General features: G+C 46.0%; 108 protein-coding genes, 1 tRNA gene and 1 pseudogene (2 of these 110 running past the window's edge). 81 read left to right on the top strand and 29 right to left on the bottom strand.

Annotated features, from left to right (window positions below):
- The 11 genes and pseudogenes from ICN22_RS07705 to rlmD form a co-directional block, all read left to right on the top strand.
- A protein-coding gene (locus tag ICN22_RS07705) for a YbaB/EbfC family nucleoid-associated protein (RefSeq protein ID WP_216169782.1) crosses the window boundary here: on the top strand, nucleotides 1-310 show its 3' portion. 14 nt of this gene lie to the left of the window's left edge; only the last 310 of its 324 coding nucleotides appear in the window; its start codon lies beyond the left edge, outside the window; it ends in the stop codon at nucleotides 308-310.
- A gap of 25 nt (nucleotides 311-335) precedes the next feature.
- A complete protein-coding gene (gene recR / locus ICN22_RS07700) occupies nucleotides 336-950 on the top strand; it encodes a recombination mediator RecR (RefSeq protein WP_216169780.1) in 615 nt (204 codons plus the stop codon).
- 83 nt (nucleotides 951-1,033) lie between these two features.
- Nucleotides 1,034-2,452: a carbohydrate porin gene (locus tag ICN22_RS07695; RefSeq protein ID WP_216169764.1), complete on the top strand. Its 1,419-nt coding sequence runs from the start codon at nucleotides 1,034-1,036 to the stop codon at nucleotides 2,450-2,452.
- A gap of 229 nt (nucleotides 2,453-2,681) precedes the next feature.
- Complete coding sequence (locus tag ICN22_RS07690; protein ID WP_216169762.1) at nucleotides 2,682-4,154, top strand: TolC family protein; 1,473 nt, start codon at nucleotides 2,682-2,684, stop codon at nucleotides 4,152-4,154.
- 6 nt (nucleotides 4,155-4,160) lie between these two features.
- Nucleotides 4,161-5,456 (top strand): efflux RND transporter periplasmic adaptor subunit, encoded by a 1,296-nt coding sequence (locus ICN22_RS07685; RefSeq protein ID WP_369411579.1) that lies wholly within the window; start codon nucleotides 4,161-4,163, stop codon nucleotides 5,454-5,456.
- Nucleotides 5,457-8,534, top strand: coding sequence for an efflux RND transporter permease subunit (locus ICN22_RS07680; RefSeq protein ID WP_216169760.1), 3,078 nt, complete (start codon nucleotides 5,457-5,459; stop codon nucleotides 8,532-8,534).
- Between the two features lie 25 nt (nucleotides 8,535-8,559).
- Nucleotides 8,560-9,354: a 5'/3'-nucleotidase SurE gene (surE, locus tag ICN22_RS07675; protein WP_216169758.1), complete on the top strand. Its 795-nt coding sequence runs from the start codon at nucleotides 8,560-8,562 to the stop codon at nucleotides 9,352-9,354.
- A gap of 29 nt (nucleotides 9,355-9,383) precedes the next feature.
- A pseudogene (locus tag ICN22_RS07670) lies at nucleotides 9,384-10,007 on the top strand (protein-L-isoaspartate(D-aspartate) O-methyltransferase); the annotation flags it as partial.
- An 8-nt stretch (nucleotides 10,008-10,015) separates the two neighbouring features.
- Nucleotides 10,016-10,777 (top strand): peptidoglycan DD-metalloendopeptidase family protein, encoded by a 762-nt coding sequence (locus ICN22_RS07665; protein WP_255533898.1) that lies wholly within the window; start codon nucleotides 10,016-10,018, stop codon nucleotides 10,775-10,777.
- Nucleotides 10,778-10,808: 31 nt separating this feature from the next.
- On the top strand, nucleotides 10,809-11,630 hold the full coding sequence (locus tag ICN22_RS07660; protein ID WP_216169752.1) for a 3'-5' exonuclease: 822 nt from the start codon (nucleotides 10,809-10,811) through the stop codon (nucleotides 11,628-11,630).
- A complete protein-coding gene (rlmD, locus tag ICN22_RS07655) occupies nucleotides 11,623-13,050 on the top strand; it encodes a 23S rRNA (uracil(1939)-C(5))-methyltransferase RlmD (RefSeq protein ID WP_216169869.1) in 1,428 nt (475 codons plus the stop codon). Before ICN22_RS07660 ends, rlmD begins: the two co-directional genes overlap by 8 nt.
- A gap of 73 nt (nucleotides 13,051-13,123) precedes the next feature.
- On the opposite strand, the gene ICN22_RS07650 is transcribed toward rlmD, so the two are convergent.
- On the bottom strand, nucleotides 13,124-13,825 hold the full coding sequence (locus ICN22_RS07650; protein WP_216169750.1) for a Bax inhibitor-1 family protein: 702 nt from the start codon (nucleotides 13,823-13,825) through the stop codon (nucleotides 13,124-13,126).
- Between the two features lie 294 nt (nucleotides 13,826-14,119).
- On the opposite strand from ICN22_RS07650, the gene ndk reads away from it, so the two are divergent.
- From ndk to ICN22_RS07575, 15 genes are all read left to right on the top strand, one after another.
- A complete protein-coding gene (ndk, locus tag ICN22_RS07645) occupies nucleotides 14,120-14,545 on the top strand; it encodes a nucleoside-diphosphate kinase (RefSeq protein ID WP_216169748.1) in 426 nt (141 codons plus the stop codon).
- A gap of 91 nt (nucleotides 14,546-14,636) precedes the next feature.
- Nucleotides 14,637-15,836 carry a dual-specificity RNA methyltransferase RlmN gene (gene rlmN, locus ICN22_RS07640; RefSeq protein ID WP_216169867.1) on the top strand — a complete coding sequence of 400 codons (1,200 nt, stop codon included), beginning with the start codon at nucleotides 14,637-14,639 and terminating at the stop codon, nucleotides 15,834-15,836.
- A gap of 17 nt (nucleotides 15,837-15,853) precedes the next feature.
- A complete protein-coding gene (ispG, locus tag ICN22_RS07635; RefSeq protein ID WP_216169746.1) occupies nucleotides 15,854-17,122 on the top strand; it encodes a flavodoxin-dependent (E)-4-hydroxy-3-methylbut-2-enyl-diphosphate synthase in 1,269 nt (422 codons plus the stop codon).
- A 73-nt stretch (nucleotides 17,123-17,195) separates the two neighbouring features.
- A complete protein-coding gene (gene hisS / locus ICN22_RS07630; RefSeq protein WP_216169744.1) occupies nucleotides 17,196-18,524 on the top strand; it encodes a histidine--tRNA ligase in 1,329 nt (442 codons plus the stop codon).
- Nucleotides 18,525-18,571: 47 nt separating this feature from the next.
- Nucleotides 18,572-19,231: a YfgM family protein gene (locus ICN22_RS07625; RefSeq protein WP_216169742.1), complete on the top strand. Its 660-nt coding sequence runs from the start codon at nucleotides 18,572-18,574 to the stop codon at nucleotides 19,229-19,231.
- Entirely contained in the window at nucleotides 19,231-20,385 is a 1,155-nt protein-coding gene (gene bamB / locus ICN22_RS07620; protein ID WP_216169740.1) for an outer membrane protein assembly factor BamB, read from the top strand. Before ICN22_RS07625 ends, bamB begins: the two co-directional genes overlap by 1 nt.
- Nucleotides 20,382-21,746: a ribosome biogenesis GTPase Der gene (der, locus tag ICN22_RS07615; RefSeq protein ID WP_216169738.1), complete on the top strand. Its 1,365-nt coding sequence runs from the start codon at nucleotides 20,382-20,384 to the stop codon at nucleotides 21,744-21,746. Before bamB ends, der begins: the two co-directional genes overlap by 4 nt.
- Nucleotides 21,747-21,957: 211 nt before the next feature.
- Nucleotides 21,958-22,200 (top strand): RNA chaperone Hfq, encoded by a 243-nt coding sequence (gene hfq / locus ICN22_RS07610; protein ID WP_216169736.1) that lies wholly within the window; start codon nucleotides 21,958-21,960, stop codon nucleotides 22,198-22,200.
- Nucleotides 22,160-23,434, top strand: coding sequence for a GTPase HflX (hflX, locus tag ICN22_RS07605; protein WP_369411578.1), 1,275 nt, complete (start codon nucleotides 22,160-22,162; stop codon nucleotides 23,432-23,434). The genes hfq and hflX overlap by 41 nt, the downstream gene beginning before the upstream one ends.
- Nucleotides 23,427-24,929, top strand: coding sequence for an FtsH protease activity modulator HflK (gene hflK, locus ICN22_RS07600; protein ID WP_216169734.1), 1,503 nt, complete (start codon nucleotides 23,427-23,429; stop codon nucleotides 24,927-24,929). Before hflX ends, hflK begins: the two co-directional genes overlap by 8 nt.
- The gene (hflC, locus tag ICN22_RS07595; protein WP_216169732.1) at nucleotides 24,929-25,801 is read left to right on the top strand and encodes a protease modulator HflC; all 873 of its coding nucleotides are present in this window, start codon (nucleotides 24,929-24,931) and stop codon (nucleotides 25,799-25,801) included. The genes hflK and hflC overlap by 1 nt, the downstream gene beginning before the upstream one ends.
- An 18-nt stretch (nucleotides 25,802-25,819) precedes the next feature.
- Nucleotides 25,820-26,983 (top strand): ATP phosphoribosyltransferase regulatory subunit, encoded by a 1,164-nt coding sequence (locus ICN22_RS07590; RefSeq protein ID WP_216169730.1) that lies wholly within the window; start codon nucleotides 25,820-25,822, stop codon nucleotides 26,981-26,983.
- 50 nt (nucleotides 26,984-27,033) lie between these two features.
- Nucleotides 27,034-28,374, top strand: a complete 1,341-nt coding sequence (locus tag ICN22_RS07585) for an adenylosuccinate synthase (RefSeq protein ID WP_216169728.1) — start codon at nucleotides 27,034-27,036, stop codon at nucleotides 28,372-28,374.
- 59 nt (nucleotides 28,375-28,433) lie between these two features.
- A complete protein-coding gene (locus tag ICN22_RS07580; RefSeq protein ID WP_216169726.1) occupies nucleotides 28,434-30,650 on the top strand; it encodes a malate synthase G in 2,217 nt (738 codons plus the stop codon).
- Between the two features lie 100 nt (nucleotides 30,651-30,750).
- Nucleotides 30,751-31,254: a hypothetical protein gene (locus tag ICN22_RS07575; protein WP_216169724.1), complete on the top strand. Its 504-nt coding sequence runs from the start codon at nucleotides 30,751-30,753 to the stop codon at nucleotides 31,252-31,254.
- A 96-nt stretch (nucleotides 31,255-31,350) separates the two neighbouring features.
- Here the strand turns inward: ICN22_RS07575 and ICN22_RS07570 are convergent, their stop codons facing one another.
- A complete protein-coding gene (locus tag ICN22_RS07570) occupies nucleotides 31,351-31,506 on the bottom strand; it encodes a hypothetical protein (RefSeq protein WP_216169722.1) in 156 nt (51 codons plus the stop codon).
- Nucleotides 31,507-31,679: 173 nt separating this feature from the next.
- Between ICN22_RS07570 and ICN22_RS07565 the strand changes: the two genes are divergently transcribed.
- The 4 genes from ICN22_RS07565 to ICN22_RS07550 are packed head-to-tail and all read left to right on the top strand — an operon-like array spanning nucleotide 31,680 to nucleotide 33,801.
- The gene (locus tag ICN22_RS07565; protein ID WP_216169720.1) at nucleotides 31,680-32,366 is read left to right on the top strand and encodes a dienelactone hydrolase family protein; all 687 of its coding nucleotides are present in this window, start codon (nucleotides 31,680-31,682) and stop codon (nucleotides 32,364-32,366) included.
- Nucleotides 32,367-32,390: 24 nt separating this feature from the next.
- Complete coding sequence (locus tag ICN22_RS07560; protein WP_216169718.1) at nucleotides 32,391-32,888, top strand: hypothetical protein; 498 nt, start codon at nucleotides 32,391-32,393, stop codon at nucleotides 32,886-32,888.
- 9 nt (nucleotides 32,889-32,897) lie between these two features.
- Nucleotides 32,898-33,602 carry a class II aldolase/adducin family protein gene (locus ICN22_RS07555; RefSeq protein WP_216169716.1) on the top strand — a complete coding sequence of 235 codons (705 nt, stop codon included), beginning with the start codon at nucleotides 32,898-32,900 and terminating at the stop codon, nucleotides 33,600-33,602.
- Between the two features lie 16 nt (nucleotides 33,603-33,618).
- Complete coding sequence (locus ICN22_RS07550; RefSeq protein ID WP_216169714.1) at nucleotides 33,619-33,801, top strand: 4-oxalocrotonate tautomerase; 183 nt, start codon at nucleotides 33,619-33,621, stop codon at nucleotides 33,799-33,801.
- Nucleotides 33,802-33,959: 158 nt separating this feature from the next.
- On the opposite strand, the gene ICN22_RS07545 is transcribed toward ICN22_RS07550, so the two are convergent.
- Nucleotides 33,960-34,046 (bottom strand) — tRNA-Leu (locus ICN22_RS07545).
- A gap of 144 nt (nucleotides 34,047-34,190) precedes the next feature.
- On the opposite strand from ICN22_RS07545, the gene rnr reads away from it, so the two are divergent.
- Nucleotides 34,191-36,593, top strand: coding sequence for a ribonuclease R (gene rnr, locus ICN22_RS07540; RefSeq protein ID WP_216169712.1), 2,403 nt, complete (start codon nucleotides 34,191-34,193; stop codon nucleotides 36,591-36,593).
- 29 nt (nucleotides 36,594-36,622) lie between these two features.
- On the top strand, nucleotides 36,623-37,378 hold the full coding sequence (rlmB, locus tag ICN22_RS07535) for a 23S rRNA (guanosine(2251)-2'-O)-methyltransferase RlmB (RefSeq protein ID WP_215304220.1): 756 nt from the start codon (nucleotides 36,623-36,625) through the stop codon (nucleotides 37,376-37,378).
- A gap of 17 nt (nucleotides 37,379-37,395) precedes the next feature.
- On the opposite strand, the gene trxC is transcribed toward rlmB, so the two are convergent.
- Nucleotides 37,396-37,818 carry a thioredoxin TrxC gene (trxC, locus tag ICN22_RS07530; protein WP_216169710.1) on the bottom strand — a complete coding sequence of 141 codons (423 nt, stop codon included), beginning with the start codon at nucleotides 37,816-37,818 and terminating at the stop codon, nucleotides 37,396-37,398.
- A gap of 30 nt (nucleotides 37,819-37,848) precedes the next feature.
- Nucleotides 37,849-38,817: a transaldolase gene (gene tal / locus ICN22_RS07525; protein WP_216169863.1), complete on the bottom strand. Its 969-nt coding sequence runs from the start codon at nucleotides 38,815-38,817 to the stop codon at nucleotides 37,849-37,851.
- Between the two features lie 110 nt (nucleotides 38,818-38,927).
- On the opposite strand from tal, the gene rpiA reads away from it, so the two are divergent.
- On the top strand, nucleotides 38,928-39,638 hold the full coding sequence (rpiA, locus tag ICN22_RS07520) for a ribose-5-phosphate isomerase RpiA (protein ID WP_216169708.1): 711 nt from the start codon (nucleotides 38,928-38,930) through the stop codon (nucleotides 39,636-39,638).
- A gap of 221 nt (nucleotides 39,639-39,859) precedes the next feature.
- Here the strand turns inward: rpiA and ICN22_RS07515 are convergent, their stop codons facing one another.
- Together ICN22_RS07515 and argA are read right to left on the bottom strand one after the other, a co-directional pair.
- On the bottom strand, nucleotides 39,860-40,132 hold the full coding sequence (locus ICN22_RS07515; RefSeq protein ID WP_215304216.1) for an oxidative damage protection protein: 273 nt from the start codon (nucleotides 40,130-40,132) through the stop codon (nucleotides 39,860-39,862).
- A 56-nt stretch (nucleotides 40,133-40,188) separates the two neighbouring features.
- Entirely contained in the window at nucleotides 40,189-41,553 is a 1,365-nt protein-coding gene (gene argA / locus ICN22_RS07510) for an amino-acid N-acetyltransferase (protein WP_216169706.1), read from the bottom strand.
- 17 nt (nucleotides 41,554-41,570) lie between these two features.
- Here argA and hrpA point away from each other — a divergent pair, with 17 nt between their 5' ends.
- From hrpA to xth, 10 genes are all read left to right on the top strand, one after another.
- The gene (gene hrpA / locus ICN22_RS07505) at nucleotides 41,571-45,653 is read left to right on the top strand and encodes an ATP-dependent RNA helicase HrpA (RefSeq protein ID WP_439650985.1); all 4,083 of its coding nucleotides are present in this window, start codon (nucleotides 41,571-41,573) and stop codon (nucleotides 45,651-45,653) included.
- Nucleotides 45,654-45,712: 59 nt separating this feature from the next.
- On the top strand, nucleotides 45,713-46,741 hold the full coding sequence (locus tag ICN22_RS07500) for a YVTN family beta-propeller repeat protein (RefSeq protein ID WP_216169704.1): 1,029 nt from the start codon (nucleotides 45,713-45,715) through the stop codon (nucleotides 46,739-46,741).
- Nucleotides 46,742-46,750: 9 nt separating this feature from the next.
- Complete coding sequence (locus tag ICN22_RS07495; protein WP_216169702.1) at nucleotides 46,751-47,521, top strand: polysaccharide deacetylase family protein; 771 nt, start codon at nucleotides 46,751-46,753, stop codon at nucleotides 47,519-47,521.
- Between the two features lie 15 nt (nucleotides 47,522-47,536).
- Entirely contained in the window at nucleotides 47,537-48,514 is a 978-nt protein-coding gene (locus ICN22_RS07490; protein WP_216169700.1) for a sterol desaturase family protein, read from the top strand.
- A 43-nt stretch (nucleotides 48,515-48,557) separates the two neighbouring features.
- Nucleotides 48,558-49,418, top strand: a complete 861-nt coding sequence (locus ICN22_RS07485) for an EI24 domain-containing protein (protein ID WP_255533896.1) — start codon at nucleotides 48,558-48,560, stop codon at nucleotides 49,416-49,418.
- Entirely contained in the window at nucleotides 49,411-50,274 is an 864-nt protein-coding gene (locus ICN22_RS07480) for a competence/damage-inducible protein A (RefSeq protein ID WP_216169696.1), read from the top strand. Before ICN22_RS07485 ends, ICN22_RS07480 begins: the two co-directional genes overlap by 8 nt.
- 197 nt (nucleotides 50,275-50,471) lie before the next feature.
- Nucleotides 50,472-51,887, top strand: coding sequence for a type I glutamate--ammonia ligase (gene glnA / locus ICN22_RS07475; protein WP_216169694.1), 1,416 nt, complete (start codon nucleotides 50,472-50,474; stop codon nucleotides 51,885-51,887).
- Nucleotides 51,888-51,898: 11 nt separating this feature from the next.
- A complete protein-coding gene (gene glnL / locus ICN22_RS07470; protein WP_216169692.1) occupies nucleotides 51,899-53,035 on the top strand; it encodes a nitrogen regulation protein NR(II) in 1,137 nt (378 codons plus the stop codon).
- Entirely contained in the window at nucleotides 53,032-54,483 is a 1,452-nt protein-coding gene (gene ntrC, locus ICN22_RS07465; RefSeq protein ID WP_216169689.1) for a nitrogen regulation protein NR(I), read from the top strand. The genes glnL and ntrC overlap by 4 nt, the downstream gene beginning before the upstream one ends.
- Nucleotides 54,476-55,321, top strand: a complete 846-nt coding sequence (gene xth / locus ICN22_RS07460) for an exodeoxyribonuclease III (RefSeq protein WP_216169687.1) — start codon at nucleotides 54,476-54,478, stop codon at nucleotides 55,319-55,321. Before ntrC ends, xth begins: the two co-directional genes overlap by 8 nt.
- A gap of 9 nt (nucleotides 55,322-55,330) precedes the next feature.
- Here xth and ICN22_RS07455 read toward each other — a convergent pair whose 3' ends face one another.
- The 4 genes from ICN22_RS07455 to ICN22_RS07440 all read right to left on the bottom strand — a co-directional run bounded on the left by ICN22_RS07455 (nucleotide 55,331) and on the right by ICN22_RS07440 (nucleotide 61,586).
- The gene (locus ICN22_RS07455) at nucleotides 55,331-57,475 is read right to left on the bottom strand and encodes a M3 family metallopeptidase (RefSeq protein WP_216169685.1); all 2,145 of its coding nucleotides are present in this window, start codon (nucleotides 57,473-57,475) and stop codon (nucleotides 55,331-55,333) included.
- Between the two features lie 72 nt (nucleotides 57,476-57,547).
- Nucleotides 57,548-58,405 carry a bifunctional methylenetetrahydrofolate dehydrogenase/methenyltetrahydrofolate cyclohydrolase FolD gene (gene folD, locus ICN22_RS07450; protein WP_216169683.1) on the bottom strand — a complete coding sequence of 286 codons (858 nt, stop codon included), beginning with the start codon at nucleotides 58,403-58,405 and terminating at the stop codon, nucleotides 57,548-57,550.
- A gap of 6 nt (nucleotides 58,406-58,411) precedes the next feature.
- Nucleotides 58,412-59,059, bottom strand: a complete 648-nt coding sequence (locus ICN22_RS07445; protein WP_216169681.1) for a response regulator transcription factor — start codon at nucleotides 59,057-59,059, stop codon at nucleotides 58,412-58,414.
- A gap of 37 nt (nucleotides 59,060-59,096) precedes the next feature.
- Nucleotides 59,097-61,586: a PAS domain-containing sensor histidine kinase gene (locus ICN22_RS07440; RefSeq protein ID WP_216169679.1), complete on the bottom strand. Its 2,490-nt coding sequence runs from the start codon at nucleotides 61,584-61,586 to the stop codon at nucleotides 59,097-59,099.
- 202 nt (nucleotides 61,587-61,788) lie between these two features.
- Here ICN22_RS07440 and aceE point away from each other — a divergent pair, with 202 nt between their 5' ends.
- The 3 genes from aceE to lpdA are packed head-to-tail and all read left to right on the top strand — an operon-like array spanning nucleotide 61,789 to nucleotide 67,611.
- Nucleotides 61,789-64,485 (top strand): pyruvate dehydrogenase (acetyl-transferring), homodimeric type, encoded by a 2,697-nt coding sequence (aceE, locus tag ICN22_RS07435; protein WP_216169677.1) that lies wholly within the window; start codon nucleotides 61,789-61,791, stop codon nucleotides 64,483-64,485.
- Between the two features lie 15 nt (nucleotides 64,486-64,500).
- Nucleotides 64,501-65,814 (top strand): dihydrolipoyllysine-residue acetyltransferase, encoded by a 1,314-nt coding sequence (aceF, locus tag ICN22_RS07430; protein WP_216169675.1) that lies wholly within the window; start codon nucleotides 64,501-64,503, stop codon nucleotides 65,812-65,814.
- A gap of 9 nt (nucleotides 65,815-65,823) precedes the next feature.
- Nucleotides 65,824-67,611 carry a dihydrolipoyl dehydrogenase gene (gene lpdA / locus ICN22_RS07425; RefSeq protein WP_216169673.1) on the top strand — a complete coding sequence of 596 codons (1,788 nt, stop codon included), beginning with the start codon at nucleotides 65,824-65,826 and terminating at the stop codon, nucleotides 67,609-67,611.
- Nucleotides 67,612-67,700: 89 nt separating this feature from the next.
- Here the strand turns inward: lpdA and ICN22_RS07420 are convergent, their stop codons facing one another.
- Entirely contained in the window at nucleotides 67,701-68,222 is a 522-nt protein-coding gene (locus ICN22_RS07420) for a phasin family protein (RefSeq protein WP_216169671.1), read from the bottom strand.
- A 193-nt stretch (nucleotides 68,223-68,415) separates the two neighbouring features.
- Here ICN22_RS07420 and ICN22_RS07415 point away from each other — a divergent pair, with 193 nt between their 5' ends.
- Together ICN22_RS07415 and ICN22_RS07410 are read left to right on the top strand one after the other, a co-directional pair.
- Nucleotides 68,416-69,303 (top strand): DMT family transporter, encoded by an 888-nt coding sequence (locus ICN22_RS07415; protein ID WP_216169669.1) that lies wholly within the window; start codon nucleotides 68,416-68,418, stop codon nucleotides 69,301-69,303.
- Nucleotides 69,304-69,389: 86 nt separating this feature from the next.
- Entirely contained in the window at nucleotides 69,390-70,427 is a 1,038-nt protein-coding gene (locus ICN22_RS07410) for a serine hydrolase (RefSeq protein WP_216169661.1), read from the top strand.
- Between the two features lie 28 nt (nucleotides 70,428-70,455).
- On the opposite strand, the gene ICN22_RS07405 is transcribed toward ICN22_RS07410, so the two are convergent.
- The 12 genes from ICN22_RS07405 to ICN22_RS07350 form a co-directional block, all read right to left on the bottom strand.
- Nucleotides 70,456-71,274, bottom strand: a complete 819-nt coding sequence (locus ICN22_RS07405) for an IclR family transcriptional regulator (protein WP_216169659.1) — start codon at nucleotides 71,272-71,274, stop codon at nucleotides 70,456-70,458.
- A gap of 80 nt (nucleotides 71,275-71,354) precedes the next feature.
- Nucleotides 71,355-72,389 (bottom strand): quinone-dependent dihydroorotate dehydrogenase, encoded by a 1,035-nt coding sequence (locus ICN22_RS07400; RefSeq protein WP_216169657.1) that lies wholly within the window; start codon nucleotides 72,387-72,389, stop codon nucleotides 71,355-71,357.
- A 9-nt stretch (nucleotides 72,390-72,398) separates the two neighbouring features.
- Complete coding sequence (locus ICN22_RS07395; RefSeq protein WP_216169655.1) at nucleotides 72,399-73,145, bottom strand: arginyltransferase; 747 nt, start codon at nucleotides 73,143-73,145, stop codon at nucleotides 72,399-72,401.
- On the bottom strand, nucleotides 73,142-73,879 hold the full coding sequence (gene aat, locus ICN22_RS07390) for a leucyl/phenylalanyl-tRNA--protein transferase (RefSeq protein ID WP_216169653.1): 738 nt from the start codon (nucleotides 73,877-73,879) through the stop codon (nucleotides 73,142-73,144). The genes ICN22_RS07395 and aat overlap by 4 nt, the downstream gene beginning before the upstream one ends.
- Nucleotides 73,880-73,892: 13 nt before the next feature.
- The gene (locus tag ICN22_RS07385) at nucleotides 73,893-74,453 is read right to left on the bottom strand and encodes an NUDIX hydrolase (RefSeq protein ID WP_216169644.1); all 561 of its coding nucleotides are present in this window, start codon (nucleotides 74,451-74,453) and stop codon (nucleotides 73,893-73,895) included.
- A gap of 9 nt (nucleotides 74,454-74,462) precedes the next feature.
- Entirely contained in the window at nucleotides 74,463-76,289 is a 1,827-nt protein-coding gene (locus ICN22_RS07380; RefSeq protein ID WP_216169642.1) for a chorismate-binding protein, read from the bottom strand.
- Nucleotides 76,290-76,326: 37 nt separating this feature from the next.
- Nucleotides 76,327-76,902 carry a peptidylprolyl isomerase gene (locus tag ICN22_RS07375; protein ID WP_216169640.1) on the bottom strand — a complete coding sequence of 192 codons (576 nt, stop codon included), beginning with the start codon at nucleotides 76,900-76,902 and terminating at the stop codon, nucleotides 76,327-76,329.
- Between the two features lie 76 nt (nucleotides 76,903-76,978).
- Entirely contained in the window at nucleotides 76,979-78,292 is a 1,314-nt protein-coding gene (locus tag ICN22_RS07370; protein WP_216169638.1) for a replication-associated recombination protein A, read from the bottom strand.
- A gap of 10 nt (nucleotides 78,293-78,302) precedes the next feature.
- Nucleotides 78,303-78,782, bottom strand: coding sequence for a DUF3429 domain-containing protein (locus ICN22_RS07365; RefSeq protein ID WP_369411576.1), 480 nt, complete (start codon nucleotides 78,780-78,782; stop codon nucleotides 78,303-78,305).
- Nucleotides 78,783-78,838: 56 nt separating this feature from the next.
- Entirely contained in the window at nucleotides 78,839-79,693 is an 855-nt protein-coding gene (locus ICN22_RS07360; RefSeq protein WP_216169636.1) for a 3-hydroxybutyryl-CoA dehydrogenase, read from the bottom strand.
- A 1-nt stretch (nucleotide 79,694) separates the two neighbouring features.
- Nucleotides 79,695-80,402: a glutathione binding-like protein gene (locus tag ICN22_RS07355; RefSeq protein ID WP_216169857.1), complete on the bottom strand. Its 708-nt coding sequence runs from the start codon at nucleotides 80,400-80,402 to the stop codon at nucleotides 79,695-79,697.
- Nucleotides 80,403-80,443: 41 nt separating this feature from the next.
- Nucleotides 80,444-81,646: a methionine aminotransferase gene (locus ICN22_RS07350; RefSeq protein ID WP_216169634.1), complete on the bottom strand. Its 1,203-nt coding sequence runs from the start codon at nucleotides 81,644-81,646 to the stop codon at nucleotides 80,444-80,446.
- A gap of 68 nt (nucleotides 81,647-81,714) precedes the next feature.
- Between ICN22_RS07350 and yaaA the strand changes: the two genes are divergently transcribed.
- Together yaaA and ICN22_RS07340 are read left to right on the top strand one after the other, a co-directional pair.
- The gene (gene yaaA / locus ICN22_RS07345; protein WP_216169632.1) at nucleotides 81,715-82,491 is read left to right on the top strand and encodes a peroxide stress protein YaaA; all 777 of its coding nucleotides are present in this window, start codon (nucleotides 81,715-81,717) and stop codon (nucleotides 82,489-82,491) included.
- A gap of 11 nt (nucleotides 82,492-82,502) precedes the next feature.
- Complete coding sequence (locus ICN22_RS07340; protein ID WP_216169630.1) at nucleotides 82,503-83,714, top strand: DUF2863 family protein; 1,212 nt, start codon at nucleotides 82,503-82,505, stop codon at nucleotides 83,712-83,714.
- Between the two features lie 83 nt (nucleotides 83,715-83,797).
- On the opposite strand, the gene ICN22_RS07335 is transcribed toward ICN22_RS07340, so the two are convergent.
- Together ICN22_RS07335 and ICN22_RS07330 are read right to left on the bottom strand one after the other, a co-directional pair.
- Entirely contained in the window at nucleotides 83,798-84,172 is a 375-nt protein-coding gene (locus tag ICN22_RS07335; protein ID WP_216169629.1) for a hypothetical protein, read from the bottom strand.
- Between the two features lie 12 nt (nucleotides 84,173-84,184).
- A complete protein-coding gene (locus tag ICN22_RS07330; protein WP_216169627.1) occupies nucleotides 84,185-85,174 on the bottom strand; it encodes a malate dehydrogenase in 990 nt (329 codons plus the stop codon).
- Between the two features lie 148 nt (nucleotides 85,175-85,322).
- Here ICN22_RS07330 and ICN22_RS07325 point away from each other — a divergent pair, with 148 nt between their 5' ends.
- The 24 genes from ICN22_RS07325 (at nucleotide 85,323) to ICN22_RS07210 (ending at nucleotide 107,755) form a co-directional block, all read left to right on the top strand.
- A complete protein-coding gene (locus tag ICN22_RS07325; RefSeq protein ID WP_216169625.1) occupies nucleotides 85,323-86,060 on the top strand; it encodes a GntR family transcriptional regulator in 738 nt (245 codons plus the stop codon).
- A 142-nt stretch (nucleotides 86,061-86,202) separates the two neighbouring features.
- Nucleotides 86,203-86,622: a succinate dehydrogenase, cytochrome b556 subunit gene (gene sdhC, locus ICN22_RS07320; protein ID WP_216169624.1), complete on the top strand. Its 420-nt coding sequence runs from the start codon at nucleotides 86,203-86,205 to the stop codon at nucleotides 86,620-86,622.
- Nucleotides 86,623-86,647: 25 nt separating this feature from the next.
- Nucleotides 86,648-87,013, top strand: a complete 366-nt coding sequence (sdhD, locus tag ICN22_RS07315) for a succinate dehydrogenase, hydrophobic membrane anchor protein (RefSeq protein WP_216169622.1) — start codon at nucleotides 86,648-86,650, stop codon at nucleotides 87,011-87,013.
- A gap of 3 nt (nucleotides 87,014-87,016) precedes the next feature.
- Complete coding sequence (gene sdhA / locus ICN22_RS07310; RefSeq protein WP_216169621.1) at nucleotides 87,017-88,795, top strand: succinate dehydrogenase flavoprotein subunit; 1,779 nt, start codon at nucleotides 87,017-87,019, stop codon at nucleotides 88,793-88,795.
- 17 nt (nucleotides 88,796-88,812) lie between these two features.
- A complete protein-coding gene (locus ICN22_RS07305) occupies nucleotides 88,813-89,517 on the top strand; it encodes a succinate dehydrogenase iron-sulfur subunit (protein WP_216169619.1) in 705 nt (234 codons plus the stop codon).
- Nucleotides 89,514-89,783 (top strand): FAD assembly factor SdhE, encoded by a 270-nt coding sequence (locus tag ICN22_RS07300; protein WP_216169617.1) that lies wholly within the window; start codon nucleotides 89,514-89,516, stop codon nucleotides 89,781-89,783. Before ICN22_RS07305 ends, ICN22_RS07300 begins: the two co-directional genes overlap by 4 nt.
- Nucleotides 89,784-89,830: 47 nt before the next feature.
- The gene (gene gltA / locus ICN22_RS07295; protein WP_216169615.1) at nucleotides 89,831-91,144 is read left to right on the top strand and encodes a citrate synthase; all 1,314 of its coding nucleotides are present in this window, start codon (nucleotides 89,831-89,833) and stop codon (nucleotides 91,142-91,144) included.
- Between the two features lie 20 nt (nucleotides 91,145-91,164).
- Complete coding sequence (gene leuC / locus ICN22_RS07290; RefSeq protein WP_216169613.1) at nucleotides 91,165-92,574, top strand: 3-isopropylmalate dehydratase large subunit; 1,410 nt, start codon at nucleotides 91,165-91,167, stop codon at nucleotides 92,572-92,574.
- 33 nt (nucleotides 92,575-92,607) lie between these two features.
- A complete protein-coding gene (locus ICN22_RS07285) occupies nucleotides 92,608-92,793 on the top strand; it encodes a hypothetical protein (protein WP_216863505.1) in 186 nt (61 codons plus the stop codon).
- Between the two features lie 30 nt (nucleotides 92,794-92,823).
- Nucleotides 92,824-93,471, top strand: coding sequence for a 3-isopropylmalate dehydratase small subunit (leuD, locus tag ICN22_RS07280; protein ID WP_216169610.1), 648 nt, complete (start codon nucleotides 92,824-92,826; stop codon nucleotides 93,469-93,471).
- Between the two features lie 24 nt (nucleotides 93,472-93,495).
- Complete coding sequence (gene leuB, locus ICN22_RS07275; RefSeq protein ID WP_216169608.1) at nucleotides 93,496-94,569, top strand: 3-isopropylmalate dehydrogenase; 1,074 nt, start codon at nucleotides 93,496-93,498, stop codon at nucleotides 94,567-94,569.
- A 55-nt stretch (nucleotides 94,570-94,624) separates the two neighbouring features.
- Nucleotides 94,625-95,788 (top strand): aspartate-semialdehyde dehydrogenase, encoded by a 1,164-nt coding sequence (gene asd / locus ICN22_RS07270; RefSeq protein ID WP_216169606.1) that lies wholly within the window; start codon nucleotides 94,625-94,627, stop codon nucleotides 95,786-95,788.
- Complete coding sequence (locus ICN22_RS07265) at nucleotides 95,781-97,154, top strand: FimV/HubP family polar landmark protein (RefSeq protein ID WP_255533895.1); 1,374 nt, start codon at nucleotides 95,781-95,783, stop codon at nucleotides 97,152-97,154. Before asd ends, ICN22_RS07265 begins: the two co-directional genes overlap by 8 nt.
- 6 nt (nucleotides 97,155-97,160) lie before the next feature.
- Nucleotides 97,161-97,988: a tRNA pseudouridine(38-40) synthase TruA gene (gene truA / locus ICN22_RS07260; protein WP_216169853.1), complete on the top strand. Its 828-nt coding sequence runs from the start codon at nucleotides 97,161-97,163 to the stop codon at nucleotides 97,986-97,988.
- A 40-nt stretch (nucleotides 97,989-98,028) separates the two neighbouring features.
- Complete coding sequence (locus ICN22_RS07255) at nucleotides 98,029-98,703, top strand: phosphoribosylanthranilate isomerase (RefSeq protein ID WP_216169605.1); 675 nt, start codon at nucleotides 98,029-98,031, stop codon at nucleotides 98,701-98,703.
- Nucleotides 98,704-98,734: 31 nt separating this feature from the next.
- A complete protein-coding gene (trpB, locus tag ICN22_RS07250) occupies nucleotides 98,735-99,928 on the top strand; it encodes a tryptophan synthase subunit beta (RefSeq protein WP_216169603.1) in 1,194 nt (397 codons plus the stop codon).
- Nucleotides 99,929-99,931: 3 nt separating this feature from the next.
- Entirely contained in the window at nucleotides 99,932-100,729 is a 798-nt protein-coding gene (gene trpA / locus ICN22_RS07245) for a tryptophan synthase subunit alpha (protein ID WP_216169601.1), read from the top strand.
- A gap of 22 nt (nucleotides 100,730-100,751) precedes the next feature.
- The gene (gene accD / locus ICN22_RS07240; protein WP_216169599.1) at nucleotides 100,752-101,639 is read left to right on the top strand and encodes an acetyl-CoA carboxylase, carboxyltransferase subunit beta; all 888 of its coding nucleotides are present in this window, start codon (nucleotides 100,752-100,754) and stop codon (nucleotides 101,637-101,639) included.
- A 5-nt stretch (nucleotides 101,640-101,644) separates the two neighbouring features.
- Nucleotides 101,645-102,970: a bifunctional tetrahydrofolate synthase/dihydrofolate synthase gene (folC, locus tag ICN22_RS07235; protein WP_216169597.1), complete on the top strand. Its 1,326-nt coding sequence runs from the start codon at nucleotides 101,645-101,647 to the stop codon at nucleotides 102,968-102,970.
- Nucleotides 102,971-102,973: 3 nt separating this feature from the next.
- A complete protein-coding gene (locus ICN22_RS07230) occupies nucleotides 102,974-103,741 on the top strand; it encodes an SPOR domain-containing protein (RefSeq protein ID WP_216169595.1) in 768 nt (255 codons plus the stop codon).
- The gene (locus ICN22_RS07225; protein ID WP_216169593.1) at nucleotides 103,741-104,307 is read left to right on the top strand and encodes a CvpA family protein; all 567 of its coding nucleotides are present in this window, start codon (nucleotides 103,741-103,743) and stop codon (nucleotides 104,305-104,307) included. The genes ICN22_RS07230 and ICN22_RS07225 overlap by 1 nt, the downstream gene beginning before the upstream one ends.
- Before the next feature lie 4 nt (nucleotides 104,308-104,311).
- Nucleotides 104,312-105,850, top strand: coding sequence for an amidophosphoribosyltransferase (gene purF / locus ICN22_RS07220; protein ID WP_216169591.1), 1,539 nt, complete (start codon nucleotides 104,312-104,314; stop codon nucleotides 105,848-105,850).
- 69 nt (nucleotides 105,851-105,919) lie between these two features.
- A complete protein-coding gene (locus tag ICN22_RS07215) occupies nucleotides 105,920-107,128 on the top strand; it encodes an O-succinylhomoserine sulfhydrylase (RefSeq protein ID WP_216169589.1) in 1,209 nt (402 codons plus the stop codon).
- A 3-nt stretch (nucleotides 107,129-107,131) separates the two neighbouring features.
- On the top strand, nucleotides 107,132-107,755 hold the full coding sequence (locus tag ICN22_RS07210; RefSeq protein ID WP_216169587.1) for a class I SAM-dependent methyltransferase: 624 nt from the start codon (nucleotides 107,132-107,134) through the stop codon (nucleotides 107,753-107,755).
- A gap of 40 nt (nucleotides 107,756-107,795) precedes the next feature.
- Here the strand turns inward: ICN22_RS07210 and ICN22_RS07205 are convergent, their stop codons facing one another.
- From ICN22_RS07205 to modB, 3 genes are all read right to left on the bottom strand, one after another.
- Nucleotides 107,796-108,110, bottom strand: coding sequence for a high-potential iron-sulfur protein (locus ICN22_RS07205; protein ID WP_216169585.1), 315 nt, complete (start codon nucleotides 108,108-108,110; stop codon nucleotides 107,796-107,798).
- Between the two features lie 170 nt (nucleotides 108,111-108,280).
- On the bottom strand, nucleotides 108,281-109,390 hold the full coding sequence (locus tag ICN22_RS07200) for an ABC transporter ATP-binding protein (RefSeq protein WP_216169583.1): 1,110 nt from the start codon (nucleotides 109,388-109,390) through the stop codon (nucleotides 108,281-108,283).
- Nucleotides 109,390-110,040, bottom strand: coding sequence for a molybdate ABC transporter permease subunit (modB, locus tag ICN22_RS07195; protein WP_216169581.1), 651 nt, complete (start codon nucleotides 110,038-110,040; stop codon nucleotides 109,390-109,392). The genes ICN22_RS07200 and modB overlap by 1 nt, the downstream gene beginning before the upstream one ends.
- A 100-nt stretch (nucleotides 110,041-110,140) precedes the next feature.
- On the opposite strand from modB, the gene ICN22_RS07190 reads away from it, so the two are divergent.
- The 7 genes from ICN22_RS07190 to soxX form a co-directional block, all read left to right on the top strand.
- Nucleotides 110,141-110,485, top strand: a complete 345-nt coding sequence (locus ICN22_RS07190; protein ID WP_216169579.1) for an ArsR/SmtB family transcription factor — start codon at nucleotides 110,141-110,143, stop codon at nucleotides 110,483-110,485.
- A gap of 79 nt (nucleotides 110,486-110,564) precedes the next feature.
- A complete protein-coding gene (soxC, locus tag ICN22_RS07185) occupies nucleotides 110,565-111,920 on the top strand; it encodes a sulfite dehydrogenase (RefSeq protein ID WP_439650988.1) in 1,356 nt (451 codons plus the stop codon).
- The gene (locus ICN22_RS07180; RefSeq protein WP_216169577.1) at nucleotides 111,904-112,983 is read left to right on the top strand and encodes a c-type cytochrome; all 1,080 of its coding nucleotides are present in this window, start codon (nucleotides 111,904-111,906) and stop codon (nucleotides 112,981-112,983) included. The genes soxC and ICN22_RS07180 overlap by 17 nt, the downstream gene beginning before the upstream one ends.
- 84 nt (nucleotides 112,984-113,067) lie before the next feature.
- Entirely contained in the window at nucleotides 113,068-113,520 is a 453-nt protein-coding gene (gene soxY, locus ICN22_RS07175) for a thiosulfate oxidation carrier protein SoxY (RefSeq protein WP_215329867.1), read from the top strand.
- 57 nt (nucleotides 113,521-113,577) lie between these two features.
- On the top strand, nucleotides 113,578-113,886 hold the full coding sequence (gene soxZ, locus ICN22_RS07170) for a thiosulfate oxidation carrier complex protein SoxZ (RefSeq protein ID WP_216169576.1): 309 nt from the start codon (nucleotides 113,578-113,580) through the stop codon (nucleotides 113,884-113,886).
- Between the two features lie 55 nt (nucleotides 113,887-113,941).
- Nucleotides 113,942-114,757 carry a sulfur oxidation c-type cytochrome SoxA gene (gene soxA / locus ICN22_RS07165; protein WP_216169575.1) on the top strand — a complete coding sequence of 272 codons (816 nt, stop codon included), beginning with the start codon at nucleotides 113,942-113,944 and terminating at the stop codon, nucleotides 114,755-114,757.
- Nucleotides 114,758-114,773: 16 nt separating this feature from the next.
- Nucleotides 114,774-115,343, top strand: the 5' portion of a protein-coding gene (soxX, locus tag ICN22_RS07160; RefSeq protein ID WP_216169574.1) for a sulfur oxidation c-type cytochrome SoxX. 69 nt of this gene lie beyond the right edge of the window; 570 of the gene's 639 nt are visible here — the first part of the coding sequence; the start codon lies at nucleotides 114,774-114,776; the stop codon falls past the right edge of the window.

Here is a 115,343-nt window from a genome sequence, read left to right as displayed (position 1 = left end):
CCTTGCGGGTTTGATGAAACAAGCCCAGCAGATGCAAGAGAAGATGAAAGTAGCGCAAGAGCAATTGGCTGCGCTAGAAGTCACTGGCCAAGCTGCTGGTGGTTTAGTAAAAATCACTATCTCTGGCAAACACGAAATGAAGCGTGTGCAGATTGATCCAGGTGCAATGGATGATCGCGAGATGTTAGAGGACTTACTGGTTACTGCGTATACAGAAGCATTCAAACAGGTAGAGGCTGCTAGCTCACAAGTGATGTCTGGTGCTACTGCGGGTATGCCGATGCCTCCTGGCTTTAAGTTGCCGTTTTAATCATGAACCAAAAGCTTTTCATTTAATGGCACGTCAAGAAGTTCCACAAGATGCCCTTGGTCGTTTGATCGAGGCACTACGCGTATTGCCTGGAGTAGGACCCAAGTCGGCGCAGCGCATGGCTTTCTATCTGCTGCAGCATGATCGCAATGGTGCTGCTGTACTTGCCCAGTCATTAGGTGAGGCAGTAGAGACTGTAGGCCACTGCGCTCGTTGCAATACTTTCTCAGAAACTCAAATCTGTGTCACTTGTATGGATGATCGTCGTGATCCATCCCTGCTGTGCATTGTGGAAACACCGGCCGACCAAGTGATGGTCGAGCAGACTATGAGTTTTAAGGGAAATTACTTTGTCTTAATGGGGCGCATCTCACCACTCGATGGCATGGGCCCTAATGAAATTCATTTTGATCGACTACTAGGTCGCATTGAAGCGCCTGATACTGGAGTACCGGTCAGAGAAGTCGTTCTAGCAACGAATTTCACTAGTGAAGGTGAGGCTACTGCCCACTACATTGGTGAAGTACTCAAATCCAAAGGGATTAAAGTCACCAGAATCGCCAGAGGTATCCCAGTGGGTGGTGAGCTTGAGTATGTCGATGCAGGCACCTTAGCCAGAGCGCTGATGGATCGTCGCTAATCTCTTCAAAATTAAGTGGTCACTGAGCCGACATAAATTTTAGGTATATTGCAGCTCACACGCTAAGTATTATGAAATTCTGAATGACCCACAAATCCTACGTTCTTCTATTGAGCTTGCTTGCTGCCCTTAGTAGCACGTCTGCGCTCGCCCAGAAGGCCGGATCTGGTTCAGACCAAATTGCAACCTTTGCCTCACCCATTGAGAGCTTTCCCACTGAAGGAGAGCTCTTTGGATTGCCGGTAAACATTCACGGCCAAACGACTTATATTAATCAGCGTTATAAGAATTTCAATTCATCTTATTCTGGCCAGAATAGTTTGAATGCTCAGAAATCTATGAGTTATACCTGGTCAGGTACCCTGTTTATGGGCGCACGCCTTGCACCCAATACCGATGTCTATTTCAATCCAGAGGTGGTTTCTGGAGTGCCATTTTCGGGCTTGGTGGGTCTTGGTGGTTTTACTAACGGCGAAGCAACTAAAGCCGGTGGCGTGCAAGCCAAGTTTTACTCTGCTCGCGCCTTTGCTCGTCATACGATTAATCAAGAGGGCGATAAAGTTGTTCTGGAGGATGAGGCGAATCAAATTACTCAGACCGTGAGTAGCAATCGCGTAGTGCTCACTGGCGGTCAGTTCTCCACACTCGATATTTTTGACGATAGCCGTTATGCCAAAGATCCCCGTGTTCAGTTTATGAACTGGGGCAATATGACTTATCTGGCCTATGACTACGCCGCCGATGCGCGAGGTTATAGCTGGGGCTTAGCAGGTGAGTGGTATTTGGATAACTGGGTGATGCGTGCCTCGCGCATGCTCGCTCCAAAGTCACCCAATGGCCGTGACCTCAATTGGCAAATCTTTAATGCCTATGGAGATCAAGTAGAGGTGGAGCGCCAGCATAACATTGCTGACCTGCCAGGCAAGGTCAGCGTCTTAGCCTACCGCAACAAAATGATCTTGGCACGCTTTGAGGATGCTACGAACTATATTGATCAAAATCCAGGAGCACGTCAGGGTACGCAAGCGATTAACAATGTACGCAATAGCAATCAAATCAAGACAGGTATTGGTATACATGGTGAGCAGGCCCTGACCAAAGACCTTGGTATCTATGGCCGTGCGTTCACATCCGATGGTAAGACCGAGACTATGTCATTTACTGAAGCAGACAATTCCATATCTGTAGGTATGGGGATGAATGGCACCAGTTGGCAGCGCCCTAGTGATAGCGTTGGTATTTCGATGATGCAAAACGGTTTATCCAGTTATCGTCGTGGTTACCTAAAAGCAGGCGGCGTGTCTTATTTCATTGGTGACTACGCTAGCCCGAGTCAGACGATTTCGTATTCACCTGAGCGCATTGGTGAGATCTATTACAACGCTACTGTGATCAAGAACGTGCTTGCGGGTGTGAACTTCCAGCACATCATCAATCCGGCCTATAATTCGGCGCGTGGACCGGTCAACATCCTGTCTTTCAGGGTTCATGCTGAATTCTAGGCATTGCAAGCGGGGGTAAATTGATTATTGTGTTTAGAATCAATAAGTTATAAAACTCCAATAATTCGACTTTTGGAGTTTCTCACCTATAATCTTCTAATTCCCTTTCAAACATAGGTAAACCTGTGCTTTGGGCTACAAAAACAGCATTAGTACAGATTTAGAGGTAGCCGATTTGATTTACGGCCAGATAAAAACGAGTGAATTTGTTATTGCTACTGCAATTCCCATGAAACGGGTTGCCTGTGTATTTGCCTCGCTGATTTTTACCTCCCCTGTATTTGCCCAGATAAATGCTCCGATTCCGGCGAGCGTCACAGTCCAAGTGAGTCAATCTAACGATTCTTTATCTACGCCGCCAGTAGTGAGTAATGACACTGCCAACCCTGCAAATGCCGCATCACTATTTGCACCAGTTACAAAGAGCGATACACCTAAGATTTATACCAAGGGTGCGCCATCTGGTCCAACGGATATGGATTTGCGCCAACTGTGGAATGAGCTCAAACTCAATAACCCACAGTTATCTTCATTGCGCGAGTCCTATTTATCCGCCAAGGCAACTGTGCCGCAGATTAATGCGCCAATCAATCCTCAGGTGGGTTTGGTCTGGTCGGGCATGCCAGTAAATTCTCCATTTGCATTGGGGGGAGCCAATGCTCCTAGTACTGCAAATCCTGGTGGTATCAGTAACAATAATTCCATTTCGATTGCACAGCCATTTCAGTTTCCTGGCAAGAAGAGTTTGGCATCTGATATTGCTAATACCAATGCTGAGGCACTCTTAGCGCAAAGCGAATCTACCTACTTACAGCTAGGCGCTCAACTATCGACTTTGTATTACACCGCTTTAGCATCGCAAAAACAGTTACAGGTGCTCAAAGAATCGGTCATGCGTTTGGAGATGATTAAGAACGTAGCCAAAGCGCGCTATGCCAATAATGCGGCTGCTTATGTTGAGTATCTCAATGCGCAAGTAGCGCAAAGCGCAGTGCAAGCGGATCAATTTAATGTTGAGCGTCAGTTATCGGTCGCCTTAAACAATATCAATACCTTAGTAGGTCGCCACTCCAGAGAAAAACTCATCTTACGTGGTGATGTGCGTCGTGCTATGAACAGCGTACCAACCTTGCTTGAGTTAGAAGATTACGCAGAAACTAGTCATCCTTCATTAAAGAGTTCCGCTTTGCAATTGGATGCTGCTCGTAAGGGTGTTGATTTGGCAAAGAAGGCTTACTTGCCCGATTTTCAGGTGATTGGATCTTCGTTTACGCCACGCGGACCATTTGCAGCTAACAATGGTGCGATGTTTTATCAGCTAGAGCTTGATCTCATCATTCCGCTGTATTTCTTTACCAAAGAAAGGTATGGGGTAGAACAAGCACAGCGTAATCAAGCGGCTGCAGAGGCAGGCAATATCTCCAATCGTCAACAAATTGTGTTGGCCGTCAATAGTGCTTATGCTAGCTATGAGCAAGCGAAGAATCAAACCCAGTTTTTAAAAGAGCGCCAAGTTCCGCAAGCAGATGCTGCTTATAAGGTGGGCTTAACGCAGTACTCAAATAATGGTCAGGGATTTAACGATCTCTTGACAGCGCAAACGCAATTGCGCAATCTTGAAGTTCAATTAGCGCTTGCAGAGAGTAATCTATTGCAAGCACAGGCAGTGTTGCTAGTGACCTCTGGCAAAGAACCTTTTTAAGGAGCAGTGTTGAAAGACCAAATTCTTTCTTTTCTAAAGCAACTTGCTGATAAAGCAAAACCTTTTATTGATAAAGCTAAGCCTATCGTTGATAAAGGTCTGCGCTTTGGCGGACATCATTTGCAAGTGGCATTTGCCAGTATTTCCGGTTTGTATTGGAATCTGAGCCCGCAAAATCGCCAGCGCGTTCGCTTAGTTGCTGTTGCATTTGCTATTCTCTCAATCGGTATTGTTTTAGGCCGCATTACCAATGTCAATCGTACTGTCAAAATCGAAGCCTCTGATAAAGCACTTAAAGTAGATAAAAGCGGTATTTTGGAATTAAAACTTCCGGGTATCAAACTGAACCCAGAAATCTACACCTTCCAAACTGCTATTAAAGTGCAGGTGCCAGTAGATATTAAAGTGCCAGGCCGCCTCGCATTTAATGCCGAAAAATCTAAAGTCTTATCTGCGCGCGCACCAGGTCGGGTAGAGCGTATTTACGCTTTTGATGGTGCTGAGGTCAATATAGGCTCACCCGTTGTAGAGCTCTATAGCCCGGAATTTATTTCCGCACAGCAAGAGTATTTGCTGTCATCCAAAACCGCTAGGGTATTGGAATCGACTAAGACGATGAGTGATTTACTGGGCGATGCCCGAATCACGCAGCAGGCTGCAGCAAACCGTATGCGTAATCTCGGTGCTGGCGATGCTGATATTCGGTCCATTGAAGCAACTGGCAGGACTCAGAATAATTTAATCATGCGCGCTCCCTTAAAAGGGGTGGTGGTTAAACGTAATGTAGAGCCAGGATCTGCAGTGAGTTCTGGAGATGTGATTGCGACCTTGGCAGACCCAAAGCAACTGTGGTTTTTGGGAAATGTGTTTGAGCAAGATTTTCGTTTTGTCAAGCCAGGCCAAAAAATGGTGCTGCAAGTAGAGGCTTATCCAGGTAAAGAGTTTGTCGCATATGCAAACTATGTAGCTCCGACTGTGGATCCGCAAACTCGAGCCTTATTAATTCGTGCAGATATTGACAATGAAGATGATCTCTTACGTCCGGATATGTATGCTTCAGCAAAACTGACAACCGGCATGGCGGATGCTATCGTTGTGCCACAAACTGCTGTCGTACGCATTCGGGAGATGCGTTACATCATTATTAAAGTGGGCGATGAAGCCTATCGCCGCCTACCTGTTAAAGGCTATGACCTGAACAGTAAGACCTTTGCGATTACTCAGGGTGTTGAGCCAGGCGCGCGTATCTTGGCTGAGGGTGCTGTTTTGTTAAATGATCGATTTGCTAAACAGGAAGACTAAGTGAGCGCATTTACCTCCTTTATTCGAGGCGTACTTGAGAAACGTGTGCTGGTCATCGTTGGCTCAGTCGTGCTCCTCGGTTTGGGGATGTTCAGTCTTTCTAAATTACCAATTCAGCCATACCCAGGAGTGGCGCCATTAACTATTCAGGCGATTTCTCAATGGCCCGGGAGAAGTACGACTGAGGTAGAGCAGCAAGTTACCATCCCCGTTGAGAATGCATTAGCAGGTATTCCTGGCCTACAGGCTTTCCGCTCAGTTTCTTTATTCGGTTTATCAGTTGTCACGCTCAAATTCGATGACACGACAGATCCATTTAGAGCGCGCCAACGTTTCATTACCAGTTTGTCTAATGTGGCTTTTCCCCCTGGAGTTACTTCAAGCGTCAGTCCAGATTCTGATGCTACTGGCGAGATCATGCGTTACGAGGTCAAGTCGGATTACGCCTCTTCCACCCAATTAAAAACATTACAAAATTACGATATTTATAAGGCCTTAAAGCAAACCCCAGGTGTGGCTGATGTCTCCTCATTTGGTGGCAAGGTACGTCAGTATCAGGTGATTGTGAGTCCAGAAAGTCTGCAATCTAAGGGCGTAACTGTCAATGAACTCATTGCTGCCTTAACCAATGCCAACAGCAACACTGGCGGTGGCTTATTACCGAGTGGCGAGCAGCAATTTGTGGTGCGTGGTGTAGGCCTGCTAAAAAATCTTGATGACATTAAGCGTGTTGTGATTACCATTCGCAATAATGTGCCAGTTCGCATTGGTGATGTCGCTAGAGTCGAGATTGGTAATGCGCCGCGCTTAGGCTTATTCCAATTTAATGACAACCCAGATTCAGTAGAGGGTATCGTTTACTTACGTCGTGGCGAGGATGCTACCGAAGTATTAGCCCGTGTTCGTAGTACGGTTGACAATATCAATCGGCAAGTCCTTCCACCCGGCATCCAAGTAAAACCCTTCTATGACCGACAGGTACTTTTAGATATCACCATTGGTACCGTGAAGCACACCCTGTTTTTTGGTATCTCTTTAGTGCTGGCGGTTCTATTTTTCTTCTTGGGTAATTTACGGGCAGCAGCAGTAGTTGCAGCAGTAATACCTTTGGCACTTTGTGTATCGTTTATTCAGATGCATCTTTGGAGTGTGCCAGCCAACCTGATTTCTTTAGGTGCGATTGACTTCGGTGTGATCGTGGATTCGGCTGTGATTCTGACTGAGAATGTCATGCGTCACTTAGAGGAAGGTGGTAAGCGCCTCAATCAAAGCATTATCTTGGCCACGAGTGAAGTACAACGCGCGATGATCTATTCCACAGGAATCATTATCGTTGCCTATTCCCCATTGTTCTTTATGGGTGGAGTTGAGGGCATCATCTTTAAGCCAATGGCATTTACGATGGGCTTTGCGCTGATTGCGGCTGTGATTCTGAGTTTAACTTTCTTGCCCGCCATGATCTCTTTGGTCTTTGGTGAGAACTTGCATCACAAGCCACCAGGATTTATGACTAAGCTTCTCAATGCGTACAAACCGCTCTTGAGAAAGTGGATGGATCGTCCGTTAACTGTCTTCTCTGTGGCAGTCTTTGTTTTGGGTCTGACCTTATTGAGTGTGACTCGTCTTGGAACAGCATTCCTACCTACTCTAGAAGAAAATAATATTTGGTTACGCGTCACCTTGCCAAATACTGTAGATCTAGATTACTCCGTCAAGGTAGCTAATCAGTTGCGCGAAACATTCTTAAAGCAAGCTGAGATTGAAAAGGTTGCCGCCCAGATTGGTCGTCCTGATGATGGTACTGATTCCACCGGTGTATTTAATCAAGAGTACGGTCTATATCTCAAGAGTCCCGACAAGATGCCAAAGGGCTCTAGCAAAAAGGATTTGATTACCCATTTGGAGAGTGAGCTCAATAAGATCCCCGGCATCACTTATAGTTTCTCGCAATACATTCAGGACAATGTTAACGAAGCACTCTCTGGCGTGAAGGGTGAGAACTCCGTCAAAATCTATGGCACGGACTTAGAGGTTCTAGATCAAAAAGCCCATGAGGTGATTGAACAGCTCAAAAAAGTACGCGGGGTTGCTGATGAAGGTATTTTGAAAGAGCTTGGTCAGCCAACCCTCAATATTCAGATTGATCGTGAGCGTGCCGCTCGCTACGGTATTAATGTGAGTGACATTGAGACGGTGGTCGCTAATGCTATTGGTGGAGCCGCAGTGACCAATCTCTTGGAAGATGAAAAAACCTTCGGTATCGCCATTCGTTTAAATGAGGGTAGCCGTAATGATATTGCGGATATTGGACACCTTTTAGTGGATTCACCTAGCGGAGCCTCGATTCCTCTGTCGATGGTCGCCACGGTTCAGTTAAGTGATGGCCCGTTCTTTATTTATCGTGAAGCAGGCAAGCGCTATATCGCGATTAAATTTAGTGTCCGTGGCCGAGACTTAGGTAGCGCCGTAGAGGATGCGCAGTTCTTGGTTGAGAAAAATATTACCTTGCCGCCAAATTACTCGATTAGTTGGGATGGTCAATTTAATCAAATGAAGCAGGCACAGAAGAAGTTGATGCTAATCGTGCCATTGGCATTGTTAGGCATCTTTTTATTACTAGTGAGTGCTTTTGGTAATTTCCGTGACGCAGTGATCGTGATGATTAACGTACCATTTGCAGCTATTGGCGGTGTCATTGCTTTGCATCTTGCGGGTGAGACCTTAAGCATTTCTGCTTTCTTCGGATTCTTATCTTTGTTTGGTATTGCGATTCAGGATGGTGTGATTCTGATCTCCTTTATTAATAAGACGGCAGCTACCGAGCATGGTGAGATGAAGGATGTCATGGTGGAGGGCGCATCATTGCGCGTTCGACCAGTCTTGATGACGGCTGCACTTTCAGGTTTAGGCTTACTGCCTGCAGCTTTGTCCCACTCGATAGGCTCTGAGGCTCAACGCCCCCTAGCTCTAGTGATTGTGGGCGGCATGGTAACAACGACTATTTTGACCCTCTTGGTATTGCCAGTAATATATGGATGGTTCAGAGGTCGTGCATTAACCCAGACGGCAAAAGCTTAAGGCTCCCAAGAAAGCATTGATATTGATGAGTGAAAACACAAAGCAGCCACACATTTTGATTTCAAATGATGATGGCTATCTCGCTCCTGGTCTTTTAGCCCTAGTTAATGCCATTCGCCCATTAGGTCGCGTGACAGTGATTGCTCCTGAGCAAAATCACAGTGGCGCATCGAACTCATTAACACTCTCACGACCGCTATCAATTCATCGGGTTGCTGGAGGAGAGCGCGATGGCTTCTTATTTATTAATGGCACCCCAACGGATTGTGTGCATATTGCCATGACGGGCTTCTTAGACGAAAAACCAGACTTGGTAGTATCTGGCATCAATCAAGGTGAGAACATGGGTGAAGACACTTTGTACTCCGGCACTGTTGCCGCTGCAGTTGAAGGTGTGATGTTTGGCGTCCCCGGAATTGCCTTCTCACAAATCGATAAAGGCTGGAATCAAATTGAGGATGCTGCAAAAGCAGCGCACGATATCGTTGCGCAAATGCTGGCATCTAGGTTGACTCACACCGATGGCGCTGCTACTTTGCTGAACGTCAATATTCCAAATCGCCCCTATGCCGACCTTCATCGCTGGCGTGTAACGCGTTTAGGTAATCGCCATCACTCGCAACCAGTAGTAGTGCAAAAAAGTCCCCGTGGTGATGACATTTATTGGATTGGTGCTGCAGGGCATGCCAAAGATAGTTCTGATGGTACGGATTTTCATGCAATTGATGAAGGGTGTATCTCGATCACGCCGATGCAATTAGATCTCACACATCATGCGCGCTTGGCTGCCATGCGAGCTAACGGCTGGACACGCGGTTGAAGTCAGCGGCAGAGCGTAATGCCGGTCATCGGCAAGCTTTAGCTGCGAAAGTACTCGCTGCTGGGGTCAAGCATGCTAAAACTTTAGAAGCCATCGCTACTGTTCCGCGTCATGCATTTATGGATGCGGGTATGCATCCTCAAGCCTACGAAGATACTGCTTTACCAATCGGGCATTCACAAACGATTTCCAAGCCATCGGTAGTGGCACGCATGATTGAGCTTTTGCATAAACCCAAACAATCTTTGGGAAAAGTATTAGAAATCGGCACTGGTTGTGGCTACCAAGCAGCAGTGCTTAGCTTGTTATCCGATGAGGTGTATTCGATTGAGCGTATTCGTCCTTTGCACGATATGGCGAGAGATAAGCTGCGACCTTTTCGGATTAAAAACCTGCGCCTCATTTACGGGGATGGCATCCTGGGCTTGCCTCAAGCAGCCCCGTTTGATGGCATCATTTTGGCAGCAGCTGGCTTGGGTATCCCGGATGCCCTATTGGAGCAACTGGCGATTGGTGGGCGCCTAGTGGCTCCGGTTGCCAAGAATGAGAAAGAGCAGCAATTAGTTATGGTGGAGCGAATGAGCTCCCAGCGCTATCAAAGAACCGTTCTGGACGAGGTCTTTTTTGTGCCCTTACAATCAGGGGTAGTATGAAAATCCTTATGAATACTTTACCTAAATACCTGCTATTGCTAATTGCAATGGCTTCTTTGTTGCTCAATGTCGGTTGCTCAACTACACCTAGAGCCAAGCCAGCGATTGTGGTTGATCGTAGTGTTGGCGACAATAATGAGGCAACACCTCCAGGCTACTATCGCGTTAAGCGTGGTGATACCTTGGCCCGCATTGCTCTAGATAATGGTCAGTCCCCACGTGATTTAGCGCAGTGGAATAATTTATCGAACCCAAACTTAATTGAAGTAGATGACCTCATTTTAGTAAGGCCACCAGCTAGCAGCAAAATGACTGTTAAGCCTATTCCCAAAACCGCTGGCGAACTACCCAAAACCGATGCGCTAAAAGTAGACGCTGCTAAAGAAGCACCCAAAGAAATCGTTGCTGAGCCAGGTATTCGTTTATCTTGGCCAGCTAAAGGTAAGGTAACTGATGATTTCAGTGAGAAGACCAAGGGCATTGATATTGCAGGTAAGCTAGGCGACCCAGTAACGGCAGCCTCTGAGGGTAAGGTGGTTTACGCTGGTAATAGCTTGCGTGGCTACGGCAATCTTGTCATCATCAAGCATGACAATACTTATCTCACGGCCTACGCTCACAACCGTACACTTTTAGTTAAAGAGGGTGATGCGGTTAAGAAGGGGCAGAGGATTGCTGAGATGGGCGATACCGATGCAACTTCAGTCAAGCTCCACTTTGAATTACGTGTGAATGGCAAGCCGGTGAATCCAACGCCATACATACAGTAATTGCTTTCAATTCATTGCTAGCGATTTAAGTATGGCAACCGTTCTCGTCTTCGATATTGAAACTATTCCTGATGTTGCGGGACTGCGTCGCCTCAATGACTATCCGGATACGCTTTCAGATAGTGAAGTTGCCGCTAAAGCCATGGCGGAGCGCGCCGAGAAAACTGGTAGCGATTTTCTCCCGCTGTATTTGCAATGTATCTGCGCTATCTCCTGCGTTATTCGTAGAACCAGCAAAGACGGCTCACCACAAATTAAGGTTGGCACGCTAGGTAGTGCGCAAGATGATGAGAAAGTATTGATTCAGACCTTCTTTGAGCTTGTTGAAAAATATACCCCGCAATTAGTCTCTTGGAATGGCAGCGGTTTTGATTTGCCGGTGCTGCATTACCGTGCATTAGCAAACCACGTTCAAGCACCGCGCTATTGGGAGATGGGCGAGAGCCAAGAAAACGATAGCCGTGATTTCAAGTGGAACAATTACATCAGTCGTTATCACATGCGCCATTTAGATCTAATGGATCTCTTAGCTAAATTTAATGGCCGCGCTAATGCACCTTTAGATGGCCTCGCAAAACTCTGCGGTTTCCCGGGTAAGATGGGAATGGATGGCAGCCAAGTATGGCCTGCGTATCAAGAAGGCAGAATTGATGAGATTCGTCGCTACTGCGAAACCGATGTGGTCAATACCTATTTGATGTATTGCCGCTTTCAACTGCTGCGTGGTGGTTTTTCATTAGAAGAATACAAAGAAGAAATTACTTTCGTTAAAGCGTATTTAGAGAAAGAATCTAAAGAGCCGCATGGCGAGCAGTGGCAAGAATATCTCCTCGGTTTTACTCCGGATGCGTAGAGGAGAAAAGCCAGTCCACATTGTGGTGACTGAGCCAGTACGAGTTGATTCTCTTGATCTAGATGCGCAAGGGATTGCACGCTTGGTGCCCAATGAAGAGGAGGCTGCCCAAGGTCAAAGCGGTAAAGTCATCTTTATTCAAGGGGCGCTACCAACTGAACTAGTCACTTACATCATTACACGTGATAAAGCCCGTTTCAGTAAAGCCAAAGTTCTTGATATTCAGAGGCCTGCCGTATTTAGGGCAGAACCGAAGTGCAAAGCGTTCGGTGTATGCGGTGGTTGCACTATGCAGCACTTGGATATTCGAGCGCAGGTGGCCATGAAGCAGCGCGTACTGGAAGATGATCTAAAGCACATTGCTAAAGTTACTCCAGAAGAAATTCTTCGCCCGATGGGTGGTCCCGCTTGGGAGTATCGCCATCGTGCACGCTTAAGTGCCGTCAATCGCTCAATCAAAAAAGGTACCGTACTGATTGGCTTTCATGAAGGCAAGAGTGGCTACGTTGCTGATATGACTGCTTGCGAGATTTTGCCAAAACATGTTTCCGATTTGTTGCCAGCAATGCGTCAGTTGGTCAATGGTTTATCCATTGTGGATCGCATGCCCCAAATCGAAATCGCTGTAGGCGAGCCTGAGGATCCTAATTCAGATGATCCTAAAAAAAGAAAGCCTGTCACTGCATTGGTTTTCAGAAATCTCTCACCACTAACGCCAGCAGACGAAAAGTTACTTAGAGACTTTGCAGATGAACATCAGGTCTGGGTATGGTTGCAGCCCAAAGGTATAGAAACCGTTGCGCCGTTCTACCCATTAACAGGCAAGCTTTGCTACCGCCTGCCTGAGTTTGAAATCGAGATGCCTTTTAAGCCAGCGGATTTCACACAAGTTAATCACATGATGAATCGTGCCTTGGTAAGTAGGGCGATTCGCCTCTTAGATGTCAAGGCAAGTGATCGTGTGCTCGACTTATTCTGCGGTATTGGCAACTTCACCTTGCCGCTGGCAAGACGAGCAAGTGCCGTCTTAGGTATTGAGGGCTTAGAAACTCTAACAACCAGAGCTAAAGTCAATGCGGAGCACAATCTGCTCGCAGACAAGGCGAGCTTTACGCAAAGTAATCTTTTTGAAGTGACAGCCGATACGATTGCTTCATGGGGTAAGGCTGAGCGCTGGTTAATGGATCCGCCACGGGAAGGTGCCATGGAGATCTGCCAAGCCCTAGCCCAATTAAATAAGGGGGGCAGTGATCTGCCGCCGCAACGTATTGTCTACGTCTCCTGCAATCCCAAAACTCTAGCTAGAGATACAGAGATTTTGTGTCATGAAGCAGGCTATATTCTCAAGAGTGCGGGCATCATCAATATGTTTCCCCATACCTCCCATGTGGAATCCATGGCGGTATTTGAAAGATCTTGACAGCAGTAGTTTGCAATTGAGATAAAGAAAAAGGCACCCGCAGGTGCCTTTTCTATTGAAGCTTAACTAATGCTTAGTCTTTATTGCCACCCACAATGCCCAAGAGTGCGAGCAAGTTGGTAAAGACGTTATAGACATCTAGGTAGATGGCTAAAGTAGCCATTACGTAGTTGGTCTCGCCACCATTGATAATACGCTGTACGTCAACCAAGATGAAAGCTGAGAAGATCGCAATTGCGAGAATCATCACAGTGAGCATCAAAGCTGGTAGTTGCAACCAGATATTGGCCAATGAAGCCACGATCAAGAGCAGTACGCCTACCATCAACCATTTACCCATGCCTGAGAAGTCGCTCTTGCTCACGGTAGCGATGGATGCCATGACCGCAAAAATTGCTGCCGTGCCACCAAAGGCCAACATGATCAAGGTTGCGCCATTACTGTAGCTATTGAGGGTATAACCAACTAGGCCGGACATCATGATGCCCATAAAGAAGGTGAAGCCTAAAAGCAGCAGAACGCCTGCTCCCGTGTCTTTGTTTTTCTCAATCGCCCAAAAGAAACCAAAAGCGATTGCCATAAAGACGATAAAGCCTAGAAAAGGACTGCCCGCCATGAAGTTAAGCCCAAAAGCAACGCCGAGCCATGCGCCAATGACGGTTGGAACCATCGAGAGGGCCAAAAGGGCGTAGGTGTTGCGCAGAACGCGGTTGCGTACTTGAGGGGTGCTAATCGAGCTAGTTTGCCCAAAGCCGTAAGAGTTAAGATCGCTCATATTGACTCCTTTTTTCAAAGTAAAAACATAAGCCCACAAGGGACTGTTGACAGTAAGTATAGACAAAATAGGGTAATTTCAAGCCCCCCATGAAAAGGACTACAACTTAAAGGGTTATGCCCTGTAAATTCAAGGGCTTAGCCACGCTAGGATCAGGGTAAATACGGTCAGCCGATGTATAATTTGGGGGTCGCCGAAATCCTGGCGCGTTGTAGGAAGTAGGGGAGATCATCTCTCTGGTCCCAAATCAGCGCCAATTCAGCAAAACCTTTGAAATCACTATTGGAGTTTTACATGGCTATTGAACGCACCCTTTCTATCATCAAACCTGACGCAGTAGCAAAAAACGTGATCGGCAAGATCTATGACCGTTTCGAATCTGCTGGTTTGAAGATTATTGCGTCCAGAATGGCGCATTTGTCACAAGCTGAAGCTGAACAGTTCTATGCAGTTCACTCAGCACGTCCTTTCTTTAAAGATTTGGTGAGCTTCATGATTTCTGGCCCTGTCATGATTCAGGTATTGGAAGGCGAAGGCGCCATTGCTAAGAACCGTGACTTGATGGGTGCTACCGATCCTAAGAAGGCAGACAAAGGCACTATCCGTGCTGACTTTGCTGACAGCATCGATGCAAACGCGGTTCATGGCTCTGATGCTCCTGAAACTGCTGCTGTCGAAGTGGCATTCTTCTTCGCTGGCATGAACGTTTTCAATCGTTAATTCACGATTGCTAACGAAAAAGCTATTTAATACATAAGTAGGCGCATTGACTTCCCCGCGCGTAAATCTCTTAGATTTTGACGCTGACCAAATGGCAGCGTATGTCGCGGGGTTGAATGAAAAGCCCTTTCGGGCGAAGCAACTCATGCAGTGGATCCACCAACGTGGTGTATCCAACATCAACGACATGAGTGATCTAGCAAAAAGCTTTAGAGCAACATTGCTCGACAAGGCAGAAGTGCTTTCACTTCCAATCATTAAAGACGAGCATGCAGCCGATGGCACCCGTAAGTGGTTGCTCGATGTTGGTGCTGGAAATGCTGTCGAGTCCGTATTTATTCCTGAAGATGATCGTGGCACCTTGTGTATTTCATCTCAGGCTGGTTGCGCTGTCAATTGCCGTTTTTGCTCAACCGGGCATCAAGGCTTTTCACGCAACCTCACCGCCGGTGAAATCATTGGCCAACTCTGGTTTGCTGAGCATTTGCTCCGCACGGATCCAAATGCCGTTCGCCGTATTGAAAAATACCCCACCCCAGGTTGGGAGCATACAGGTCGCGTGATCTCCAATGTGGTGTTAATGGGCATGGGTGAACCGCTACTTAACTATGACAACGTGGTGACAGCTTTACGTTTGATGCTTGATGACAGGGCTTATGGTTTATCGCGTCGTCGCGTGACGCTATCTACCTCTGGGGTAGTGCCGATGATTGATCGCTTGGCACAAGATTGCCCGGTTGCATTGGCGGTGTCATTGCACGCACCAAATGACAAGCTACGCGATCAACTCGTTCCACTCAATCAAAAATATCCCTTAAGAGAATTACTTGCTGCGTGCGAGCGGTATTTACCCTTTGCCCCAAGAGATTTCTTAACCTTTGAATACTGCATGCTCGATGGCGTCAATGACTCTGACATCCAGGCTAAAGAACTGGTGCGTTTATTGGCAAACATCAAGTGCAAAATTAATCTGATTCCATTTAATCCTTTTCCAGAATCTGGATTAAAACGCTCATCAGCGCAGCGTGTTCATGCCTTCGCCGGCATTTTGTTAGACGCGGGTATGGTGGCCACGGTTCGTAAAACCCGTGGCGATGATATTGCTGCAGCTTGTGGTCAATTAGCGGGTGATGTGGTTGACCGGACTAAAGTGCGTGAGCGTGCCGTGCATGACAAGCAGATTCATTTGGGTCAAGAAGATGAACCTGATAGTCTTGACGATGATGATGAAGAAGAGCAAGAGTACCAAGCCGAGCACCCAGTGCAATGGCTTAAAAGATTAGACGACTAATTTACAAAAAGAGTCCTATGAGTGATACATCTAGCAATCCTGCAAAGCTACCATTAGGCCCATCGCCAAAGCGGGAAACACGTCAGGCAACGGTTGCCTGGAAAACCAACATCATTACGATTGGTGGCAATGCACCTGTGCGCGTGCAATCGATGACTAATACCGACACTGCTGATGCAGTCGGTACCGCTATTCAGGTTAAGGAATTGGCCCGAGCTGGTTCAGAGATGGTGCGCATTACGGTAGATACGCCAGCTGCGGCTGAAGCAGTGCCCTATATTCGTGAACAGTTAGACAAGATGGATGTCTTAGTGCCACTGATTGGTGACTTTCATTACAACGGTCATACCTTATTAAAAGACTACCCTGAGTGCGCCAAGGCCTTATCAAAGTATCGAATCAATCCCGGTAACGTAGGTAAGGGCGCTAAACGTGATCCGCAATTTGCGCAAATGATTGAAGCGGCTTGTACATACGACAAGCCGATTCGGATTGGCGTGAACTGGGGCAGCTTGGATCAAGATTTGCTAGCGAGCATTATGGATGCCAATGCCGCACTACCAGTTCCCAAGACTGCGCAAGAGGTCATGATTGAGGCTTTGATACAGTCAGCTTTGCAGTCCGCTGAAAAAGCAGTGGAGTTTGGTATGAATCCAAACCAAATTATTTTGTCTTGCAAAGTTAGTAATGTCCAAGATTTGGTAGCGGTGTACCGTGATCTTGCCAATCGCTCAGATTACCCATTGCATTTAGGCTTAACCGAGGCAGGCATGGGAAGTAAAGGGATTGTTTCTTCCACTGCTGCATTGGGTATCTTATTGCAAGAGGGTATTGGCGACACCATTCGTGTTTCCTTAACGCCTGACCCAGGTGCGCCACGAGAGAATGAAATCATTGTGGCCCAAGAGATTTTGCAAACCATGGGATTGCGTAACTTCACACCCATGGTGATTGCCTGTCCGGGCTGTGGTAGAACGACGAGTACTACATTTCAAGAGCTAGCAGCTGATATTCAATCGTATCTGCGTCAGCAAATGCCGGTATGGAAAAAAACCCATCCAGGTGTTGAAGCGATGAATGTCGCTGTGATGGGTTGTATTGTCAATGGCCCAGGTGAGAGTAAGCATGCCAATATTGGGATCTCATTGCCGGGCACTGGCGAGACTCCAGCTGCACCGGTGTTCGTGGATGGCGTCAAAGTCAAAACTTTGCGTGGCGATAATATTGCTCAAGAGTTTCAGGTCATTGTCGACGAGTACGTCAAGCAAAATTACGCCCCTAAATAAAAACAAAACAAAAGCAAGAACAAAAAATAAAAACATATAGCAACAATAAAAAAGAAATCCACCAAAGTACCTCATGACAGACCAGGCAAATCCAGCTAAATCACAAAAGATTCAAAAAATTAATGGCGTACGTGGCATGAATGATCTCTTGCCAGCAGATGCTGCGCAGTGGACACATTTAGAGCATGTTCTGCGTGATCTCACACGCGCCTACGGTTATGAATTCCTCCGCACTCCGATTGTGGAGGCGACTGCAGTATTTCAGCGCGGTATTGGTGAAGTCACCGATATTGTTGAAAAAGAAATGTATTCGTTTGAAGACCGCCTAAATGGTGAGCAGCTCACATTACGTCCAGAAGGCACTGCCGCTGTCGTGCGCGCCGTGGTTGAAAACAATTTACTGTACGAAGGACCAAAGCGTCTTTGGTATACCGGACCAATGTTCCGCCATGAGCGCCCACAGCGTGGTCGCTATCGCCAGTTCTATCAATTTGGTATTGAGGCGATGGGCTTTGCTGGACCAGATATCGATGCAGAAATTATTTTGATGGGCCAACGTTTGTGGGACGAACTCGGCTTGAAGGGCGTGCGTCTAGAGATTAATTCTTTAGGGCAAGCTCCTGAGCGTGTAGAACATCGCGCCGCCTTGGTTACCTACTTCGAGAAAAATAAAGAACAGCTCGATGAAGATTCGCAGCGCCGTTTATTAACGAACCCATTGCGCATCTTGGATTCTAAGAATCTGGCAATGCAAGATTTGATTGAAGGTGCACCCAAGTTATTGGATTTCTTGGGCGAAGAATCGCTCAAGCATTTTGAGGATGTACAAGCTTTACTCAAGGCGAATAACATCCCTTGCAAAATCAACCCCCGTTTAGTGCGTGGTTTGGATTACTACAACCTGACCGTCTTCGAGTGGATCACCGAAGAGTTAGGTGCTCAAGGCACGATTGCTGGTGGCGGTCGCTATGACCCCTTAATTGAGCGTATGGGTGGTAAAGCTGCTCCGGCCTGCGGTTGGGCAATGGGCATGGAGCGTGTCTTGGAGTTGATGAAGGTTTCAGGGTCTTTGCCAGAAGCACAGTCTCAATGCGATGCTTTTGTGATTCACCAAGGGGGTGAGACTTTAACTTCCGCCATGATCATTGCTGAGCGCCTGCGTAATGCGGGCATCGATGTCATCCTGTTTTGCCCTCCTGATGGTCAGGCTGCCAGCTTTAAATCACAAATGAAGAAGGCAGATTCGAGTGGGGCAGCCTATGCTGTCATCATTGGGCCAGATGAATTAGCTAAGAATGAGGCTCAGCTCAAAGATTTGCGTAGCACCGGTGTACAGAAAGCAGTAGCCCTCGACAGCGTTGTAGAAGCGGTAATTGATGCCATAGTTGGCGCCACCGAATAGAATGAAGACATTTATTATTACTACTGTATTTATTTGCTTGGATTGACATGCCTTTAGACCTACAAGAACAAGAACAATTAGATCAACTTAAAGCATTTTGGCAAAAGTATCGCAATCTGATCACTGGTGTGATCACGGCTGCTTTATTTGCCTATGCAGGGTATAGCGGATATCAATGGTGGCGTACTAGCCAAGCTGCAGCGGCATCTCAGTTATACGAGACCATGATTACTGCGATTAATAAGGGTGATAAAGATCAGACTTTACTTGCTGCTGATGATTTGCAAAAACAGTTCTCTAGTACGCCCTATGCAGCAATGTCCAGTTTAGTAGCTGCAAAAATTGCCTCTGATGCAGGTGACACAGCAAAGGCGATGGATTATTTGCGCTGGGCTGCTAAGAATGCATCTGACCAAGGATATTTAGCTTTAGCTAAATTACGCCTTGCAGCTCAATTAATTGAGTTGGGTACAGAAAAAGATTTTGCAGAAGTGGATGCAATCCTAAAAGAAAAACCCATCTCCGGTTTTGAGGCCTTGTGGTTAGAGCGTCGCGGAGATTGGTATCTAGCGCAAAAGAATATGGCTGATGCGCGCAAGAGCTATGAAGCTGCTTGGAAGCAGTTAAATGATGCAAAAGAATTCCCTGAAGAGGCGCGTCGTCTCTTGAAGGTTAAATTAGATGCCGTCGGAGGAGTAGCTCTGTGATGATGGATTGCAAACGCGTAGCAAAACTAGCAAGTACAGCTGTAGTACTAGGCTCTGTAGTAGTAGCCCTTGTAGCTTGTTCAGGCGGCTCACGTGTACGCAAGCCTGCTGAGCTAGCTCCTGTTAGCAATCAATTTGACTTTACTCCCATATGGACAACTAGCGTAGGTTCATCTGAGTCATTTAATTTTCATCCTGCAGTAGCAGGTGATGCTGTTTATGCCGCTTCTCATCGCGGTAATCTGGCTAAGATTGATTTACGCACTGGTCAAAAAGTATGGGAAGTATCTGTCCCAGATCGCCTATCGATTGGACCTGGATCGGATGGCCGTACTACGGCAGTGGTCACCACCAAAGGAACGGTCTATGCCTACGACGATACTGGTAAGGCTATTTGGAACGTGAGCGTTGGCAGTGAGGTCTTATCAGAGCCGGTGGTTGCTGGCGGTGTGGTCATCATTCGCACCTTGGATAATCGCTTTGTTGGTTTTGATACGCAGACAGGTGTGCGCAAGTGGACTTATCAGCGTCAACAATCCGCTTTGTCATTGCGCGTGGGTTACGGCATGCTTGCGATTGGTAATGAGGTGATTGTGACTGGGTTTTCTGGTGGACGCTTTGGCATGATTGCAATTGCGAACGGAGGCCTTGTTTGGGAAACCCCGGTTTCGTTTCCAAAGGGATTTTCTGAAATTGAGCGCCTCAATGATGTGACGGCTAAGCCAAGTATGGAAGGCGAAATCATTTGCGCCGTTTCTTATCAAGGTCGTATAGGTTGCGGTCAAGCGCGCACAGGTAATTTATTGTGGTTCAAAGATTATTCAAGCTATACCGGCACAGCTCAAAGCCCTGATTTGGTTTTCTCCTCAAACGAAAAATCCCATGTCACTGCATTTGCGGTGAAAGATGGTTCACAAGCTTGGGAAAATACGCAGCTGACATTTAGGGATGTTGGTGAGCCGATGGCGGTTGGTAAGGTATTACTCCTTGGTGATGCGCAAGGTTATGTGCATGCACTCTCACAAGCGAATGGTGAAATGCTGGCACGCATTCGTCATGACAGTAGTCCCATTACAGCCGCACCGATTGCGGTGAACGGACTCATCTTGGTTCAGTCTCAAGGTGGAAAACTAGCGGCGTACAGTCCAAAATGAATCCTGTAATTACTATTGTCGGTCGTCCTAACGTTGGCAAATCGACACTCTTTAATCGCTTAACGCGTTCACGTGATGCTTTGGTCGCTGATTTCTCGGGCCTAACCCGTGATCGCCACTACGGCAAAGGTCGCATTGGCGAACGTGCATTTATTTGCGTAGACACCGGTGGTTTTGAGCCTGTAGCGAAGACCGGCATTGTTGCCGAGATGGCTAAGCAAACCAAGCAAGCCGTTGCTGAATCTGACATCATTATTTTCTTGGTAGATGGCCGTTTGGGTATGGCTCCTCAAGATCGCGTGATTGCGGATTTCTTACGCAAGACGGGTAGACCGATCATCCTGGCAGTAAACAAAACTGAAGGCATGCAGTCTGGTGTAGTCACAGCAGATTTTCATGAGCTGGGTTTAGGCGAGCCATTTCCGATCTCATCAGCGCACGGTGATGGTGTGCGTGGTTTGATTGATGATGCTTTGGATTCTTTAGGTATTCCAGAGCCAGAACCAGAAGAACAAGAAAACGACCCTAATCGCCCAATGAAGATTGCGGTAGTAGGTCGTCCTAACGTAGGTAAATCCACCCTGATCAATAAATTGATCGGTGAAGAGCGTGTAATTGCATTCGATATGCCCGGTACAACGCGTGATGCGATTGAAGTGCCGTTTGAGCGTAATGGTAAGCCTTACATCTTGGTAGACACGGCAGGTCTGCGCCGTCGTGGAAAAGTATTTGAAGCAATTGAGAAATTCTCGGTTGTTAAAACATTGCAAGCGATTGCGGATTGCAATGTGGTCATTTTGATGCTCGATGCCCAGCAGGATATCTCTGAACAAGATGCCCATATCGCTGGATTTATTGTGGAGGCAGGGCGTGCATTAGTCGTTGCCGTGAACAAGTGGGACGGTCTTGATACTTACGTTAAAGAGCGTGCACGTTTAGAGATTGCTCAAAAATTACGCTTTCTCGATTTTGCAAACGTACACCCGATTTCGGCTAAGAAGGGCACTGGTCTCAAAGAGCTATTTAAGGACGTTGATTTAGCTTATGCCGCAGCGATGGCCAAATTACCAACCCCGAAACTCACCCGCATTTTGCAAGATGCCATTGAGCACCAGCAGCCTAAGCGCGTTGGCATGGGGCGTCCAAAATTGCGCTACGCCCACCAAGGCGGTATGAATCCCCCTATTGTGGTGATTCATGGCACATCCTTGAGCGGTGTAACTGATAGCTACAAGCGCTATCTCGAGGGTCGCTTTAGAGAAGTCTTCAAGTTGCGCGGCACTCCTTTGCGTATTCAGATGAATACCGCTAAAAACCCTTACATTGATGCGGACAAGGGCAAAAAAGGTAAAAAGAAGTAAAAAAGTAAAATTAGAGCTACAGTTTTAATTGTGTTTCAAGTAAGGGGCTTGATTTCTGACTATCAGCCCCCTTATGTTGGAGGTAGCCAGTAAAAGTAAGTAGTAAAAGCAAACAGTAGAAGTAAATAGTAGAAATCAGCAGCAAAACAATAAATAAAAAAAGCAAGACTCCCAAAATAGCAGCAATAAATAAAAACCATTAAGGAGCAGTATGAATAACAGCAAAATCCAATTACTACAGGATCCTTTTCTCAATGCCTTGCGCAAAGAGCATGTTCCCGTCTCCATCTATCTTGTTAACGGTATCAAGCTGCAAGGCAATATTGAATCATTCGATCAATATGTTGTTCTCTTGCGTAACACTGTAACTCAGATGGTCTACAAGCACGCTATTTCTACAATTGTTCCTGCTCGTGCAGTGGAGTTCCGTACGGAAGAAGTTAACCCTGTTTAAAACTGGTGTAGATGCGGCGCGTGCCGTTTTAGTTGGTGTCGATACAGGCCGCGAAGATTTTGCGGACAGCATGGCAGAGCTCAGCCTGCTTGCAGAGAGTGCTGGCTCCGTACCCATCACTAGCGTGATTGCCCGCAAGGGTAAGACGGATCCCGCTTTATTTATTGGTTCAGGTAAGGCGAACGAAGTTAAAAAAGCGATGGAAGAACAAGGTGCCGAATTGGTTATCTTTAACCATCCGTTATCCCCGACTCAGCAACGCAATTTAGAGCGCCATATTGGCTTTCATGTGATGGACCGTACGGGGCTGATTTTGGATATCTTTAGCCAAAGAGCACAAAGTCATATTGGTAAAACGCAGGTTGAGTTAGCGCAGGTTCGCTACCGTATGTCTAGACTAGTGCGTGCCTGGAGTCACTTGGAGCGTCAACGCGGCGGTATTGGTGTTCGTGGCGGTCCTGGTGAAACCCAGATGGAGCTCGATCGACGGATGCTAGCAACCAAGGCTAAACGTCTAGAGTCTGAACTTGAGAAGCTTCAGCGCCAGCAAAGAACCCAAAGAAGAGCTCGAAACAGAAGGGACGTTTTTTCAGTTTCGCTGGTGGGTTATACGAATGCCGGTAAATCGACTTTGTTTAATTCCCTTACAAAAGCAGGGACTTATGCGGCAGATCAGTTATTTGCAACCCTGGATACGACCTCCCGTAAAGTCCATTTAGACGGTGTGGGTTCAATTGTGGTTTCTGACACAGTAGGCTTTATCCGTGAGTTGCCGCACCAGCTGGTAGAGGCCTTCAGAGCCACCTTAGATGAAACCATTCATGCGGATCTGATTCTGCACGTGATTGACGCCTGTAGCCCAGTCGCAAGGGAGCAAAAGGCTGAAGTAGAGGCTGTTTTACGAGAAATTGGAGCCGATGACATCCCCCGCATAGAGATCATGAACAAGATTGACCAGATGCCCCAGACCTTTACGGAAGGTGCTGTCCTGGTGCGCGATTCTGAGGGCATTCCAAGTCAGGTTTTCCTTTCCGCTAAGACAGGCCTAGGCCTTGATTTATTGCGATCAGCCCTTGCTGAATGCTCCCAAATGACTGATAGAATAAGGATCGAGCAGAATCGCTCTAAGGTTCAAATGGACCCAGACGAGTTTTTAGCTCCTTTACCAGAACGACCAGAAACTTCCGAATTTAATCCGATACCTAACCGTAAGTACTCACCAAACGATGCGTAAATTTCTCGAACTGTTTTCGGTCAATGATCCAGGCTGGGGTAACAGTGCCCCGGGTAACGGATCTAAAGACGCTAAAGAGGGCTCAGCTTCTGACAAGGCTCCTAAAGTAGATCCTGCTAAACCGGGGTCGGATAAGCCTGTTGAAACCCCACCTCAAAATCAGCCCGCACGACCCAATGGTCCACCAGACCTTGATGAGTTGTGGCGCGACTTTAATGACCGCCTGAGCGGTATTTTTGGTGGTAACAAAAAGCCAGGCTCCACATCAAGTGCGCCAATAAATAAGCCGAACAGTACAGATATTCCTCCACCATCGCAGCGCGGTAATGGCGGCGGTAGTGGTGGCGGTGGGTTTAATGTACCCAACTTTAATTTCACCAACCCCTTTGGTTCCAAAGTCACAGTGATCATGGCTGCCGGCGGAGTATTTTTACTGTGGATTTTTAGTGGTTTCTACATCATTCAAGAAGGCCAGTCGGGCGTAGTTACTACGTTTGGTAAGTATGCTTACACCGCAGGCCCCGGTATTAACTGGCGTATGCCTTGGCCTGTTCAGACTGAGCAAGTTGTCAACGTCTCCGGAGTGCGTTCCGTTGAGGTCGGTCGCTCTATTTTGATTAAAGCAACAAATCAAAAAGATACTTCCATGCTTACGGAAGATGAAAACATTATTGATGTTCGCTTTGCAGTTCAGTACCGCTTAAAAGATCCAACCGATTATTTATTTAACAATCGCGATCCCGATACTACTGTGGTGCAAGCTGCCGAAACAGCAGTACGTGAAATTGTGGCACGCAGCAAGATGGATACCGTTTTGTATGAAGGTCGTGAAAAGATTGCGATTGATTTGGCTGCCTCAATACAGAAAATTCTAGATAGCTATAAAACTGGTATTTACGTGACGAGCGTGACCGTTCAAAACGTTCAGCCACCTGAGCAAGTGCAAGCTTCATTTGATGATGCTGTTAAGGCTGGTCAAGATCAGGAGCGCCTCAAGAGTGAAGGCCAAGCCTATGCCAACGACATCATTCCACGTGCAAAAGGTACGGCTGATCGACTGATTCAAGAGGCTGAAGGATATAAGGCTAGGGTGGTTGCAACCGCAGAGGGTGATGCAAATCGCTTCAAGCAAGTCCAGACTGAATATGCAAAAGCACCCGCCGTGACTCGTGATCGTATGTACATTGATAGCATGCGCGAGATGTATAACAACGTATCTAAAGTTTTGGTAGATACTACCAAGAGCAATAGCATGCTGTATTTACCTCTCGATAAAATCATTGCACAAGTCAGCGCAGAAAGTGCCCAAGTCGCTACTGGTCAGGCAGCAGCTGCAACGCCTACTGGGTCTGTGACAGTGGGAGGTGCGACAGGCAATCCAGCGGCCCCATTTAGTAACAATGCAACTACCCCAAGCCCAAGCAATACCTCAGGTGTTGGTGCTTCCGAAAAACGCGACGGCCTAAGAAACCGTGATAGAGGGGATGCAAGATAATGAATGCAAATCGTCTCTTAGCTGCTATAGCTGGCCTGATCGGCCTTTTCTATTTACTGACTTCAAGTATTTTTGTAGTCGATCAGCGTAACTATGCTGTGGTGTTTTCATTTGGGCAAATTGTGCGCGTGATTGAACAGCCCGGCTTGCAAGCGAAGCTCCCGGCGCCTTTTGAAAACGTCCGCTTCTTTGATCGTCGTATTTTGACTATTGATACACCAGAAGCAGAGCGCTTTATTACCTCTGAGAAGAAAAATCTCTTGGTAGATTCTTATGTGAAGTGGCGGATTGTTGATCCTCGCAAGTTCTTTGTCAGCTTTAAAGGTGATGAACGCTTGGCACAAGATCGCTTAACTCAGTTAGTACGTTCTGCCTTGAACGAGGAGTTCACTAAACGCACAGTCAGAGAGATCATTTCTGATCAACGTGAGCAAGTGATGCAGGGTATTCGTAAAAAGGTAGCGGATGATGCTTCAGATATTGGCGTTGAAATCGTCGACGTTCGCCTCAAGCGTGTAGATCTACTAGCTGAAATTAGTGATTCTGTTTATCGGCGTATGGAAGCAGAGCGTAAACGCGTTGCCAATGAGCTACGTTCCACGGGTGCTGCAGAGTCCGACAAGATTCGAGCCAATGCAGAACGTCAGCGTGACACGATCTTAGCCGAAGCCTATCGTGAAGCACAAATGATTAAAGGTTCTGGCGACGCAAGGGCTACGGCTTTATATGCTGATGCATTTGGGCGTGACCCTCAATTTGCTCAGTTTTATCAGAGCCTCCAGGCTTATCGAAGTTCCTTTAAAGACAAGAGGGATGTCATAGTCGTTGAACCCAATGGCGAGTTCTTCAAATTCATGAACAAAAAAAATTAAGATTGAATATTTCAAATCATGAATCGCTGGTTACTTCCTGAAGATGTTGCTGATGTTTTGCCAGCCGAGGCTCGTAAGGTAGAGACTTTGCGTCGCGCTATTCTGGATTTATATCAGTCCTATGGCTATGAGCTAGTTGCCCCTCCTATATTGGAGTTTCTAGATTCTTTGCTGACTGGTACTGGTTCAGATCTAAATCTACAAACATTTAAATTGGTTGATCAGTTATCTGGCCGAACATTAGGCCTGCGTGCCGACATGACTCCGCAAGTTGCTCGGATTGATGCGCACTTACTCAATCGTAAAGGCATAACCCGCCTTTGCTATGCAGGATCTGTTGCCCATGCACGCACACCAGTAGGTAGCTCTGCTCGTGAAGAATTGCAACTTGGCGCAGAGATTTATGGATGCGCTACTTGGGAAGCGGATTTTGAGGCGATCTCCTTATTACTAAAAACCTTGAGTGTTGCTGGACTGAATAAGGTCTACCTCGATCTCTCACATGCAGGTGTGCTTGAAGGAATTCTGGATGGGCAAGTTAAAGAGAAGACTGATGTCGAGGCTTTGTATAGCTTATTACAAAGCAAAGATCGCCCACGCTTAGCGATTTGGTCTAAATGCTTACCGGCCAAGTCTGCGAAAGCCTTAATGGCGCTTACTGAATTAAATGGGCCTTGTGCGCAAGTAATGGCCGGCGCTAGAAAGTCTTTACCGAAACATCCATTGATTGATGAGGCCTTAGCTCAATTAGAAAAATTAGCCGCAGCAACTGATGCACTTCCAGGTAATGTTGAGCTCAGTATTGATCTAGCGGATTTACGTGGATATCAATATCACAGCGGTGTGATGTTCGCGGCTTACGTTGATCAGTTGCCACAACCAATTGCGAGAGGTGGCAGATACGATCACGTTGGCCAAGCATTTGGACGCTCCCGTCCTGCTACTGGCTTTTCAATGGATTTATTGACCCTGGCTACCCTTGCGCCTGTAGTGCAAAGAAAGCCCGCTATCGTAGCGCCTTGGACGCTAGATACTGACCTAGCGGCCAAGATTGCCGAGTTGCGCGATGCTGGTGAAGTAGTCATTCAGGCTCCTAGTGGTGATGCTGTAGAGACTGCTGAATATCTTTGTGATCGTGGGCTAGTAAAGCAAGGGAGCTCATGGGTAGTAAAAAAGCAGTAAATACTATTTGAACAACACATTAATTCTGTAATTATCTTTTGGATTTCATTATGTCTTTAAAGCAACAAGCTCATGGTCGTAACGTCGTTGTCATTGGTACCCAGTGGGGTGACGAGGGCAAGGGAAAGGTAGTAGATTGGTTGACTGACCATGCGCAAGCAGTTGTACGTTTTCAGGGTGGACATAACGCAGGTCATACGCTGATTATTGGCGGTAAAAAAACGATTTTGCGTCTGATCCCCTCCGGAATCATGCATAAGAACGTGATTTGCTACATTGGTAATGGTGTTGTACTCTCTCCAGAAGCACTCTTTAAAGAAATTGGTGAGTTAGAAGCTGCCGGCTTAGATGTGCAGTCCCGATTGAAGATTTCTGAAGCAACAACGTTAATCTTGCCTTATCACGTAGCCATTGATCATGCCCGTGAGAAAAAACGTGGTGATGCCAAGATTGGTACAACTGGTCGTGGTATCGGACCAGCCTATGAAGATAAGGTGGCACGACGCGCTTTACGTGTTCAGGATTTGTTTTATCCGGAAAAGTTTGCCGCGCAATTGCGTGAGAACTTGGAATATCACAACTTCATGCTCACAAATTACTATGGGGCCGAGCCAGTTGAGTTTCAAAAGACATTAGAAGAAGCCATGTTTTATGCAGGGCGTATTAAGCCAATGGTGGTTGATGTCTCAAGCGCCTTATATGCAGCAGAGCAAGCAGGCCAAAACTTATTGTTCGAAGGTGCGCAAGGTACTTTGCTAGATATCGATCATGGCACCTACCCATACGTGACCTCCAGTAACTGTGTGGCTGGTAATGCTGCTGCTGGATCTGGCGTTGGCCCGGATTCTTTGCAATATATCTTGGGTATCACTAAGGCATATTGCACGCGTGTTGGCGCTGGCCCATTCCCAAGTGAGTTATACGACTTTGATAACCCAGCCAAGCAAGATCCTGTTGGTATCCGTCTGGCTGAAGTGGGTAAGGAGTTTGGTTCTGTTACCGGCCGTCCACGTCGCACTGGTTGGTTAGATGCTGCCGCACTCAAGCGCTCTATTCAGATCAATGGATTGACCGGACTTTGCATTACTAAGCTGGACGTACTGGATGGCTTTGAGACTATTCGTCTTTGTGTGGGCTATATCCTTGATGGTCAAAAATTAGATGTATTACCGCGTGGCGCTGAAGCTGTTGCGCATTGTGAGCCAATTTATGAGGATTTTCCAGGTTGGAAAGGAACAACTTTTGGTATTCGTGAATGGGACAAACTCCCAATTGAGGCACAGAAGTTCCTGCGTCGTATCGAAGAAGTTGCAGGAAAGCCGATTGCCATGGTCTCAACAGGACCGGAGCGCGATGAAACGATTCTTCTGCAACATCCATTCAAAGGTTAATCAAGCGCCTCCTTTTTAACTTTTATATTTAATTTACACATTCGCTTTGGGATTTAGAAATGACAGCACGTACACAATGTAATAGCCTTCAAGTAGCTACACCGCTTTACCGTTTTATTGAAGATCAAGTTTTGCCCGGCACAGGAATTAAAAGCGCAGACTTTTGGAAAGGTTTTGACGAGATCGTTAAAGATCTGAGTCCAAAGAACGAAGCTTTACTAGCTAAGCGTGATCGCTTGCAATTGGATTTGGATAAATGGCATCAAGCCAACCCAGGCCCGATCAAAGATATGCCCGCTTATCGCAAGTACTTAAAAGAAATTGGTTATATCGACGATGTACCTGCCAAAGTGATGGCTACTACTCAGAATGTGGATGACGAACTGGCCCTGCAAGCCGGTCCTCAGCTGGTTGTTCCGGTGCTCAATGCGCGCTATGCCTTAAATGCTGCAAACGCGCGTTGGGGCTCTTTGTACGATGCTCTTTACGGCACAGATGTTATTTCTGAAGAAGATGGCGCTACCAAGGCCGGAGCCTACAACCCTATTCGTGGTGCTAAGGTAGTCGCCTACGCGCGTCAATTTTTAGATCAAGCCGCTCCTTTGGCTAAAGCCTCTTACACCGATGTAGTTGCCTATGCCGTTGTAGATAAAAAACTGTCCGTGAAATTAAAAGACGGCAGCACAACAGGTTTGATTAATGATAAACAGTTTGTTGGCTATCAAGGCGATGCCTCTGCACCATCATCTGTCTTGTTGCGTAATCATGGCATTCATATTGATATTCAAATTGATAAGACAAAAACTATTGGTGCTTCTGATTTAGCGGGCGTAAATGATGTGGTGCTTGAAGCTGCACTCTCAACCATCCTAGACTTAGAAGACTCAGTAGCAGTGGTGGATGGCGATGACAAAGTGCTGGCTTATGAGAATTGGTTGGGCATTCTCAAGGGCACCTTAGTTGAAGAAGTCAGCAAAGGTGGTAAGACTTTCACCCGCACGCTCAATGCAGATCGCAAATACACAGCCGGTATTGGTGCTGTCAATGCTAAAGATGGCCTTGTGACTTTGCATGGCCGATCACTCTTGTTTCTGCGTAACGTTGGTCACTTGATGACTAACCCCGCCATCATTACTGGCGATGGTAAGGAAATCTACGAAGGCATCTTAGATGCGGTAGTGACTGTCTTGATTGCTTTGTATGACATCAATCGCCCAGCGACTCAGGCTATTGGTAATACACGTAAGGGCTCGGTCTATATTGTTAAGCCAAAAATGCACAGTGCTGAAGAAGTGGCATTTGCTGGCGAGCTCTTTGGTCGGGTTGAGAAATTACTTGGCTTACCTGAGAACACAGTCAAATTGGGCATCATGGATGAAGAGCGCCGTATGAGTGTCAACATTAAAGCTGCCATCGCTGCCGCTGGTGCTCGTGTTGCCTTTATTAATACTGGATTCTTAGACCGCACTGGTGATGAAATGCATACCGGTATGTATGGTGGCGCTATGGTTCGTAAGGGTAGGATGAAGATTGCTAAATGGTTCGGAGCTTATGAGCGCCGTAATGTGTTGGCAGGCTTAGATTGTGGCTTACGTGGTCGCGCACAGATTGGTAAGGGCATGTGGCCTGCACCAGATCTCATGAAAGAAATGGTGGAACAAAAAGCTGCACACCCTCAAGCTGGAGCGAATACTGCTTGGGTACCTTCGCCGACTGCCGCTACTTTGCATGCAATTCACTATCACCAGGTCGATGTAGCCAAGATCCAAGAGGATATGGAAAAGCAGGACACTGCAGCCGAGTATGAGGCCTTAACCGATGATCTCTTGACGGTACCCATTGCGCTGTATCCTGATTGGACTAAAGAGGAAATTCGCGAAGCTCTGAATAATAATTGCCAAGGTATTTTGGGTTATGTAGTTCGCTGGATTGATCAAGGCGTTGGTTGTTCTAAGGTGCCTGATATCTATAACGTAGGCTTAATGGAAGATCGCGCAACATTACGTATTTCTAGTCAGCACATTGCTAACTGGTTGCTGCATAAGTATGTAAGCAAAGCCGAAGTAGAGGAAGCTATGCAACGAATGGCTACTATCGTGGATAGTCAAAATGCTGGCGATCCCTTGTATAAGCCGATGATGCCAAACTATAAGGATTCTTATGCTTATCAAGCTGCAAGCGATCTGATCTTTAAAGGTCTTGAGCAGCCAAACGGGTATACCGAACCATTGCTGCATGCTTGGCGTTTGAAGGTTAAGCAGGCGCAAGCAAAGTAATCTGAGGTGAGTAGCAAATGTGAATGGATTTGTCGAAAGGCAAGTCCATTTTTTCTTTGCTCAGAACTTCCCTAAATTCCTCTACACTTCCGACTGCCCTATGCTGAATTTTTTAAACCTCTTCACCAGACTATCTAATAGTCGCGGCCAAGAGCTGGGCTTTCAAGTGAACGATGGGGGTAGGGAGCTTGCAGGATTCAAGGGTGGGGCTGGTGACTGTGTGGTTCGAGCGATTGCGATTGCTGCCCAATTACCTTATTTGCAAGTCTATGAAGATCTTCGTGCTGCTAATGCAGCTTATGCTGATCAGCGAAATGACAAGTTGGCTAGGCGTCTCAACGCCAGGGGCGCTTCACCGCGTAACGGCAATCATCGCAATGTGTTTCATGATTACATTGTGGGTCATGGATTTGATTGGGTGCCTACTATGCAGGTTGGTGCTGGCTGTAAAGTGCATTTACTAGCAAATGAGTTACCCTCGGGTAGATTAATTGTGAAGGTTTCTAAGCACCTGACAGCTGTCATTGATGGTGTTATTCAAGATACCCATAACCCGTCTCGGGGTGGGTCACGCTGTGTTTATGGTTATTACATCTTGCGCTAGGGGTACTACAGATAAAGAAAAAGCCTCCAAAGGACAGAGGCTTATTTCATAAAAACGACCAATAACAGCCTAAAACAGAGCTAAATCAGCAATAAATTACCAATTTCCACTAGTTCTACGTGATTCCTGCTCCATTACTTTAGCTTCGCTAAATGCTGCTGCCAACACTAGGAAAAAGTCTTTAATTGCCAATAAAGGCTTAAAGCTGATAGCTGATGCCTGTTGAAACTGTACTGAGTTTGAATGTGCCATGGTGAGCTCCTTAAGGGTTAACCCTAATGATACACCTTATTCTTAGCAATTGCAGCTTCTGCCTATAAAGCCCCACCTTGATGATGCGGCTTGCTTACTTTCTGCTAGGCGGGCTATATTCACAAGGATAAACAAGCGGCGTAAATCAATATATTTGAAAAAGAAAGATTGTGATGATTTCATTTAAAAGACCAGATGGCAATTCAGTAGAGGCCTATTTGATTGAGCCAAGCAACCCAGTAAATGCTCCTGGCGTGGTGGTAATTCAAGAGTGGTGGGGCCTTGATGATGAGATCAAGAATGTTGCTAACCGTTTAGCTAAGGCAGGATACCGTGCCTTGGTTCCGGATTTATACCGCGGCAAGCTCGCCCTGGAAGCAAATGAGGCAGAGCATCTCATGAATGATCTGAATTTTGGTGATGCTGCTAGTCAAGATATTCGTGGTGCTGTTCAGTACCTCAAGGCAACAGGTAGCGCAAAAGTTGCTGTCACCGGTTTTTGTATGGGCGGAGCGCTCACAGTCCTGTCAGCCGGCCTTGTTCCAGAATGTGATGCAACAGTGGTTTGGTATGGTTACCCTCCGCTGGAGTATGTTGATGCGCCGGCTATTAAAAAGCCGATGTTGGCACACTGGGCTCTTCATGATGAATTTTTCTCCATTGCTGGTGTAGATCAACTCGAGGGGAGGTTGAAATCCGCTGGAGTTGATTATGATTTTCAGCGCTACGATGCTAAACATGCATTCGCCAATCCAAAGTCAGACGCTAGGGGCTTGCCACCATTGCAATACAACCCAGCTGCCGCTGATTTGGCCTGGAATCGCACGATGGCTTTCCTAAAAACTCAGCTAACTGCATAAGCACTTTACTTACAGATTTACTTTATGCATCTTTTTTCCGAAAATCTCGCTGTTGAACTTTCTTCTTATTACCGAAATCTTGCCTTAGGGCATGGGGTGATTCCCAAGGTCTTTACCTTGGTCAATGGAGAAGGGAGTCAATACCTCTTTTTTATTGATGACTTGCGTATGAATACGGAAGAAGAAAATCTTTTTTTGGCGTATGTCGTGCAGGAGCATGAGGCAGTTTGCTACGCTCGTGGAACTTTAGTGGTCCTAGAGAAGTCTCAACAGCTCATTGAATTTGCAGTGATTGATCAGGATGATGCGCAAGCAATCGTGTGCTCCGCCCAACTGACGAGAGATATTGACGATAAGCCGATTGGGTTAACGGAGTTTGAAAAGATCTTGGCTCCCAAAAAGACAATCTTCTTTAGTGGACTCTTTGAGCCGATTGAGCTATCCGAAGATAGGGCGGAAGGGTTTGAGGGTCTTTGGGATGAAATGAAACCCAAGATTTTGCATCGTTCTATGGGGCTCTAGTTCTTCGATATGACGAATCAAACTGAGAAAGAAGTTCGAGTCAATTTAGCTGCAGCCTATCGTCTCGCTGCGTTGAAGGGGTGGGATGATGGTATTTATACCCATATTTCAGCTTCTATTCCAAATGAAGAGGGCGCTTACCTCATCAATCAATTTGGTTTGCGCTTTGATGAAGTATCCCCAGATAATTTAGTCAAGGTGAATGTTCAAGGAGAAATCCTCTCAGGCCTAGGGCCAGTGAATCAATCTGGTTTTGCTATTCATGGAGCGGTACATGCGGCTAGACCAGACGCGGCATGCGTGCTGCATCTACATGTTGATTCCGTCATTGCTGTCTCAGCACAAAAGCAAGGTCTACTACCAATATCGCAGCATGCCTTACGTTTCTATAGTGATATCGAAAGGCATCGCTATCAAGGGCTAGCCTTATCAGCCTCAGAGCAAGTAGGTCTCATATCAGCCCTGGGAGATAAAAAAGCTTTATTGTTAGAAAACCACGGCAGCATCATTTGTGGAGTCAGTATTCAGCAGGCATTTTATTTAATGGATGTATTGGATAAAGCCTGCAAAATTCAACTGTTAGCAGGTGAGGTAGAGGGGTTGATAGTTCCCGATCCGGAAATTTGCAGGATGACTTACGAGCAATTGTGTAGTGATGGTGATGAGGAAGGTCAGTTAGAGTGGCCAGCTTATCTAGGTTTATTAAAAAAATAGTGAATAGGAGATATCTATGCCATTAATTCAAGTTCAAATATTTGAGGGTCGCAGTGATGAGGTTAAGCGCGAGTACGCTATGGCAATTACGGAGGCGGCGGTCAAAATTATGGGATGCAGTGCTGAATCAGTCGATGTTATTTACCGAGACGTTAAGAAATCAGATTGGGCGACTGCAGGCAAGTTATGGAGTGACTAACTTTGCGTATGAATGAATACACGATGTAGCGAGCTAAAAAGGGCTTGCAATCTCAGAAAGCACTCCCATATAGGCTTTAAGTATTTTTGTGTAGAAACGGCCAGTTTTCTCTATATTGACCTTGTATTATTAGGCGTAGAGCGGTGCTCGACCTTGTTTGGTGCCCAGGAAGGGACTCGAACCCCCACAACCTTACGATCGCCAGCACCTGAAGCTGGTGCGTCTACCAATTTCGCCACCTGGGCATGCCGTTATTATAAAGGTATGTGCCTTTTGGCCCACCTCTTCACACGTTTTGGCCTTTCACCCTTCAGACTTGATGGTTTGATACAGTAGGCTAATTCAGAATTTTTATTGAAATATAAGGCATGTATTGCCGAAGGAATTAAATGCGTAAAGCAAAAGACTTGGTGCCACGCGAGGCTGACCGCTTAGGTACAGTCCAGGGTCACCGAGATGGATTTGGATTTGTTATCCCGGATGATGGTGGTGAAGATATTTTTCTTTCTGAAAGAGAAATGTCCCGTGTCATGCACGCAGATAGAGTCAATGTCAGAGTATTAGGAACAGATCGGCGCGGTCGTCCTGAAGGTCAGATCGTGGATGTCATTTTGCATGCCAATAAAGTAGTCATTGGGCGGCTCTTAAATGAGAATGGTGTTTTGATTGTTGCGCCAGAAGACAAGCGCATTGGTCACGATATTTTGATTCCACCAAAAGGCCAGGGTAATGCCAAATTAGGTCAAGTGGTCAGTGTCGAGATCATTGACTATCCCGATAGTTACCGTCAAGCCGTTGGTCGTGTTATCGAAGTTTTGGGTGAGATCGATGACCCTGGTATGGAAATCGAAATCGCTGTCCGTAAATATGGTGTACCCCACGTATTTTCAGCGGCCGCTAAAAAAGAAGCAGAAGCCTTACCCGATACCGTCAGGCAATCCGATTTGGAGGGTCGTGTGGATTTGCGCGATGTTCCTTTAGTTACTATTGACGGTGCTGATGCGCGTGACTTTGATGATGCGGTGTATTGCGAACCAGTGATGCACGGCAAGAGCAAGGCTTGGCGCCTGATTGTCGCGATTGCTGACGTATCTCACTATGTAAAGCCAGGACATCCTTTGGATGATGAAGGACTTCTGCGTGCGACTTCAGTGTATTTCCCGAGAAGGGTGATACCGATGCTGCCAGAGAAAATCTCAAATGGCCTTTGCTCTTTGAATCCTGGTGTTGATCGCTTATGCATGGTGTGTGATTCGGTAGTGGATAGTAGTGGTGTAGTGTTGGCTTATCAGTTCTACCCCGCAGTCATGCATTCTGCGCAGCGCTTTACATATGACATAGTGTGGGAGATTCTCTCGAACAGCAAAGGCCCCGAAGCAACACGCTTTGCTCAGCTCAGGCCTCTACTGACCAATCTCTATTCCCTGTATAAGATTTTGCTAGACGCACGTCAAAAACGTGGTGCTATCGAGTTTGAAACTACTGAAACCCAGATCATCAGTAATGAGTTGGGTAAGATCTTGCGCATTGAACCCCGTCTGCGTAATGACGCACACCGCTTGATTGAAGAGTGTATGTTGACAGCAAACGTTTGTGCAGCAGATTTCATTGATAAAAATAAGCATCTCAGTCTCTATCGCGTTCATGGTGAACCTTCCGAAGAGAAGTTGGTCACTTTGCGTCAAGTCTTGCGTACCTCCGGTTTGTCATTGGGCGGTGGTGAAAAGCCGAAACCCAGAGACTATGCCAAGCTGATGCGCGAAATCAAAGAGCGACCTGATGCCAATATGCTGCAGTCGGTTGTTTTGCGTTCTATGCAGCAAGCTATGTACCAGCCTGATAACGAGGGTCACTTTGGCCTTGCGTATCGAGCGTATTCTCATTTCACAAGTCCGATTCGTCGTTATCCCGATCTCTTGACTCATCGCGTTATTAAAGCAATTCTCATTAAGAAACCGTATACGCCAGTATTGCCCCCAACGGTGCCATTAAATCTTACTTTGCCACGCAAAGGTAAGGGTCGTGAAAATGCCGTGAATGCTAAGAAGTCTCATAGCGATGCAAAGGAGGCTGCAGCTAATGGCACGCGTTTACCTAAATTGCCTAAGGGCGCTAATGCGGCAATGCCTATTTGGGGTCAGCTGGGTGTGCATTGCTCATCGAATGAGCGCCGTGCAGATGAGGCATCTCGTGATGTAGAGGCTTGGCTCAAGTGCTACTACATGCGCGATCATTTGGGTCAAGAATATGCTGGCACGGTTACTGGGGTAGCTACATTTGGTTTATTCATCCAATTGGAAAATCTCTTTGTTGAGGGCATGATCCATGTAACTGAATTGGGTGGTGATTACTTCCAATACGATGAAGCCCGTCAAGAATTACGTGGCGAGAGAACGGGTATTCGGTATCGCTTAGGTGATCGGGTTCATGTATTGGTCAGCCGAGTAGACCTAGACGCTCGTAAAATTGAATTTAGTTTGGTGAAATCGGTTGGCTTAGAGCCAGGTGGGACCACCAATCGCCGCCAAATTATATTGGCAAGCGATACCGGTAGACCCAATAAAAAAGCTGCACCCAAAAAAGGCCGCCCTGGTAGTAAAGAACCGCAGAAGCATTCTGGTGTAAATGTAAATGCTGCCAAATCTGCTGGCAACCTGGGTGCAAATCAATCTAAGAATCAAGCTGGACGAACCGCAAGTAAAGTTGCGAAGTCTGGGAAGCCTACAAGACCTGCTGGCAAACCTGCAGGTACAAAACCACCCGTTCGCATTACTAAAGCGCGTCGTAAATAAGTGGCAATATCAGATCGAGATAAGTAAAGATGAAGCAAATATTAGTTGGTTTTCATGCAGTACAAGCGCGCTTACGAGTGGATGCAGCAAGTCTGAAGTCAGTTTATTTTGATCCCAGTCGGCGTGATCGCCGTATGGGTGATTTTCTTAAGCAGGCTGAAGAAATTCTAGGTGAAAGACTGCATGCCGCCGATGCCGAGCGACTTCACAAACTCGCAGGTCATGATCGCCATCAAGGGGTGGTTGCACTGGCCGAAAAGATGACCATTGCTAGGACTATTACCGAGGTAGTAGAGGATGCGGAAAGTAATCAAAGCAAGGTAATGTTTTTGGTCTTGGACGGTGTAACTGATCCCCATAACTTTGGTGCATGCTTACGCGTGGCAGATGGTGCCGGTGTAGATGCTGTAGTGATTCCTAAAGACCGTTCAGCCTCAATTAATGCCACAGTCAGCAAAGTATCGAGCGGTGCTTCTGAAGTAATGCCTGTCATTACCGTTACCAACCTGGTTCGAAGCATGAAAGAAATGCAAGAAGCGGGTGTTTGGCTCATCGGCACTGATGATGAAGCTGAAAAATCGATCTACGATTTAGATCTGACCGGTCCCATAGGTATTGTTATGGGTGCAGAGGGTGAGGGCATGCGCCGCTTAACCCGTGAGACTTGTGATGAGTTGGTACGTATTCCGATGAAGGGTGTCGTAGAGAGTCTGAACGTATCCGTTGCCAGTGGCGTCTGCTTATATGAGGCGCTAAGACAGCGTTTATCCAAAGAGCCTAAATAGCAAGGCCACTCACTGGCTCAACCAATTAATTGCTTTACAAATTGCTCTAGTTGAGCTGGCGGTAGAGCACCGCTAATACGGTACACTTCTTTGCCATCCTTAAATCCTGCTAGGGTTGGGATTGAGCGAATATTCCATTGCGATCCGAGTACTTGCTCTGCCTCGGTATTGACTTTGACAAACAAGACTTGATTTGCATTAGTGCTAGCACTTGCCTGAAAGGTCGGACTAAACATCTTGCATGGCCCACACCATGGTGCCCAGAAATCCACTACGACTGGTATTGTGGATTGAGTTACCAGTTCGCTAAAGTTAGCTGCTGTGGCGTTAATCGGAAGTGATAGGAGTTCTTGTTGACAGGCTCCACAGATAGGCGTTTGATTGAGCTTTTCAGCTGGAACACGATTTCCTTTATTGCAATGCGGGCAGTGAATAATCATCTCGACTCCTCAATCTAGCAATTTACAGAATTAGTGACTTAAGAGCGCTTCGAGTTTCTCAGTATCGATACAGAAATTTCTAATCCCTTCAGCTAGTTTTTCAGTTGCCATCGCATCATTATTTAACTGCAATCTAAAGTTCGATTCATCTAGCTTGAGTGCTAGGATATTTTCGCTGGCAAGCGCGCTAGTTGCATTACTGGCATTCAGCTTTTTCTCGACCACAGCAGTACTTTTCTGTAGATCGCCCAATAGCTCAGGGCTAATAGTCAATAAGTCACATCCAGCTAGCTCTAATATTTGACTGGTATTACGGAAGCTGGCCCCCATGATCTCGGTACTGATTCCGAAGTGTTTGTAATAGTGGAAGATACGCTTGACCGAGGTAACGCCAGGATCATTTGCTCCGCCATTGTTTTCATCGCTCCAATTACTGCCAAGTTTTGTTTTATGCCAGTCGGTGATGCGCCCTACAAAAGGGGAAATCAATTTCGCATTGACTGCACCGCAAGCCGCCGCTTGTACCAAAGAGAAGAGCAGCGTCATATTGCAATGAATGCCTTCCGCCTCTAAAGCTCTCGCTGCCTCAATTCCTTCCCATGTACCAGCAAGCTTAATCAAGACACGTTTACGGTCGATCCCATGTGATTCATATAGCGAGATGAGGTGCTGAGCCTTCTTAATCGTTGCCAGAGTATTAAAGGAGAGGCGGGCATCAACTTCAGTCGAAACTCTGCCCGGGACGATCTTCAAAATCTCTAGACCAAAAGCAACTAGGATATGGTCGACTAAATCGACAGGTTTTAAGCCAGGATGCGCTGATTTGACCTGATTTACCAAAGCCTGATAGTTGGCTTGTTGCGCAGCCTTCAGGATGAGGGAGGGATTGGTAGTGGCGTCTTGCGGTTGGTATTCCCGCATACGTTCAAAGTCGCCGGTATCGGCCACGACGGTAGTAAATTGTTTGAGTTGGCTCAGTGCGCTTGCAGGTGATGTCATGGCTATTGGCAATACTCTCGATGAATTAATCAGGTGATATAGATTGAATATCATATGATAGATGGATAAATAAGGCTGTTCCAGTTCAGATAAGGATATTGGGCAAGATCATGAATCAAGATCAACTAAAGCAATTAGTAGGTGAGGCGGCTCGGGATGAGGTATTAAAGCTACCCGCAGGGCAGATCTTGGGTATCGGGACGGGCTCTACCGCAAATTGTTTCATTGATGCCTTAGCACCTCATAAGGATCATTTCGCTGGTACGGTGTCTAGTTCCAATGCCACGACCGAACTCCTCTTAAAGCACGGTTTTAAGGTCTTAGATCCGAACGAGGTGAATCATCTACCTGCCTATGTGGACGGTGCTGATGAAATCGATCCTGTTGGCTACATGATTAAAGGTGGCGGCGGTGCTTTGACCCGCGAAAAGATTATTGCTTCCATGGCCAAGCAATTTATCTGCATCTGCGATGCCTCAAAACAGGTTCCGGTATTGGGTAACTTTGCATTGCCTGTGGAGATCATTCCCCTGTCAAAAGGCATTGTTACTCAGGAACTGGCTAAGTTAGGCGGCACAGTCACACTCAGAATGAGCAAAGAGACCCGTGCAGACTTAGGTCAGACACCAAGCCAAGCTTTTGTGACCGATAACGGCGGCTGGATTTTGGATATTGCTGGTTTAAAGATCGCCAATCCCATCGCTCTTGAGTCACAAATCAATCAAATCGCTGGCGTAATCACTGTGGGTTTATTCGCAAAAGAGAGGGCGAATATTTTGTTGGTGAGCAATGCCTCTGGCGTGAGTAGGATCACCTTTTAATTAAAAAACCCGACGGGGCAGCAAGCTGATCCATCGGGTTTGTTTGCCATGATGATTCATGGCGCAGGCAAAGGGAAGAATTAATGTTCCCAATGCCCATAAGCACATAGATATGCTTACTAGTAGTGGCTTTCGCCAATGTAGCAGATCACACAAACTGACTGACTACGATTTCATCCTATGCTTCTGAATTTGACTCGTCAAGAGATATTCAAAAAGAATTATTCAGCTGGCGGTACATAGCCCTGAGCCATGTCTGCACCACCTTCAAAGAAGTATTTTTCAACTTGCTTGAGGAGGTACTGACGAGCACGAGGGTCGGCCATATTGAGGCGATTCTCATTAATAAGCATGGTTTGGTGTTTCAGCCAGGCGGCCCAAGCCTCTTTAGAGACTTGATTCCAAACTTTCTTACCGAGATCGCCAGGTAATGGTGCGAAGTCCATACCTTCAGCTTCTTTATTCAGTTTGATGCATTGAACCATGCGTGCCATTTGTGTTGCCTTTCAAATACGGTGTGCTATAGAGAAAATATAAAACGAATAATTTATTAAAGATCTTTGGTTAAGACCATCGATTTACGATCCCAGTTGTAAATTTGCTTTCTTTCCTCTGGAAGATCTTCTACCGAAGCGCGCTTAAAGCCGCGCTTCAAAAACCAATGTTCTGTTCTAGTAGTCAAGACGAAAAGCTTCTTGATACCTTCCTGTTTTGCTCGCATTTCAACGCGCTTGAGCAAACGCTCTCCATCGCCTGAACCTTGAACATCTGGATCTACTGCGAGACAAGCAAGCTCACCTACGCCATTCGGGAATGGGAAGAGGGCTGCACATCCAAAGAGAACCCGGTCGTGCTCAATCACAGAGAAGCGCTGAATATCGCGCTCAATGACATCCTGGCCCCGTGCAGCCAGAATGCCCTCATCTTCGAGTGGGCTGGTGAGTTGCAAAATGCCACCAACGTCATCCTGGTTAGCTTCACGTAAATTCTCAATATCGGATGAGGCCAGCATCATGCCAATACCATCATGGGTAAAGAGTTCTTCCAGGAGGGCGCCATCTCGGTTGCAAGGCAAGAAGTGCACCCGACTGACGCCAGCACGAATAGCTCTGCCAGAAATATTCAATAAACTCTTCATGCCTATGTCGAGTTCTGGATGTTGGGCTACGTACTCTTGAAGCTGGGGCATTGAGAGTTCAGTGATGAAGTCATCTTCGTCATCTTTCAAACCGGTATAGGGGCTCAAGAAAATTAACTTATCCGCTTTGAGTGCCACAGCAGTAGATGCGGCTACATCCTCAAAAGCGAGATTAAATGCTTGACCTGTTGGCGAGAATCCCAAAGGCGAGAGCAGTACGATCTTATTGCTATCAAGCGAAAGCTTAATAGAGGTGGAGTCTACTTTACGAACCAAGCCAGTATGAATGTAATCAATTCCCTCAACTACGCCTACAGGCATTGCTGTAATAAAGTTGCCTGAGATAACAGAAATTCGTGAGCCTGCCATCGGAGTGTTAGGCAAGCCCCGACTAAATGCTGCTTCGATATCGAGGCGTAATTCACCAGCAGCTTCTTTGACACACTCAAGGGCGGCTGCATCGGTAATCCGATAGCTATGCATTGCGCTTTGGCCAAATTGACTCTTAATGTTGCGGAGCATGAGTTGCTCTTCAATTTGCGGGCGGATACCGTGAACCAAAACAATCCGCATGCCCATGGCGTGCAGCATGGCGATATCTTCAATCAGATTTTCTAGGCCAATTTCTTGAGCTAGTTCACCTGCAAAGGCAATGACAAAGGTCTTCTCGCGAAAGCTATGGATATAGGGCGCAACATCACGCAGCCATCCTACAAAAGGAAAGTTAGAGCTGGATTCTTCGGCATTTGAGCCGGGATTCGGTGCATTTGTTGGCATAGTGAGAAAATTATAGGGTGCAAGAGCCATTAAACCAACAAAAACCCAAAGCAAGCCCTGAGACTGTGCCTGCTTCCAACACCCTTCGACGGCTAGAAATTCGCTTTCCGGAGGAGTTGCCAGTATCAGGCCAACGTCAAATCATCAAGGATGCCTTGAGTGCTCACCAGGTTGTGATCGTCTGTGGTGAGACTGGTTCTGGCAAAACAACTCAATTACCCAAAATCTGTTTAGATCTTGGCAGAGGCACTATGAACGGTGGTCGCCTCATTGGGCACACTCAACCTCGTCGTATTGCTGCTACCGCCACTGCAAAGCGTATCGCCCAGGAGTTGGGCACTCCCATTGGCCAAGACGTTGGCTATCAAGTGCGTTTTGCTGATAGAACCAGTCAGGGCGCTTCAATCAAGTTGATGACCGACGGTATCTTGCTGGCAGAAACACAGCGAGACCCCCAGCTGCGTTCCTACGACACTCTCATTATTGATGAGGCTCATGAACGCAGCCTCAATATTGATTTTCTATTGGGTTACCTGCGACAGTTGCTACCCAAGCGCCCAGACCTCAAGTTGATCATTACTTCGGCCACCATTGATGCAAAGCGTTTTTCGGACCACTTCGCCTTGAATGGCAAGTCTGCTCCGGTAATTGAGGTGAGTGGGCGACTTTTCCCGGTGGAGCAACGTTATGAACCACTAGAGCCTGAGGTTAAGCCTGATGGAAAAAAAGAATCTAAAGAAGCCAAGGAGCTTTCGGACGCTGTAACAGAAGCAATTGCAAAAGTATGGCGCGAAGGTGTCTCTGGTGCAGGAGATGTGCTGGTTTTCCTGCCCGGTGAGCGGGAGATCCGAGATTGTGCTGAAACTCTCAGAAAGGACCATGTTCTTCAGCAGCGCTTTCATCCGGAGATTTTGAGTCTCTTTGCTCGTCAATCGGTTGCGGAACAAGAGCGCGTATTTAATCCCGGTAATGGTCGACGTATTATTTTGACGACTAACGTTGCTGAGACTTCATTAACAGTTCCGAATATTCGTTATGTCGTCGATAGTGGCTTAGCTCGCGTCAAACGCTACTCCTACCGCAACAAAGTAGAGCAACTTCAGATCGAGTCAATTTCTCAGGCGGCAGCCAATCAGAGAGCAGGTCGTTGTGGTCGTGTGTCAGATGGTATTTGTATTCGTCTCTATAGCGAGCAAGATTATTTAAGTCGGCCCAAATTTACTGATCCAGAAATTTTGCGTAGCTCATTAGCGGCAGTCTTGCTTCGTATGAGCTCTTTACGTTTACCCCGTATTAAAGAGTTTCCATTTATTGATAAACCTTTGGGTCGCGCGATTGCCGACGGTGTACAGCTTTTAGATGAGTTGGGCGCTATTGTCTATGACGATGTCACCATCAATAACGATACAGATAGCAACAGCAGATTCAAGCTCACCCCCATTGGTAAACAGTTAGCGGATCTGCCATTAGATCCTCGGATCGGTCGAATGCTGTTAGCGGCCAAAGAGCACAATGCATTGCGTGAGGTCACCATCATCGCCTCAGCTTTGGCTACACAAGATCCACGTGATCGACCTATGGATCAAGCAGCAGCCGCTGACCAAGCGCATTTGCAGTTTGCGGATGAGCGTTCCGAGTTCCTAAGTTTTGTCAAACTGTGGGATTGGCATCAAGATGCCTTGAAGCACAAGCACAGCAATCGACAATTAGAGAATTTATGCCGTAGTAAGTTTTTGTCACCAAGACGTTTGCGTGAATGGCGCGATGTTCATAGTCAACTGCACACGATGTTGGCTGAAAAGGGCTGGAAAGAAAATCCATCCGCCGCGACTTACGAACAAGTTCATCTTTCGCTATTAACGGGCCTCTTAGGTTATGTGGCCAAAAAAGAAGAGGACGAAAAATCTCATGAACGTGGCAGCAAGACGGGCAGCTATATGGGTGCACGCGGTATTCGTCCCTTTATTTGGCCGGGTTCAACGATTGGTAAAAAGGCCGGTGCTTGGATTTTGGCTGGCGAACTTCAGGAAACTAATCGCATGTATGCTCGCACAATTGCAAAAATCGAGCCTGGGTGGGTTGAGAAAGTTGCAGCCCACCGCCTGATTAAATCTTTGAGTGAGCCATTCTGGGATAGCCGTCAAGGAGAGGTCATGGCTTTTGAGCGTGGCACTTTATATGGTCTGCCGATTTATCACGGTCGTCGCGTTCGTTATGAGCCACACAATCCAAAAGATGCGCGTAATTTATTTATTACCCAGGCCTTAGTTCAAGAAGAGATGTTTGGCCGCATGGATAGCCCAGCATTGATGCGGGAGACTGAGGCCGATGCTAGAAAAAAATATCCTGGGACTTTTGAATTCTTTTGGCACAACCGCAGGCTGATTAAAGAGATTGAAGCTTTAGAGCATCGCTCACGACGTCCCGATGTCTTGGTCGATGATGATCTCCTTTTTGCTTTTTATGATTCACGCATTCCTGAAGATGTTCTTAGCAGGGAGAGCATGAAAGCCTGGCTGCTAAAGTCATCGGCGAGCAAAGGCATTGCTGAGGAGTTCCCCGACAGTCTTTTGCGTTTAGCTAAAGCGGATTTAATGCGTCATGAGGCAGCCGGCATTACGGTTGATCGCTATCCAAAAAAAATGATGGTTGGTGGAAGCGAACTGAGTTTGACTTATCACTTCGAGCCTGGTAGTCCTAAAGATGGAGTAACACTGGTGGTGCCTTTGACTCTATTGAATCAGGTTGATGGTCGTCGATGTGATTGGTTAGTTCCAGGTATGTGTGAAGAAAAAATTGGGCTATTACTCAAATCACTCCCCCAGAAATTACGTCGCCACTGCGTTCCACTGCCCGAGTATGCTAAATCTTTCTTAGAGCGGATGCTATCAAGCAAGCAATTTGGGGTAGGCGACTTTTTAGATAGTCTCATTACCGATATTCGTAAAGAACGTGGCTTAGAAATTAAGCGTACCGATTTCAGGCCTGAATCCTTACCTTTACATTCTTCAATGAATTTCCGCCTAGTCGATGAGCACGGCCGTCAGCTCGAGTTAGAGCGCAATTTATCTCGATTACGTGGTGAATATGGAGAGACTGCTCGCACAGCCTTCCAAGCCATAGCGCAGCAAGCAGTCCATGATGAGCTCGGGAGTGGTGCCCCAGTAAATAACTTAAGCCCTGTTGGCAAAGCCAATCAAAGCGCTAATGCATCTTTAGTAAAAACGGTGGAGCAGGGTGGTTATCGAAACTGGGACTTTGGTGAACTGCCCGAGACTCTAGAAATTCAGAAAGGCAATAGCACCTTATTTGGATACCCTGCCTTGGTCGATCGTATCGAAGCATGTGATCTTGAAGTGTTTGATGATTTGCTGGAAGCTAGAAAACATCATTGGCAAGGATTGCGCAGATTATTTGCACTATCAAATAAAGACACGCTCAAGGCATTACAAAAACAACTCCCTGGAATTCGGGAACTTGGATTGCTGTTTATCAATATTGGATCTGTTGATAGCCTAATTGAGCAAATCCTCAATATCGCCTTAGAGCGGGCATTTATGAATGATCCGCTTCCCGTGAATGCAGAGCAATTTGCAGAACGTTTGCAAGCAGGCAAGCCCCGTTTGGCTCTGATTGCACAGGAGATTTCAAAACATGCCTTGGCGGCATTGCAGGCTTATGCGGATCTTCAAAAGAAATTGTCCCAAGCCAAGGCTGCCTCAGTCACTGCTCATGTGGATATTCAGAATCAGGTCCAAGCTCTCATATTTCCTAAATTTGTTTCAGATACGCCATATAGCCAGTTAGTACATTTCCCTCGCTATCTCAAGGCTATCGCCATGCGAATTGATAAATTGCGCGCTAACCCTAGCCGAGATTCACAGTGCCAAAAAGACTGGGAGTCGGTTGCTAGACCATGGCAAAAACTCGTTCAGGCTGGCCATGGCTCTGCGGCATCTGCCGCTAATGAAGATCAGGCTTTAGCGGATTTTCGTTGGCAACTCGAGGAATTGAGAGTGGCCTTATATGCTCAGGAGTTAAAGACCCCAAGCCCAATGTCCTTAAAGCGCCTAGAAAAGATCTTGGCTAGCTTGCGATAGATCAAGGGATTCTAGTTAAAGGCCTACGTAAGATGAACCAATTGCTTACAATACTAGACATGCAAACCTACATTAGTAAAGCCAAATTTGGCAGTATTTCAACCCTAGCTATTTTTGTCCTGACAGTGCTACTGAATGCTGCCAATGCTCAAGGTCCAAGCTCATCTGAGTCCAAGGCGGAGCCCAAGTTAGCGGTGGTCTTGAATTCTGGTGAAGCTACCGTCAGTCTGATTGATATGCCCAGCCGCAAAGTAATTAAGACAGTGCCGGTTGGAAAAGAGCCTCATCACTTGATGATGACCCCAGATCAAAAGACTTTGCTGATTGCCAATGCAGCAGGTAATGATGTTGTGCTGATGAATCCCACTACTGGTGAGTTGACTGGCAGGATACCGGACATCATTGATCCGTACCAAATTGGTTATTCGCCTAATCATAAGTGGTTTGTTGCAAACGGCAATCGCTTAGATAGGGTAGATGTCTATCACGCGCAGGGTGCAGATCTCAAGTTGGCTAAAGCAATTAAGCTGGGTAAGACGCCAAGTCATGTTGCATTTACAGCAGATAGCAAGATCGCTTTTATTACTTTGCAAGACTCGAATGAACTTGCGGCAATTGATTTGGATACCCAGACTGTCCTATGGAAGATCACCACGGGTAAAGTACCAGCAGGAGTCTGGATGACGCCTGGTGACCAATACCTATTGATTGGTATCACTGGTGAGGACTATGTTCAAGTCATTGATTGGAAAACCCGTAAAGAAGTAAAGCGAATCTTGACTGGTAAGGGTGCTCATAACTTCCGCCCCTTAGGCGATAAAAAACATGTGTTCGTAACTAATCGTATTGCGTCGAGCATCAGCATGATTAATATGCAAACCTTAGAAAAGACGGGCGATATCACTGGTCTGCCAGCAGGCCCCGATGATATGGAAATTACGCCCGATGGAAAAACCATGTGGGTCACACTTCGCTTTTCTAAAAAGGTGGGAGTGATTGATATTCCCTCGATGAAGTTAGTCTCGGTAATTCCTGTTGGAAGATCCCCTCACGGTGTTTTCTTTACGCCGCGTGCTAGCTGGGAATAGCTCAATTAGATGTATTTGAATGTGACCCTCGTTCGACTGACGGCATTCATTGTTCTGGCGGCATGCTTCTCGCTGGGTATTGCACAAGAGGCGAATTGTAAAAAAACGGTTTACCTGACTTTTGATACTGGCAATATGTCTGTAGCGCAAACGATTGCCGACATTTTGAATCGTCAAAATGTGAAAGCTACCTTTTTTCTGGCGAATGAAAAAACTAGTCGCGGTGATTTTTCTCTAGATGATTCTTGGAAATCCTATTGGCAAGATCGTGTTCGTGAAGGCCATCATTTTGGTAGCCATACTTATGACCATCTGTACTTTGTGAAGGATGGCCCAAACGGAGAGATCTTTGCAAAGCCACAGTTTGGGTCAAAGGCTGGAGTGGCAACTCTGTATAACGAGGCAGCTTATTGCCGAGAAATTCGGAGAGTGGATGAACGCTTTAAAGAGTTAACCGGCGCCAGTCTTCAAAAAATCTGGCGTGCCCCCGGCGGAAAAACATCACCCCGTTCAATTAGGATGGGTGATCAATGCACTTATCAGCATGTTGGCTGGAGTCCTGCAGGATTTTTGGGGGATGAGCTGAGTTCAGAGACGTTTCCTAACAAAGTACTGTTGGATAAGGCTAGTAGCCGACTTCAGGACGGCGATATCGCTATGGCGCATTTGGGCATTTGGTCGCGCAAGGATCCCTGGGCTCCAGCAGTTTTAGAGCAACTGATCCTGAATTTGAAAGCTCGGGGGTTTTGTTTTGCAACCCTGCCAAAACGCGATAAATAAGTGACAATTGAGCCTATGGACTCTAACCCCCTGACAGCCGCCATCGCATCAGCCTACGCTAGCGTTCAAGAATTCTTGTTCACCTATGTAGTCGGGCCAATTTTGTATCAATTTGACCTGATGTCGATGGCCGAGGATGTATTTGATGGTATCGACTGGTTTTTATTTGGATGCATTCAGATTTTCCTAATTGTGGTGATTCTTAGAGCTTGGGAGAGATTTTCCCCTGCCGAGATACAAGAGCGGTTTGCAAAGAGCTCTAAGGCGGATATTTTTTACACCCTATTTCATCGTCTAGGCATTTTTCATGGTCTGATTTTTATTGCCTTATCAGGATTGTTCTTTCAGCTTGATTCGGTCTTGCATGACTTTCGTTTTGGCAGACTGAATGTGGAGTCCTGGTGGCCGCCGCTTACATCCACACCCTTGGTGAGTTTTTTTATCTACTTTGTATTGCTTGATTTTGTGGAGTATCTATATCACCGCGCCTCTCATGTTTTTAATTGGTGGTGGCAATTACATGCCTTGCATCACAGTCAAACGGTGATGACTGCTTGGTCTGATGATCGTAATCACATCATTGACGACATCATGCATGCATTTGTGTTTTCCTTTTTTGCTCTATTGTTTGGCGTATCACCTAGTCAATTTATTGTGTTGGTGGTGTTGAGCCAACTTATTCAAAGCTGGCAACACGCTAATTTGAAGATTGATCTTGGCCCTTTTAAATATTTATTAATTTCTCCGATGTATCACCGGCTGCATCATGCGGTAGGTTACGGTCACGAGGCCAATAGTAAGCCAGGTGTTTTAGGGGGCTGTAACTTTGGCGTTTTATTTCCCTGGTGGGATATGATGCTCAATACTGCAATCTTTTCAAAAGAAATTCATCCCACTGGAGTCAGAGACTTAGTTTTGTCACCCAATGTATTGCAGCACCAGTGGCAGAGTCTCCTGCACTCGATTCGAGAAATCTTTCCCAAAGCAAAATAGAAGTTAGTAGTTCAAACAGTAGTAATGGAAATATATGAATAGCATGCAGCAAGTTTTTAAGTCTTTTGGCTTGGCTTTAGTGGGTACGATGCATCCCAAAATGCTATGGCTTAGTCTGCGACCATTTATGATCGTCTCGGTCTTGTGGGGCGCCTTAATTTGGCTAACTTGGACTCCAGCATTAAAGATGCTGAGTACTTTTCTGACGGCATCCATGTTTACTAGCTGGATTGCGGATGGTTTGATCTGGGTCGGTTTCGAGGGTGCACGTGCATGGATCGCACCGCTCTTCTTTGTGATGTTACTGATTCCTCTAATCTCAATTAGTTTGTTGGTTTTCATCGCTTTGACGACCGTGCCAACCATCGTCAAGGTGGTAGCGCGTCAACACACTTATAAAGACATTGTGAAGAAAAAGGGCGGTGGTTTGTTGGGTAGTTTTGTTTATACCCTTTGGTCTACTTTAATCTGCTTAGCCCTAGCAATGCTCACTTTGCCAGTGTGGTGGATACCACCACTGGTTGCTGTTTTGCCGCCATTGCTCTGGGGCTGGTTGACTATGCGCTTGATGTCTTACGATGTGTTAGCTTTGCATGCTACTGCAGAAGAGCGCGATATCCTTTTGCATCAACACCGTTGGCCGCTATTGCTTATGGGAATTATTTCCGGGATGTTGGGAGCGGTACCCACCTTTTTCTGGGCAACTTCTGCTTTAGCTTTAGTGTTATTTCCCATTGTTAGCTTTGTTGCGCTATGGATCTATTCTTTAATTTTTGTTTTCGCTGCACTCTGGTTTACACATTATTTACTTGAGACGTTAAAAGAATTACGTATCAATGAGTTGGATCGATCTTTAAATATTGAAGCGCGTGTTATTGATTCGGAGTTGCAGAGCCATGGTTGAGGTCTTAAAAAATCCGAGTCTCGAGGACTCCGAGGTGAACACTCGTCGTTTCGGTTTAATTGTCATTGGCGATGAAATTTTATCTGGTCGTCGTCAAGACAAGCATCTCAGTAAATTGATTGAGCTTTTAAATGAGCGCGGCCTCAGCTTATCTTGGGCTAAATATGTTGCAGATGATCCCGAGCAAATTACCGCTACCTTGAAAGATAGCTTCGCAAGTGGTGATGTGGTTTTCAGTACTGGGGGTATTGGAGCTACGCCTGATGACCACACGAGACAATGCGCTGCTTTAGCTTTGGGTACACAAACGCAATTACACGCAACTGCACAAGTGCTTATTGCAGGACGTATTCAGATCATGGCAGAGGGCGATCCCATGAAGGCTGATCTGAGTACTGCGGAAAATCAGCATCGCTTTAAGATGGGGGAGTTTCCAATTGGGAGTGACATCATCCCAAATCCCTATAACCAGATCCCTGGTTTTTCCATTCGTGAGCACTATTTTGTTCCTGGCTTTCCTGTCATGGCTGCGCCTATGATGGCGTGGTGCCTAGATACTTACTATCAGAATTTATTTCATCGCGGGAACTGGGCTGAGCAAAGCTTTATTGTTCCAAAAGGCATTGAGTCCGTCTTAACGCCCTTAATGGAGCGCATCGAGGTTTCTTATCCAGGCGTAAAGGTTTTTAGCCTCCCTTCGGTTGGCGATTCTTCCAGGGGCGGCGTCTATGCCGAGCGGCATATTGAATTGGGTATCAAGGGCAATTCGAGCTTTCTAGATGATGCTTGGGTTGCTTTGCGCACAGGAACAGAGGCTTTGGGCTATTCAATTCATGATATTTCAAAATCTGAATAAGCACTAATTTGGTGCAAATATAGTGATTTTAATGGTTTTGAGGGGCTTTTCAGCACTTAATTAGTGCAATAATGATTGTTCCCGTTTGTTTGCTTCAGTAAATTAGATACATCCCAAGGGCATATTTGATGCCTGGAATAAACAAGGGTGTACGCCTTAGATTTGTATTCCGAATTCAGTTAATAGAGGAGATTTGCATGACGAAGACCGTCGCTGATGTGATGAAGTTGGTTAAAGAGAAAGAATGTACTTTCGTTGATTTCCGCTTTGTAGATACAAAGGGTAAAGAGCAGCACACAACAGTACCTATTTCCCATTTTGACGAAGACAAGTTTGAGAGCGGTCACGCGTTTGACGGTTCATCTATTGCTGGTTGGAAAGGTATTGAAGCCTCTGATATGTTGTTGATGCCAGATCCAACAGCTTGCTACATCGACCCATTCTATGAAGAGCCAACATTGGTGATCACATGTGATGTGATCGAGCCTTCAGATGGCAAAGGTTACGACCGTGATCCACGTTCGATTGCTAAACGTGCTGAGTCCTATTTGAAGAGTACTGGTTTGGGTGATACAGCGTACTTTGGTCCAGAGCCAGAATTCTTTATTTTTGATGGCGTCCGTTGGGGTGCTGACATGCAAGGTTGTTTTGTTAAGGTAGATTCTGAAGAGGCTCCATGGTCTTCAGGTGCTGAAATCGAAGGTGGCAATACTGGACATCGTCCAGGTAAAAAGGGCGGTTACTTCCCAGTTGCTCCAGTAGATACATTCCATGACATGCGTTCTGAAATGTGTTTGATCCTTGAATCTTTGGGCATTCCGGTTGAAGTGCATCACCATGAAGTTGCTGGTCAAGGCCAAAACGAATTAGGCACTAAATTCAGTACATTGGTTCAACGTGCTGACTGGACTATTTGGCAGAAATACGTTGTTCAAAACGTTGCTCACGCATACGGCAAGACAGCCACATTTATGCCTAAGCCTGTCGTTGGCGACAACGGTTCTGGTATGCACGTTCACCAATCCATTTGGAAGAACGGCGAGAACTTATTTGCTGGTAATGGCTACGCAGGTTTGTCAGAGTTTGCATTGTTCTACATCGGCGGCATCATTAAGCACGCTAAAGCATTGAATGCGATCACTAACCCAGGTACAAACTCATACAAGCGTTTAGTACCAGGATTTGAGGCTCCAGTGAAATTGGCTTACTCCGCACGTAACCGTTCTGCTTCGATTCGTATTCCTCACGTTTCAAGCCCTAAAGGTCGTCGTATTGAGACTCGCTTTCCTGATCCATTGGCTAACCCATACCTCTGCTTCTCAGCATTGATGATGGCGGGTCTTGATGGCATTCAAAACAAGATTCATCCAGGTGAAGCTGCTGACAAGAACTTGTATGACTTGCCACCAGAAGAAGATGCAAAGATCCCAACCGTTTGTGCAAGCTTGGAAGAGGCATTGGAAGCTTTGAACAAAGACCGTGAGTTCTTGACTCGTGGCGGTGTCTTTACAGACTCTATGATCGACGCATATATCGCTTTGAAGATGGAAGATGTCACACGTTTCCGTATGACGACTCATCCGATCGAATTCGATATGTACTACTCCCTGTAAGCGAAGGAGAAATGTTGAGCGCAGGTCTGTTGCGCAATTCGTTCAAAGGGGCAGCTTCGGCTGCTCCTTTTTTTCCGACATTGCTTGATCAGATGCCCAATGCCGTCGTGGTATTTGAGGCTGATAACCAGCAATTGGTTTATGTGAATCCTGCAGCAGAGTCTGCGCTGGATCTCTCCCGTAAATCACTTGAGGGCCAATCTGTGCGCGAATTATTTGGATCTAATGAGGCTCTCAATCACATGATTGAAGAGGTTAAGGCAGGACACTTTTCTGCAAAACGACAGGAAATGATGTTGCATTCCTTGCCTGGTAGCATTCATCAAGAATCTATTCCTGCGCATGTAGTGGTAGCTAGTCTTGAAGATCCAACTCTCATCGTGATGGAGTGGTTTCCGATAGATCAGCAGTTACGTAGCGAGCGTGATGAGCGCGTAACACAGCAAGTTGAAGCAAATAAACAGTTAATGCGTAACTTAGCGCATGAAATCAAAAATCCTTTGGGTGGTATTCGTGGTGCCGCTCAATTGCTCGAGTTCGAGCTTCCAGAAAAGGGCTTGCGTGAATATACCCAAGTCATTATTAAAGAATCTGATCGCCTACAGAACTTAGTTGATCGACTGCTTGCGCCGCATCGCAAAGCGCATGCCATGGAGTCATTTAATGTTCACGAGGCGCTAGAGCGAGTTCGCAGCCTCGTATTGGCTGAGTTTCCTAAGGGGCTCAGAATCATTCGTAACTATGACACTAGTCTGCCTGATGTTTTGGGTGATCGAGAACAGTTGATTCAGGCCGTCTTAAATATTGCCCACAATGCAGCTCAAGCGCTTACCGAAGAAATTGCTCAAGGTACAGCTCAAATTGAGTTGAAGACGAGAGTAGCTCGCTCGGTGACTATTTCAAAGCAACGCTACAAGATGGCAATGGATCTGCATGTGATTGATAACGGGCCTGGTATCCCAGAAGATATTCGTGAGCGCATTTTCTTTCCCTTGGTATCTGGTAGAGATGGGGGCAGTGGTCTTGGCCTCACCTTGGCTCAAACTTTTGTACAGCAGCATCAAGGTTTTATTGCTTGTAACAGCCGTCCTGGACGGACTGATTTCCAAATTCAAATTCCTTACCGTAGGCAGGAGAAAGTATTATGAAACCCGTTTGGATCGTGGATGATGATCAATCTATTCGTTGGGTCTTAGAAAAGGCGCTTATTCGTGAAAATATTCCTCATAAGAGTTTTTCCAATCCCAATGATGTACTTGATGCATTGGAAAAAGATGCACCACAAGTATTGATCTCAGATATTCGTATGCCACGTGGCAATGGTTTGGATCTTTTGCAGAATGTAAAAGAAACCCATCCACTGCTGCCAGTCATCATCATGACTGCTTATTCTGACTTAGACTCAGCGGTCTCGTCTTTCCAGGGTGGTGCATTTGAATACCTCACTAAGCCATTTGATATTGATAAAGCGGTTGAGTTAATTCGTCGTGCCATGGAGCAGAGTGAACGTATCCAATCCGGCAATAAAGAGATGAATGGTTGGAGACAAGATTCCACTGAAATGATTGGCCAAGCCCCCGCGGTGCAGGAGGTCTTCAGGGCGATCGGACGTCTAGCTCAATCGCATTCCACAGTATTAATTACAGGCGAGTCTGGTACTGGTAAAGAGTTAGTAGCGCAAGCGTTGCACAAGCATAGTCCCCGTGCTAAAGGCCCCTTTGTTGCCTTTAGCACTGCAGCTGTTCCCAAGGACTTATTGGAGTCAGAGTTGTTTGGTCACGAGCGCGGTGCTTTTCCTGGAGCCTTGACTTTACGTCGCGGCCGTTTTGAGCAAGCTGATGGCGGCACCTTATTCTTAGATGAGATTGGTGAAATCTCATTTGATCTACAAACACGTTTATTGCGCGCTTTAACTGATGGCCATTTTTACCGTGTTGGTGGTCAAGATCCAATTAAAGCAAATGTACGCATCATTGCATCGACTCACCAAAACTTAGAGGCCAGAGTAGCTGCAGGCGCTTTCCGAGAAGATTTATTACACCGCTTAAATGTCATTCGTTTGCGCATGCCAGCATTACGTGAGCGTGCAGAGGATATCCCTGTTTTGGCACGGCATTTTATGTTGTCTTGTGCAAAGTCCCTGGGTGTTGAAGCTAAAAATCTTTCGGATGACGTGTTAAAAGAAATGAGCTCCATGCCATTTCCGGGTAATGTGCGTCAATTAGAAAACCTCTGCCATTGGTTGACGGTAATGACACCATCCAATGTTATTGGAGTCAGTGATTTGCCTGCTGATATTTTGGCAGAGGCCGGCGAACAATCGGCTCTGTTACAGGGTGAGTCGAACTCTAATGTGCAGCTTGCCGTTAAGACTGGCTCTGTTGATTGGGAGGGTGGTTTAGGTCGCCTTGCAGTCAAAATGTTACAGGATGGAGATTCAGAGGTATATGACGTGTTGTGCTCTAAATTTGAAAAGGCAGTACTGCAAGCCGCACTAGAGGTAACTCGTGGCAGACGTGTAGAGGCAGCTCAACGACTGGGCATCGGTCGTAATACCATTACCCGGAAATTGCAGGAGCTAGGAATTAATGACTGATTCAATCAGAATAGCTGCCTGGAATGTGAACTCTCTGAAGGTGCGTTTACCGCAGGTGCTCAAGTGGTTACAGGATCAAGAGCGGGCAAAAACACCTATCGATGCACTCTGTCTTCAGGAGCTTAAGCTAACTGATGATAAGTATCCGCATCAAGAGCTTGAAGAGGCAGGATATATTAGTATTGCTGCTGGGCAAAAAACCTATAACGGTGTGGCTATTATTGTTCGCAAAGCTGCCTTAGCGCCTATTGCTGCTGACCATGACACCACCTTTCTAAAGCCAGTGAGAAATATCCCGGCTCATGCAGATGAGCAACAACGCATCTTAGCGGCCACAGTGTGCTTTAAGGGAATGCAGCCTATTCGCCTAGTATCGGCATACTTCCCTAATGGACAGTCACCCGATAGCGATAAGTTCGTTTACAAACTAGGCTGGCTCAAAGCGCTAGAAAATTGGTTAAGAGAAGAATTAACTCAGAATAGCCGCTTAGCTCTTTTGGGCGACTTCAATATCGCACCCAATGATATCGACGTTCATGATCCCTCAAAATGGATCGGGCAAAACCTAGTTTCCCCAGAAGAGCGTAAAGCCTTCCAGCAACTACTGGAATTAGGCTTGACAGACTCTTTCCGAATGTTTGAGCAGGCGTCCAAATCATTTAGCTGGTGGGATTACCGCATGATGGGCTTCCGAAGAAACGCCGGTATGCGAATTGATCACATTCTATTAAGTGATGCCCTGAAAGAAAAGTGCAACTCAAGCATCATCGATAAAGAGCCGCGAACTTGGGAGCAGCCTTCGGATCACGCCCCAGTGGTTGCTGAAATTAAAGCTTAGATCTTATCTTTACTGAGTCACTAACTCAGTAACTAAGCCGCCGTGACGCAGTAGGGCATCGATGCTGGGCTCGCGGCCTCTGAATGCCTTGAATGATTCAGCAGCAGGACGGCTACCACCCACCTCCAGAATCTCTTGGCGATAGCGTAGACCTGTTTTTTCATCAAGAACGCTACCGGTTAGTTTGGCTGCTTCTTCAAAAGCTGAATAGACATCGGCAGAAAGTACTTCCGCCCATTTATAGCTGTAATAACCAGCAGCATAGCCACCAGAAAAAATATGGCTAAAGGTGTTGATCCAGCGAGAGATAGATGCCTGCGGTATGACATTAAATTGATCGGCAATGTTTCTGGATAAATCGAGCACAGCTTGTCCATGAGCACTCTTTGGATCAAAGCTGGCATGCAGACGCCAATCAGTGAGTGACATTACAACCTGTCGCAAAGTCATATAGCCATTTTGAAAATTCTTGGCAGCCAATATTTTTTCAAATAATTCACGAGGGAGTGGTTTTCCAGTTTCAGCATGCGCTGTCATTTTTTCCAAGACTTCCCATTCCCAGCAGAAGTTTTCCATGAACTGGCTTGGCAGCTCTACGGCATCCCACTCAACACCATTAATGCCAGATACACCTAATGCGCTGACTTGGGTTAGGAGATGATGCAGGCCATGACCACTCTCATGAAAGAGTGTGATCACATCATCATGGGTAATTGTTGGTTGGCGCAACACACTATTGACTTTGACAGGAGGTGCAAAGTTACAGACCAGATAAGCCACTGGAATTTGGATTTCTCCATTAGGCAATTCACGGCGACCGCGCGCATCATCCATCCAGGCTCCGCCACGTTTGCCTGATCTAGCATAGGGGTCTAGGTAAAAATAGGCCACTGTTTTGTCAGTAGCATTTTTTACTGAGAAGGACTGCACATCTGTATGCCAAGTTGGCAGATCAGCCTTTTCAATCTTCACGCCAAATAAAGTTTCAATGACTCCAAATAAGCCCTCCAACACTTTAGGTAAGGGGAAGTACTGTTTAAGTTCATTCTCAGAAAAAGAATAGCGCTCTTGTTTTAATCTCTCGGAAGCATAGGCAATATCCCAAGGCTCTAACCCATTGGCAATAGAGAGTTCAGTCTTGGCAAAGTCAGAAAGTTCTTGCCAATCCTTTAATGCAAAAGGTTTTGCTTTTTGAGCAAAATTCGTTAGGAAGGTATCGACTTCCTCAACGGTGCTTGCCATTTTAGGTGCCAAACTCAGATCGGCATAGTTTTTGAACCCCAGCATGTGCGCTTCTTCATCGCGTAGCTTTAATTGCTCAAGCATGTTTTGCGTGTTATCCCAATCAAGTTTGCCTTGAGAGTATTGCGGGGCTAGTTCAGAAGCTCGAGTCACATAGGCCTCATACATTAGGCAACGTAGTGATCGGTTCTCGGAGTACTGCATAACTGGGTAATAAGAAGGGAAGTGCAGTGAAAATGCCCAGCCCTGCAGATTCTTCCGTTGGGCAAGATCGGCTGCAGCGGCTACAGCATCTTCAGGTAAGCCAGTCAAATCGGCATCATCAGTAATGAGATGAATGAACTCATCAGTGGCATCTAAAACATGATCAGAAAAGGCCTTGCCGAGTAATGCTTGCTCATCTTGAATCTCTGCGAAGCGGGGCTTATCAGCATCACTTAACTCAGCCCCACCAAGGCGAAAGTCTCTTAATGAGTTTTCAATGACTTTTTTCTGAGCAGAATTGAGTTTCGAAAAGGCGCTATCTTGACTAAGGAGCTTAAACTTTTCATACAGCGCAAGATTTTGTCCCAAGCTTGAAAAGAAGGCGGTCACCTTAGGTAGCATCTCGCCATAAGCAGCGCGTAGCTCCGGCGTATCTCCGACGCTATTTAAGTGAGAAACAACACCCCATGACCGGCTTAGGGATTCAGTTGCATCCTCGAGAGGCTCTACTAAATCATTCCAGTTTGCAGGGGTGCTTGGGTCTACTGCATGATTCACTGCATATTGCGCCCGCTGCAAAAGGAAATCAATTGCCGGTGCAATGTTGGATGGCTTTACCTCGGAGTAGGCGCAAATACCTCTTCCGAATGCAATCAGTGGATTTTTCTGGAGTTCGGCAGAAGGCTTTGATGTGATTGATTTAGTCATCCCTATAGCTTACTGGACGACAGAAACTTTTGCTAATCAGGCCCTAAAAAAGACTTTAAGCGAAGGTGTCTATTAAGACGGCTTCGCAGCCTTTTCAGCTGCCTCTAAGGTATTCATGAGAAGCATGGTGATAGTCATAGGGCCTACGCCACCTGGTACTGGCGTAATCCAACCAGCAACATATTGAACGGCATCAAAATCAACGTCGCCACAAAGTTTTCCATCAGGCATGCGATTAATGCCCACGTCAATGACTACGGCACCATTTTTGACCATATCACCGATAATCATTTTCGGTTTGCCGGTCGCTACTACCAAAATATCGGCATCCTTGGTATGGTGCGCTAAGTCACGAGTCTTGCTATTGCAAATAGTGACTGTTGCACCTGCTTGAAGCAAGAGCATGGCCATCGGTTTGCCAACAATATTAGATGCGCCCACGATTACCGCACGTGCACCACGAATGGGGTATTCAATACTCTCCAGAATTTTCATGCACCCATAAGGAGTGCAGGGCTTAAATTCTGGCTGGCCCACCATGAGGGCACCAGCATTGGCTACGTGAAAACCATCCACATCCTTTTCTGGGGCAATTGCCTCTAGTACACGTTCAGCAGCGATGTGTTCAGGTAGTGGTAATTGAACCAAGATGCCATGGATCGCTGGATCAGCATTCAGAATGGCAATGCGAGCAAGTAATTCTTCTTCACCTAACTCTGCGGAATAGCGCTCAAGCACAGAGTGGAAACCAACGTCTTCACAGGCTTTTACTTTATTTCTGACATAAACCTGGCTGGCAGGATTTTCGCCAACAACGATGACTGCTAAACCTGGTCTAACACCCTTAGCGGTAACAATTGCTCCACGTGCAGCAATTTCAGTACGTAATTTTTTAGATAGCGCAACGCCATCGAGTAACTGTGCAGGCATAAAAAATTAATTGGGTTGTGGATCAGAAAGGGCAAGACGGAGAAGATCTGCAACGGTATTTACGTTGAGCTTTTCCATAATATTCGCACGATGAGCCTCTACAGTTTTGATCGAGATACTCAAATCATCTGCGATTTGTTTATTCAAGCGACCGGCTACGATGCGCTCAAGCACTTGGCGTTCACGCCCAGTGAGTTTGCTCAAGAGGCTTTGAGTGATCTTGCGCTGACTTGCTTGGGAGTAATCAATGCGCGCTTTACCAAGCATGCGATCTACTAAGCCGCAGAGATCGTTTTCTTTGAATGGTTTTTCGATAAAGTCGACCGCACCACGCTTCATAGTAGAAACTGCCATCGATACATCGCCATGACCAGTAATGAAGGCAACCGGCATGGGTAGGTTTTCACTAATCAGGCGCTCTTGTAATTCTAGGCCAGACATTCCGGACATGCGGACATCCAGAATGGCGCAAGAGATAGTTGATTTATCAGTACTTTGGAGTGATTGCAAGAAACGCTCAGCACTAGCATGACAGCGAACAACATAACCATTGCTTTCGAGTAGCCAGGTGAGAGAGTCGCGGACTGCCTCATCGTCATCTACAACATAAACTACTTCAGCTTGATTGGGTTTGGTGGCAGTACTGATATTCATATTAGCTCTCGCAGATAAATCTAAAAAATTACATAAATTAAATATTGTCCTGAGAGCCCGGAGACTCTAAGGGTAAGAGTATTGTAAAGGTGCAGCCCGACAACTTTGTATGTTCAGCATCCATCAGATTGGTTGCCCAAAGACGACCCTGATGGGACTCAATCACCGATCGACAAATATTCAGACCCATCCCCATACCATCGCTTTTGGTGCTAAAAAAGGGCTCAAACATGCGTTCAATCACTGATTTTGCAATTCCGGCACCTGTATCTCTTACCTGAATACGCAACATGGCGGGGAAGGTGCTGGTATCTAAATCCGCTGAAATCCGCACGGGGGGAGCCGACCAGCGCGAGGAAAGGGGGTAAACCTCTCTCATACTGTCAAGAGAGTTTTTCAACAGATTGACTAAAACCTGCAGAATTAAGACTGGATCTAAGTCGACTGCAGGAAGATTTTCAGCAATTTCAGTATTGATACTCAAGCGATGGCGGTGGGCTTCAATTTCCACTAATCCAACGGCATCATGAATAATTTCAGCAATGTCGCAAGACTTTCTTTGCGGTTCACTACGTTTTACAAAGCCTTTAATACGCTGAATGATCATGCCAGCGCGATGAGCCTGATCAGATGCTTTTTCTAGCGCGGGAATAATATCTTTTTGCAAGGCGGGTTCAAGTTGGCCTTGCAAGCGCTTTACGACACCCATGCAGTAGTTCGAAATTGCAGCTAGCGGTTGATTTAATTCATGGGCTAAGGAAGAAGCCATTTCACCCATGGTTGTTAGTCGGCTAGTAAATTGCATCCGCTCTTCTTGTTGCCGAGCTAAGTCATCAGCTTCGACACGCAAGGTAATATCCGTGGCAATTAATAATTGTGCTAAGTGACCATCTACCCACGGGACATTACGTCTGCGAACTTCATACCATTTTGAAATTCCTGATGCCTCATCTAGCAATTGAATTTCTTCTGATTCAGTTTCTTGGTAGGGTGATAGGGGTGAAATTGTTTCGGCTATCTTATCGCTACCAGCCAATTCAAAGTGACCCTTAGCAGTATTGCCAAAGCGCTCACGATAGAGGCGATTTGTAAATAATAGTTCACCGTTCTCATTTGATACTACTGAAACTGCAGCATCAAGCCCTTCAAGTACAGCAACAAATCGGTCTTGAGAAGCTGCTAATTCTTCTCGAATTTTCTTAGGCTCTGAGATATCAATTAATGAAGTGACCCAGCCAGTTTGTTGACCCTTTTCATTTACGAGGGGTGCAATAAATGTACGCGTCTGAATGACTGATCCATCTCTGTGAAGAATTGAGCCCTCAATCCCAATAGTTCTTTCTTCACTCAGCGCTATTTTGAGAGCCTTATTCATTTTATCGGTCAGCTCATTTTTCTGGCCTTCAGGCCAGAAAGCAAAGGGCGGGCTCAGTCCAATGAGTTCTTTGGCAGACCACCCCGTCATTTCACAAAATGCGGGATTCACATAAGTAATCACTCTATTCATATCATGCGCACGGATCCCTACTGGGGTGGAATTTTCCATTGCACTACGGAAATTGGTTTCTGCCCGAAGATTTGCTTCAGCCTCTTGCCTAACCTGCATCTGTTTGAGAACGGACCATAAGCTCCAAATCACAAATGCGCTCAAGCCAAGCACAACGCCAATTAACATTCTAAAAGTTAAATTCGTTGCTGGTGGGTAGGTATCAATACGTAGACTTAAGTTTGGACTGAGAACTCCTATATCTAAACTAGTTTGATTGCTAAACGCACGCTTTGGTGTATTTTTATCGGAAGAGATCGCTAGGACTCTGTCATCATCTGTAATTAATGTGAAGCGATATTGGCCTTTGAGCTCACCAGGAATCATTTCAAGCATGCCCTGTGTGGTGTATAGAACAGCTACCATGCCATTAACTTCATTACCAGAAATCTGGGGAACTGTTTGCCAAAATACGTTACGAATTTCTTTTGAGATGACTTCATCGCTTGGAACTTCGAGGGTCATGAACTGACTAAAAGCAGGCCTGCTTGTTGCTGAACTGAGCTCAAGAGTCTTTCTTAAGCCTTGGTTGATAGTTTCAGCGTTGACATTCTTATTGAACCACTCGGTTCTTAAGTTATCTAGTGGAATTCTCCACTGTCGTTGACCTACTTTATCAATCCAAACGATTTGTGCAATTTCATGATTACTTTGTAATAAATTTTCAGCCTGAATAAAGAAGTTTTCTTTTGCCTTGAATGATTCGCCACCACTTACATAATCACGTCCAAGAGACTGAAGAACGTCGGTATTGTTTGCAAACCTTAATTGGATGCGTTGCTTTGCAAAAGAGAGCTCTCTAAATAGAGCAGCTTCTTGCTGACTCTTTTCCTGCAACTGCAGGGTGCCCATAATGATGCCCATTACTACGGTAAATAGAACGATGGCTATTAGGGGTGTATAGACAAGCTTAAATCCCCGTATTCGACGGAGCCACTTTACGGGCGAGAGCTGCCAGAAAGACAATGCTATTTTTTTCATGTAATCTGCTTATTTTGCCCTATAGATGGGCTTTAGCGGCCTATTTCATACTTTGGCTTATTTGAATGCGATGCAACAAAATATCACATAGTGATAAATACTATCATTATGTGGAAAATTGCTTGTTTACACCCATAGACCTTCCTAGAATATTACCTATACAGTAAATCAATAAAAACGATGTAACAAATGGAGGCAGTTTATGGCAGCGGTTCCAGAACAAATTTTGGGTAGCGCAGGAAAACAAGATGCTGATCCAGGTGAAACCCAAGAGTGGTTACAGGCCCTCGATGGTGTGATTCGGAACGAGGGTCCAGAGCGTGCTGCTTATCTGATTGATCAGCAAATTTCTCATGCTCGAGTCAATGGAGTAAATCAAGCCTTTCATGCTGAAACTCCTTACATCAACACAATCCCTGTAGAGCAGCAAGCACGTCTACCAGGCGATCAAAATGTCGAGCACCGCATCCGTTCCTACACACGTTGGAACGCAATGGCTATGGTCTTGCGTGCTAATAAAGATACCAACGTTGGTGGTCATATTTCTTCTTTCCAGTCAGCGGCAACTCTATATGACGTCGGCTTTAACCATTTCTGGCATGCACCATCTCCTGAGCATGGTGGCGATTTGATCTTTATTCAAGGACATTCTGCCCCAGGTGTTTATGCTAGAGCTTATATGCTCGGTCGCTTATCGGATGAGCAGCTGAATAACTTCCGTCAAGAAGTGGGCGGCAAAGGGATCTCTAGCTATCCACATCCTTGGTTGATGCCAGATTTTTGGCAGTTTCCTACAGTGTCGATGGGTCTTGGCCCAATTATGGCTATTTATCAGGCACGCTTTATGCGCTACATGCAGGATCGTGGATTCATTAAAGCTGAAGGTAGAAAAGTTTGGGCCTTCCTCGGTGATGGTGAAACTGATGAACCAGAATCACTCGGCGCCATTGGTATGGCCGGCCGTGAAAAATTAGATAACTTGATTTTTGTGGTGAACTGCAACCTACAACGTCTTGATGGACCAGTACGCGGAAACGGCAAAATTATTCAAGAACTCGAAGGTGAATTCCGTGGCGCCGGTTGGAATGTAATCAAGGTAGTTTGGGGTGGTCATTGGGATGCATTGTTTGCTCGCGACAAAAAAGGTATCTTGATGCAGCGTCTTGGTCAGATCGTCGATGGTGAATATCAGACCATGAAAGCCAAGAGTGGTGCCTACGTGCGCGAAATCGTTTTCAACACACCAGAGTTAAAGGCACTAGTCAGCGACTGGAGTGATGACGAGATTTGGCAGCTCAATCGTGGTGGCCATGATCCCCATAAAGTATTTGCATCTTTTTACTCCGCTGTAAATCACAAGGATCAGCCAACTGTTATTTTGGCTCACACTATTAAAGGTTATGGCATGGGTGGCTCGGGCGAGGCGATGAATATTGCCCACCAAGCGAAGAAGATGAATGCGGATGATGTACGTCGTTTCCGCGATCGTTTTGAGATCCCCGTAAAAGATGAGCAGCTAGATGAAATGCCCTTAGTGAAATTTGCTGAGGGAAGTCCAGAGCTTGAGTATATGAAAGCTCGCCGTCAAGAGTTGGGCGGCTATTTGCCACAGCGTCGCATGAAGGCTGAGAGCTTGCCTGTACCTGCGCTTGAGGTATTCGCACCATTGCTAGAAGCAACTGCCGATGGCCGTGAGATTTCCACAACGATGGCTTTTGTTCGCATATTAAATACGATCGTGCGCGACAAGGTTTTGGGTAAGCGGGTTGTCCCGATCGTTCCAGATGAGTCACGTACTTTTGGTATGGAAGGCATGTTTCGTCAATTAGGTATTTGGAATCAGCTAGGTCAGCTTTATACCCCAGAAGATCATGATCAATTGATGTTCTATAAAGAGGACAAGACTGGTCAGATTTTGCAAGAGGGCATTAATGAAGCGGGTGGTATGTGCGATTGGATCGCTGCCGCCACTTCATACTCAACGCATGGCGTACCGATGTTGCCTTTTTATATCTTCTACTCGATGTTTGGTTTCCAGCGGATTGGCGACCTCTGTTGGGCTGCTGGTGATATGCGTAGTCGTGGATTCTTATTAGGCGGCACTGCCGGTAGAACGACTTTGAATGGTGAAGGTCTTCAGCATGAAGATGGTCATAGTCAAGTATGGAGTGCTTCAATTCCAAACTGTATTAGCTATGACCCCTCATTCTCATTTGAAGTAGCGGTAGTCATTCAGGATGGTATGCGCCGCATGTTGGCTGAACAAGAAGATGTGTACTACTACATCACTTTGATGAATGAGAACTACGCTCATCCAGCTATGCCAAAAGGTGCAGAACAAGACATCATTAAGGGTATGTACAAACTCAAGTCGGTTGGCGATGCTAATGCGAAATTGCGTGTACAGCTTTTAGGTTCAGGAACCATTTTCCGCGAAGTCATCGAGGCTGCTGAAATCCTACATAAAGATTGGGGTGTCGCTTCTGATTTGTGGGGCTGCCCAAGCTTTACTGAACTAGGTCGTAATTGGAATACGGTGCATCGCAATAATCTGCTGAACCCAACTGCAGCACCTGCTTTATCTCATGTAGAGCAGTGTCTCAAAGATACTGCGGGACCAATCATCGCTGCTACTGATTATGTTCGTTTGTTTGCTGAGCAAATTCGCCCAGCCATTCAGCACCTTGGCCGTCGCTTTGAGGTGCTAGGAACCGATGGTTTTGGTCGCTCCGATACCCGTGAAAAACTACGCGATTTCTTTGAAGTGGATCGCCGTTGGGTTGTTCTCACAGCTTTGCGCTCATTGGTAGACGCTGGCCAGCTTGATCGCCAAAAGTTAGCCGAAGCGATTCAGAAGTACGGCATTGATACCACTAAGCCAAACCCAATGACGGTTTGATAAGAGACAGATACTATGAGCCAACTAATTGATATTAAAGTCCCTGATATTGGGGATTACAAAGATGTGCCTGTCATCGAGGTATTGGTAAAAGCCGGCGATCGTGTTGAGAAAGAGCAGTCTATTGTTGTTCTGGAGTCAGACAAGGCAACCATGGACGTTCCCTCATCGTACTCCGGTCTTGTGAAAGAAGTTAAGGTTAAGGTGGGTGACTCTATTTCAGAGGGCGCCATTGTTCTAGTGCTTGAAGAGAGTGGCGCAACTGCAGCTCCAGCCGCTACACAAACTGCTGCCGCTCCCGCAGTAGCGAAAATCGAACCTGCTGCTACACCAGCCCCAAAAGTAGAGCCACCAATTGTGCGTGCACCAGCACCACCTCCTGTTAGCGCTACCCCGATTGAAGTAGATCCAACAGCTAGTCACGCAAGTCCTTCAGTTCGTAAATTTGCTCGTGAACTTGGCGTTACGGTTCATCAAGTTAAAGGCTCTGGTCCGAAGGGCAGAATCACCCAAGAAGACGTGCAGGCTTTTGTAAAGGCTGCAATGAGTGGTGGTGCCGGTAGCGCATCGACCGCATCTGGCGGAAGCTTAGGCGGCCTTAATCTGATTCCTTGGCCAAAAGTGGATTTCTCTAAGTTTGGAGAAACCGAACGTCAGCCACTCAATCGCATTAAGAAATTGACCGCAGCAAACCTCGGTCGTAACTGGGTGATGATTCCTGCTGTGACATATCACGAGGATGCGGACATTACTGAGCTCGAGGCATTTAGGGTTCTGACTAACAAAGAGAATGAAAAGCAGGGCCTCAAAATCACCATGCTGGCTTTCTTGATGAAAGCTGCTGTTGCTGCTCTCAAGAAGTACCCAGAGTTCAATAGCTCTATTGATGGCGATGACTTGGTATTGAAGAAATACTTCAATATTGCATTTGCCGCTGATACGCCAAATGGTCTAGTGGTACCAGTGATTCGTGATGCAGATAAAAAAGGTATTTTTGAACTTGCTCGTGAAACTTCAGAGTTAGCCGCGCTAGCGCGTGATGGAAAACTAAAGCCAGATCAAATGCAAGGCGCCAGTTTTACTATCTCTTCATTGGGTGGTATTGGTGGTACCTATTTTTCACCCATCGTAAATGCACCTGAGGTGGCAATCTTAGGCGTAAGCAAAGCTGCTATGAAGCCAGTATGGGATGGCAAGCAATTTGTACCGCGCTTGATTTGCCCATTGTCACTCAGTGCGGACCATCGTGTGATTGATGGTGCTTTGGCAACACGTTTTAATGTCTATATCGCTCAGCTGATGTCCGACTTCCGTCGCGCGGCGCTTTAAGGAAAAGATATGGCCAAGCAAATTATTCTCGTACCGGATATTGGTGATTATTCAGATGTGCCAGTGATTGAAGTACTCATTAAAGTGGGTGATGTGATTGAAAAAGAGCAGCCACTACTCGTTCTAGAATCTGACAAAGCTACGATGGAAATTCCAGCCGATGTAGCTGGAACTGTTCTGAGTATTTCAGTCAAAGCTGGCGATAAGGTTGCTAAAGGTAGTGTGGTAGCTGAAATTGAAGTGGGGGCGGCAACAACTGCACCTCAAGCTTCTGCGCCTGCAGTCTCAGCAGTTCCTCCTCCAGTAGCAGCAGCTGTCATCAGCGCTCCTATTGCTGGTCAATACAGCGGCAAAGTGGATCATGAGTGCGAATTGCTTGTCTTAGGTGCAGGTCCGGGTGGTTATAGTGCCGCATTCCGAAGCGCGGATTTGGGTATGAGCACTATTTTGATAGAGCGCTATTCAACTTTAGGCGGTGTTTGCTTAAACGTGGGTTGTATTCCTTCGAAAGCCTTACTACATACAACCGCAGTGATGGATGAAGTGAAGACGATGTCTAAGCATGGTATTAGCTATGGCGCCCCCAAGATTGAAATTGATCAATTGCGTGGCTATAAAAATTCAGTCATTGCCAAGTTAACGGGTGGATTGGCCGGCATGGCAAAAGCCCGTAAAGTTAGTGTAGTACGTGGATTAGGCCGATTCTTAGATGCTAATCACGTAGAAGTGGAGTTAACTAAGGGTGATGGCCAAGATTTAACAGGCCAAAAAGAAGTGATTCACTTTCAGAAGGCAATCATTGCAGCAGGAAGTCAGCCAGTAAAACTGCCATTCTTGCCAGAAGATCCTCGGATCGTAGATAGCACTGGCGCCTTGTTACTCAAGAGTATTCCAAAGCGCATGTTAGTCATCGGTGGCGGCATTATTGGTTTGGAGATGGCGACTGTTTACAGCACACTAGGCTCCCGTATCGATATTGCTGAAATGATGGATGGCCTCATGGCGGGTGCGGATCGTGATTTAGAAAAGGTATGGGAGAAATTTAATGCCGGCCGTTTCGAAAAGATCATGCTAAAGACTCGCGCCTCTAAAGCTGAAGTTAAGCCCGATGGTATCGCAGTGAGCTTTGAAGGTGAGGGCGCTCCCTCAGAGCCGCAGACTTACGACTTAGTCTTGGTTGCAGTTGGACGCACGCCGAATGGCAAGAAGATTGATGCAGTAGCTGCAGGCGTTGTTGTAGATGAGCGCGGCTTTGTTCCTGTCGATAATCAAATGCGCACTAATGTGAACAACATCTTTGCGATTGGCGACATTGTTGGTCAACCTATGCTTGCGCACAAAGCAGTACATGAGGGCCACGTTGCTGCTGAAGTTGCTGCAGGTGAAAAATCCTACTTTGATGCCAAGCAGATTCCATCGGTTGCATATACTGACCCAGAGGTGGCCTGGGCTGGTTTGACCGAAGAGCAGTGTAAAGCTCAAGGGATCGCCTACGAAAAAGGTTTATTTCCGTGGGCAGCTAGTGGTAGAGCTATTGCCAATGGTCGTGATGAAGGTTTCACTAAACTGATTTTTGATGCGACCAGCAAACGTATTATTGGTGGCGGTATCGTTGGTACACATGCTGGCGATTTAATTGGCGAAGTGTGTCTTGCCATAGAGATGGGTGCTGATGCTGTGGATATTAGCAAAACGATTCATCCGCATCCAACTCTAGGGGAATCTGTTGGCTTAGCTGCAGAGGCTGCTCTTGGTCACTGCACTGATTTACCACCAGTAAAGAAGAAGGCACATTAATCTTCTTCGTTTCGCAAAAAAGCCTCGATCAAAATCGGGGCTTTTTTGTACATCTTTGCAATAAGAGTAATGTAGTCATTACATATTTATTATTTCTTATTACTTTTTTTACTCACCGTTTGATTGCCTGATTGCGCAACCTCTACAGCGTGCTTCACTGCCTTCTGACTAGTTTCAAATACATTGGCAGCAGAAGCGATTGCTTGTTTCATAGCATGTACTGCAGCATCTGAGCCTGCTGGCGCATTATTAGTCCAGTCTTCTACTAAGGCATTCATTTTTTGCTGGCCAGCTTGAAATTCTTTTTCGGCGGACTTAGTAAAACTCGCTTGAGTCTCATGTACTAATTCATAAAGATGGCGACTATAGACCATCATTTTTTCAGCCATGGGCTGGACTGCTTCCGCCTGATGGGCGAGGAGTTGCTGAATATCTTTGACTTCAAGCGCTTTCTTGGCGCTACTCATGCTTTCACTCAGGCTTTGCTTGGCTATATGCATATTGAGCTCAATTAATTTCTCAATGCTTTGTAGTGCTTGATTGGTTAGCCCGCTTAAAGTTTCTAGGTTCGCTTTTTGTGCTGCTGCTATTTGTTCGGGCGTTAATTTCATATTAATACCTTTCCTCATGATTTCATGGCTTTGCTTACTATGAGCTATATCTGCACAATGTCAATTCATTTAGGCTGCATTGACCAGTATTTGTTATTTATATTGCAGCGCCCCCAATATACGGGCTGAGGTCTAGGAAATAAGCCTAAAATCACAGATTAATTAAAAATTCCATACTTTCAATAAGTGATCCATGAGATTGAAGCTTGATAGCCTGATTGCCCCCTTATTTGTATTAATTTGGAGCACGGGCTTTGTGATTGCACGCTTGGCAATGCCTTATGTTGAGCCCGCCACCTTTCTGTTTTGGCGTTTCTCAGGGGTATTAATGGCTATGGCATGCCTAAGCCTGATCTGGAGAATCAGCTGGCCAAGTTGGCCTCAATTCAAGCACATAGCAGTTGCTGGCATATTGCTCCAGTTCGGCTATTTATTAGGGGTTTGGTTCGCAGTCCGGCTAGGGATGACTGCAGGCTTGGTAGCAATCATCGTAGGTTTGCAGCCCATCCTGACAGCTTGGTTCGCTGCCTGGGTATCTGAAAAAGTTACAGGACGTCAGTGGATTGGTTTGGGATTTGGATTTGCTGGGGTGGCTTTGGTTGTGGCTGAAAAAATCGGCTTCACCTACATTCCTCCATTGAGTTACGTATTGGCTTTTGCCGCCTTACTCTCAATTACATTTGGTACTCTCTATCAAAAGAAATTCTGTCCAGTCTTTGACTTACGGGCAGGCTCATCTATTCAGTTTGGCGTATCCGCCATACTTTGCTTTATTTGTATGTATTACTTTGAGTCTGCTGTCATGGTTTGGAATGCCCCAGTTATTGGAGCATTACTGTGGGCGATTTTCCCGCTCTCGATAGGCTCGATCAGCTTGCTCTTTATGATGATTCGTAAGGGGGCCGCAACCAAGGTAACCAGTCTGCTGTATTTAACGCCACCCACCACTGCGGTAATGGCATGGCTCTTATTTGGTGAGCCCTTTACCTTTATGATGGCAAGTGGTTTATTGCTCACGATGACTGGAGTTGTTCTGGTGAATCGAGGTCAAACAAGTACAGTTGCTACGATTGCAGAATAAGTTGCCTGTAATGGTAAAAAACTCCAGCCCACAAGTAAAAGTTATCTATCATCTCGTATGTTAAAAGTTTTGGAAGGCAATTTGGGATGCATTTGAATCGTTTTTGGCTTCTTGCCCACATCTGCCTAATCTCGTTTGGAGTGGCCATCTCCTCTCCGGTAATAGCGGCTAACCCAGATTCTCAAACTGCAAAGTCATCCAGGGCAGCAAAGGGACCTGCAAAATCTGAGTCTAAAAAGGTAGTTAAATCATCCAAAAAGCCAAAAATAGTCAGGACTACTGTTACTCGTCCAGGCGCATCTGTTGTCCCAGCAAGGCCCTCATTCGCAACAGCTCTTGGTTTGCGTGGTCAACACGATGATTTAAGTTTGCAGTCCAGTGTAGCCATGGTGGTTAATCAAGATACCAAGGAAGTGTATTTTGAAAAGAACTCCTCGGTCAGTCTACCGATTGCTTCAATTACTAAACTCATGACTGCGATGGTGGTGCTGGATTCTAAATTGCCCCTAGACGAAACCATTGTTATTAATGCAGACGACGTCAATATATATCGTTCGTCACGCCTTGCTGGGGGAACGGTATTGACGCGAGAAGAGGCTCTATTGTTAGCGCTAATGTCCTCTGAGAATCGTGCGGCCTACACGCTTGGCCGAAATTACCCGGGCGGTATTACTGCATTTATTGATGCCATGAACCGGAAGGCAAAAGAGATCGGAATGACGCATTCTTATTTTGCTGATCCTACTGGCCTCTTAAGTGAAAACGTTGCGTCCGCAGAAGACCTGGCACGTATGTTGAGCGTTGCTTATCAATACAAAATGATTCGTGAGTTTTCTACCTGGCCAGATTTGACGATGATGATTGGCAAGCGACCACAGAAGTTTCTAAACACCAATCGCTTGGTACGTGCAGGTGATATGAATATCGGCTTACAAAAAACAGGATTTATTAACGCAGCAGGCAAATGCTTAGTGATGCAGGCTCGTGTGAACAACACACCGTTACTCTTGGTTTTCTTGGATTCTGTTGGAACGCAATCGCGTTTTGCCGATGCCGTGAGAGTGCGCGATTGGTATGAGCGTATGCCAATGGGTGAACCTCAGGCCATTCGTCGCTTGATGTAAGCACTGCATTCTTAAGAAAAGCCAAATCTTATGAATGAGGGTCGCTGATCTTAGGTTTGTAACCCATGCCCTTTGATATTTGTAGGGCGGTATCCTGCAAAAGTTTGAGCCAGTCCGCCTGAATACGATCGGTAGGCGAGCTCAATGAGAGTCCTGCTACCAACTTACCACTGTCATCATAAATTTCCGCTGCTACGCAACTGACACCCAACTCAAGCTCTTCATTGTCACTAGCATGGCCTAACTTGCGAACTTGATTGAGCTCTGAATCTAATTTCCCCAATTCGGTAATGCTGTTTCTGGTGTGGCCAGCTAAACCGGTACGTGTGACATAGGCGCGAACTTGGCTTGGATCATCGCTTGCCAGAAAGAGTTTGCCCACAGATGTCAGGTGAAGTGGTGCGCGACCACCAATGGCACGAACCACTTGCATACCTGATCGTTCGCTATAAGCACGGTCAATATAGACAATCTCATCTCCTTGGCGAACAGAAAGATTGATGGTTTCACCGGTCAGCTTGTGTAATGCCCGCATTGGTACTTGTGCTGCCTCACGGACCGATAAACGGGCTTTGACGAGGTTACCCAGCTCAAGAAGCTTCAGTCCAAGACGATATGTGCCACCATCGCCACGTTCTACTAAGCGGCAGGCTACCAAGTCATTGAGAATGCGGTGAGCTGTGGAGGGGTGTAAATCAGTCTCTTCTGCAAGGTTTTTAAGACTGCTAGACTCTTCGTGGGATGCAAGGGCGTCAAGCAGGTTCATCATGCGTTCTACCACCTGAATCGCTGTTTTGCCAGCTTCACCCGGTGATTTTGTAACTTTTTCTGATTTGTTTAATGCCATGCTGTAAATTGTAGCAATTTTTGCTCAAATTGCACAATATGAAATTTCGTGGCAGTAGTAAAAAAAGCGTTTTTTGAAGCCTAATGACCCTTTAGGGTAGCGGCACACTCAGAAATTAACTTTGGACCCCGATAAATCAAGCCGCTATAAATTTGAACTAGGCTGGCACCAGCAGTAAGCTTTTCTTGGGCATCCTTACCAGTCATAATGCCGCCAACGCCAACAATCGGAATGGCATGGCCTAAATACTCTTTGAGGCTTCTGACTACTTCGGTGGAGACCTGACGAACAGGCGCCCCAGAGAGGCCACCGGCTTCTTTGCCAAATTCAAGCTCTTGGACAGCATCTCGGACAATCGTTGTATTGGTAGCGATGATGGCATCAATCTTAAATTCCACCAAGAGATCAGCGATGAGTTTGATATCGTTTTGCTCAAGGTCAGGTGCAATTTTTAAAAAGAGGGGTTTGCGTATACCAAATCGATCACTCAAGGCTTCTCGTGCAATATGTAACGATTGCAGCAAAGAGCGCAGCATATCTTCGCCTTGGAGAGCGCGTAAATTTTGGGTATTGGGCGATGAGATATTGACAGTGATGTACGAGGCTACCTCATAAACTGCCTCCATGGCCGTGACGTAATCGCTTGCAGCATTTTCGATTGGAGTGCTCGCATTCTTGCCGATATTGAGGCCAACAATCCCGCCATTCTGCCAATAAGTGGAATTGCGAACGCGCTTTACGCAAGCATCAACACCATCATTATTAAAGCCCATACGATTAATGAGTGCCTGAGCTTGCGGTAGACGAAACATGCGAGGCTTTGGATTGCCCGGTTGCGGCTTTGGGGTAACAGTACCAATTTCTAAAAAACCAAAGCCTAAGGTCCCCAGTGCATCAATATGCTTGCCATCTTTATCTAAGCCAGCAGCAAGCCCCACTGGATTTGAAAAAGTAATGCCGCACAACTTACGTGGATCTAGGGCTGGCTGATCAATCAAGTGACGCAATAAACCCCAGCGCTCAGCACGATCTAGATTGCTCATGGTTAAATTATGGGCTTGCTCTGGATCTAAAGAAAAAAGCCAGGAGCGTAGAAGAGGGTAACTATCAATCATGAGTAGATATTATGACCCATTGATAGGTTGCCAGTGATCGTCGATCAAGCCCTCAATAGGCTGAAACTTCGCCTTATAGGACATCTTTGCGCTTTGCTTAATGTAGTAACCAAGGTAGAGATAGGGAAGGTCTAACTCGAGAGCCTGCTGAATCTGCCACAAGATGCTGAAGCTCCCGTAGCTGGCAGTGGTATTGCTGGTATCAAAGAAGGTATAAACCGAAGAGATTCCTTGATCCAAGATGTCAATCATGCTGACCATGCGCAGACGCCCTGTATGTGAGTCATGTGGACCATCCCGAAACTCAACAATTCTGGAGTTCACGCGGCTTTGCAATAAAAACTGCATATATTGATCTTGATCATCTTGATCTACACCCCCACCAGCATGTCGTTCATGTTGATAGCGTTGATAGAGTTGATAGTGTTCTTCTTGGTAGCCTAGATTGAGAACGCGAACATCCAGTCCAGCATGTTTCTTCCAGCTGCGTTTTTGACTGCGATTAGGTAAAAACTGCTTCACAGGAATACGGGTAGCAGTACAGGCATTGCATTCATCGCAATAAGGTCGATAAGTATATAAGCCACTGCGACGAAATCCCGCATTTACTAGCTCACCATATAGATCGGCATGAATTAAATGTGAGGGGGTGGCAACTTGTGAGCGTGCAGTCTTCCCTGGTAGGTAGCTACAGGGATAGGGTGCAGTTGCATAAAACTGCAATTCAGTAAGAGGAAGCTCTTTAAGTTGAGTCATAACCAGCGACCAAGAATCTGTTTATCAAATTTCCAGGGAATCTCTATATTAGTTTGATTTAAAGCAACTTGCAGATGCACTAAGAATTCATCGCGAGAAATGGGTGTAGCCCCTAAAGAATTAAGGTGAGCAGTCTCTTGCTGACAATCGATCATCCCTACTTGATTTTGCTCGCACCAGGCAGCAAGAGCAGCTAAAGCAATTTTTGAGGCATCGGTTTGATGGCTAAACATCGATTCACCAAAAACCATCCCGCCAAATGAAACACAGTAGAGGCCGCCTACTAAGCGACCATTCTCCATGATGGCAATACTATGAGCATGACCCTCTTCATGAAGCTTGGTATAAGCATCCATGATTTCATGGGTAATCCAAGTACCATCTTGATCCTTGCGGTTCGCAGTTGCGCAAGAGCGTACAACAGCACTAAAGTCTTCATCAACCCAGATTTCTTTCAGAGGATCGGATAAAAAATGACGAATAGATTTCTTTAAAGAGTCATGACATTTAAAGTGATCAGGCTTTAATACCATCCGGGGATTGGGCGACCACCACAACACTGGCTGATTATCGGAGTACCAGGGAAAGATACCCATTTGATATGCGCGAGCTAACTGTCCTGGATATATCCGCTCACTGACTGCAATTAAACCGGGAACACTTGGGTCTGGATCTGAATGATGAATGGGATTAGGAAATTCATCCTGAGATCCCAGCCAGTTGATGTTGCTCATGAGTTTGTGATGCTTAGATTTTTTCAGTTGGCAGAATGTCTCTGCTGCGAACACTAAATTCATTACCAGAATTAAATACCCCAGCAGCACGATCAGCAAAGAACCACTCCAGAGTTTGCTTTACCGTTGGAAAAGCAATGTCATCCCATGGAATATCCTGCTCATCAAATAGAGCAACCTCTAGACTCTCTTCACCTGCCTGAAAGTTTGGCGAACTCATCGAAGCTAGATAAAAAAGGTGCACTTGTTCGGCATGCGGCACATTGAGAAGAGAGTAGAGCGGACCCATCTGAACAATAGCACCCGCCTCTTCATGTGTCTCACGTGCTGCCCCAGTGCTGGTGCTTTCACCAAGCTCCATGAATCCAGCAGGCAAAGTCCAATAACCATGGCGAGGTTCTATGGCGCGACGGCACAATAAAATTTGCTTACCAAAGACGGGGATGCTGCCAACAACGTTACGTGGATTGAAATAATGAATACTTCCGCAAGAGTCACAGACATGGCGCTCCCGCGAATCATCCGCAGGAATCTTGATACTGATAGGCGCTGCACAGTGTGAACAAAACTTCATGCGGACTTTCTAAAAATGGGCGGGGATGAGACCGCGTAAAGCATTGCTAAGCATAATCTCTTTTGCATTCTGAACATCATCAATAGTCAGGTTGACCTCATGGGCATTCCATTGAGGATCATTTAATATGATGGATCTCATAACCCCTGGTAACAGACCTGCGGATACGGGGGGTGTAAGCCAGCGATCTCCAGATTTTATAAAAATACTGCTTCTTCCACCCTCGGTGACATAAGCTTGCTCGTTGGTAAATAGGGCATCAAAGCCACCACAATCCTCTGCCAGTCTCCAAGCTTGGTCATAGACATCACGAATGTTCACCTTATGCCTTAATAAAATATTTCCAGAGTGAAAGGTCGCCTTGCTTGAATCGGGCAGAATATCTTTTGCCCAAAATATTTTTACTGAACCTTCTAATGGTCTGATGGGGGCTATTTGATAACTTGCCACACCATGATCATCGAGATCCAAGCGCAATCGATACTCTGTATCTATCGAGCAGTTTGTACACCCACGCTCAATTACTTGCATGATGTCGGGCATAGAGCAAGGAATGCCAAGCGCTAAAGCAGAATTGGCTAAACGTGCTAGATGAAGTTGAACATGTTGAGCCAGACCTTGGCGGACCAAGATAGTTTCAAACAACCCCACTTGACTGGGTAACTTGTTCAAGAATGCAGCTTTAATTTGGCATTCTTCCCACTCCTGGGCAGACTCAGAGTCAATCGTAATGCCGGCGCCTATACCTAAAGAAAAGGGTGAAGCATATGTTTTTGCATCATGATTTATTTCAAGGGTACGGATAGGAACGCTAAACGCAAAGTCACCACCAGGATCAATCCAGCCCAGAGCACCACAATAGTAGCCTCGATCTTGCGGTTCTAATTCTTGAATAATTTCCATACTGCGTTTCTTGGGAGCACCCGTTACCGATCCACAAGGAAACACCGCATTGAGAACATCACGCAATTTCATTTCAGGCTTGATCTCAGCTTGAACGGTCGATGTCATTTGCAGTACATCACCGTACTGAGTCACCTCAAATAGCTTGGGTACGGTGACTGTTCCTGTTAGAGCAAGTCGACTCAGATCATTGCGTAATAAATCCACGATCATGACATTTTCTGCTTGATTCTTTCCATCTGCCGATAAATGCTCGGCTGAATCATTTAATGCGCTAGCAGTGCCTTTCATCGGCATAGCTTTTAAAGTATGGCCTTGCTTCTGAATAAATAACTCGGGTGATTGGGACAAAATAAAGTGTGAGTCTTGCGCAATAAATGCGCCAAATCTCCCTGGCTGCCGCTCTCTTAATCTGGCATACAGAGAGAGTGGGTCACCATAGACTTCGCCCGTAATCCGAAAGGTATGATTAATTTGATATGTGTCGCCATTGCGGATGTATTCCTGAATAGTCTGAATATCAGAGCTAAACTTCTCTTGGTCTACGGAAAAGACAAGATTAGCCACACCTGCAACTTGCGCTTCGGGCTCTAGAGTTGCTATCTTTTTTTCAATGTAAGTATCGACATCTGCTTTGCTAAAGCTTTCATAGGACTTAAAAGACCATGCCTGTATTAATGGGTGCTCTTTACTTTCACGCTGAGCTGGTCGTTCTATATTGTGTATGTACAGACCTAGCTCATAAGCAAAGGCAGCAACTACGTATTCTCCCCGAGCCAATGTTGTATTAATATCTTGCAGGCATTGATCTACAGTTGCAATTGTCTGTGCATGGCTGGCCTGAGGATAGATAGCCCAAAGCTGGAGCGCATGCTCATACAAGCGACTGCTTGGCTTTGCTATGGTGCTTTGGGCATCATCAAGCAATATCATGCTGTTGATCGTCAGTGCTCAAATAAGCAAGTAGTAATTACTTTAAAACAGTCGCCGATTCAATCATTACAGTCTTGCTAGGCACGTCTGACATGCGACCCATTTTCGGTGATGATGCCACCATGGTTGGAATCTTACGAATAGCGTCGATGGTTTGAGTACCAGAAACGACTGTGCCAAAAACGGTATAGCCATTACCCATCGCATTTGGATAATTCAGGCCCTCATTATCTTTAACATTAATAAAGAACTGGGCTGTTGCTGAATCGGGGTCAGAGGTACGCGCCATAGCAATGGTGTAAGTTTGATTCTTAAGGCCATTTTGAGCCTCTGATACCACGGGCGCATTGGTCGGTTTTTGTGTCAAGTCCGAAGTAAATCCACCCCCCTGAATCATAAAGCCATCTATCACACGATGAAAAATCGTGCCGTTATAAAAACCACTGTTTACATAGCTCAAAAAGTTGGCAGAAGTTTTTGGTGCCTTTACTGAATCAAGCTCAACAACAAAATTACCCATGGTGGTTTTAAATTCCACTTTAGGGCCAGCAAAGCTTGCAGCACTTGCAAGGAGGCTGGAAGCTATAAATAGGGAAGCAATGATTTTGCGCATACTGAGTATCCTTAAGAATCGAGTGAAAATATATTAAATTAGATTGTATTGCCCAAATCCCAGGGGGAGCTTTTGGTCACTTCTGTTTCGACTCCTGATCCAACTTGCACAAGAAGGCCATCTTCTCAGCAATTTGACTTTCTAAGCCCCGATCAACCGGCTGGTACCAATGAGGCTCAGCCATCCCATCGGGCAAGTAAGTTTCTCCAGCAGCATAAGCATGCGGCTCATCGTGTGCATAACGGTATTCTTTGCCGTGGCCCAACTCTTTCATGAGTTTAGTTGGGGCATTGCGTAAATGGTTGGGTACAGGCTTACTTTGATCACTAGCAACATAAGCTCTTGCCGCGTTGTAGGCGTTATAACTGGCATTACTCTTCGAGGCGATCGCTAAATAAACAACAGCTTGACCTAGTGCTAGCTCACCTTCCGGTGAGCCAAGTCGCTCAAAAGTTTGAGCTGCATCATTGGCTAGTTGCATCGCTCTGGGATCGGCAAGTCCAATGTCTTCCCATGCCATACGGATAATTCTGCGTGCAAGATATCGAGGATCTGCACCACCATCTATCATGCGACAAAACCAGTACAACGCAGCATCAGGATTGGAGCCACGTACTGATTTATGCAGAGCAGATATTTGATCGTAAAAGTGATCACCACCTTTATCAAAGCGACGCGCCTGAACTGTTAAAGCATTTTCAATAAACTGCAGGTCTACTTTGTGAATCTGAGAGTTTGGTGTTGATATAGCATTGCGTACTTGCTCCACCAAATTCAATAATCGCCTAGCATCACCATCTGCATGTGAAATTAAGCTATCAATTGCTTCTGGTTCAAAAGGAATATCAGGCATCGCATATTGACATGCACGATCAAATAACTGCTTGAGCTCCACAGCGCTTAATGATTTCATGACATAGACTTGTGCGCGTGAGAGTAAGGCTGAGTTCACCTCAAATGAGGGATTTTCAGTGGTAGCGCCAATAAAGTTAAATAAGCCAGACTCAACATGAGGCAATAGGGCATCTTGCTGACTTTTGTTAAATCGATGAATCTCGTCTACAAACAAAATAGTTTGTCTGCCATATTGAGACATACTCTGCTCGGCCTGCTCTATAGCCTCGCGAATTTCTTTTACCCCAGCAAGCACAGCTGAAATGGCGATAAATTCTCGATCAAAGGCTTTTGCAGAAAGTCTGGCCAAGGTTGTTTTACCAACGCCTGGTGGGCCCCAGAGAATCATCGAATGTGGCTTACCAGATCCAAAAGCAAGACTCAGTGGTTTACCGCTTGCTAAAAGATGCGTCTGTCCGATGACTTCTTCTATTGATTTTGGGCGCAAGACTTCCGCTAATGGTGGCGGAGGTGCTTGATCAAATAGATTGCCCATGAGCCCTTATTTAGTTTTGTACAAACAAAATAACCAATGCAGCCCAAATTAAGCATCCTGCAGACACTAGCGTGAGTCGATTTCGTAAGGTGATGAATGCATTCAGCGCCTCTTCACTAGAAAAATAATAGCGGTAAGTTTCTTTATCAATATTGCGCTGAATCACTAAAGCTGACGCCAAGATGACCATACCAACTGGTATGTAAATATGTAGTGCGAGCCAGGCAACTAAGGCTGGTGTTACGCCCCAGATCCATGCATTGCGATCTCCCCACCGATCGCCGCTAGGTATTTTGCCTAGCTTATGCAGATTGGCGCCCCAATGTAAGGCGCCCATGAATGCAGTGATTACCGCTCCGTAACCAGCTAGTGACTCCCCACTTAAATAATTCAGTGGTGTGGGTGCAAGCTGCACCATTAGCGCAAGACCGACAAAAGGAATTAGACCGGCATAGGCTAATTTAGTAACTATAGGGGGCAGTGGGTTCACAAAAACTTCTTTATCTGGGTTGGTGGGTGGTGGATAGTGGAAAGTGAATTACAAAATCATTGATCGTAGGTAAAGACGCCGCGTCCAGACTTGCGACCGAGGTAGCCAGCAGCAACCATCTCACGCAACAGTGGGCAAGGTCGATATTTTGAGTCGCTGAAGTTCTCAAAATAGACTTCCATTACAGCTAAGCACGTATCGAGACCAATTAAATCGGCGAGGGCAAGTGGCCCAATAGGTTGGTTGCAACCCAATTTCATACCGGCATCTATATCTTCTGGGCTAGCAAGACCTTCGTGTAGAACAAAGAAGGCTTCATTAATCATTGGAAGCAATATACGGTTCACCACAAAGCCGGGTGAGTTCTTCACGGTGATGGGCTCTTTGCCAATGCGTTTGGCCATTTCAATAATGGCGGCGTGGGTTGTGTCAGAGGTTTGTAAGCCTCGAATCACTTCGACCAATGCCATCAGCGGCGGCGGATTAAAAAAGTGCATACCAATAAAGCGACCCGGGTTGGAATCTAAGGCTGCAAGTTTGGTAATAGAGAGTGAAGAGGTGTTCGTAGCAATAATAGTTTCTTTACTGACGATCTCATCAACCTGCTTCAAAATCTTTTCTTTGACAGCTTGGTTCTCAGTAGCTGCTTCAATAACTAATTGCAGTCCCTTGAAGTCATCATATGAAGTGCTAGCTTTAATGCGTTTGAGTGCTGCATCTTTATTCTCATTAGTGAGTGTTTCTTTTTTCACCAAGCGATCTAAGCTTTTGCTAATTTGGTTTAAGCCGCGCTCAAGGGCAGCATCGCTGATATCAACCATGACGACATCAAGACCAGCAACCGCGCAGACCTGCGCAATACCATTGCCCATCGTACCCGCCCCAATAACCCCGACCGATTGAATCTTCATGCTATTTCCTTTTTTGATACTGTGATGAACCAAATAATTGCTCTCTTGCCTTGTCATCGTGCAAGGGTTTGCGTAATGCAGTTAACACCTCAACGCCACGCTTAACGGCAGGGCGTTCACCAATCATTTCAAACCAGCGCTTGAAATGAGGGTATTCATTGATATCAATACCCTGGTTCTTCCAGTTACGCGTCCAAGGAAAAATAGCAATGTCGGCAATAGAGTAACTTTTGCCAGCAACATAGGCATTATCTTTCAGTTGGTGATCTATTACTCCATACAATCGCTTAGCTTCATTGGTGTAGCGATTAATCGCATAATCAATCTTCTCCGGAGCGTAGATTCGAAAGTGGTGGTTTTGTCCTAAAAGTGGTCCCAAGCCTCCCATTTGGAACATGAGCCATTGCAAGACCTCATATTTTCCTCGGGTAGATTTTGGTAAAAACTTTCCTGTTTTGGCGGCCAGGTATAGCAAGATTGCACCGGATTCAAATAGATGGATAGGTTTGCTGTCGGGGCCATTTGGATCAGTGATGGCTGGAATCTTATTATTCGGGCTGATCGCCAAGAAGTCTTTCTTAAATTGATCGCCAGCACCAATATTAATTGGATGGGCAATCCAGTCTTTGCCCAACCTATAACCACACTCCTCAAGCATGATGTGAACCTTATGTCCATTGGGTGTTGGCCAGCTGTAAACATCAATGATGTCTTTATTGGGTTTGCTTATCGCCATGATTAATTCCTCATTTATAGGGTTTGTAAACGCTCTAATGCGTTTGAAAGCGTCTTTTCTTCTTTGGCAAAACAAAAACGAATGACGCCTGACTCCACTAGCTTGGCGTAAAAAGCAGAGACCGGAATGGCTGCTACGCCAATCTCGGTCGTTAACCAGGAGCAAAAATCTGCTTCGCTGAATTTGGCCTGAGGGATGCCCAGCTCGGTGTAATTGACACACTGAAAATAGCTTGCCGGCGCCGGTAGTAGCTTGAACTTAGTTTGCTGCAAACCTTGACGAAAGTAATCCCGCTTAGCTTGATAAAAAGAGGGCAATCCTAAGTAGTGATCTGCGTTCTTGAGGTACTCAGCAAGACCATATTGCATTGGCGTATTTACTGTAAACACGTTGAACTGATGCACCTTACGAAACTCGGTCGTCATCGCTGCAGGAGCTGCTACATAGCCCATCTTCCAGCCAGTGACATGATAGGTCTTGCCAAAACTGGATATCAGAAAACTACGCGCTGCTAATTCAGGGTGACTTGCAATGCTGATATGTCGATATCCATCAAACACCATGTGCTCGTAGACCTCGTCGCTTAAGATCAGTGCATTGGTATTTCTGACTAGATTTGCTAGGCGATCAAGATCAGATTTCTGCCAAACCATACCGGTTGGATTGTGCGGTGTATTAATCATAACGAGTCGCGTTTTTGCATTAATTGCTTTTGCTAGATCATCCCAAGGTATTGAGTAAGAGCTCACCATGCCTTGATCATCACGATTGGCAGTCAAAGACACCTCAACAGTTTTACCTCCCGCCAGATCAATTGACGGGCGATAGCTGTCGTAGGCGGGTTCAATGATGACTACTTCATCGCCTGGACTTACGCAGCACAAAATGGCTGTCATGATTCCTTGGGTGCCACCGGCAGTAATGGTGATCTCTGAATCAGGATCGTAATCATGGCCATATAAAGTGGATATCTTTCGTGACACACCTTGGCGTAGCTCTGCAACTCCCATCATCGGTGGATATTGATTGTGATCAGCCAGCATTGCCGCATGAACCTCGGATATCAGCTCTCGATCACATGGAAAATCCGGAAAACCTTGACCTAAGTTAATCGCTTGATGCTTTGCAGCGAGGGCTGACATGATCGTAAACACGGTTGTACCTACCTTGGGTAGGCGACTAGGAAATTCTGGGCTTAGGGCGAGATTTTGGTCCATTAAGGCGGTTTAGGGCAAATAAGGGAGGTAGTCGCTAGAATGGTAGAAATTCATCTTCAAATTGTGCCATGTTGATCGTCCTTTCACCCGCAAAATCCCTAGATTACAAAACCCCAGTTAAGGTCAAAGCTCCAAGCTTGCCAGAGTTTGTCTCAGAATCAGCTAAGTTGATAGCGGATCTCAAGAAGCTCTCGCCTCAAGAGGTCGCCGATTTGATGGGTCTGTCTGACCAGTTGGCCGCATTGAATGTGGGCCGCTATCGTGATTGGTCTAAGAAATTTACGGATGCCAATAGCAAACCCGCTATTTATGCTTTTGATGGTGATGTCTACGACGGATTTGACGTAAAGACACTAAATCCCAAGGCCGTGGATTTTGCGCAAGATCATATTCGAATCTTGTCGGGCTTGTATGGCGCTCTGCGTCCTTTAGATTTAATGCAGCCTTACCGCCTGGAGATGGGTACTTCCTTTAAGAATGCCCGAGGCAAGGATTTATACGCTTTTTGGGGTGAGCGTGTGACCAATTCATTAAAGAAAGTGCTGGAACAACAAAAGAAACCCGTGCTTCTCAATTTAGCTTCTGAAGAATATTTCAAGGTACTGCAAGCCAAAAACTTAGATTGCCCGGTAATTTCTCCAGTATTTCAAGACGGTAAGGATGGTAAATATAAAATCATCTCCTTCTACGCAAAGCGAGCTAGGGGATTAATGGCCCGCTATGTTGTTGAAAATCGGATCACCGATCCCGCAGATTTGAAGGGTTTCAATTTGGATGGTTACAAATATGTTGCCTCTGAATCTAAACCAGAAAAACCGTTATTTAGACGTCCCGAAAGAAAGTAGGAGAGTGCACCATGGCTGTTCATCGCACTAAATCCTCGCAACGCGCTTCTCCAGATGTTGAGCGCCTAGTAGCTGATGCTATCTCTTTGGCGGCCTCTGGCAGTCATATTGAAGACCAATTTTGGGAGGAGCGCTTAAATGTTCGCTTAATGCGTCTTCTCAAAAGCCAAAACCAAAATGTAATCGATGCTTCCTTAGATCAAACGTTTCGCATTAATACGCTAGCCTTCGAGGTGCTTGCTGATTGTGCGGAGACGCTGGCTGAATCCTTAGTTATGGAGCATGAGGGTCAGAATTGGGATGTGCTGCTATTGGCTCTACCAATCGTCGCTCACACCCGCTATCAGATTCCCTCTGGGGCACTACCAGTGAATGTGATTGAATCTACTGCCGCTGCATTACATAGTTCAATAGCTTCTTCGGACACACGCTTAGCGATTGTTCCCTGGCTGTACAGCATCGATCAAATGCCGCACTCCCATTGCCAAACACGTTTGCTAACCGAGGCTTTATCTAGCGCCGCCATTACTGCCAGTGAAGTGAAGATAGAGCTGCGCGATATGTCGGAGACCATTGCGGTTTTAGCTGACCCACGCTTCATCATCGCCGCCGTTGCTGCTCCTTCTGGCATGCCATTATTTCGTTGGCAAGCTGAAGTGCCAACACGTCAAGAGCGTGGCATGAGCTTAATTGGTTGGCAAAATGCGATGCAAGAACCAATTGCTGCACTCTTGCCGGGTTGCGAGTTTGATCTTTTATTGCCAGAGGCGTATTTCACCAACTGTCGGTTGGCAGATAAACAAGTGCGTCCACTGAGCATTCGAGCTGCTGTAAATTTTCTTGAGAGCACTCTCGGTGTGATGCCCGCTGGATTGTCCTGCGTAGTGGGAGCCTTCGGTGAAGATCAGGCAGATGAGTATCGAATTTCTTTTAGCTTAAAAGGCTCTGCTGAAGTGGTGTACGGAGTGATTTGGCCTTTATATGATCGCGAGAGTGTTGCCAATGATGCGCTCAATGACTTGTCTGATGATGAAAGTCCAATGAAACGCATTGCAGATGCACTTCGTAATGCTGGCGTTGAAGACGTCTTCCGCCATGCAATGCTCTTTGACCCTGAGCTTTGTGATGACTGTGGAGCGCCGCTGTTTCCGGATCGATCGGGAGATGCTGTGCATGCTGAGTTACCAGACGATGCACCGATACAGCAACCCTTGTTTCATTAAGCAAATTCAGTCAGCTTTAAACCTGAAAGATAGCAGTAAAAAAGCCGAGAATGTCTCGGCTTTTTTACTATGAAGCATAACTTTTAGTTCTGTACAAAAGGCTCCGAATTCGCAAACAAGTGCGGGAGTTTGCCAGTTTTCATTTCTGCTGTTTGGCAGAAATCAGCAAGGCGAGTCCCAGACTTAATGTTGAACAGCATTGCCTTATTACCCAGTACTACAAGATCGTGTCCAGTAGCGGTATTTTTATAACGTAAGCTTCCTGGTAGAGAATTTTCGCGCTTTAAGTCAAACGTTTTGGATTCCCAAGTGAGGCGAACCGTTTCTGTTGTACCTGAAGTTTTAAATTGCTTACTTTCGCTACAAGTCCAAGTGGATATTTCTTCGCTAGCAGTGACTGGAGCCGAACCTAAAAGGCCGGCCGCAAACAAGCTAGCGATGAGAAGGGTTTGCTTCATATGTATAAATCCTTATGAGAGGAGATGCTTAACACCAGCTTGCTCTTCAAGCAATTCATTGAGCGTGTGGTTCATGCGTTCGCGAGAGAACTCATCAATTTCTAAACCTTCAACCATCTTGTATTCCCCATTCTCACAAACTACTGGATAACCGTAGATTACCTCAGCAGGGATACCGTATTCGCCTTTAGATGCAATACCCATAGTGACCCATTTACCATTGGTGCCCAGAACCCAATCGTGCATATGATCAATTGCTGCATTGGCTGCTGATGCTGCAGAGGACAGGCCGCGCGCTTCAATAATGGCTGCACCACGTTTACCAACTGTGGGAATGAAAGTATCTTTATTCCATGCTGCATCGTTGATGCTGTCTTTGACAGACTGACCATCGATGGTCGCAAAGCGGTAGTCTGGGTACATTGTTGGGCTATGGTTACCCCAAACAACCAATTTCTCAATATCAGCAACAGGCTTGTTTAGTTTGTTAGCCAATTGTGAGAGCGCACGGTTGTGATCTAAGCGCAACATGGCTGTGAAATTCTTCGCAGGAATATCTGGTGCAGATTTCATGGCGATATAGGCATTCGTGTTAGCTGGGTTGCCTACAACCAATACTTTGACTGTTTTCTTAGCTACGGCATTCAATGCTTTGCCTTGTGCTGTAAAAATCTGCGCATTGGCTGAGAGTAAATCTTTGCGCTCCATGCCTGGGCCACGTGGACGTGCGCCAACCAATAAAGCAACATCAATCTCTTTGAATGCTGTCATTGGGTCGGAGTGGGCTGTCATGCCTGCCAACAGGGGGAAAGCGCAATCCTCGAGCTCCATCATTACGCCAGCAAGGGCTTTTTGAGCTTTTTCGTCTGGAATTTCTAGTAGCTGCAGGATAACTGGCTGATCTTTGCCTAATAAGTCGCCATTGGCGATACGAAAGAGGAGGGAATATCCGATTTGACCGGCTGCACCGGTGACTGCAACACGCATTGGGGCTTTTGCCATTACTAATAACTCCAGTTGAGGTTAATTAACTATTTTTTCTATTATCCATTCAAGTGTATGGACTTTTCGATTTACACTATCAATATGTCTTATATAAGATATGAGATAAGTCTCGATTTTATCCAACATCAGTTGTCCTGGAGCCAATTTGTCCCTGATATCCGAACCCATTGCTTCATTTAGCCCGCTCTATGAGCAGATAAAAGCCATGATTTTGGCGAGTTTGCAGGCTTCCGAGTGGTTGCCTGGTGATGCAATCCCCAGCGAAATGGAGCTTGCAGCGCGGTATGCGGTGAGCCAGGGGACAGTTCGCAAGGCGATTGATGAATTAGCTGCCCAAAACTTGCTAATACGTCGCCAGGGTAAGGGTACCTTTGTAGCAACCCACCAAGAGGAAGACTTCCAATATCGCTTTTTGCGTTTAGAGCCTGATTCTGGAGAGAAGTTGCACCTAAAAAATCAGTTTTTAGCCTGCGATATCATCAAATCGGATCCTTATATTACCCAGTTGCTCAAGCTAAGGCCGGATGATTTGATTATCCGGATCGAACGAGTGCAAAGCTCAGTAGGTCGGCCTATCGTTTTTGAAGAAATTTGGCTGCCAGAAGCCCGTTTTAAGGGCTTAAATCTCGAAACGCTCAATGCTTGGTCTGGCCCGATGTATGCCTTTTATGAGTCTGAATACGCCACGCATATGGTTCGGGCGGAGGAAAAAATCAAGGCCGTCTTGGCGGGGCTAGATCTTGCCAAATATCTCCAAGTTTCAGAGGGTACCGCCTTACTTTCTGTTGAGCGTGTGGCTTTCACCTACGGGAATAAACCAGTAGAAATTCGACGGGCTAGGTATGACACTGATGGCCAGCATTACGATAATAAATTGAACTAGGTAGTACACTCAAAATCAGCAAAAACCAGTTTTTAACCCCCTTAAACGCTAAATAGTCCCCACCATCCCCTAGGTTTCTAATAGAATATGTTGCAACACAACAAAACCACATCGAACCTCCACCGAAAGATTGAGATTACCCATGGTTGACGCACAGCAAAATGTAAAAAAAGACAGGCCCGTTTACCGAAATATTGGTCTTGCTCAGTTAATCAAGTACCGCCTTCCTTGGGCTGGGAAAGTTTCCATTCTTCACCGCATCAGCGGAGCGGCACTATTCCTGATGTTGCCATTCTTGCTTTATCTCTTGGATCAAAGCCTGGCTTCCGAGGTCAGCTATCAAACCTTTCAGGCAATTACCGGCCATGCGCTGGTAAAAATTGTCCTTCTTGGATTAATTTGGTCTTTTTTGCACCATTTTTGTGCCGGAATTCGTTACCTTTTGTTGGATTTGGAGATCGGCGTTGAAAAGGCTGATGCCAACCGCTCTGCGATTTTTGTATTTTGTTTAGGACTTGCTCTTACGGCGATTGTTGGCCTCAAATTATTCGGCTTTTACTAAGCGCTTCTCTATTTAAGGAAATTGAATGCCTATTTATCAAATTGGACCTAAGCGTTTAGTTGTTGGCGCCCATTACGGCCTCAAAGAGTGGATTATTCAGCGCGCCACAGCAATCGTGATGGTAATTTTTACGATCGTTCTTCTGGTGGACTACTGCATCACCGGTAGTGCGACTTATGAGGGCTGGGCTTCCTTATTTAGCAACCAGTTCATGAAGCTCCTGACGCTGTTGTTTTTCATCAGTTTGTTTTATCACGCTTGGATTGGTATTCGAGATATTTGGATGGATTACATCAAGCCTGTCAGCATTCGTTTAACACTTCAAGTGTTAACTGTTTTGTATCTCGTAGCCTGTGCGACCTATGCCGTACAAATTTTGTGGAAAGTGTAAGTCATGACCGCGATTAAAAAAGTATTACCACGCCGTCGGTTCGACGCGGTAATTATCGGTGCAGGTGGTTCAGGTATGCGCGCTTCTTTGCAGTTAGCAGAAGCGGGCCTGAATGTTGCGGTATTAACTAAGGTTTTCCCAACACGTTCACATACTGTTGCTGCTCAGGGCGGTATCGGTGCTTCACTCGGTAATATGAGTGAAGATAACTGGCACTACCATTTTTACGACACGATCAAAGGTTCAGACTGGTTAGGTGACCAAGATGTGATCGAGTTTATGTGCCGCGAAGCTCCAAAAGTTGTTTACGAGCTAGAGCACTTCGGTATGCCGTTTGATCGCAATCCAGATGGTACTATTTATCAGCGCCCATTTGGTGGACACACAGCAAACTATGGCGAGAAAGCCGTCCAACGTGCTTGCGCTGCAGCCGATCGTACTGGTCATGCCATGTTGCATACCTTGTACCAGCGTAATGTTCGTGCAAAAACAAATTTCTTCGTTGAGTGGTTAGCCCTTGATTTGATTCGTGATGATGCAGGTGATGTTGTTGGGGTTACTGCGCTCGAAATGGAAACGGGCCAAGTATATATTTTAGAAACCAAAGTAGTCATGATGGCTACCGGCGGTGCGGGCCGTATTTGGGATGCGTCTACCAATGCGTTTATTAATACTGGTGACGGTATGGGTCTTGCAGCACGCGCAGGTATTCCATTGGAAGACATGGAGTTTTGGCAATTCCACCCAACCGGCGTAGCTGGTGCGGGCGTACTGTTGACAGAGGGTTGTCGCGGTGAGGGCGCTATCTTGCGCAACAAGGATGGCGAGCGTTTTATGGAGCGTTATGCTCCTACCTATAAAGACTTAGCTCCACGTGACTTCATTTCACGTTGCATGGACCAAGAGATCAAAGAAGGGCGCGGTTGTGGCCCGAATGGCGATTACGTGGTTCTCGACTTAACGCACATTGGTGCTGAGACCATCATGAAGCGTTTACCTTCGGTTTATGAAATCGGCATCAACTTTGCTAACGTTGACGTTACTAAAGAGCCGATTCCTGTGGTGCCAACTATTCACTACCAGATGGGCGGTATTCCTACCAATATCAACGGCCAAGTAGTTGTGCCAGGTAATGGTTCACAAAACGAGATCGTTAATGGCTTGTATGCTATAGGAGAGTGCTCTTGTGTATCCGTTCACGGTGCAAACCGTTTAGGTACTAACTCCTTGCTTGACCTATTAGTGTTTGGTCGCGCTGCAGGTAATCACATTGTTGCAATGGATCTGAAGAATCGCGAATTCAAACCATTGCCTGCAAATGCTGGTGAAAAAACTTTGGCTCGTATTGCTGCTCTTGATGATTCCACTTCTGGTGAGTATGCGCAAGATGTTGCAAACGATATTCGCAAGACTATGCAGAAATATGCTGGAGTATTCCGCAATCAAGAATTGATGGATGAAGGCGTTCGTCAAATGGCTAAGCTAACTGAGCGCGCTAAGCACATATGGCTTAAGGATAAGTCTGAGATTTTCAATACGGCACGCATCGAAGCTTTAGAAGTTGCGAACTTAATTGAAACTGCAAACGCGACCATGATTTCAGCTGCTGCCCGTAAAGAAAGTCGTGGCGCACATTCACATGATGACCATCAACATCGTGATGATGAGCACTGGATGAAACATACGCTTTGGTATAGCGAAGGTAATCGACTTGATTACAAGCCGGTTGTCCTCAAGCCATTGACGGTTGAGTCTTTCCCTCCTAAAGAACGTACTTTCTAAGAGAAGAGAAATTAAAAATGAGTGATATTCGTATATTTGAAATTTACCGCTACGACCCAGATGTCGATGCTGCCCCACGTATGGAGCGCTACGAGCTTGAATTAACTGGTGAGCGTATGTTGTTAGATGCCTTGATTTCCTTAAAGAAACAAGATGAAAGCATCACCTATCGTCGCTCATGCCGTGAAGGTGTTTGTGGTTCAGATGCTATGAATATTAACGGCAAGAACGGATTAGCTTGCTTAACCAATATGTTAACTTTGCCTAAAGTCATTACATTGCGCCCATTGCCTGGCTTACCAGTGGTGCGTGATTTGATTGTTGATATGACTTTGTTCTTCAAGCAATATCTGTCCATCAAACCTTACTTGGTGAATGACAATCCATTCCCTGAGAAAGAGCGTCTTCAGAGTCCTGAAGAGCGTGAAGAATTGAATGGCTTATATGAGTGCATCTTGTGCGCCTCTTGCTCAACTTCATGCCCATCTTTCTGGTGGAATCCAGATAAGTTTGTTGGCCCAGCTGGTTTGCTACAGGCATATCGCTTTATTGCAGATAGCCGAGATGAAGATACGGCGCAGCGCTTAGATAACCTAGAAGACCCATACCGTTTATTCCGTTGCCATACCATCATGAACTGTGTGGATGTTTGCCCTAAACATCTCAATCCAACCAAGGCTATTGGCAAGATTAAGGAATTGATGGTGCGTAGGGCGGTATGACCCTCAGTAATGCAGAGTTATATCGCTTAAAGAGTGATGCCCGCAGGGGTTTACTTGAAAATGATCTTATTCTGCAGCGTTTTTTTGAGCGCTATGGCTCTCAATTAAGCGTAGAAGAGGGAAAAGTATTGAGCCTGTTATTTGCTTTAGAAGACAATGACTTGATGGACCTTTTAATTAGTCGCAGGGATTCTGTGGCTGGATTAGAAAAAGAATCCCAAGAGGCCTCTTTTAAAGCGGTTTTACAAAAGCTGAGACAAAAGTAATTCAGCAAATTGTAGTAATTATCAATTTGAATGACTAAGGATTAGAAATGATTGAATCGGACATCAAGGCAAAATTATCGTTTTCGGACGGCACACCAGATATCGACTTGCCAATTTACAAGGGTACAGTTGGTCCTGATGTAATTGATATTCGTAAGCTTTACGGTCAAACCGGCAAGTTTACTTACGATTCAGGTTTTTTATCTACTGCTTCTTGTAATAGCAAAATTACTTACATCGACGGTGATAAAGGTGAGTTGCTCTATCGCGGTTATCCCATTGAAGATCTTGCGCATAATTGCGACTTCTTGGAGGTTTGCTATTTGCTAATAAATGGTGAGCTACCTAATGCTACCGAGAAAAAAGATTTTGAGGAATTGGTAACACACCACACGATGGTTCACGAGCAAATGCAATTTTTCTTGCGCGGTTTCCGACGTGATGCGCACCCAATGTCTGTATTAACTGGCTTAGTTGGTGCGATGGCGGCTTTTTACCATGACGCAATTGACTATAGTCAGACTAAGGCACGCGAAATTGCTCAGATTCGTCTGATTGCGAAGATGCCAACCTTGGTTGCAATGTCGTATAAATATTCCGTAGGACAGCCATTTATCTATCCAGATAACTCTTTGTCATACACGGCCAATTTCATGCGCATGATGTTTGCAACTCCTTGCGAAGAGTACAAGGTTAATCCAGTCTTAGTACGTGCTTTGGATCGTATCTTTATCCTGCATGCTGACCACGAGCAAAATGCGTCTACTTCAACAGTGCGTTTGTGCGGCTCCTCTGGTACTAATCCATTCGCTGCCATCTCTGCTGGTATTGCCTGTCTGTGGGGACCAGCTCACGGTGGAGCAAACGAAGCTTGCTTAGAGATGTTGAATGAAATACAGGCTAGTGGTGGCGTAGATAAGATTCATGAGTTCATTGCCCAAGTCAAGGATAAGAACTCTAGCGTTCGCTTGATGGGTTTTGGTCATCGTGTTTATAAAAACTTTGACCCACGTGCAAAACTGATGCGTGAAACTTGCCATGAAGTATTGAAAGAACTAGGTCTGGAAAATGATCCGTTGTTCAAGCTGGCCATGACTCTTGAGAAAATTGCTTTGGAAGATGAATATTTTGTCAGTCGCAAGCTCTATCCAAACGTTGATTTTTACTCCGGAATCGTTCAACGCGCATTAGGCATTCCAACTGAAATGTTTACCTGTGTATTTGCTTTGGCGAGAACAGTGGGTTGGATTGCTCAGTGGGAAGAAATGATTACTGATCCTGAGTATAAGATTGGCCGTCCACGTCAGTTATATGTTGGAGAAACTTCACGCAAGGTTCCCAACATCTCTGTTCGTAAATAAAAAAGTTTTCGAGGGTATTCATGTCACGCACGCTTTATGACAAATTGTGGGATGACCATGTCGTCTATTCCGAAGAAGATGGCACGGCCACGATTTACATAGATCGTCAGTTATTGCATGAAGTAACGAGTCCTCAAGCTTTTGAGGGCCTCAATTTAGCTGGCCGTCCAGTGTGGCGTATCTCTGCTAATCTAGCTGTTTCAGACCACAATGTCCCAACAACGGATCGCTCTGAAGGAATCACTGACCCGATATCTAAGCTACAAGTAGATACGCTGGATCAAAACTGCGACGCCTTTGGTATTACGCAATACAAAATGAACGATACCCGCCAAGGGATTGTTCACGTCATTGGACCAGAGCAGGGAGCAACCTTACCCGGTATGACGGTGGTCTGTGGTGATTCACATACTAGTACACATGGCGCTTTTGGTGCGCTGGCTTTTGGTATCGGGACATCTGAAGTGGAGCATGTATTAGCTACCCAAACTTTGCTGATGAAAAAAAGCAAGAACATGTTGGTGAAGATCGATGGACGCCTTCAACCTGGCTCTACAGCAAAAGATATCGTACTTGCCGTTATTGGAAAGATCGGTACTGCGGGTGGAACTGGTTACACCATTGAGTTTGCTGGTGAAGCTATTCGCAACCTCTCCATGGAGGGTCGCATGACTGTCTGCAATATGGCGATTGAAGCAGGTGCTCGCGCTGGACTTGTGGCCGTAGATGAAACCACGATCGAATACATTCAAGGTAGGCCTTATGCCCCCAAAGGCGAGGCTTTGCGACATGCTTTGCAATACTGGCGTACCCTGCATTCAGATTCAGATGCTCAGTTTGATGCTGTGGTTGAGCTACGTGCAGAAGAAATTGCTCCTCAGGTAACTTGGGGGACTTCCCCAGAAATGGTTTTAGCTATTAGCGGTCGTGTTCCCGATCCTGAAAAAGAGCGCGATGCAAACAAGCGTTCTGCAATGGAGCGTGCGCTTGAATATATGGGTCTTGTGCCCAATACCCCATTAAGCAATATCTCTATTGATAAAGTATTTATCGGATCTTGTACCAATAGTCGTATCGAGGATATTCGTGCTGCCGCCAAGGTGGTCGATCGTCTTGGTAAGAAGGTGGCCACTAATGTGAAATTGGCATTAGTAGTTCCCGGCTCTGGATTGGTAAAAGCTCAAGCAGAGCGTGAAGGTTTAGATCGTGTATTCAAAGCTGCTGGCTTTGAGTGGCGTGAGCCTGGTTGCTCTATGTGTTTGGCAATGAATGCCGATCGCCTTGAGCCTGGAGAGCGTTGTGCATCTACATCGAACCGCAACTTTGAAGGTCGCCAAGGTAATGGCGGAAGAACGCACTTGGTGAGCCCAGCGATGGCTGCTGCCGCTGCGATTGAAGGTCATTTTGTTGATGTTCGTAAGATTTCTTAAGGAGATATAGTGTTTAAATGGTCCTCTTTCACAATGATTAAAAAATTGACGATAGTTGCTGTCATCGGCATCATCCTTTCTGCATGCGCAAACACAATGGAAGGCGTTGGTAAAGACCTTCAAACTATGGGTACCTCTATGGGCGGAAGCAAAAATTCCAACACGCCCAATCAGTCCCAAACTCAAGGGAAAGATGTTGTTGTGACGCCAGTCAAATAAGCGCACAGTCGATATTCAGCAAAGATCACCATGGAAAAATTTACGGTATACAAAGGCTTGGTAGCTCCGCTTAATCGCGAGAATGTAGATACCGATGCCATCATCCCAAAACAATTCTTAAAATCAATTAAGAAAACAGGTTTTGGTCAGAATTTGTTTGATGAATGGCGTTATCTAGACCATGGCGAACCTGGTCAAGACTGCAGTACACGTCCAATCAATCCTGACTTTGTTTTAAATCAACTGCGCTATAAAGATGCCGGTATTTTGCTGGCCCGTAAGAACTTTGGCTGTGGCAGTTCCCGTGAGCATGCACCCTGGGCTTTAGATCAGTATGGCTTTAGAGCGGTCATTGCCCCTAGTTTTGCAGACATCTTTAATAACAATTGCTTTAAAAATGGCCTTTTACCGATCGCCCTCACAGAGTTACAGGTTGACCATTTATTCAATGAAACGCTGGCTTTTAGCGGCTATCAGCTCACAATTGACCTAGGGGCTCAGCAAGTCATCTGTCCTGATGGAACCGCCTTCAGCTTTGATGTAGCACCATTTAGAAAGCATTGCCTGCTGAACGGCTTAGACGATATTGGCTTAACCCTGCAACATGCAGATAAAATCAAGGCTTACGAAGCTGAGCGCATTCTCAAGATGCCTTGGCTTGTGACACAACTGCCGTAGTTTTATAGAGTTAAAGGCTTTTTCATGAAAATTGCAGTCCTACCGGGCGATGGTATCGGCCCGGAAATTGTTGCTGAAGCCGTTAAGGTGCTAAACGCGCTCGGTCTTCAATTTGACCTAGAGACAGCGCCTGTTGGTGGTGCTGCTTATGATGTCGCTGGGCATCCATTGCCACCTGCGACTCTTGAGCTTGCTAAAAAAGCAGATGCTATTTTATTTGGTGCTGTGGGCGACTGGAAATACGATGCCTTGGCTCGTGAACTGCGTCCAGAACAGGCCATCTTGGGTTTGCGCAAACATCTTGAACTGTTTGCCAATTTCAGGCCTGCTATTTGCTATGAAGAACTTACAGCCGCATCAAGCTTAAAGCCTGAAATTGTGAGTGGTCTAGATATATTGATTATTCGTGAACTGAACGGCGATATCTACTTTGGCCAGCCACGGGGTATTCGCACTTCTGAATTGCCTTTATTTAAGGGTGCACGCGAAGGTTTCGACATGATGCATTACAGCGAGCCTGAAGTAGAGCGTATTGGTCGCGTAGCTTTTGAAGCAGCCCGTAAGCGAGGCAAAAAGGTTTGCAGCGTGGATAAGGCCAATGTATTAGAGACTTCACAGTTGTGGCGAGATGTCATGATACGTGTGGGCAAAGAATATCCAGATGTTGAGTTGTCGCACATGTATGTGGATAACGCTGCTATGCAATTAGTTAAGGCTCCTAAGGCATTTGATGTGGTGGTGACTGGTAACTTGTTTGGCGATATTCTTTCAGATGAAGCTTCGATGTTGACTGGCTCAATTGGTATGTTGCCATCGGCTTCATTGGATAAAAATAATAAAGGCTTGTACGAGCCAAGTCACGGCTCAGCACCCGATATCGCGGGGAAGGGTATTGCCAATCCACTGGCAACGATTCTTTCTGCTGCCATGATGCTACGTTACTCATTGGGTTTACCTGACCAGGCCGATCGTATTGAGACGGCGGTCCAAAAGGTGTTATCTCAAGGTTTTCGTACCACTGATATCTACACTGAAGGCACTAAAAAAGTTTCTACCGTTGAAATGGGCAATGCTGTAGTTGCCACTCTTTCTAAATAAAAATTACTCATACTCGAAAATATTTCAACACCCACTGAATAGATAGTTGATCATCATGTCAAATACAAAAACTCCCTTAGTAGGCTTAGTCGGCTGGCGCGGTATGGTGGGTAGCGTTCTTATGGAGAGAATGCTGGCTGAAAAAGATTTTGATTTGATTGAGCCTGTATTTTTTAGCACCAGTCAGACTGGTGGCACAGTTCCACTTTTAAATGGTCAAAAAGTGACTAAGAGTGAAAATATTTTGCTGGATGCGAATGACATCAAGGCGCTAGCGCGTTGCGACATCATTTTGACTTGCCAGGGCGGTGATTACACAAATGAAATTTTCCCTCAGTTACGTGCCGCCGGTTGGCAAGGTCATTGGATCGATGCGGCAAGTGCGTTGCGGATGAGGGATGATGCGGTCTTGGTGCTTGATCCAGTAAATCGCTCAGTGATTGATAAAGCATTAGCGGCTGGTGGAAAAAACTGGATTGGCAGTAACTGTACAGTCAGTTTAATGATGATGGCTATGGGCGGTTTAGTGAAAGCCGATATGGTTGAGTGGATCAGCGCCATGACTTATCAGGCTGCTTCTGGTGCTGGTGCGCAAAATATGCGCGAGCTACTGTTGCAGATGGGGGCATTGCGCGATAGCGTAGCAACCGAGTTGGCTGATCCTTCATCCTGGATTCTGGATATCGATCGCAAAATTACCGAAACTTTGCGTTCGCCAGATTTCCCCAAGATAAACTTTCGAAATACTCCCTTAGCGGGCAGTTTAATTCCTTGGATTGACGTTCCTGTTGAGAACGGTCAAACAAAAGAAGAGTGGAAGGGCGGAGCTGAATTTAATAAGATCTTGGGTCGACCTGCGTTTAGAGCCCCGGGTAGCATTCCCATTGATGGTATATGTGTTCGTGTTGGTGCGATGCGCTGCCATTCACAAGGCCTCACCGTCAAACTCAAAAAAGATATTCCGCTTAAAGAGATTGAGGCAATATTGGCTAATGACAACCAATGGGTCAAGGTAATTCCGAATGATCGAGAGACAACTGAACGTGAATTATCTCCAGCTGCTGTTAGCGGCACATTGACGGTACCTATCGGACGATTGCATAAGATGGCGATGGGCCCTGAATATCTGGGTGCTTTTACTGTAGGCGATCAGCTTTTGTGGGGTGCTGCCGAGCCCTTACGTCGAATGTTAAGAATTCTATTGGATAGCATTGCCTAATACTCAGATGCTGAAATTTATCTTTGCTGGTTTTATCGGAATTGCGCTATCGACTAGTGTCTTTGCTGTTAGCTTAGGCAAGGCGAATTTGGTATCTAGCCCTGGGGAAAGCCTTCGAATTGAGGTGCCCATCGAGCTAGCCTCAGATGAGCAAGCTCTGTTATCAACTTTATCGGCATCAATTCCATCGGCTAGCGCTTATGAGCGCCTTGGTATTTCACCAAAAATTTTGGACTTCAACACCCAAGTCATGGTGTATCGATCAAAGGATGGACGCTTGATGGTTTTGGTAGAGACCGTGAAAGCCGTGCCGATCTCTGAGGATATTTTTGTAGATTTATTGCTGACCTTAAATTGGTCAACAGGTTCAATCACTAGGATATATACATTTTTGAATGGGGCTTTGCCTAAGTTTATTGTGGAGCCTGGACAAACTCTATCTTCGATTGCTTCACAGATGGATCCAGGTTCTCCAGAGTTTTCCACTGACCAAAAAATGATGGCTTTGTATCAGGCCAATCCAGATGCTTTTGCGGGTGGCAATATCAATCGTTTGCGAGCTGGTTCTGAACTCTTGATTCCTGATCCTGCCGCAGTGCAGGCAATTGATTCTAAGCTTGCTAAAGACTTTGTAGACTCGGCAGCGCAGCGATGGACCGAGAAAAAGAGTGATCAGGCTAGCGTAGAAGTTAGTGTGGATGAAGTTATTAAATCTGAAAATCGTTTGAAGATCGGCTCTAGTGGAGACCGAGATGCGGATAACAAGCGCATTACAGAAGAAATAGTCGCACAAGAAAAAATTCTCGAACAAACTAATGCTAGAGCACAAGAGTTAGAGAAGAATATTTCAGACTTAAAAAAATTATTAGCTGAACCTCAAGGCACCCCAGAGGTGCTTGAATCTGGAAAAACTGGCTTTAACGCAAAGGCCCTTTTTCTTGGCTTATTGGCTCTTTCTTTAATTACCGGTCTTTTGATTTGGTTCTTCATCCGCAATTCGCGCAAAACCCCATTGCCGCATATCCATGCTCGTGACACCCCAGTGGAACAAGAGCAGGCGCAATCTTCATCAGTCGATCACCATAGAAGTGATCATGCTCATCATGAGGGGATCTCTGATAAAGCCAAGGCTTTATTCGGTAGTATTAATCTGGATTTACCAGTTGCTAAGCCTACTACGTCAGATTTGACGCCTGATGAGCTCAGGGTGAGATTGAATCTAGCACGAGCCTACATCACTATTGAAGATTTTTCTGCCGCCAAGAAATCTTTAGAAGAGATCGTTCGTATCGGCGCATCAATTGATCCTGAGATTGTGGTCGAAGCGCGAGGTGTTTTGACCGAGCTGTCACATAATAATAGTTAAATCTTGATGCGTATTGCCCTCGGACTTCAGTATGACGGCAGTGCTTTTTCTGGTTGGCAGACACAGGTAAATCAGCCTACTATTCAGGATGAGTTAGAGAGAGCTATTGCCTCGTTTGTTGGTAAAGATGCACAGAACTCTCATTCTATTCGCGTTATTACTGCCGGTCGAACAGATGCCGGAGTTCATGCATTAGGTCAAGTTGTTCACTTTGATGTCGAGGTTAATCGGGATAACTGGTCGTGGGTGAGAGGTGTTAATGCATTCCTACCAGAATCTATTGTGATCAATTGGGCTCAGCCGGTAACAGATGAATTTAGCGCTCGATATTCTGCTTACGAGCGTACTTACATCTATGCTTTGCATGCAGGTCCTTGTCGATCCCCTATGACTGCCGACCGTGCTGGTTATGTAATGCTTCCTGCAGATCGCTGGTTTGATATTAACGCGATGAGATTGGCTTCGGAATGTCTGATTGGTGAGCATGATTTCACCTCTTTCCGCTCCTCAGAATGTCAAAGCAAGACTCCAGTGAAGACCCTGTATTCCATCGAAATTTTCTCAGATGAGCCGTGGCTGTATTTTAGGATTAAAGGAAATGCTTTTTTGCACCATATGGTTCGCAATTTAGTGGGGAGCTTCATCCAAATTGGCGTTGGCAAACAATCACCGCATTGGATGGCCGAAGTTTTAGCTGCAAAAGATCGTAGCGTTGCAGCACCCACGTTTTCACCTGCAGGCCTCTATTTAGGGCAAATTACCTACCCGAAAGAATTTAATATCCCAAAACCATGGCTTTCAAATTCTTGGTTGCCTAAGGCAATTTTGGATTAAATATGCCTCTGAGTGTCCAAGACCCTTATCATTTCCCCATATGGGCTTAATAACAAACTCCCCAGGCCGAACTAGGGTCAAAATCTGCGGTCTCAAGACGCCGTCTGACGTTGATGCCGCCATTGCCTCTGGTGTTGACGCGCTCGGCTTCGTGTTTTACCCTCCTAGCCCTAGGGCTGTCACCCCAAACATAGCTGCTACCTTGATTTCTGGGCTTCCAGCAGGGGTTGATGCTGTCGGATTGGTTGTTAATGCTACCGATGCTGAATTTGAGGCTATTAGGGCTGTTGCCCCTATTACTTTGTGGCAGTTTCATGGGGATGAGTCCCCTGAGGAATGCCATCGTCTAGCGGCAGGTCAGCCGTGGATGAAGGCTGCCCGTGTTGGGTCAGGCTTCGCGTTTGATGATTTTTCCCTACAATATAGACAAGCAAATGCTCTTTTGCTCGATGCACTCGTTGAGGGCTATGGAGGAGGGGGCGTTCCTTTTGATTGGTCAGGAATTCCACAAGCATGGATAAGCGCAAACGCGCCTCGGGTCGTTTTGAGTGGTGGATTGAACGTTCACAACGTGGGCGAAGCTATTGCTCGTCTACATCCTTGCGCGGTTGACGTCTCTAGTGGCGTAGAAATCAGCAAAGGTGTAAAAGACCACGCCTTGATGAAAGCGTTTATCGAGGCAGTGCGTGCAGCAGATGCAAGCACGCCAACTTAAACATTTGCTGTAACTAATTAAAGAGGTATTTATGTACGATAAGCCAGATGCACGAGGACACTTCGGTCCTTATGGTGGCGTATTTGTTTCTGAAACGCTCATGTTTGCTTTGGATGAACTGAAAGCGGCTTATGCAAAATATCAATACGACCCAGAATTTCTAGAAGAATTTAATTACGAGCTTAAACATTTTGTTGGTCGTCCATCGCCGGTCTATCACGCGAAGCGTTGGAGTGAAATTTTAGGCGGCGCTCAAATTTATCTCAAGCGAGAAGATTTAAATCATACTGGTGCACACAAAATTAATAACGTGATTGGTCAAGCGATGTTGGCCAAGCGTATGGGTAAGCCGCGTATTATTGCTGAGACTGGAGCAGGGCAGCATGGTGTTGCCACTGCAACTATTTGCGCCCGCTTTGGTTTGGATTGCACTGTGTATCAAGGTTCTGTTGACGTAGCCCGTCAAGCACAAAATGTGTTTCGCATGAAATTACTTGGTGCAAAAGTGGTGCCTGTTGAATCTGGAACCAAGACTCTCAAAGACGCACTCAATGAGGCAATGCGTGATTGGGTTACTAATGTGGAAGATACCTTCTACATCATTGGCACTGTTGCTGGTCCCCACCCATACCCAATGATGGTCCGTGACTTTCAAAGCGTGATCGGGGAAGAGTGCAAAATACAAATGCCGGTAATGACTGGGCGTCAGCCTGACTATGTCATGGCCTGCGTTGGCGGCGGTTCTAACGCTATGGGTATTTTCTATCCTTATATTGATTTCCCGGAAGTAAAATTGATTGGCGTTGAGGCTGCGGGCCATGGCCTCAATAGTGGCCTTCACTCCGCAGCGCTTTGCGTTGGTAAGCCAGGCGTATTGCATGGTAATCGCACTTATCTTTTGCAAGATGAAAATGGACAGATATCAGAAACGCATTCGGTTTCTGCTGGCATGGATTACCCTGGTGTTGGCCCCGAGCATGCATGGTTAAAAGACTCAGGTCGCGCAGACTATGTGGCAATTACTGATGAAGAGGCCTTGAAAGCTTTTCACGACTGCTGCCGCATTGAAGGCATTATTCCTGCCCTTGAATCTGCTCATGCAATTGCATATGCATGCAAATTAGCGGCCACGCTCCCTAATGATAAAACGATCTTGGTGAACTTATCTGGTCGTGGTGATAAGGATATGCATACCGTTGCCCAAGCCACTGGTTCTGAGGGCTAATTCATGTCAAAAATTACTGCACTATTTACTGAACTAAAAGCCAGCGGAAAAAAAGGTCTCATCCCTTTTATTACTGCTGGTGATCCCGATCCAAAACTCACTGTTGAATTAATGCACGCATTAGTTCGCGGTGGCTCTAACGTCATTGAACTTGGGGTGCCATTTTCTGATCCGATGGCAGATGGTCCTGTCATTCAACGCTCGTCTGAAAGAGCGCTGACACAAGGCGTCACTCTGCGTGGTTGCTTAGAAATGGTGAAAGAGTTTCGTAAAATCGATATAGACACACCAGTCGTCTTAATGGGTTATGCCAATCCAGTCGAGCAGATGGGAGCAGACCGCTTTGCGAAGGAAGCTAAAGCTGCCGGAGTTGATGGTGTTCTGATCGTGGACTACCCTCCAGAGGAGTGTGTTGACTTTGCTGCCCAAATGAAGCTTGCAGGTGTTGACCCTATTTTTCTATTGGCACCTACTTCATCATCAGAGCGTATAAAAGATGCGGCCAAAATAGCTTCAGGTTATATCTATTACGTTTCTATGCGGGGCGTAACAGGCGCATCTCATCTGAATACCCAAGATGTGGCCAGCATTATTCCGAAGATTCGTGAAGCTACATCAATTCCGATTGCAGTAGGTTTTGGTATTCATGATGCGGAAAGTGCCCGTGCAGTATCAAAAACAGCAGATGCGGTGGTGATTGGTAGTCGAATTATTCGTCTTTTGGAGGATTCTGCCCCTGGCCAAGCGGTACAATCACTCGAAACCTTCATACGTGAGATTCGCGTTGCTTTAGATAGTTAATGTACTGGATAGTTAAAGACTGATGAGCTGGATCGATAAATTACTACCCCCACAAATCCAACATACGGATCCTGCTAATCGCAAATCTGTGCCTGAGGGACTTTGGGTTAAGTGCCCCAGCTGTGAAACCGTGCTCTATAGCACTGATATCGAAGCAAATTTATCGGTTTGTCCAAAATGCAGTCACCATATGCGCATTGGTGCCCGTCAGCGCCTCGATAGTCTTTTAGACCCAAAAGGCCGCTATGAGATCGGTGCAGATATTTTTCCGATCGACCCACTCAAATTTAAAGATTCCAAAAAGTACCTTGATCGCCTAAAAGAAGCTAGCGATGCCTCCGGCGAATCCGAGGCCTTAATTGTTCTTGGTGGAAAGATCGAAAGCATTCCAGTGGTTGCTGCCTGTTTTGAATTCCAATATATGGGTGGCTCAATGGGTTCGGTTGTGGGTGAGCGTTTTGCTCGCGGTGTTCAAGAGGCCATTGCCAAGAAGTGTGCTTTTATTTGCATCACCGCAACAGGTGGTGCGCGTATGCAAGAGAGCTTACTGTCTCTTTTTCAGATGGCCAAAACAAACTCGATGCTGACTTTGCTATCTAAAAAAGGTTTGCCTTACATCAGCGTCTTAACAGACCCAACTATGGGTGGAATTTCTGCCAGCTTCGCGTTCATGGGTGATGTTGTGATGGCTGAACCAAAAGCCTTAATTGGTTTTGCTGGGCCGCGCGTGATCGAGCAAACTGTTCGCGAAAAATTACCAGAAGGTTTTCAGCGCTCTGAGTTTTTAATGCAAAAGGGCGGCATCGATATGATTGTTGACCGTCGGCAGATGCGTGGTGAGATTGCCCGTTTATTGGCTTTGCTCCAGCAACTTCCTGAGCCTGCGATTGCGGGTAGCGCAGCTGTATAAAGCGCTTGAATCCCGCCCTCCAAAACCCCACCCTTTTTTCTAGCTTAACGGCTTGGCTTAGTCATCTCGAAACAGCTCACCCGGTTGGTATTGACATGGGTCTTGCGCGTATTAGTCGTGTTAAAGATGCGCTAGGCCTTCACTTCGATTGCCCGGTTATTACCGTAGCTGGCACCAATGGCAAGGGTTCTACTTGCGCCTATCTTGAAAGTATTTTGCTGGCGTCCGGGTATAAAGTCGGCTGCCATATGTCGCCCCATTTGCTCGTCTTCAACGAGCGTGCTCGCGTTAATGGCGAAGAAGTAAAAGATGATCTTTTGCTAGAGCATTTCGCAGCCGTTGAAAAAGCGCGCGTCAGCTTAGAGAATGCACCAACCTTAACGTATTTTGAATTTACCACCTTGGCCATCATGCATTTATTTTCCAAGTCTCAATTAGATGCAGTAGTGCTTGAAGTCGGTATGGGTGGTCGTTTGGATGCGGTCAATATTGTTGATACAGATTGTGCGATCGTTACGAGTATTGATATTGATCATGTTGATTTTCTGGGTGGCACACGCGAGGCAATCGGTTTTGAAAAGGCTGGTATTTTCCGGGCTGGCGGTATCGCGGTCTGTGGTGATCCAGTGCCTCCACAATCTTTGATTGATCATTCTGAAAAACTCGGATGTGATTTGTGGCTACAGGGTCGTGACTATAACTTTCAGGGTGACAAGCAGCAGTGGGCTTGGGCAGGGCGTCAAAAGCGCTTTAGTGGTCTAGGTTATCCTGCATTACGTGGTGCCAATCAGATTCTGAATGCATCCGCTGTGATTGCCGCATTGATGGCTTTACATCAGCGACTGCCAGTAAGCGCGCAGGATATTCGCAATGGCTTTGCTATGGTGGAGCTGCCCGGTCGTTTTCAGGTTCTACCAGGTCAGCCCACCATTGTTTTGGACGTTGCCCATAATCCGCATGCAGCAGCAACCTTGGGTCAGGGCTTGGATAAGATGGGATATCACCCCTATACCTATGCCATTTTTGGCGCCATGGCGGATAAAGATATTACTGGCGTTATTAAGCCCCTGTTGAGTAGTGTGGATTTCTGGTTTTGTACTGATTTACCAACCCCCCGTGCCGCTAGTGCCATGGCCCTATCTGAGAAGCTGGTAGATCTGGGTGTGTCCATCAAAAATGGTGAAGATGGTGGGATTGAGAGCTTCCCAGATCCTGCTGCAGCGTATCAAAAAGCGCTTTCTATGGCCGGTGAGGGTGATAGAATTGTCATCTTCGGATCCTTCTATACCGTTGCCGGCGTAATGGCATATCGAAACAACCAGGCCCATTGATCCATGATTCGTTTATCGAAGCTTTTTAAGCGAAACTCTGAGACTGAAGACCTTGATCGGGCTTCGGTGAGGGGTCGTCGTACAGTCAATAAATTAGCTCCCCGTAGTTTTCAGCGTGCTCAAGAAAATGAAGAGCTAGCGCTTACAGAAGATCCAGATCAGCAACGTGCCCGTCATCGTCTGATTGGTGCGGCTGTCCTAGTGCTAATTGCGGTGGTTGGCCTTCCTCGTGTTTTGGATAATAAGCCCAAGTCTGTAAATAACGATATTGCTGTGAATATTGTGACTAGCTTGCCTACTCCTAACGTTGCAATGCCCGCAAATGACGAGAGGGTAAATCCGAATGCTGCTGTTGAAGCGCCTGCGAAAGAAAAAGCGCCTACGCCGCCCAAAGAAGTCGTAAAGACGCCATTTCCAACGTCAAGTAAAACAAATTCTATTAGTGGTTTGGCCGCTGGTGAAGAAGTGATTGCTGCGCCAGAGACAATCACTAAATCAAAAACTGAAGAGCTTCCAAAAAAATTGGGGCCTGGTAAATATGTCATTCAGGTTGGTGCTTTTGCATCTGAAGATCGAGCTAAGGGCTGGATAGCGAAGATGAAGGATCAGAAGATTCCGAATTTTGTTTTAAATAAAACCGGCACCGACGGTGTAAAACTGTATTTATTAAGAGCAGGGCCTTTTACTGATAAGGATGCTGCTGAAGCTGCTGAGAAAAAAGTGAAGGCTATGGGTCTATCTCCAAAGCTAGTTGAGGTGGAAGCCCCTTAATGGAATATTTATCCACCTTGAACTTAACTACGGTGGATTATTTCACCCTGGTAGTGCTGTTAGTTTCTGGATTGGTTGGGATTTCTCGGGGTCTTTTTAAAGAGGTGCTAGCACTAGCCTCTTGGTTTGTAGCTGCTTGGGTTGCTTATCACTATACCAACTACCTTTCGGTTGAATGGTTATCTACTTTTCATATGGATGAGTTATTGAGTTTGGGTGTGAGTTTCCTCATTCTATTTATTCTTACCTTGATTGTCTGTGGTTTGATCGGCAATGTGATTCAAAAGATTATTTTATCTGCTGGTTTGAGTATGACAGATCGATTTCTCGGTCTTGTTTTTGGCTTAGCGCGTGGTGGTGTCGTTGTCGTAGTGTTGGCTACATTGGCGGCCTTGACTCCCATTCCTCAGAGTGTCGCTTGGCAAAAGGCCATTACCCGTCCAGCCATCGATATGGCAACTGGTTTAATTAAAGGGTGGTTGCCAGCTGATTGGGCAAAACAATTAGGTGATGCAATACCTAAAATTACCCCCACCATTACACCTTCATTAACAATAGGGATCTAGGCTTATGTGCGGCGTCGTCGGAACGGTTTCCCACTCCCCAGTAAATCAGCTCATTTATGACGCATTGTTGTTGCTACAACATCGCGGTCAAGATGCTGCTGGCATGGCAACAATGAATGGCAATTCATTCACGATGCATAAAGCCAATGGTCTTGTGCGAGATGTATTCAGAACTCGCAATATGCGAAGTCTAGTAGGCAGTGCTGGGATTGGTCAGGTTCGTTATCCAACTGCTGGCTCGGCAAGCAGTGAGGAAGAGGCTCAACCGTTTTATGTCAGCGCTCCTTACGGCATTATTTTGGCTCACAACGGCAATCTGACAAATGCGGCTAGCCTGCGTGTAGAGATGGCTTACCGCGATCGTCGCCATATCAATACCAGTTCAGATACAGAAGTGTTGCTAAATGTATTGGCCGATGAACTTCAAAAAGAGACCAATAGCGCTGCATTAGATGAGAGTGCGATGTTTAACGCTGTTACACAAGTCACTAAGCGTGTTAAAGGCTCTTATGCTGTAGTTTCTTTGATAGCTGGCTATGGCTTATTGGCATTTCGCGATCCGTTTGGAATTCGTCCCCTTTGTATTGGACGCATGGATACACCAAAGGGTCCCGAGTGGATGATTGCCTCTGAGTCTGTAGCGCTCGATGGCCTTGGCTTTACCTTTGTGCGTGATGTTACTCCTGGTGAAGCAATTTATATTGATTTGGATGGTAATTTCACTTCACGTCAGTGCGTTGCTGATGCAGTTCTGACACCTTGCATTTTTGAATACGTTTACATGGCTCGTCCGGACTCCACGATTGATGGCGTGACTGTTTACAACGTACGGATGCGTATGGGTGACTATCTTGCCGAAAAGATCCGTAAAGAAACCATTCCGGGTGAGATTGATGTGGTTATGCCCATTCCTGACTCAAGTCGTCCAGCCGCAATGCAGGTTGCTAAACGTCTGGGCGTAGATTATCGCGAAGGATTCTTTAAGAATCGCTACATCGGTAGAACCTTCATCATGCCGGGTCAGGCTGTTCGTAAAAAATCAGTCCGTCAAAAACTCAATGCCATGCGTATTGAGTTCAAAGACAAGACAGTACTCATTGTGGATGACTCTATTGTTCGGGGGACTACCTCATTTGAGATTGTGCAGATGGCACGAGAGTCCGGCGCTAAAAAAGTAATTTTTGCTTCTGCTGCACCACCCGTACGATTCCCTAATGTGTATGGCATCGATATGCCAACTCGTAGTGAGTTGGTTGCTTACGGCCGCACCGATGAAGAGATCAATAAGATGATTGGTGCAGACCAATTAATCTACCAAAGCGTCGAAGATATGAAGCAGGCCGTGAAAGATATCAATCCTGATATCCAGAATTTTGAGGCGTCTTGTTTTGATGGCTATTATGTTACCGGCGATATTAATGAATCTTATTTAGATGCCCTAGAGGCCGCTCGCAATACTTCTGAGGCCAAAGCTGACCGCCAACGCGATTCTAGTGACTTTGCCCGTTCGCAGCTACATTTGCACCTGGCCACAGAAGACTAAAAACAACGATCGAGTTCCTCGGACATGCGTGTCTGGGGCAATTCTGTAATTCGGTGTCAAAATAGCGGTATGAAGAGCAAAACTATCCGTAAAAAACCTGATTTCTCCAAACTTTCACTTGAAACCTTGGCGGTTCGTGCAGGTACACGCCGTACCGCTGAATATCAAGAGCACTCCGAGGCTATGTTCCTCACTTCTAGCTTTTGCTTTGATAGTGCTGAACTTGCGGCTGATGGCTTTGCACATGCAGATCAAGGCTTTATTTATTCTCGCTTTACCAATCCCACTGTCAGCATGTTCCAAGATCGATTGGCTGCGCTAGAGGGTGGCGAAGCTTGCATTGCAACTGCTTCAGGTATGGCTGCTATTTTGACAATGGCAATGTCGCATCTTCAAGCGGGAGATCACGTTGTTTGTTCCCGCTCTGTATTTGGTGCCACCATTCAGTTATTTAGCAATATTTTGGGGCGCTTTGGTATTACAACGACCTATGTGGATTTGTCGGATACCAAGGCTTGGCAGACTGCTGTCCAAGAAAATACCAAAATGTTTTACTTGGAAACACCATCCAATCCTTTAACTGAGATTGCTGATATCAAGGCTATCTCCAAGATAGCAAAGAAAGCTAGGGCGCTATTTGCGGTTGACAACTGTTTCTGTACGCCGGCTTTGCAAAGACCTATCTTATTAGGCGCTGACGTAGTGATCCATTCAGCAACCAAATACTTGGATGGTCAGGGTCGCGTAGTTGGTGGTGCGATTGTGGGTAGCAATGATTTCATTATGGGCAAAGTATTTCCCTACGTACGTACTGCCGGACCAACACTTTCAGCGTTCAATGCCTGGGTATTCTTAAAAGGTTTAGAGACTCTCGAGTTGCGCATGAAGCAGCAGAGTCAAAATGCGCTGGAGATTGCTCAATGGCTAGAAAAACAGCCGGGAGTAGAACGTGTTTACCATCCCGGTCTGAAGTCTCATCCTCAGCATGCGTTAGCTAAGCGTCAGCAAAAAGCGGGTGGTGCTATTTTGTCTTTCACACTCAAGGGTGGGAAAAAAGCGGCTTTCAAGTTAATCAACCATACTAAACTCTGCTCTATTACGGCAAACCTGGGGGATACTCGTACAACGATTACGCATCCTGCTACAACGACACACTGCCGAGTAAGTCCGGAGGCTCGCAAAGCTGCAGGCATTACTGATGGCTTAGTCCGTATCGCAGTTGGACTTGAGAGCGTAGTGGATTTAAAGAATGATCTCATTGGTGGTTTGAAGAAGTAATTCATGGGCTTTACCGATGCCACCCAGTTCTGGAATGAACGCTTTGATAAACAAGAGTTCATCTTTGGTAAAGAGCCGAATGAATATCTGGTTGAGCAAGCATCCCGTTATCTAAAGCCCAATTCTTCTGTTCTATGCATTGCTGATGGAGAAGGGCGCAATGGCGTTTGGCTCGCCAAGCAAGGTATGCGCGTCACAGGATACGATGTTTCTGATATTGCGCTCGCCAAGGCCAATCAGCTCGCTGCTGACAACCAAGTCAATATTCAGTACAGTCTTTGTGATACCGATGGCTTTGATTGGCAGCCTCATTCTTATGATGCAGTAGTGGGGATCTTCATCCAGTTTGCCGACCCCGAAATGCGCACCAGAATTTTCAAACAAGTACACCAGACTTTGAAATTAGGCGGCCTATTTATTCTGCAGGGATACACCCCAAAGCAATTGGAATACAAAACTGGTGGCCCATCACTAATAGAGCACCTCTATACAGAAGAAATGATTCGTGAACTAAGCAAAGATTTTGAAATACTTGATCTGCAGTGTTACGAGAAAGAATTGTCAGAGGGTGCGAGACACACTGGTATGTCTGCCTTACTTGGGATGGTAGCCAAAAAGAGGTCGTAAAAAAAGCTGCCAAAGCAGCTTTTTAATTCAGCGCTACAGCTTATGCACCAGCCTTCTTAGCGTAAGCAGAGCACCAGCCTTTGCCAGCAACTTGTTTAGCACCAAACAATGAGCAACCACCAGCAGCAGAATCAGCCTTACCTTGGTACAAAGCGCAGTTGCTGCATACCTGACCAGCAGCGTACTTAGGGTACTTTGCTTTATCTACAGTAGAAGCGTTTGCTTTGTAACCCAAAGCAGCAGCTTGTGGATCGGTTTCAGCAACCATGGCTTGAGCTTGAACTTGACCGTTCAAAGCCAAAGTGCAAGCACCAGCGGCGGACAAAATCATAAATTGGCGACGACTATTTTGCATGTAAAGCTCCATATTTCCAAAAAGGGTTATTAAAGTTATCAACTTCAAACCAACATAATAATTAAAATATCACTTCTATGCATAGGGTAATATACTTTAGCGTTTTAGTGGGACATTAATGAACAGTGCCAGCTCGAGAGCTGACTAATGTCTCAGATCAAACCCCCTTTTTAGTGCCCTATAAAGCGCCTAGGATCATTAATGGGGCGTAAGGGCATGATGTGAATTTGATTGCCATCCAGCTCGATATGCATTTGCTTGCCAACCTCCATCTCCAGTCTCTTTACTTCGGCGGAGGAGGCTTCCCATTCAATAGTATTTTTACTTTCTGGAGCGCGTAATTGAATGACGGCTATTTGACCAAGACTGCTCATCTTTTCAACTAAGGCGGGTATGCTGGTTTGCGTTGGTTTGGTATGAACGCTTAGGCCATTTTGGGGAATAACCCAGGCAACTCGGGCTTTTGGTGGAATCTTTCCTTTATCCGCAACTGTAAAGACCTTTTCGCAACCATCCCAACTCAAGCTACCAGCGTCAAACACACCATGAAACATATTGCTGATGCCGACTAATTCAGCAACCCTGGAATTTCTTGGTTTCTGAAAGAGAACATGCGGCGCTGCAGTTTGCAGGCTGATGCCTTGGTCAATCACCGTAATCTGATCAGCCAATAAATCAGCCTCTCGCAGATCATGTGTTACTAATAAGATGGGGATATGTAAATCTGAGCGTAAGTCTGCCAGTGTTTTATAAAGACCTTGGCGCGTTGGTGTATCGATCGCCGAAAATGGCTCATCCAGCAGCAGAACTTTAGGCTGTCTAGCCAGCGCTCTTGCAAGGGCAACGCGTTGCTGCTGACCCCCAGATAATTGATTCGGCATGCGCTCTGCAAGACTGGCAATGCCCATGCGATCTAGCAGATCTAGGCCAATCGCTTTACGCTGGGATCTGTTGTGATCGGAGTTCTGCAATGGAATCATCACATTGCCTAAGGCGCTAAGATGCGGAAAAAGCGCATATTGCTGAAACAAGAAACCGCAAGAGCGTCCTGCAGGAGAGAGCTGTTGAGCTATGTTGCCAAGATCATCGGTTTCAAACCAGACCTTACCATCGCACTCAATTTTCCCGCTGGCAGGATTGTTCAAGCCTGCAATGGTTCTGAGGACTGTAGTTTTCCCACTCCCAGAGGGTCCAACCAATGCATGCAACTCACCCGGGGCGCACTCTAAGCTGATTTGTAGCGGACTTGGGCTATCCTGCTGAATCTTGACCTTTAGCATTAGCTTAGGCCTTTGCGCGGATTTGGTTTACGCCCCAATACTCCATAGGAGAGAGTTATGCATATGAGGGATATGCCTAAGAGCACAAGAGCGATTGCGCCGGCACCAGTAGTATCAAAGCTCTGCACCTTGTCATAAATTGCAATAGAAGCTGTTTTGGTTTCACCTGGTATTGCACCACCAACCATCAGAACCACGCCGAATTCTCCAAGGGTATGGGCGAATGTCAGGGCGGCAGCACCAGTGATCCCGCGCCAAGAGAGTGGAAGTTCAATTAAGCGAAAGATTTGCCAATTACTGAGACCGCTGACTTGGGCAGCTTCTCGAATCTCAGGATTTATGGCCTCAAAGGCTCGCTGTATAGGCTGAATGGCAAATGGAATATTGGCAATGAGCGATGCGATCAAGATCCCCGCAAATGAAAATACAAGGGGAACGCCGAAAATACTCGTGTTACCAAATGAAACCAGAAAGTAATAGCCTAAAACTGTAGGCGGCAGCACTAAAGGAAGCGCCAGAGCAGCCTCAACCCATGGTCGGCTTCTATTGAGATTCATAAGCTCATGAGCTGCCCATATTCCAAATGGCAACATCAGGGCCATGGTCCAAAAAGCAAGCTTTAGGGACAGTAGAATTGCGTCAATATCCATGCCAACATTGTATTGCGTCCACAGACTAGGGTATCTCTCTATATGAATAGGTTGCTCTTAGGCATTTAATATATGTATATATACGCATATATGTTTATAAATGATGAATATAAAAGCTAAAGCAAAAAAAGCCACCAAAGATCTCTCACCACAAGCGATGGAAGAAGTTTTTTCTCGTGTTGCGGAATACTTCAATGTTCTTTCGGAGCCGTCACGCCTACGCATCATGTATGCAGTGTGTAGCGGTGAAAAGTCTGTATCCGAGGTTGTTGAGTTATGTGGCTCGAGCCAGGCCAATGTTTCACGACACCTTTCTGCTCTCAATAAAGCGGGAATTTTGCTTAGACGCAAAGAAGGCATCACTGTCTTTTACTCAATTGCTGATAACACCACGGTAGAAATGTGCCAAACCGTGTGCGCAAAAATTGCTGAGAGTTTGCATTAATTTTGAAGAATCTATTGACCAAAGCAAATATCAAATGACCAAAAAACAAATTGAGATCAGTGCTAAGGACATCAGCGCAATCGAAAAGCCAGCCAATCAGGCTCGACTTGTAAAGGCACCTGAACATTATATTTCTCAGGAGTTGATTGCTGATATCAATGCAAACGGTTTAGATGAAAATCGTCGCGGCTTCTTGCGAAAAGGTTTTATGTCTGCTTTGGGTGGTGTAAGCGCTGGATTAGCATCTCCACTTGTGATGGCATCAGGCGAGGGTGATCCAGCTATTCTGGAAAAACAAGAATGGCAAACAACACTTGGCAAGAATGTGGCAACCATGCCATATGGTGTGCCATCCATTTATGAATCTAACTTAATTCGCCGTGAGTCGCCTGGGCTTACCCGTGTCTCTGCTGCATCTGTAGCCTTTACACCTCTTCAAGGTCTGTTTGGAACTATCACTCCAAACGGTTTACATTTTGAACGACACCACCAAGGCTGGTACAACGTCGATCCAGATAAACATCGTTTGATGGTGAATGGCATGGTCAAAAACCCACGCGTTTTCACGATGAACGACTTGATGCGTTTGCCGTCAGTTTCTCGCACTCACTTCATTGAGTGTGGTGCTAATACTGGATTAGAGTGGGGCAACGTAGCAGTTCCAACCGTGCAATACACGCATGGCATGCTCTCTTGCTGTGAATTCACAGGGGTCCCTTTAAAAATATTGTTAGAAGAGTGCGGCGCTGACCTCAAAAAAGGAAAGTTCATGCTGGCCGAGGGCGGTGATGGCTCAGGAATGACCCGCACCATCAATCTCGAGAGTTGCCTTAACGACACAATTGTTGCTTGGGCTATGAATGGTGAGATGTTGCGTCCAGAAAACGGCTTCCCATTACGCTTGGTAGTTCCTGGGGTGCAGGGTGTTAGTTGGGTGAAGTGGTTACGTCGTTTAGAGGTTGGGGATATGCCTTGGAATACCAAAGACGAAGCGGTTCACTATATAGAATTAATGCCGAGTGGTGATCACCGTCAATATGCCTCAATTCAGGAATGCAAGTCGGTTATCACCACACCATCGGGTGGCCAACAGCTATTGGATAAAGGTTTTTATAACGTGAGTGGTATGGCCTGGTCTGGTCGCGGAAAAATTACTCGAGTAGATGTTTCTTTTGATGGTGGTAATAATTGGCGAACAGCCCGCCTTGAAACGCCTGTACTCACTAAATCTATTACGCGCTTCAATATCGATTGGGTATGGGATGGCTCCCCAGCAATCATGCAATCAAGAGCCGTGGATGACACTGGCTATATTCAACCGTCGATTAAAACATTACGTAATGTACGCGGTACACGCTCTATCTATCACAACAATGCAATCCAATCATGGAAATTGGATTCAAACGGCGAGGTGAGCAATGTTCAAGTTGGATAAATTGAAGATCCGCCTAGGTGTTGCGGCACTCATCACAGTAACTGCACAATTCACATTTGCCCAATCAGGTTCAGCTAAGTTTCCTGGCATTGGCAGGGTAGCAACTCCTGCTGAAGTTACAGCTTGGGATATCGATGTGCGCCCAGACTTTAAGGGTTTACCAAAAGGATCTGGTTCTGTTGAAAAAGGCCAGATTATTTGGGAGGCTCAATGTGCCAGTTGTCACGGCACCTTTGGTGAGTCTAACGAAATCTTTACGCCTATCGCTGGTGGTACCTCCAAGGAAGATCTGAAGACAGGTCGAGTTGCCTCATTAAAAGATATGAAGCAGCCGCAAAGAACAACCTTAATGAAGGTACCCACAGTATCTACATTATGGGATTATATTTATCGCGCTATGCCATGGAATGCTCCAAGATCACTGACCCCTGATGACAGTTATGCATTAGTTGCATTTATTTTGAGTCTCGGTGAAATCGTTCCAGATGATTTTGTTCTTAGCGATAAGAATATCGCTGAAATTAAAATGCCAAATCGGAATGGCATGACGACTAAACACGGCTTCTGGAATGTCAAAGATAAGCCTGACGTTAATGGCAGCGCATGTATGTATAACTGCGTACCATTTGTACAAATTGGGTCAACCTTGCCAGATTTTGCTCGTAACGCCCATGAAAATATTGCCGAGCAAAATCGGATGTATGGACCTTATCGTGGTGCAGACACTACGAAGCCACCGATTAAGCAATTGCCTGGAGCTTCTGGTCTTGGTTTAGCTCACGCAGCAGATACCCATTCTTCTGTAGCAAAAGGTCCCTCAGCCCTCTTCAAAAATGAGAATTGCTCCGCTTGCCATGCGCCCAATGCAAAGCTAGTGGGGCCTTCAATAGCAGATATTGCTAAAAAATATGAGGGTCAGAGCGGTGCAATTGATAAGTTGTCGACCAAGGTAAAAGTTGGGGGAGCGGGAGTATGGGGCTCTATCCCGATGCCGGCTCAAGCTCAGCTTTCTGACGAAGATCGCAAGGCTTTAGTGGTTTGGATGCTTTCTGGCGGTAAATAAAAAGCTATTTTTGCTAATAAACGGGTGTTTTAATGCAAAATAAGCAATAAATTGAGAGAAGTAAAGATTAATAAAGGAGTTTTTATGAATCAGCAGCGTCGCAGTGTATTGAAGTACTCAGCAGTATTTGGCTTGATGGCTTCCACGGGTCTTATTAGCAGCGCTCAAGCACAAGAGTGGAATAAAGCCGCTTTTGAAGGCAAGAGCTTGGACGATGTTTTTAAAATTTTAGGTGCTGGTAGCCCAGATAAATCTGCCGCAGTGACTTTAAATGCACCTGACATTGCTGAAAACGGTGCTGTCGTTCCTGTCGGAATTACCACTACAGCAAAAGCTGAGCAAATGGCAATTTTGGTTGAAAAGAATCCAAGTGCACTCGCAGCTCAATTCTTTATCCCGGCTGGCACAGACGCTTTTGTTACTACCCGTATCAAGATGGGGCAAACATCCAATGTATATGGCTTAGTCAAGGCTGATGGTAAGTGGCTAATGACTGTTAAAGAAGTCAAAGTAACGCTTGGTGGTTGCGGCGGTTAATTCCGCAGCAATTCAATAGAACAATTCATTTATATATAGAGTAAAAAAGGAACCAAAATGGCTGATCCAATGCGCGTAAGAGCTGCTGAAAATGGCGGTACTGTGGACGTAAAAATCTTGATGAAACACGATATGGAATCTGGTCAGCGTAAAGATGCTGCCGGCAAAACTATTCCTCAGTGGTTTATCAGCACCATTAATGTTACTGCCAACGGTAAGAGGGTATTTTCTGGCGAATTTGGTCCTGCAGTTTCTAAGGATCCATTTTTGAACTTTAAATACAAAGGCGCTAAGGGCGACAAAATTACTGTAACTTGGAATGATAATAAGGGCGACAAACGCACTGATGAAGCAACTGTTTCTTAATTGTTTTTTGCTTTAATAAATTTTTACCGCCTCCGTGGTTCTGAAAGGGTAGGAAATGCAGCGTAAATTGACCTTAGGGCTAGCTAGTGGTTTAGTGGCAGCTTTATTAACAATGACATCTTCGGTGTCAGCACAAAAGAGTGCTACCGACGATATCGCTAAATATCGCGAGATGATAGCTGATGGAAATCCCTCAGAGCTCTACGAGGCGGCAGGGGAAGAGTTGTGGAAAAAGCCGGCTGGTCCAAAAAATGCAACTCTTGAGCAATGTAACTTAGGCTTAGGACCTGGTGTAGTGAAAGGTGCAGCGGCACAACTACCACGCTACTTTAAAGATACTAACAAGGTTCAAGATTTAGAGTCACGCTTGATGACGTGTATGCAAGTATTGCAGGGTCGCGATCCCCAGGAAATGATTGATGCTCCATTTCAGAAGGGTCCTAAAAAGGATATGGAGGCTATCGTTGCCTATGTTGTCACTTTATCTAAGGGCGACAAGATTAAGGTAAGTACCGCACATCCCAAAGAAAAAGAGATGTATGACCTTGGTAAGCGCGCTTTCTTCTTCCAGGGTGGTCCAATGGACTTCTCCTGCGCATCTTGTCATGCTGAAAACGGCAAGCGTATACGTTTGCAAGATTTACCAAACATTACAGAACAAAAGGGTGCTGCTTTGGGTTGGGGTTATTGGCCAGCCTACCGAGTATCAAGCGGTCAATTTTGGACGATGCAACAGCGCTTGAACGATTGTTTCCGTCAGCAGCGCTTTCCTTTCCCTATTTATGGCTCAGATGTGACTATCGCTTTGTCCATGTACATGGCAAAAACCGCAAATGGTGGAACAGTTGAAACACCTGGCTTAAAGCGTTAATGGATAAGAGATGAATATGAAAATAACACACTTAAAACAACTCTTAGCTGCTACTGGATTTATTTTTGCTACTGGTTTGGTGCAGACTCCTGCTCTTGCTCAACAAAAAAATGATCCAAAATTTAACAAGATGATTCAAGAGAGTTTTCGCGCCGACGGTATTGCAGCATTGACTCGGATTGATCAAGATGCTACTCAGAAGTTCTGTTCAGATCCTAAGTTTGCTGATAGCAAGCAAGGTCAAGCTATGCGCGAGAAAATCCAGAAGATCAATATGGACTCGATCAAGCAGCCATCCGATGGGAAATACATTGGTGACTGGAAGAATGGTGAGCGAATCGCACAAAGTGGTCGTGGTGCAACTTGGACTGATACTGCTGAAACTCCTATTGGTGGGGGTTGCTACAACTGTCACCAGATTGATTCCAAAGAAATCTCTTATGGAAATATTGGCCCATCCCTAACTGGCTATGGAAAAATACGCGGATATTCACCAGAGGTTGTTACATATACCTGGAACCGAATTAACAACTCCAAGGCGTATAACGCTTGCAGTAATATGCCGCGCTTTGCCCACTTCAAGTTA

The sequence above is a fragment of the Polynucleobacter bastaniensis genome, assembly GCF_018882205.1.
GTDB lineage: Bacteria > Pseudomonadota > Gammaproteobacteria > Burkholderiales > Burkholderiaceae > Polynucleobacter > Polynucleobacter bastaniensis.
The sequence above is the reverse complement of the archived record's forward strand: the minus strand, read 5'-3'. Positions and strand labels throughout refer to the sequence as shown.

Coding starts and splice junctions, on each gene's coding strand:
- ICN22_RS07225 (WP_216169593.1), top strand. CDS start 103,741: ATGGAATATTTATCCACCTTGAACTTAACTACGGTGGATTATTTCACC.
- ICN22_RS07480 (WP_216169696.1), top strand. CDS start 49,411: ATGGTTGAGGTCTTAAAAAATCCGAGTCTCGAGGACTCCGAGGTGAAC.
- ICN22_RS07285 (WP_216863505.1), top strand. CDS start 92,608: ATGATTAAAAAATTGACGATAGTTGCTGTCATCGGCATCATCCTTTCT.
- ICN22_RS07575 (WP_216169724.1), top strand. CDS start 30,751: ATGCTGAATTTTTTAAACCTCTTCACCAGACTATCTAATAGTCGCGGC.
- ICN22_RS07230 (WP_216169595.1), top strand. CDS start 102,974: ATGATTCGTTTATCGAAGCTTTTTAAGCGAAACTCTGAGACTGAAGAC.
- ICN22_RS07625 (WP_216169742.1), top strand. CDS start 18,572: ATGCCTTTAGACCTACAAGAACAAGAACAATTAGATCAACTTAAAGCA.
- leuD (WP_216169610.1), top strand. CDS start 92,824: ATGGAAAAATTTACGGTATACAAAGGCTTGGTAGCTCCGCTTAATCGC.
- asd (WP_216169606.1), top strand. CDS start 94,625: ATGTCAAATACAAAAACTCCCTTAGTAGGCTTAGTCGGCTGGCGCGGT.
- ICN22_RS07495 (WP_216169702.1), top strand. CDS start 46,751: ATGTATTTGAATGTGACCCTCGTTCGACTGACGGCATTCATTGTTCTG.
- folD (WP_216169683.1), bottom strand. CDS start 58,405: ATGCCTGCACAGTTACTCGATGGCGTTGCGCTATCTAAAAAATTACGT.
- sdhD (WP_216169622.1), top strand. CDS start 86,648: ATGCCTATTTATCAAATTGGACCTAAGCGTTTAGTTGTTGGCGCCCAT.
- ICN22_RS07385 (WP_216169644.1), bottom strand. CDS start 74,453: ATGAAGTTTTGTTCACACTGTGCAGCGCCTATCAGTATCAAGATTCCT.
- hisS (WP_216169744.1), top strand. CDS start 17,196: ATGACAGACCAGGCAAATCCAGCTAAATCACAAAAGATTCAAAAAATT.
- xth (WP_216169687.1), top strand. CDS start 54,476: ATGACTGATTCAATCAGAATAGCTGCCTGGAATGTGAACTCTCTGAAG.
- ICN22_RS07585 (WP_216169728.1), top strand. CDS start 27,034: ATGTCTTTAAAGCAACAAGCTCATGGTCGTAACGTCGTTGTCATTGGT.
- argA (WP_216169706.1), bottom strand. CDS start 41,553: ATGCCAACAAATGCACCGAATCCCGGCTCAAATGCCGAAGAATCCAGC.
- hflC (WP_216169732.1), top strand. CDS start 24,929: ATGAATGCAAATCGTCTCTTAGCTGCTATAGCTGGCCTGATCGGCCTT.
- lpdA (WP_216169673.1), top strand. CDS start 65,824: ATGGCCAAGCAAATTATTCTCGTACCGGATATTGGTGATTATTCAGAT.
- ICN22_RS07360 (WP_216169636.1), bottom strand. CDS start 79,693: ATGAAGATTCAATCGGTCGGGGTTATTGGGGCGGGTACGATGGGCAAT.
- ICN22_RS07515 (WP_215304216.1), bottom strand. CDS start 40,132: ATGGCACGCATGGTTCAATGCATCAAACTGAATAAAGAAGCTGAAGGT.
- ICN22_RS07570 (WP_216169722.1), bottom strand. CDS start 31,506: ATGGCACATTCAAACTCAGTACAGTTTCAACAGGCATCAGCTATCAGC.
- aceF (WP_216169675.1), top strand. CDS start 64,501: ATGAGCCAACTAATTGATATTAAAGTCCCTGATATTGGGGATTACAAA.
- soxY (WP_215329867.1), top strand. CDS start 113,068: ATGAATCAGCAGCGTCGCAGTGTATTGAAGTACTCAGCAGTATTTGGC.
- ICN22_RS07180 (WP_216169577.1), top strand. CDS start 111,904: ATGTTCAAGTTGGATAAATTGAAGATCCGCCTAGGTGTTGCGGCACTC.
- ICN22_RS07415 (WP_216169669.1), top strand. CDS start 68,416: ATGAGATTGAAGCTTGATAGCCTGATTGCCCCCTTATTTGTATTAATT.
- ICN22_RS07580 (WP_216169726.1), top strand. CDS start 28,434: ATGACAGCACGTACACAATGTAATAGCCTTCAAGTAGCTACACCGCTT.
- sdhC (WP_216169624.1), top strand. CDS start 86,203: ATGGTTGACGCACAGCAAAATGTAAAAAAAGACAGGCCCGTTTACCGA.
- purF (WP_216169591.1), top strand. CDS start 104,312: ATGTGCGGCGTCGTCGGAACGGTTTCCCACTCCCCAGTAAATCAGCTC.
- ICN22_RS07660 (WP_216169752.1), top strand. CDS start 10,809: ATGGCAACCGTTCTCGTCTTCGATATTGAAACTATTCCTGATGTTGCG.
- ICN22_RS07370 (WP_216169638.1), bottom strand. CDS start 78,292: ATGGGCAATCTATTTGATCAAGCACCTCCGCCACCATTAGCGGAAGTC.
- rlmD (WP_216169869.1), top strand. CDS start 11,623: ATGCGTAGAGGAGAAAAGCCAGTCCACATTGTGGTGACTGAGCCAGTA.
- surE (WP_216169758.1), top strand. CDS start 8,560: ATGAGTGAAAACACAAAGCAGCCACACATTTTGATTTCAAATGATGAT.
- ICN22_RS07405 (WP_216169659.1), bottom strand. CDS start 71,274: ATGGCATTAAACAAATCAGAAAAAGTTACAAAATCACCGGGTGAAGCT.
- ICN22_RS07395 (WP_216169655.1), bottom strand. CDS start 73,145: ATGACTCAACTTAAAGAGCTTCCTCTTACTGAATTGCAGTTTTATGCA.
- trpA (WP_216169601.1), top strand. CDS start 99,932: ATGTCAAAAATTACTGCACTATTTACTGAACTAAAAGCCAGCGGAAAA.
- ICN22_RS07190 (WP_216169579.1), top strand. CDS start 110,141: ATGATGAATATAAAAGCTAAAGCAAAAAAAGCCACCAAAGATCTCTCA.
- ICN22_RS07305 (WP_216169619.1), top strand. CDS start 88,813: ATGAGTGATATTCGTATATTTGAAATTTACCGCTACGACCCAGATGTC.
- soxA (WP_216169575.1), top strand. CDS start 113,942: ATGCAGCGTAAATTGACCTTAGGGCTAGCTAGTGGTTTAGTGGCAGCT.
- aat (WP_216169653.1), bottom strand. CDS start 73,879: ATGAGCAACATCAACTGGCTGGGATCTCAGGATGAATTTCCTAATCCC.
- ICN22_RS07340 (WP_216169630.1), top strand. CDS start 82,503: ATGGCTGTTCATCGCACTAAATCCTCGCAACGCGCTTCTCCAGATGTT.
- accD (WP_216169599.1), top strand. CDS start 100,752: ATGAGCTGGATCGATAAATTACTACCCCCACAAATCCAACATACGGAT.
- yaaA (WP_216169632.1), top strand. CDS start 81,715: ATGTTGATCGTCCTTTCACCCGCAAAATCCCTAGATTACAAAACCCCA.
- ICN22_RS07490 (WP_216169700.1), top strand. CDS start 47,537: ATGGACTCTAACCCCCTGACAGCCGCCATCGCATCAGCCTACGCTAGC.
- ICN22_RS07215 (WP_216169589.1), top strand. CDS start 105,920: ATGAAGAGCAAAACTATCCGTAAAAAACCTGATTTCTCCAAACTTTCA.
- ICN22_RS07560 (WP_216169718.1), top strand. CDS start 32,391: ATGCATCTTTTTTCCGAAAATCTCGCTGTTGAACTTTCTTCTTATTAC.
- gltA (WP_216169615.1), top strand. CDS start 89,831: ATGATTGAATCGGACATCAAGGCAAAATTATCGTTTTCGGACGGCACA.
- ICN22_RS07410 (WP_216169661.1), top strand. CDS start 69,390: ATGCATTTGAATCGTTTTTGGCTTCTTGCCCACATCTGCCTAATCTCG.
- ICN22_RS07375 (WP_216169640.1), bottom strand. CDS start 76,902: ATGCGCAAAATCATTGCTTCCCTATTTATAGCTTCCAGCCTCCTTGCA.
- ICN22_RS07440 (WP_216169679.1), bottom strand. CDS start 61,586: ATGAAAAAAATAGCATTGTCTTTCTGGCAGCTCTCGCCCGTAAAGTGG.
- ICN22_RS07455 (WP_216169685.1), bottom strand. CDS start 57,475: ATGACTAAATCAATCACATCAAAGCCTTCTGCCGAACTCCAGAAAAAT.
- ICN22_RS07590 (WP_216169730.1), top strand. CDS start 25,820: ATGAATCGCTGGTTACTTCCTGAAGATGTTGCTGATGTTTTGCCAGCC.
- truA (WP_216169853.1), top strand. CDS start 97,161: ATGCGTATTGCCCTCGGACTTCAGTATGACGGCAGTGCTTTTTCTGGT.
- tal (WP_216169863.1), bottom strand. CDS start 38,817: ATGACATCACCTGCAAGCGCACTGAGCCAACTCAAACAATTTACTACC.
- rnr (WP_216169712.1), top strand. CDS start 34,191: ATGCGTAAAGCAAAAGACTTGGTGCCACGCGAGGCTGACCGCTTAGGT.
- sdhA (WP_216169621.1), top strand. CDS start 87,017: ATGACCGCGATTAAAAAAGTATTACCACGCCGTCGGTTCGACGCGGTA.
- ispG (WP_216169746.1), top strand. CDS start 15,854: ATGAGTGATACATCTAGCAATCCTGCAAAGCTACCATTAGGCCCATCG.
- ICN22_RS07445 (WP_216169681.1), bottom strand. CDS start 59,059: ATGAATATCAGTACTGCCACCAAACCCAATCAAGCTGAAGTAGTTTAT.
- glnA (WP_216169694.1), top strand. CDS start 50,472: ATGACGAAGACCGTCGCTGATGTGATGAAGTTGGTTAAAGAGAAAGAA.
- rlmN (WP_216169867.1), top strand. CDS start 14,637: ATGGCAGCGTATGTCGCGGGGTTGAATGAAAAGCCCTTTCGGGCGAAG.
- ICN22_RS07550 (WP_216169714.1), top strand. CDS start 33,619: ATGCCATTAATTCAAGTTCAAATATTTGAGGGTCGCAGTGATGAGGTT.
- hfq (WP_216169736.1), top strand. CDS start 21,958: ATGAATAACAGCAAAATCCAATTACTACAGGATCCTTTTCTCAATGCC.
- ICN22_RS07565 (WP_216169720.1), top strand. CDS start 31,680: ATGATTTCATTTAAAAGACCAGATGGCAATTCAGTAGAGGCCTATTTG.
- recR (WP_216169780.1), top strand. CDS start 336: ATGGCACGTCAAGAAGTTCCACAAGATGCCCTTGGTCGTTTGATCGAG.
- ICN22_RS07255 (WP_216169605.1), top strand. CDS start 98,029: ATGGGCTTAATAACAAACTCCCCAGGCCGAACTAGGGTCAAAATCTGC.
- rlmB (WP_215304220.1), top strand. CDS start 36,623: ATGAAGCAAATATTAGTTGGTTTTCATGCAGTACAAGCGCGCTTACGA.
- ICN22_RS07555 (WP_216169716.1), top strand. CDS start 32,898: ATGACGAATCAAACTGAGAAAGAAGTTCGAGTCAATTTAGCTGCAGCC.
- ndk (WP_216169748.1), top strand. CDS start 14,120: ATGGCTATTGAACGCACCCTTTCTATCATCAAACCTGACGCAGTAGCA.
- trpB (WP_216169603.1), top strand. CDS start 98,735: ATGTACGATAAGCCAGATGCACGAGGACACTTCGGTCCTTATGGTGGC.
- ICN22_RS07380 (WP_216169642.1), bottom strand. CDS start 76,289: ATGATATTGCTTGATGATGCCCAAAGCACCATAGCAAAGCCAAGCAGT.
- glnL (WP_216169692.1), top strand. CDS start 51,899: ATGTTGAGCGCAGGTCTGTTGCGCAATTCGTTCAAAGGGGCAGCTTCG.
- aceE (WP_216169677.1), top strand. CDS start 61,789: ATGGCAGCGGTTCCAGAACAAATTTTGGGTAGCGCAGGAAAACAAGAT.
- ICN22_RS07420 (WP_216169671.1), bottom strand. CDS start 68,222: ATGAAATTAACGCCCGAACAAATAGCAGCAGCACAAAAAGCGAACCTA.
- ICN22_RS07485 (WP_255533896.1), top strand. CDS start 48,558: ATGCAGCAAGTTTTTAAGTCTTTTGGCTTGGCTTTAGTGGGTACGATG.
- ICN22_RS07300 (WP_216169617.1), top strand. CDS start 89,514: ATGACCCTCAGTAATGCAGAGTTATATCGCTTAAAGAGTGATGCCCGC.
- ICN22_RS07350 (WP_216169634.1), bottom strand. CDS start 81,646: ATGGACCAAAATCTCGCCCTAAGCCCAGAATTTCCTAGTCGCCTACCC.
- ICN22_RS07500 (WP_216169704.1), top strand. CDS start 45,713: ATGCAAACCTACATTAGTAAAGCCAAATTTGGCAGTATTTCAACCCTA.
- trxC (WP_216169710.1), bottom strand. CDS start 37,818: ATGATTATTCACTGCCCGCATTGCAATAAAGGAAATCGTGTTCCAGCT.
- ICN22_RS07330 (WP_216169627.1), bottom strand. CDS start 85,174: ATGGCAAAAGCCCCAATGCGTGTTGCAGTCACCGGTGCAGCCGGTCAA.
- ICN22_RS07200 (WP_216169583.1), bottom strand. CDS start 109,390: ATGCTAAAGGTCAAGATTCAGCAGGATAGCCCAAGTCCGCTACAAATC.
- ICN22_RS07210 (WP_216169587.1), top strand. CDS start 107,132: ATGGGCTTTACCGATGCCACCCAGTTCTGGAATGAACGCTTTGATAAA.
- der (WP_216169738.1), top strand. CDS start 20,382: ATGAATCCTGTAATTACTATTGTCGGTCGTCCTAACGTTGGCAAATCG.
- ICN22_RS07650 (WP_216169750.1), bottom strand. CDS start 13,825: ATGAGCGATCTTAACTCTTACGGCTTTGGGCAAACTAGCTCGATTAGC.
- hflK (WP_216169734.1), top strand. CDS start 23,427: ATGCGTAAATTTCTCGAACTGTTTTCGGTCAATGATCCAGGCTGGGGT.
- ICN22_RS07400 (WP_216169657.1), bottom strand. CDS start 72,389: ATGATTGATAGTTACCCTCTTCTACGCTCCTGGCTTTTTTCTTTAGAT.
- ntrC (WP_216169689.1), top strand. CDS start 53,032: ATGAAACCCGTTTGGATCGTGGATGATGATCAATCTATTCGTTGGGTC.
- bamB (WP_216169740.1), top strand. CDS start 19,231: ATGATGGATTGCAAACGCGTAGCAAAACTAGCAAGTACAGCTGTAGTA.
- leuC (WP_216169613.1), top strand. CDS start 91,165: ATGTCACGCACGCTTTATGACAAATTGTGGGATGACCATGTCGTCTAT.
- ICN22_RS07695 (WP_216169764.1), top strand. CDS start 1,034: ATGACCCACAAATCCTACGTTCTTCTATTGAGCTTGCTTGCTGCCCTT.
- rpiA (WP_216169708.1), top strand. CDS start 38,928: ATGAATCAAGATCAACTAAAGCAATTAGTAGGTGAGGCGGCTCGGGAT.
- ICN22_RS07690 (WP_216169762.1), top strand. CDS start 2,682: ATGAAACGGGTTGCCTGTGTATTTGCCTCGCTGATTTTTACCTCCCCT.
- ICN22_RS07335 (WP_216169629.1), bottom strand. CDS start 84,172: ATGAAGCAAACCCTTCTCATCGCTAGCTTGTTTGCGGCCGGCCTTTTA.
- soxZ (WP_216169576.1), top strand. CDS start 113,578: ATGGCTGATCCAATGCGCGTAAGAGCTGCTGAAAATGGCGGTACTGTG.
- modB (WP_216169581.1), bottom strand. CDS start 110,040: ATGGATATTGACGCAATTCTACTGTCCCTAAAGCTTGCTTTTTGGACC.
- leuB (WP_216169608.1), top strand. CDS start 93,496: ATGAAAATTGCAGTCCTACCGGGCGATGGTATCGGCCCGGAAATTGTT.
- ICN22_RS07205 (WP_216169585.1), bottom strand. CDS start 108,110: ATGCAAAATAGTCGTCGCCAATTTATGATTTTGTCCGCCGCTGGTGCT.
- ICN22_RS07665 (WP_255533898.1), top strand. CDS start 10,016: ATGAATACTTTACCTAAATACCTGCTATTGCTAATTGCAATGGCTTCT.